Below are 115,343 nucleotides of genomic sequence, written 5' to 3'. Positions count from 1 at the left end.
GCGACGACTGCGCGGGATGCGGACGCGCCCGAGCTCGGGCGACAGGATGAACCACGCGCCGCCGCCGATGAGGATGACCACGATCAGCAGCAGGCCCGGAACGGTGCCGGCCTGGAGCGCGACGAAGGTGATGAGTACCGGCGCGATGATCCAGATGATCTCCTGCAGCGACGCGTCGAGCGAGAACAGCGGTGTGAGCTGACGCGAGGTCACCATCTTGGGGTAGATCGTCCGCACGGCCGACTGCACAGGGGGAGTGGAGAGGCCGGCGAGCAGTCCGAGCACCATGTACAGCGGCAGCGGAAGGGTGAGCAGCGCCAGCAGTGCGATGGTGGCCGCGCACACGGCGAGGGTGAGGGTCAGCACGCGACGCATGCCCCACACGCCCATCCACCGGCTCGTCACGGGTCCCGCGATCGCCTGTCCGACTGAGGTGGCCGCCAGGACCAGACCGGCGGCCCCGTAGGACCCGGTCACGTGCTCGATGTGAAGCAGGATGGCGAGGCTCGTCATCCCGTTCGGAAAGCGCGCGGTCAACTGTGCGGCGATGATGCGCGCGACACCGGGTGTGCGCAGCAGTTCTCCGTATCCCGCCACCCCTCAACGGTAGCGATTCCCGGCGACCTCCGCCGACACGCCGCGACACGCCGGGCCGGCGCGATCGGGGCCGGATCCGATGTCTGTGGGTCGCCGTAGCGTCCTGCCTGTGGACAGCCGCCGATCGTCGTGCCGGGAACCGCGGAATCACGCCTCGCACGGGCCTCGTCGACACGCCGCGGACTGTGGATGAATCGGTGGAGAAGATGTGTTGTACCTGGGGAGAGCGGTGCAAAACTACAGACTTGTAACTACTACCCCTTGTGGTGCCCCCCGATGTCGGCACCCATATGTAGTATTGGACTCCCGGCGGGAACTCAGCCGGAGATGCGTAAGAAGCGAAGGGAAACCACACTCGACATGGCGATCACGGTCTACACCAAGCCCTCCTGCGTGCAGTGCAACGCGACGTACCGTGCGCTGGACTCCAAGGGCATCGAATACAACGTCCTGGACCTCTCCGAGGACCCGGCCGCACTCGAGCGCGTGAAGTCGCTCGGCTACCTGCAGGCCCCCGTCGTCATCACCGACGAGGACCACTGGTCGGGCTTCCGTCCCGACAAGATCGACGAGCTCGCCGCGCGCTTCGCGTAATCCCATGAGCACGGCGGTCGCAACGCGGGCGCCCCTGCTCGTGTACTTCTCGAGCGTCTCCGGCAACACCGCACGTTTCGTCGACAAGCTGGGCCTGCCGGCGCTCCGCATCCCGCTTCATCCCTCGCCGACGCCCCTCGTCGTGACGGAGCCCTTCGTGCTCGTGACCCCCACCTACGGCGGGGGCCAGGGGCGCGGCGAGGAGAAGGGCGCGGTGCCCAAGCAGGTCGTGCGCTTTCTGAACGACGTGCGCAACCGCACCCAGCTGCGTGGGGTCATCTCCACCGGCAACACGAACTTCGGCGAGTCCTACTGCCTCGCCGGCGAGATCATCAGCCGCAAGTGCTCCGTGCCGCACTTGGACAAGGTGGAACTGTTCGGCACGCCAGAAGACGTCGAGCGCGTCAGCGCAGGATTGGAACGATGGTGGAATCAGCACTGGAAACGGCCTTGACCGAGAACGACTTCAAGGTCGATCTGCGGTTCGAGGGTCTCGACTACCACGCCCTCAACGCGATGCTCAATCTCTACGGTGCGGACGGCAAGATCCAGTTCGACGCCGACAAGCGCGCGGCGCGGGAGTACTTCCTGCAGCACGTGAACCAGAACACCGTGTTCTTCCACTCGCTCAAGGAGCGCCTCGACTACCTGGTCGAGAAGGAGTACTACGAGCCCGCGGTCATCGAGAAGTACTCGCTCGAGTTCATCCAGAAGCTCAACGACTTCGCCTACGGCAAGAAGTTCCGCTTCGAGACCTTCCTGGGCGCGTTCAAGTACTACACGAGCTACACGCTGAAGACCTTCGACGGCAAGCGCTACCTCGAGCGCTTCGAAGACCGCGTCGTCATGACGGCGCTCGGCCTGGCCGACGGCGATGAGGCACTCGCGATGCAGATCGTCGACGAGGTCATCTCGGGCCGCTTCCAGCCCGCCACCCCGACCTTCCTGAACACCGGCAAGGCGCAGCGCGGCGAGCTCGTCTCCTGCTTCCTGCTGCGCATCGAAGACAACATGGAGTCGATCGCCCGCGGCATCAACTCCGCGCTGCAGCTGTCCAAGCGCGGCGGCGGCGTGGCTCTGCTGCTGTCGAACATCCGCGAGGCCGGCGCCCCGATCAAGCAGATCGAGAACCAGTCCTCGGGCATCATCCCCGTCATGAAGCTCCTCGAAGACAGCTTCAGCTACGCCAACCAGCTGGGTGCGCGTCAGGGCGCCGGTGCCGTGTACCTCTCGGCGCACCACCCCGACATCCTCAAGTTCCTCGACACCAAGCGTGAGAACGCCGACGAGAAGATCCGCATCAAGACGCTCTCGCTCGGCGTCGTCATCCCCGACATCACCTTCGAGCTCGCCCGCAACGGCGAGGACATGTACCTGTTCTCGCCGTACGACGTCGAGAAGGTGTACGGCGTCCCGTTCGGTGACATCTCCGTCACCGAGAAGTACCGCGAGATGGTCGACGACGCGCGTATCAAGAAGACGAAGATCAACGCGCGAGAGTTCTTCCAGACCCTCGCCGAGATCCAGTTCGAGTCGGGCTACCCGTACATCATGTTCGAGGACACGGTGAACAAGGCCAACCCGATCAAGGGTCGGATCAACATGTCGAACCTGTGCTCGGAGATCCTGCAGGTCAACACCCCGACGACCTACAACGAGGACCTGTCGTACAGCCAGATCGGCAAGGACATCTCGTGCAACCTCGGCTCGATGAACATCGCCCTGGCGATGGACGGCAAGGACCTCGCGCAGACCGTCGAGACCAGCATCCGCGCCCTCACCGCGGTCAGCGACCAGAGCCACATCGCCTCGGTGCGCTCGATCGAGGACGGCAACGACCGGTCGCACGCCATCGGCCTGGGGCAGATGAACCTGCACGGCTACCTCGCCCGCGAGCACGTCCACTACGGCTCCGAAGAGGGCATCGACTTCACGAACATCTACTTCTACACGGTGCTGTTCCACGCCCTCCAGGCGTCGAACAAGATCGCGATCGAGCGGAAGTCGGCGTTCGAGGGCTTCGCTGACTCGACCTACGCGTCGGGGGAGTTCTTCGACAAGTACATCGAGCAGGAGTGGATGCCGCAGACCGACAAGGTGAAGGGTCTGTTCGACGGCATCCACATCCCCACGCAGGACGACTGGCGCGAGCTGAAGGCATCGATCCAGCAGCACGGCATCTACAACCAGAACCTGCAGGCGGTGCCGCCGACCGGCTCGATCTCGTACATCAACAACTCGACGTCGTCGATCCACCCGATCGCGTCGAAGATCGAGATCCGCAAGGAAGGCAAGCTCGGCCGCGTGTACTACCCGGCGCCGTTCATGACGAACGACAATCTCGAGTACTACGAGGACGCGTACGAGATCGGCTACGAGAAGGTCATCGACACCTACGCCGCTGCGACCCAGCACGTCGACCAGGGCCTGTCGCTCACGCTGTTCTTCAAGGACACCGCGACCACGCGCGACATCAACAAGGCTCAGATCTACGCCTGGCGCAAGGGCATCAAGACGATCTACTACATCCGCCTGCGGCAGATGGCGCTCGAGGGCACCGATATGTCCGAGTGCGTCAGCTGCATGCTGTGACGGATGCCGGAACCCGAACCAGGAACTGAAGCGACATGACCCCTGAACCGCTCAAGCTCGTCGACCACGTGCAGGCGATCAACTGGAACCGCATCCAGGACGACAAGGACCTCGAGGTCTGGAACCGTCTGGTGAACAACTTCTGGCTGCCCGAGAAGGTGCCGCTGTCGAACGACATCCAGTCGTGGAACACGCTGACACCCGACGAGCAGACCCTCACCATGCGCGTGTTCACGGGGCTCACGCTCCTCGACACGATCCAAGGCACCGTCGGCGCCGTCTCGCTCATCCCTGACGCGATCACCCCGCACGAGGAGGCCGTCTACACGAACATCGCGTTCATGGAGTCGGTTCACGCCAAGAGCTACTCGTCGATCTTCTCGACGCTCGCCTCGACGCCCGAGATCGACGACGCGTTCCGCTGGTCGGTCGAGAACCCGAACCTTCAGAAGAAGGCCTCGATCGTCATGGACTACTACCGTGGCGACGAGCCGCTCAAGCGCAAGGTCGCCTCGACCCTGCTCGAGTCGTTCCTCTTCTACTCGGGGTTCTACCTGCCGCTGCACTGGTCGGCGAAGGCGAAGCTCACGAACACCGCCGACATCATCCGCCTCATCATCCGTGACGAGGCCGTGCACGGCTACTACATCGGCTACAAGTTCCAGAAGGGCATGGAGAAGCTCACCCAGTCCGAGCGCGACGAGATCAAGGACTACACGTTCTCGCTGCTCTACGAGCTCTACGACAACGAGGTGCAGTACACGCAGGACCTCTACGACGCCGTCGGCCTGACCGAGGACGTCAAGAAGTTCCTGCACTACAACGCCAACAAGGCGCTGATGAACCTCGGCTTCGAGGCGATGTTCCCCGCCACGGTCACGAACGTGAACCCGGCGATCCTGTCGGCCCTGTCGCCGAACGCCGACGAGAACCATGACTTCTTCAGCGGATCGGGCTCGTCGTACGTCATCGGCAAGGCCGAGGCCACCGAAGACGAGGACTGGGACTTCTGAAAATGCCTGACCGTAGCTGACATCGTCAACCCGGCTACGATCTGCTAGCCCTCGGTGCAACGCTCCCTAGGAGCGTCGCGCCGGGGGCTTGCCCATGTTCTGCCCGCATTCGTGCGGGAGGACGTGATGACACGGCCAGCGAGTCACGGATCGTCAACGTGGCCGATGCCGAGTCCCGAGCGGAAGCGATGGGACGTCGCACGCGCCGCATCTCGCATTGACGCCCACTGCCGCACGCCGTATTGTTGCGAGGCTGCGCGAATCCGCACAGCATCACCGGAGGAACGGCATGACCACGCGCAACGAGCGCCTGATCGCAGCGGACCTGGACCAGTTCCAGCTCCGTTTCGAGCCGTACCCTCCGGTGCGAGACGTCTGACACCGCCACTGTCAGAACGCCCCGCACCGCACAGGTCCGGGGCGTTCGTGTGTTCCTCTCCATGCGCCCGTTCCCGGACCGCCATCACCAGGAAAGGAACCATGGAGAAGCTCTCGAACAGGCTGCTGTCGTGGGCGAGCATCATCGATGAGAAGACTCTCGATCAGGCTCGCACCGCGTCGGGCATGCCGTTCATCCACCCGCATCTGGCGCTCATGCCGGACGCGCACCTCGGCAAGGGGGCGACCGTCGGGTCGGTCATCCCGACGCTCGGGGCGATCATGCCGGCCGCCGTCGGCGTCGACATGGGGTGCGGCATGATCGCCGTCCGCACGCAGTTCACGAAGTCTCAGTTGATCGGCCGTGACCTGGGCTCACTGCGCGAGCAGATCGAGCGGGCGATCCCGCTGTCGGCGGGTCGGGACAACCGCAAGGTCGTCGCGACGGCCGAACCGCGCATCGCCGAGCTGGAGGAGCTCGCCGAGAAGAACGAGTTCGACCCCGCGCAGTACGCCGGGCACTGGCGGAACCAGCTGGGGTCGCTCGGATCGGGAAACCACTTCATCGAGGTCTCGGTCGACGAGACCGACGCGGTGTGGATGTTCCTGCACTCGGGCTCGCGGGGCGTGGGCAACAAGATCGCGACGCACCACATCGGGGTCGCTCAGCGGCTCGCGAAGCGATGGTGGATCGACCTCCCCGACCCCGACTTGGCCTACCTCGTCGAGGGCACGGAAGAGTTCCGGCGCTACATCCGCGAGCTTCGGTGGGCGCAGCACTTCGCGCTCCTCAACCGTGAGGAGATGATGGACCGGGTGGCTCGGCAGCTCTCCGAGACGATGGGCGCCGACGTCGAAGAGCTCGAGCGCATCAACTGCCACCACAACTTCACCGAGAGCGAGAAGCACTTCGGCAAGCAGGTGTGGGTGTCGCGGAAGGGCGCGATCCAGGCGGATGCGGGCCGGCCCGGCCTCATCCCGGGGTCGATGGGCACGGCGTCGTACGTCGTGTCGGGGCTCGGAAACCCGCTGTCGCTCAACTCGTCGCCGCACGGAGCGGGGCGGGAGTACTCGCGGTCGGCGGCACGCCGGACCTTCACTCACGACGAGCTGCGGGCGGCGATGGTCGGCATCGAGTTCCGTGACACGGATGCCTTCATCGATGAGATCCCGCAGGCCTACAAGCCGATCGACCGGGTGATGGAGGATGCCGCCGACCTCGTCGAGGTGCGGCACACGCTCCGCCAGCTAGTGAACGTGAAGGGCGACTGACCCGCCTCCCCATCGGAGGAGAAAAGCATGTCGGAGGGTGGCTTCCAGGAGACCACCCTCCGACATGCAGATGCTCTCCGGTCAGGCGTCGCCCTGGCCGATGTCGGCGGCCTCGGCCACGGCAGTCTCGTGCGGGCGGCCGAGGTGTGCGAGGGTGCGCCCGGCGAAGGCGAGGATCGCGATCGCGACGATGAGCGCGGCGACGCCGAGCCAGTACGGCGCGCTGGGGGCGAGTGCGGCCGCAAGGGGGCCGGCGACGGCGGGGGCGATCGCACCGCCGATGAAGCGCACGCCCGAGTAGGTGCCGCTCGCGACGTTCCGCGGCAGGTCGGTCGCCTCCATGACGGCCTCCGTCAGCGCCGTGTTCAGCACACCGAGGAACAGGCCCGCCACGATGACGGTCACGATCAGCACCGTGGCGCTGTCGATCCCGATCGCGAGCACGGCCTCGGCGACGGCGAGCAGTCCGAGCATCGTGAACAGGACCGGCCGCAGGCCCCATCGACGAGTCAGCACGGGAGCTACGAGCACCGAGGTGAGCGCGACGGCGAGTCCCCAGCCGAAGAAGACGAGTCCGAGCTCGTGTGCGCCGAACGTCATCCCGGCCTCAGCCGCCGCCGACTCGATCGGGTACGGGCTGTAGGCGAGCAGCACGAAGAACGCGACGTTGTAGAAGAACGCCGTGAGCGACAGGGTCAGCAGCGCGGGGTTGCGCAGCGCACGGAACGACGCGAGGAACGACACCTTCGCCGGCGCCGCGGAGCCGGCTGCGGGCGCGGGGGATCGGAAGACCACAAGGATCGCCAGCAGAGCGATCGCCATGAGCGCTGCCGTGCCGAAGAAGGGTCCGCGCCACGACAGCTCGCCGAGTGCGCCGCCCAGGAGCGGTCCGACTGCGAGACCGATGCCGAGGGATGCCTCATAGAGCACGACCGCCTGGCGGCTGCCGCCGCTCGCGGCTCCGACGATGGCCGCCAGCGCCGTCGCAATGAACAGGGCGTTGCCGATACCCCAGCCCGCCCGGAATCCGATGATCTCGACGACCCCGCCCGACAGCCCGGCGGCCGCAGCGAACACCACGATGAGGGCGAGCCCGAGCAGCAGGGTCGTCTTGACCCCGAGCCGCGACGACACCCAGCTCGCGAACAGCATGACGATGCCGGTGATGAAGAGGTAGCTGGTGAACAGCAGCATGGTCTCGGACGGTGTCGCGTCGAGCTCGCGGCTGATCGCCGGGAGGATCGGGTCGACCAGGCCGATGCCCATGAACGACACCGTGCAGGCGAAGGCGATCGCCCATACCGCGACGGGCTGTCGCCAGATCGACGCCTTCGCGGTCTCGGCTGTCGTCTTCGTCCGGTCGTCGGCCGACCGCTCTGTCTTCGTTGCGCTGGTCACGCGCACCTTCCTCTCTGTGGTGGTCATCCCAGTTCCGGCTCCTCGAGCAGCGCGGCGAGCAGCTCGGCGGCGCGCGCGAGTGTCGACCGGTCGGCGGCACTGAGCCGCGCCCAGGCGGGTCCTGTCACCTCGAGGGCCTGCGAGCGGAACGCCTCGAACTGACGCCGCCCCTCATCGGTGATCGACACGAGGGAGGCCCGCCCGTCTTCGGGGTCGGGTGCGCGCTCCACGAGCCCCTCCGCGTCCATCCGACGCACGAGCGTCGTCATGGTGGGCTGGCTCACGCGCTGCCAGTCGGCGAGGTCGCTGACCCGGGTGGGGCCGAGCTCGTCGAGGGCGGCCAGGGCACGCCACGTGCCGGCGGCCGCAGCCGTCTCGACCCTGCGGGCGACAGCTCGGTTGAACCGGCTCGACGCCGACATCAGGCGGATGGGGGAGTCGGGCAACTGCATAGATTGACTATACAACATGCATAGGTCAGCTATCTAAAACAAGACCGGCGCCGCATCCGCTCCGAACATGACGATGCCCCCGGCATCCTTCTCGCGAGAAAGGATGCCGGGGGCATTCGAGGGGCGTCAGCGGCCGCCGTTGATCAGCCCGAGCCATTGACCGAACGGCTTCTCGCCGCGGATGTCGGTGTGCTGCTCGTTCTGTTCGTCCTGCGTGATCATGTCGATCCTCCCCGCCTCGTGCTTGGCTCCCATTGTGATCTCCCGCGCGGGTCGACGACGGGTCCTTGACGAACCTCGATCGACGCGTTACGCATGCGACACAGCACCGCTCGGCCTGATCACCCGCACAGAACGCGCGCCGCCTCCTACAATCGAGGTCGTGTCGGAAACCACTGTCCCCACGCGCGAACCCCGCTTCAGCCCGGTCATCGCGCTCATCGCCGTCTCGGCGTCGTGGGAGGGGCGGCTCTCGGCCGCGCTGCGAGACCTCGGTCTCTCCACACGCAAGTTCGGTCTGCTCGGACACATCGGCTCCGAGCCGGGCATCTCGTTCTCGGAGCTCGCGCGCCGCTCGCACATCACGGTGCAGTCCGCCCATACGGCGGTGCGGACGCTCGTCGACGAGGGCCTCGTCGCCGACGGCACCGCGCACGCCGGCTCGGCCTCCGACCTCCGGATCACGGAGAAGGGCCTGTCCGTCATGGAGCAGGCCCACCAGCGGCTGCTCGAGCTCGACTCCACGCTGAGCGACAACATGCCCAACCTGGCCGCCTCGATGGACGGCATCCGCGCAGGAATCGTCTGAACCCGCCGGATAGGGTTCGGGTGTGTTCCGTTCCCCGCTGACCGCCTTCCGCTCGCTCGCGATCGCGGAGGCGATCTCGTGGACCCTGCTCATCCTCGGACTCGTCGTACGTGCGCTGTTCGAGCTCCCTGTCGCGGTCACGATCGGGGGCGGCATCCACGGCTTCGTCTTCCTCTGCTACGGAGCCACGGCCGTGCTCGTCGCCTGGAACAACCGCTGGAGGCTCGTCCCGACCCTGTGCGCGCTGGGGGCGGCGGTGATCCCGTATGCGACCGTGCCGACGGAGATGATCCTGCGCCGCCGCGGTCTCCTCGCCGGTCAGTGGCGCATCGAGGCGACCGACGACCCGCGGGACGCACGGGCGCTCGACCGATTCCTCCGCTGGTTCGTGCGGCGTCCGGCGGTGCTCGCTGTGATCCTCGCCGTCGGGATCATCGCCGCCTACGTCGTACTCCTGGTGATCGGCCCGCCCGGACGGGCGTAGCGTGGTCGGATGCCGCGCATCGTCGCCCGCTTCGCCCTCGCCGCTCTGCTGATCGCGGCCGGCGCCGCTCACCTCACGGTGCTCCGGCGCGGTTATCGCATCGCGGTCCCCGACTGGGCGACACGTCTGCTGCGCACCGACAAGGACATGATCGTCGTCGCGAGCGGTGCGGTGGAGATCGTGCTGGGTTCAGCCCTGGTCGCTCTCCCGCGCGAGCGCCCTCGCGTCGGCGCCGCCATCGCCGCCTTCTTCGTCGCGATCTTCCCGGGCAACGTCCATCAGTGGCGCACCCGAGCGACGGCACCCGGGCTCGACACCGACCGGCGCCGGTTGGCGCGGCTGTTCCTGCAGCCCGTGCTCGTGGCGTGGGCGTGCTGGGTCGGCGGCGGCGGTGCCGTCGGCCGGCGCGCACACGGGCGATAGCGGCGCAACAGACGGACACGGAATTTCTCGCCGCGCCCGGGTGTTTGGTTGCCTGTCATGGTGAGCACATCCGCGTCCGCGTCCGCAGTTTCCGACTATTCGGCCTGGGCCGAGTCACGCCGTGCGGCGGTGACGGCCCCGCAGGGGTCCCTCGCGCTGGTGCTGACGAACTGGTCGCCTCCGGGCGAGCCCGCCGTCGAGGAGCGCGTCGCGCGGGCGGGTCATCCGATCGACGCGCTGTTCACCCGGCTGCAGCGGACCGACATCGACACGGGTCTGCCGCAGGAGGGTTACCGGATCTGGCGGCAGGACTCCCCGGCGAACGAGGCCTTCGAAGACATCGAGCGCTACGACTACGATCCCGCGTGGGTCGTCGAGGGCCGATTCGAGCTGGTGGACGAGGACCGCGTCGTGCCGTTCGAGCACATCAAGGACGGCGGTGCGACCCGCGGGCTCCCCGTCTCGGGCGACCTGGTGTTCGAGGTCGACGGGTCCGAGTACCGCCTCGCGGCGTTCGACACCAACTACGGGGGCCCGAAGCTGCACCTCGTCTTCGGTGACCGCACCAACGGCGCCGAGACCTACGGCGCGGGACGCTTCCTCTTCCTCGATCACCCCGGCGCGACGGGCGATCTCGCCCCCGGCGACAGCATCCCGGTGACGGTCGATTTCAACCGCGCGGTCGTCCCGCCGTGCGGCTTCTCGAACCAGATGAACTGCCCCCTGCCCCCCGTGCAGAACCGCCTCCCCTTCCCCCTGCGTGCGGGGGAGAAGACCGTGCGCTTCGCCGGAGACTTCGCGCTGTAGTCTGCCCCGGCCCCCACGCCCCTCCGGTACGACGGATCGCCCGCACCTCGATCCGCCCTCCACCCCCACACACAGCAAAGGAAAACCCGTGACCTCACGCGGCTTCTCCCGGCTCCTCGCTGCCACCGCGGCAGCGACGGCCGGTCTTCTCGTCCTCGCCGGCTGCGCCGGCTCCGCCGATCCCGACGACGGGACGGGAGCCGGCGACCCCACCGCCGAGGTGGTGGTGGGGTCGCAGAACGAGCCCACCAACCTCGATCAGATCTTCGGCGGCTCCTCGGGCGTGACCGAGGTCTTCACCGGCAACGTCTACGAGGGCCTGTTCCGCATCACGGACGACGCGCAGGTCGAGCCGCTGCTCGCATCCGACACGACCGTGTCGGCCGACGGGCTCGTCTACACGTTCACCCTCGAGGACGCCACGTTCCACTCGGGCAAGGAGCTGACCGCCGACGACGTGAAGTACAGCCTCGAGCGCTTCGTCGGCGACGAGTCGATCGCCGCGCGCAAGCGTCAGCTGAGCGTGATCGAATCCGTCGCCGCCGTCGACGACAAGACGGTGGAGGTCACGCTGTCGCAGCCGTCCATCAGCTTCACCTACAACCTCGGCTACGTGTGGATCGTCAACGAGGATGCCGGTGACCTGACCGCCGCGGCAGACGGCACCGGCCCGTACGCGCTGGGCGATTATCGCAAGGGCGACTCGATCACGTTGGATGTGAACGAGGACTACTGGGGTGATGCGCCCGCGAACGGCGGCGTGGTCTACCAGTACTACGCCGACCCGACCGCGCTCAACAACGCTCTCACCACCGGTGCCGTCGACCTCGTCACGAGCCAGTCGAACCCCGACAGCATCGCCGAGTTCGAGGCCGCCGGCTTCCAGATCATCGAGGGCACCTCGACGACCAAGGAGCTCCTGGCGTTCAATGATCGCGTCGCGCCTTTCGACGACGTGCGCGTTCGCAAGGCGATCTACTCCGCGATCGACCGGGAGAAGCTCCTCGACGCCATCTGGGATGGACGTGGCGAGCTCATCGGATCGATGGTGCCCCCGTCCGAGCCGTGGTACCTCGACCTGGCCGACAACAACCCGTACGACCCCGAGCTGTCGGAGCAGCTGCTCGCCGAGGCCGGTCAGTCGGGCGGGTTCGCCTTCACGGTGGACACCCCCGATTCGGGTGTGCACTCGACCGTCGCGGAGTTCCTCAAGTCCGAGCTCGCCAAGGTCGGCATCACGGTGAACATCAACATCATCACCGACGACGAGTGGTACCAGAAGGTCTACACCGAGAACAACTTCGAGGCGACCCTCCAGGGCCACGTCAACGACCGTGACATCAACTTCTACGGCAACCCCGACTTCTACTGGGGCTACGACAACGCCGACGTCCAGACCTGGCTCGCCGAGTCCGAGGCGGCATCGACGGTGGAGGAGCAGACCGAGCTGATCAAGCAGGCGAATCAGCAGATCTCGGATGATGCGGCCAGCGTCTGGCTCTACCTGAACCCGCAGCTGCGCGTCGCAGCCGAAGGTGTGTCGGGCGTGCCGAAGAATGGACTGAACTCGCTGTTCTACGTCTCCGACATCACGAAGGCCTGATCTTCATCACCCGGTATCTGATCCGACGGACAGGATTGCTGCTGCTGGCGTTCGCGCTGGCGGTGGTGATCCTGTTCGTCGTGCTGCGCGTCCTGGGCAACCCGGTGTTCGCTCTCATCTCGGTCGGGGCGACGGACGCTGAGATCGCCGCCGCTGCTGCGCGGCTCGGGGTCGACCGGCCCATCTTCGAGCAGTTCGTGTCGTACCTCGGCCAGCTGGTCAGCTTCGACCTGGGGCGATCGTTCACCAACAACCTCCCGGTCGGCGACGAGATCCTTCGCCGACTCAACGTCACGCTCCCGCTCACCCTCATCGCGTTCGCGCTGTCGGTGGTCATCGCCGTGCCGGTCGGTTTCGTCGCCGCGTGGAAGTCGCGCACGTGGTACGGCACCGCCTTCTCGGCCGTGTCGCAACTGGGCGGCGCGATCCCCGTCTTCTGGGTCGGGATCCTGCTCGTGGCGGTGTTCGCGCTCAGCTGGCGCGTGCTGCCGGCCGGCGGCTTCCCGCGCCGCGACTGGGAGGACCCGTCGGCGGCGCTGGTCTCGCTGACGCTCCCGGTTCTCACGATCGCTCTGGTGGCCGGCAGCGACCTCGCGCGATATGTCCGCAGCGCGACCCTCGACATCCTCGGCCAGCAGTACCTCCGCGCGGCGCGGGCCACCGGCCAGAGCTTCGCCACCGCGATCCGGCGACACGGGGTGCGCAACGCCGTCGTGCCGCTGATCTCGATCCTGGCGATCCAGCTGTCGACGACGTTCGTCGGTGCCGTCATCATCGAGCGGGTGTTCGCACTGCCCGGGCTGGGCGACATGCTGCTGGTCGGCATCAAAGAGCAGGACTTCCCGAGCGTGCAGGGCGTGCTGCTGTTCTCGACCGCCCTGGTGCTGCTGCTCGGCTTCGCCGCCGACATCCTCCAGCGCATCATCGACCCGCGGCTGCGCGACACCGTCTCGGGCAACCGCCGGGCGAGGGCGGCCGCATGAGTGCCACGACGCTGCCCGATACCGGCACCGCCCCGACACCCGCGACGCCCCGGACCCGGCGCCGCCGGTCGGTCAACCTGGCGGTGGGAGGAGTCCTCTTCGGCATCATCGCGGTCATCGGGCTCGTCTCGGTGTTCTGGACCCCGTACGCCTTCGACGACACGGGCGGTGGCCGGCTGCAGCCGCCCTCCGCCGACCACTGGGCCGGCACCGACAGGCTCGGCCGCGACCTCTTCACGCAGCTGATGATCGGCGCCCGTCTCGCGCTGGCGGTGGGATTCGGGTCGGTCGCGATCGCCGCGGTTATCGGAATCGGCCTCGGCCTCGCCGCCGCCGTCGCGCGCCGGTGGGTCGACGACGCGCTGACCAGCCTTCTCGACATCGCGATCGCCTTTCCCACCCTGCTTCTCGCGATGCTGATCGTGGCCTGGCGCGGCGCGTCACTCGAGTCCGCGATCCTCGCGATCGGCCTGGCCGGCGCCGCCGTGATCGCGCGGCTGACGCGCATCGCGGCCACGCGGGTGTTGGCCATGGACTACGTCACGGCGGCACGGACCTCGGGCACCGGCCGCGGCGGCGTGGTGTTCCAACATGTGCTGCGCAATGTCTGGCCGACGCTCGTCGTGCCGCTCGCGCTGCAGTTCGGCGGTGCGGTCGGCGCCGAGGCGTCCCTGTCGTACCTCGGCCTCGGTTCGCCGCCGCCCAACGCGTCGTGGGGCCGGATGCTCGAGGAGGCACAGAGCACCGTGCTGGTCGCTCCGACGGCCGCGGTCCTCCCGGGGATCCTGCTGGTGGCCTTCATCATCGGTGCCAACCTGCTGGCGGACGGCCTGCGCGACGTCGCCGACCCGACCACGAGGAGCATCCGATGACCGCCATCCTCACAGCCGACGGGCTCGGCGTACGCCTGGGAGACGGTCGCGCCCTGGTTCACGGCGTCGATGTCGAGCTGGCTGCGGGTGAGCGCCTGGGGATCATCGGGGAGTCGGGGTCGGGCAAGTCGCTCACCGCGCTGGCGCTCCTCGGACTGCTCGCGCACCCGCTCACCTCGTTCGGGTCGGCGACGATCGCCACGGGCGACGGACGGCTGCAGATCGTCGGGGCCGCTCCGCGTCGCTTGGACCGGGTGCGCGGGCGCACGATATCGGCGGTGTTCCAGGAGCCGCTGGCGTCGCTCGATCCCCTCATGCGCGTGGGTAAACAGGTGGCCTGGCCGCTCGCGGCGCATCGCGGCCTGCGCGGCGATGCGCTGCGCAGCGCGGTGGTCGCGGCTCTCGCCGACGTGCAGCTGCCCGATCCGGAACGCATCGCACGCTCGTTCATCCACGAGATCTCGGGCGGCCAGCGTCAGCGTGTGGCGATCGCGCTCGCACTCGCCGCGGGGCCGAGCATCCTCATCGCCGATGAGCCGACCACTGCCCTGGATGTCACCGTGCAGGCGGGGATCATCGAGCTCCTGCAGCGCGAGGTCTCCGACCGCGGGATGACCTTGATCTTCATCAGCCACGATCTGCCGGTGGTGGCGCAAGTCGCCGACCGCGTGCTGGTGATGCGCGACGGCGAGCAGGTGGAGCTGGGCGCGACCGCGCGCCTGCTCCGGTCACCGCAGCACGAGTACACCGCGCAGCTGGTCGCCGCCTCCCGCGCGCTGGATGACTTCCTGCCTCCGGCGCCGGCCGGCGCCACGCGCGCGTCGACAGACCAGGGGGAGACCCGATGAGCGCGATCGACGCACCGCTGCTGGCGATGGAGGGCGCCGACTTCTCGTATGCACGTGGCCCCGCCGTCTTGCACGGCGTCTCGTTGTCGATCGGGGCGGGGGAGACTCTGGGACTCGTCGGTGAATCCGGCGCGGGGAAGACCTCGGTCCTGCGGCTCCTGCTCGGGCTCGCGGAGCCGACGGGAGGGCGCGTGCTGTTCGAGGGCGCGTCGCTGCGGACATCCGACCGCTCTCAGGTGCGGGCGCTGCGACGTGCCGTGCAACCGGTGTACCAGGATCCGTTCTCCTCGCTCGACCCGAGGATGACCGTCGGCGCTTCCATCGCCGAGCCGCTGCGCTCGCTCGGAATCACCCGCGAACGCGAGACGATCCGCCGGCGAGTCGACGAGCTGCTCACCGCGGTCGATCTGACACCGGATGCCGCCGAGCGCTACCCCGACGCGTTCTCGGGCGGGCAGCGTCAGCGAATCGCCATCGCCCGTGCTCTCGCCCCGCGACCGCGCCTGATCCTCGCCGACGAACCGGTCAGTGCCCTCGACACGTCGGTGAGGATGCACGTCATCGAGCTGTTCCGCCGTCTCGCCGCCGAGCAGGGCATCGGGATGCTGCTGGTCTCACACGACCTGACGATCGTCTCGGCGCTGTGCGCGCGGATGACGGTGCTGCGTGATGGGCGAGTCGTCGAGGAGGGGCCGACCGCCCGGCTCCTCTCGGCACCGCGGCACGACTACACCGCGCGCCTGGTGGCGTCGGTGCCCCGTCTTCCCGCGTGACGACGGGGATCTCGGGGGTCCGCGGCGGGCGCGACACGCCCGGGATGTCGACCCGCTTTGCCACCTCGGCCCCAGCCGCGTAACTTATTACTCGTTCGCCCCACAGGGAAGAGCGAGAGGGCCGAAAGGTCCCGCCTCCCTCAAGCGGAGAACAACCCGAAACAGATGCTTCCGAGCATCGCAGGTCCTCGATCTGCCACAGGGTCCGATCACACACCCCCGTCATCGATTCCTCGGTCCGCCGAAGGTCTGGATGACGAGGCCACGTGGTCGGGTATGGTTGTGAAGTTGCCCTCTGGGCTGGCTGTGAGGTCAGTTGGGGGAGCGTCCGATCCTTGAGAACTCAACAGCGTGCACTTGTCAAATGCCAAATAACCTCGTCTCCACTTCGGTGGGGTGAGATTCCTTTGGATCAAAGACCTTCCTTCGGGGAGGCAATGGATAGTCAGCAATGATTTATCTCTTTGGTCAGCATCAAACTCGCTGCTCCGGTCTTTTTCCGATCGGGGTCAGCAATTTTTCTTTACGGAGAGTTTGATCCTGGCTCAGGATGAACGCTGGCGGCGTGCTTAACACATGCAAGTCGAACGGTGAAGCAGAGCTTGCTCTGTGGATCAGTGGCGAACGGGTGAGTAACACGTGAGCAATCTGCCCCTGACTCTGGGATAAGCGCTGGAAACGGCGTCTAATACCGGATACGAGCTGCGAAGGCATCTTCAGCAGTTGGAAAGAATTTCGGTCAGGGATGAGCTCGCGGCCTATCAGCTTGTTGGTGAGGTAATGGCTCACCAAGGCGTCGACGGGTAGCCGGCCTGAGAGGGTGACCGGCCACACTGGGACTGAGACACGGCCCAGACTCCTACGGGAGGCAGCAGTGGGGAATATTGCACAATGGGCGGAAGCCTGATGCAGCAACGCCGCGTGAGGGATGACGGCCTTCGGGTTGTAAACCTCTTTTAGCAGGGAAGAAGCGAAAGTGACGGTACCTGCAGAAAAAGCGCCGGCTAACTACGTGCCAGCAGCCGCGGTAATACGTAGGGCGCAAGCGTTATCCGGAATTATTGGGCGTAAAGAGCTCGTAGGCGGTCTGTCGCGTCTGCTGTGAAATCCCGAGGCTCAACCTCGGGTCTGCAGTGGGTACGGGCAGACTAGAGTGCGGTAGGGGAGATTGGAATTCCTGGTGTAGCGGTGGAATGCGCAGATATCAGGAGGAACACCGATGGCGAAGGCAGATCTCTGGGCCGTAACTGACGCTGAGGAGCGAAAGGGTGGGGAGCAAACAGGCTTAGATACCCTGGTAGTCCACCCCGTAAACGTTGGGAACTAGTTGTGGGGTCCATTCCACGGATTCCGTGACGCAGCTAACGCATTAAGTTCCCCGCCTGGGGAGTACGGCCGCAAGGCTAAAACTCAAAGGAATTGACGGGGACCCGCACAAGCGGCGGAGCATGCGGATTAATTCGATGCAACGCGAAGAACCTTACCAAGGCTTGACATATACGAGAACGGGCTAGAAATAGTCAACTCTTTGGACACTCGTAAACAGGTGGTGCATGGTTGTCGTCAGCTCGTGTCGTGAGATGTTGGGTTAAGTCCCGCAACGAGCGCAACCCTCGTTCTATGTTGCCAGCACGTAATGGTGGGAACTCATGGGATACTGCCGGGGTCAACTCGGAGGAAGGTGGGGATGACGTCAAATCATCATGCCCCTTATGTCTTGGGCTTCACGCATGCTACAATGGCCGGTACAAAGGGCTGCAATACCGTGAGGTGGAGCGAATCCCAAAAAGCCGGTCCCAGTTCGGATTGAGGTCTGCAACTCGACCTCATGAAGTCGGAGTCGCTAGTAATCGCAGATCAGCAACGCTGCGGTGAATACGTTCCCGGGTCTTGTACACACCGCCCGTCAAGTCATGAAAGTCGGTAACACCTGAAGCCGGTGGCCCAACCCTTGTGGAGGGAGCCGTCGAAGGTGGGATCGGTAATTAGGACTAAGTCGTAACAAGGTAGCCGTACCGGAAGGTGCGGCTGGATCACCTCCTTTCTAAGGAGCATCTGAAGTCTTCGGACTTCCAGAACCCAGTTCGAAGGCACATGTTCTTCGCTGGGAGCTCATGGGTGGAACATTTGACATGGTGCGAAGGATGAGGTTCTTCTCTAGTACGCCGCTTGCGGTGGGAACGGGGAGGGTTTCGGGTGTCGCACCTGCACGCTGTTGGGTCCTGAGGGACCGGATGAGAGTCCGCAACCTCTGGGCCTTTTCTTCATGCTGCTGGTCGGTGTGGGGGGAGGGTACCGCCCGTACTTTGAGAACTACACAGTGGACGCGAGCATCTTCGATGCGACACCTTCGGGTGTTGTGTCGTGAAGATGATCTTAAAGATCATTAGTCAATTTTTTGACGATTCAACTCATGTGATTTCAAGTCTTTAAGAGCAAACGGTGGATGCCTTGGCATCTGGAGCCGAAGAAGGACGTAGCAATCTGCGATAAGCCTCGGGGAGTGGATAAGCACACTGTGATCCGAGGGTGTCCGAATGGGGAAACCCCGCTGGGCGGCGTGCCGACCTAGTGACTCCCGCCTGAATATATAGGGCGGGTAGAGGGAACGTGGGGAAGTGAAACATCTCAGTACCCACAGGAAGAGAAAGCAACCGCGATTCCGTTAGTAGTGGCGAGCGAAACCGGAACAGGCTAAACCTTGCGTGTGTGATAGCCGGCAGGCGTTGCACGTTGGGGGTTGTGGGACTTTTTTGATCATTCTGCCGAGTGGTCGACGTTACAAGAAGGTATAGACGAACAGGTTTGAATGCCTGGTCATAGAGGGTGCGAACCCCGTAGTCGAAATGCTTCTCTTGGCGTGAAGAGTATCCCAAGTAGCACGGGGCCCGAGAAATCCCGTGTGAATCTGTCAGGACCACCTGATAAGCCTAAATACTCCCAGATGACCGATAGCGGACAAGTACCGTGAGGGAAAGGTGAAAAGTACCCCGGGAGGGGAGTGAAATAGTACCTGAAACCGTTTGCTTACAAACCGTTGGAGCCTCCTTAGTAGGGGTGACAGCGTGCCTTTTGAAGAATGAGCCTGCGAGTTAGCGATACGTGGCGAGGTTAACCCGTGTGGGGTAGCCGTAGCGAAAGCGAGTCTGAATAGGGCGATTCAGTCGCGTGTCCTAGACCCGAAGCGAAGTGATCTATCCATGGCCAGGTTGAAGCGACGGTAAGACGTCGTGGAGGACCGAACCCACTTAGGTTGAAAACTGAGGGGATGAGCTGTGGATAGGGGTGAAAGGCCAATCAAACTTCGTGATAGCTGGTTCTCTCCGAAATGCATTTAGGTGCAGCGTTGCGTGTTTCTTGCCGGAGGTAGAGCTACTGGATGGCCGATGGGCCCTACAAGGTTACTGACGTCAGCCAAACTCCGAATGCCGGTAAGTGAGAGCGCAGCAGTGAGACTGTGGGGGATAAGCTTCATAGTCGAGAGGGAAACAACCCAGACCACCAACTAAGGTCCCAAAGCGCGTGCTAAGTGGGAAAGGATGTGGAGTTGCTTTGACAACCAGGAGGTTGGCTTAGAAGCAGCCACCCTTGAAAGAGTGCGTAATAGCTCACTGGTCAAGTGATTCCGCGCCGACAATGTAACGGGGCTCAAGCACGCCACCGAAGTTGTGGCATTAGCATTATTGGTAGGCCTTCGTGGTCCAGCCGTGTTGATGGGTAGGAGAGCGTCGTGTGGCCAGCGAAGCGGCGGTGTGAACCAGCCGTGGAGGCCACACGAGTGAGAATGCAGGCATGAGTAGCGAAAGACGTGTGAGAAACACGTCCTCCGAAAGACCAAGGGTTCCAGGGTCAAGCTAATCTTCCCTGGGTAAGTCGGGACCTAAGGCGAGGCCGACAGGCGTAGTCGATGGACAACGGGTTGATATTCCCGTACCGGCGAAGAACCGCCCAAGCTAATCCAGTGGTGCTAAGAGTCCTAACCCGGCTGAGTGGATCCCTTCGGGGTGATGCCGGCCGGTCTAACGCTCGAACCCATGCTGGTGCGGCTAGCGTATTAACAGGTGTGACGCAGGAAGGTAGCCCAACCCGGGCGATGGTTGTCCCGGGGCAAGTGCGTAGGCCGAGAGATAGGCAAATCCGTCTCTCACATAGGCTGAGACACGATGCGGATAAAAAGTGGGTGATCCTATGCTGCCGAGAAAAGCATCGACGCGAGGTTCTAGCTGCCCGTACCCCAAACCGACTCAGGTGGTCAGGTAGAGAATACCAAGGAGATCGAGAGAATCGTGGTTAAGGAACTCGGCAAAATGCCCCCGTAACTTCGGGAGAAGGGGGGCCTTCCACTTATTAGGATTTACTCCGAAAGGGTGTGGAGGCCGCAGAGACTAGTGGGTAGCGACTGTTTACTAAAAACACAGGTCCGTGCCAAGTCGCAAGACGATGTATACGGACTGACGCCTGCCCGGTGCTGGAAGGTTAAGAGGACCGGTTAGCCGCAAGGCGAAGCTGAGAATTTAAGCCCCAGTAAACGGCGGTGGTAACTATAACCATCCTAAGGTAGCGAAATTCCTTGTCGGGTAAGTTCCGACCTGCACGAATGGCGTAACGACTTCCCAACTGTCTCAACCGCGAACTCGGCGAAATTGCATTACGAGTAAAGATGCTCGTTACGCGCAGCAGGACGGAAAGACCCCGTGACCTTTACTATAGCTTGGTATTGGTGTTCGGTGTGGCTTGTGTAGGATAGGTGGGAGACTTTGAAGCGGTGACGCCAGTTACCGTGGAGTCATTGTTGAAATACCACTCTGGTCACTCTGGATATCTAACTTCGAACCGTAATCCGGTTCAGGGACAGTGCCTGGTGGGTAGTTTAACTGGGGCGGTTGCCTCCCAAAAAGTAACGGAGGCGCCCAAAGGTTCCCTCAACCTGGTTGGCAATCAGGTGGCGAGTGTAAGTGCACAAGGGAGCTTGACTGTGAGACTGACAGGTCGAGCAGGGACGAAAGTCGGGACTAGTGATCCGGCAGTGGCTTGTGGAAGCGCTGTCGCTCAACGGATAAAAGGTACCTCGGGGATAACAGGCTGATCTTGCCCAAGAGTCCATATCGACGGCATGGTTTGGCACCTCGATGTCGGCTCGTCGCATCCTGGGGCTGGAGTAGGTCCCAAGGGTTGGGCTGTTCGCCCATTAAAGCGGTACGCGAGCTGGGTTTAGAACGTCGTGAGACAGTTCGGTCCCTATCCGCTGCGCGCGTAGGAAATTTGAGAGGATCTGACCCTAGTACGAGAGGACCGGGTTGGACGAACCTCTGGTGTGCCAGTTGTTCCGCCAGGAGCACCGCTGGTTAGCTACGTTCGGGATGGATAACCGCTGAAAGCATCTAAGCGGGAAGCCGGCCTCAAGATGAGATTTCCATGCCTTCGGGCGAGAGGCTCCCAGCCAGACTACTGGGTTGATAGGCCGGATGTGGAAGCGTGGCAACACGTGAAGCTGACCGGTACTAATAAGCCGATGACTTGATAACACACCGTTTTTGGTGCTTGCGTCCACTGAGTGGTTCTCGATGTACGGTCGAGAACCGCATAACGAATTGATCGTTGTGCAGACTGAAACATCAATAGTGTTTCGGCGGCCATAGCGTGAGGGAAACGCCCGGTTACATTCCGAACCCGGAAGCTAAGCCTCACAGCGCCGATGGTACTGCAGGGGGGACCCTGTGGGAGAGTAGGACACCGCCGGACTTCTTTCGTGAAATGGCCACCCAACGCTGGGTGGCCATTTCTCGTTTCCGGGCGGGTGCGATGTCGATCGCACCCGCCCGTCGTCGTTCGATTTGACGGGTGCGCTCGTATCGTGTGCAATATATTGCATGTCGCTGAGTCCGGTCGCTCGTCCCTCGTCGCTGCGCGACCATGCCTACGCGCAGATGCGCGACGCGATCGTGAGCGGACGGCTCGAGCCGGGCGCGCGACTGCGTGACGCCGAGCTGGAGGCGTGGCTCGGCGTGAGTCGGACGCCGATCCGCGAGGCCATCGCTCGCTTGGAGTCTGCGGGGTTGGTGCGGACGCGTCGTGCGAAGGCCACAGAGGTCGCCCCGCTCGACGAGCGCGAGGCGTTGGCTGCCGAGCGCGTGGCTGCGGCGCTGCACGAGCTCGCTGTCCGAGACGCGGTGGCGCAGTTGACCGAGGCCGATCTCGACGCGATGCGCGAGGCGAACGCGCGCTTCGAGGTGGCCCTGGCGGGACAGGACGTCGACGGCGCGGTCGCCGCCGACGATGCCTTCCACGGCGTCGCCGTGACGGCCTCCGCGAACCCGTTGCTGGCGGCGCTGCTCGATCAGGTCACGCCGCTGCTCCGGCGACTCGAGCGCGCGCGGTTCTCGAGCCTGGCCGGCCGCGACTCGGTCCACGCCCACGCCCGCATTCTGGCCCTCTGTGCGGCGGGTGATGCCGAGGCCGCCGCGAGCGCGACACGCGAGAACTGGCTGACCCTCGAGCGCTTGCTCACCCATTCCGAGACCACCCCGCGCTCCACCGACCCCAAGGACGAATGATGACCCTCGCAGACTTCCCGCGTCACCCCCTCACTTTCGGCCCGAGTCCGGTCCACCCGCTGGATCGGCTGTCGGCGCATCTCGGCGGCGCCCGGATCTGGGCCAAGCGGGAGGACGTCTCGAGCGGTTTGGCGTACGGCGGCAACAAGGTGCGCAAGCTCGAGTACCTGGTTCCCGAGGCCCTGGCGCAGGGCGCCGACACACTGGTGTCGATCGGTGGCGTGCAGTCGAACCACACGCGTCAGGTAGCCGCGGTCGCTGCGCACCTCGGCATGAAGGCAGTGCTCGTTCAGGAGAACTGGGTGGATTGGCCGGATGCCGTGAACGACCGCGTGGGCAACATCCTGCTCTCGCGCCTCATGGGTGCGGATGTGCGACTGTCGTCGGCCGGTTTCGACATCGGGTTCCGCGACTCGTGGAAGGACGCGATCGCCGATGTGGAGGCCGCCGGTGGCACTCCTTACGCCATCCCCGCCGGTGCGAGCGACCACCGTCTCGGTGGGCTCGGGTTCGCCAACTGGGCGCACGAGCTCCGCCGACAGGAGGATGCTCTGGGGGTCTTCTTCGACACGATCGTCGTGTGCACCGTCACGGGGTCGACGCACGCCGGGATGATCGCCGGGTTCGCGGATCTGCTGGAGAACTTCGGCGACCGGCCGCGTCGCGTACTCGGCATCGACGCGTCGGCGACGATCGACAAGACGCGCGACCAGGTGGCGCGTATCGCCCGGCGTACGGCGGATCTGATCGGGGTGGGACGGGAGCTCAGCGACGACGAGATCGTGGTGCTGGAAGGCTGGGCGGGCGACAAGTACGGCATCCCGGTCGCCTCCACCGACGAGGCCATCTATCTCACCGGCCGGATGGAGGGCGTGATCCTCGATCCCGTCTACGAGGGCAAGTCGATGGCCGGTCTCATCGATCTCGTTTCGTCGCGCGACATCCCGGCGGACTCGAACGTGCTGTATGCCCACCTCGGCGGTCAGCAGGCGATCAACGCGTACAGCGGCCGGTACCACTGAGCCCGCTCAGCGGCGGGTCGACACCGTGACCGTGAACTTCGGATCGCGGGCGACCTGCCGCGTGGGGCCGATGAGGCGTTCGAGGCTCGGCCGGTAGCGGAGGGACGAGTTCCACACGCACCACAGCTCGCCGCCCGGGCGGAGAACCCGAGCGGCGTCGGCGAAGAGGCGCGGCGCGATGTGATCGCTCACCGATGAGCCCGAGTGGAACGGCGGGTTCAGGGCGATCAGCGAGGCGCTGCGGTCCGGGCGCCGCGACAGCAGGTCGTCGCGGACGACGTCGATGCGGTCCGCGACTCCGTTGGCTTCGGCGGTGGCGCGCGCCGAGGCCACGGCCGAAGCCGATTGGTCGGAGGCGTAGACGTGCGCGTGCGGATGCCGCGAGGCCCAGGTCGCCGCCACCACGCCCGTACCGCACGCGAAGTCGATCCACGGATCGTCCGCGGTTCCGCCGGGTGCCGCATCCGGGAGGTGCGCCAGAAGCAGGCGCGTGCCGATATCGACGCGGGCGCCGGCGAAGGCTCCGCCGAAGGCGCGCACCTCGAGCCCGTCGATCCGCGCGGCACGCGGTGTCGGGGGTGCGGACGCCGCGGGCTCGCGTGCGATCAGCACCCGCGACTTCGCGCGGGCGTGCGAGACGTCGAGTCGGCGGAAGCGGGAGCGGAGCACGTCGTTCATCGCGAGCGCCATGTGCTTGATCCTCCCGCCCGCGAAGACGACGACATCCGGTGCAGCCGCGGCGGCGATCACCGAGGCGATGTCGGAGAGCTCGTCGAGCGAGCGGGGGAGTCGCAGCAGGACCACGCGCGCGCCCGCGACGAGCGCGGTGTCGAGCGGCAGCTGCTCGAAGCGGGCCTCCGGCACCAGGCGGTGTGCGTTGCCGACCAGTGCCGCTTCGCCGCTGAGCGCGTCCTGATGCACCCGGATGCCGTTCGCCCCGTCTGCGGCCGCCGCCAGGACCAGCGCGCCGTGGGTGTCGCCGATGACGACGAGCTCGCCCGGGCCGCTGCGGGCCCGCGCGCCGGCGGATTCGTCGAGGATCAGCCGGTCCGCCGCGTCGGAGGCGACCAGACCCGGAGCTTCGACGTCGGGCCATCGGCGCAGCAGCGAGAGGTCGAGCGGGCCGGGCACTCGGCAAGCCTAGTTCGTCGGCCGGGGGACCCCGCGCCCGCCGACCGATCCGGGGCGCACAATGGGGGTATGAGAACTGCGCTGCGCTGGCTGCTCGCCGGCGGGATGATCTTCGCCGGGCTGAGCCACCTCTTCTGGGCGCGCCGCGATTTCCAGGCGCAGGTGCCCGACATCCTCGTCGAGAAGCTCCCCATCGATCGCGACGGCGTCGTCGTCGCCTCGGGCGTGGTGGAGGCGATGTTCGGTGCAGCGCTGATCATGCTCCCTCGCGAGCGTGAGCGCGTCGGCGCGCTGCTCGCGGCGTTCTTCATCGCGGTCTTCCCCGGCAACGTCGATCAGTGGCGCAAGAAGCGCAGCGCCTTCGGGCTCGATACCGATCAGCGCCGTCTTACGCGCCTGTTCTTCCAGCCGGCGCTGGTGGCCTGGGCCTGGTGGTCGACGCGTCAGCCGCGCGACGCGGCGTAGCGGTGCTCGGGGCGGCCGGTCGAGCCGTATCGCAGGCGCACGTCGACGACGCCGCGGGCCGCCAGGGCGGAGAGGTGGCGTTGCGCGGTCGCGCGCGAGATGCCGCACTCGGCGGCGACCTCGCCCGCGGATGCCTCTCGCCCCCCGAGCGTGGCGAGGATGAGCTGCTCGGTGGCTGAGCGTGCGGTCGTGGCAGGCTCGCCGTGGACGATCGAGAGCGCGCGGTCTATCTCGTCCTGCTCCAGGTCCGGGGCGTCCAGGACATTCCGGTAGCGCGCGTAGCGTTCCAGGCGCTCGCGGAGCGAGCGAGCGTCGAACGGCTTGATGAGGTAGCCCACGGCGCCGGCCCGCAGCGCGCGCCGAACCGTGGCGGCATCGGTCGCAGCCGACAGCACGAACGCGTCGATGTCGAGCGTGCGCACCAGCGCGATTCCCTCGCCGTCGGGCAGGTAGTTGTCGACGAGGAGGAGGTCGGGGCGCTGGTCGGCGATCGACGCGCGCGCCGCGGCGAGGGAGCGCGCCGGTTCGAGTGCCCGGAAGCCGGGCACGGCGTCGACCGCATCGCGATGCAGGCCCGCGACGCGGAAGTCGTCGTCGACGACGAGGACACGGAGAGCGGTGGTCATGCGGTGGGCTCCTCGGGGTGTGCGTGCCACGGCGGTGTTCCGTCGTTCGGAGCGTTCCGCAGGACGCCCGGGAGGCGCGCGGCGAACACGGCGCCGGGCGGTCGTGTCGTCTCGCCGGTGTCGTCATCGCCAGGGGCACCGCCGCCGGCGTCGATGAGCCAGACGTCGCCGGAGAGTCGGCGCGCGAGCTCGCGCGAGAGCGGCAGCCCGATACCCCGGCCGCGCACCCGGTCGTCGGCCGGGCCGTCCGTCGCTGCGAAGACGTCGCGTCCCGCGGGCACGCCCCGCCCCGAATCGGCGACCGTGACGACGAGGGCGTCCCCGTCGCTCAGGAAGGTCACCTCGACCCATCTCGGTTCGGCGGCGGCGGCCGCAGCGGCGATCGCATTGTCGACCAGGTTGCCGATGACCGCCGCAGCATCCTCGACCCGGCCGAGGGCGCCGAGCAGGAGGGTGTCCTCCCCGACGATCAGGCGGACCCCGTGGGTGCCGGCCTCGGCAGCCTTTCCGGTCAAGAGGGCTTGGAGGAAGAGGTCGGGCACGCGCTCGATGTGACCGACGGCGGTGGGGACGCTGCCGCGCTCGAGGAGGTCGTCGAGGAAGGCGCGAGCGTCGCCCACGCGCTCGGCGTCGAGCAGGCCGGCAGCCACGTGCAGGCGGTTGGAGAACTCGTGTCGCTGCACCCGCAGCGCCCCGGTCACGGTCTGGACCGACGAGAGCTGCTCGTTCAGCTCGGCGACATCGGTGTGGTCACGGACGACGATGACGTCGCCGAGCTCGCGGCCGCCGTGCCGCACGGGGTGGACGTCGATCGCGAGCACCCGGGTGCCCACCACGGCGTGGTGGACGGGCAGACCCTCCTCGATCGCTCGCACGACGTTCGTCGGCAGCGGAAGATCGTGGAGCGACCGCCCCACCGGGGCGCTCAGGCCGAGCAGCCGGACCGCAGCGCCCGACGCGACCCGCACGATGCCGTCCTCGTCGAGGGCCAGCACGCCATCGCCGACGCCGTCGAGGACCGCGCTCTGCTGCTGCACCAGCGCCGTCAGTTCCTCGGGCTGGAGCCCCAGCGTCGTCTTCTCCCACCGTCGCCGCAGGATCGATCCCGCGCCCACCCCGACCCCCAGTGCGAGCAGCGCGGCGACGCCGATCGCGAGCAGGAGCGCGGGCAGGTCGTCGAGCACGCTCCCCTCCTCGAATCCGACGCTCACCTCGCCGACGGGCGCCCCGCCGTCCGGCGGCAGCACGGGAACCTTCGCCCGGGCCGACCGGCCGAGCGTGCCCACCTCCCAATCCACGACCTCGTCGCCGGCGAGCACCCGGGCGAACGGCGTCGACACGGTCTCGCCGAGACGCTCGGCGCTGGGATGAGCCAGACGGATGCCGTGGTCGTCGGTGATGACGACGAAGAGGGCATCGGTGCGATCGGCGACCGCGAGCGCGGTGCGCTGCAGGGGACCGGCCACCAGGTCGTCGGCTGCCGGGGTGCCCGGGTCGTCCGACCACCTCGCGACGGTGCGCCGGACATCGGGCATCGCGGCCACCGAGCGCGCGATGTTCAGGGCGCTCTCCTCCGCTGCCGAACGCACTTGGCCCACCGCGATGACCGAGAACGCGCCGGTGCACACCAGCAGCACCGCGACGACCACCGCGACCTGCACGAGGAAGAGGCGCGTGGTGAACCGCATCCCGACCTCCTGTCATCACGCGCAGAATGCGCAGAACACACGCTACGCGCTCAAGTCGCGCGAATGCACCCAAGCGCGCGCACAGGGGCGGCGGCGGCCTAGTGTCATCCGACTGCAACACCTCGCGTCACCCCGCACCACCCGCATCAGCCGACGAAGGAGTCGACATGACGACCACCGCATCCCTCGTGACCGCAGCCGCGGCCGAGGACGGCTACGACCTGGCGTTCATCGCCCCGGACGGCGTTCTCGTCATCCTCGGCTTCGTCATGGTCCTGACGTTCATGGCACTGATCATGACCCGGCGCCTCACCCCGATGGTGGCGCTCATCCTCGTGCCGACCGTGTTCGGTCTGTTCGCCGGCGCCGGGCTGGGGCTCGGCGACATGATCATCGACGCGATCGGCAGTATGGCGCCCACCGCGGCGCTGCTGATGTTCGCGATCATGTACTTCGGGATCATGATCGACGTCGGACTCTTCGACCCGCTGATCCGGGTGATCACCCGCGTCCTCAAGGACGACCCGGCCAAGGTCGTGGTCGGCACGGCTGTGCTGGCCGGCGTGGTCTCGCTCGACGGCGACGGGTCGACGACCTTCATCATCACCACCTCGGCGATGCTCCCCATCTACCTGCGGCTGGGGATGAGCCCGGTGGTCCTCACGTGCGTCGCCGGACTCATGAACGGGACGATGAACATCGTGCCGTGGGGCGGGCCGACGGTGCGTGCGGCTTCGGCGCTGGGGCTGCAGCCCACCGACGTGTTCGTCCCGATGCTGCCCTCCCTCGCCGCCGGCATCGTCGTCTCGCTCACGTTCGCCTGGTTCCTCGGACTCTCCGAGCGACGCCGACTCGCGGGCAGCATCGACACCTCGAGGCTCGGCACCGGCGACGGCGTGCTGGGAGGACCGAGACTGTTCCGCGGAGCCGACCCCCGGCCGGGTGCGCTGGCCACGCTCCGCACCGGCAACATCGTCACGGTGCGTGGGCGCAAGCCGGTGCCGGCTGCCCAGTGGGTGGAGGAGCGCGACACCGCCATGGCCGACACGATGCTCGATCCGAACCGGGCGACCCTGCGTCCGCGGCTGGTCTGGGTCAACCTCGTCCTCACCCTCGCGGTCATGGTGCTGCTCGTGCTCGACCTGTTCCCGCTGGCCTACGTGTTCATGGTCGGCGCGGCGCTGGCGCTTGTCATCAACTTCCCCAAGCTCAAGCAGCAGGCCGACGAGATCGTCGCGCACGCGCCGTCGATCGTCGGCGTCGTCTCGATGGTCCTCGCCGCCGGCGTGCTGGTGGGAGTCCTCAACGGAACCGGCATGGTCGCCGCCATGGCGTCGTGGGTCACCGAGGTGATCCCCTCGCAGCTCGGACCGCACCTCGCGGTGATCACCGGCGTCTTGTCGATCCCGTTCACCTTCTTCATGTCCAACGACGCGTTCTACTTCGGGATCCTGCCGATCCTCGCCGAGAGCGCGGCGACGTACGGCATCGAGCCGGTCGAGATGGCGCGCGCGTCGATCACCGGACAGCCGGTGCACCTGCAGAGCCCGCTCGTGCCGGCGATCCTGCTGCTGGTCTCGCTCGCCAACGTCAACCTCGGCGACCACCACAAGAAGGTGCTGTGGCGCGCGACCGTCGTCTCGCTCGTGATGCTCGCGGTGGGCGTGCTCGTCGGAGCCGTGCCCTTCGCCGTGTGATCGGCGCGCACACAGCGGGGGCGGTGCCGAACGATCGGCACCGCCCCCGCTGTGTGGTCGGCTCAGTGCTCCTGCGGGTAGCGCACGCCGATCTGCGCGCGGATGTCGTCGAGGAGGCCCATGATGTCGACCGTCTCGGCGATCGGCAGGATGTCGCCGTCGACGCGCCCCGCTGCGACGAGCGCCTCGGCCTCGAGCGCCTGGAACTGCATGCCGCGCCCGTCGATCTCGGAGCGGTACTCCTCGATGAGCTCGCCGTCGGGGCTGATCACGCGGAAGTCGGTCGCGGCATACCAGACGCCGGAGATCTCGACCCGGCCGGCCGTGCCCACCACGTGCGCGGTGTTCGGGCCGGCACCGCGCGAGGACGACACCGTCGTCGAGACGGCGCCGGAGGGATGGGTCATGACCGTCGCCACCTCCGCGTCGGCGCCCGTCTCCTGCAGCCGCGCGAGCGCACGCACCTCGGTGGGGAGCCCGAGCAGATCGCAGACGAACGAGACGGGGTAGATGCCGAGATCGAGCAGCGCTCCGCCCCCGAGCGCCAGGTCGTTGAGGCGGTGGGCCGGGTCGTCGGTGATGCGCTGCGTGTGGTCGGCGAAGACGGTGCGGACCTCACCGATCGTGCCTGCCGCGATGATCTCCCGCAATCGGACCATGTGGGGGAGGTAGCGCGTCCACATCGCCTCCATCACGAGCACCCCGGCGCCTGCGCCGAGGTCGCGCAGTGCGACCGCCTCGTCGCGGGTGAGGGTGAACGGCTTCTCGACCAGCACGTGCTTCCCGTGCTGGATGGCGAGCGCAGCGGCGTCGCGGTGGGCGGGGTGCGGCGTCGCGACGTAGATGATGTCGACGTCCGGATCCGCGGCGAGCTCTTCGTACGAGCCGTGCGCGTGGCCGATGCCGTGCTCGGCCGCGAACGCCGACGCCGACGCCTGGCTGCGCGATCCCACGGCCACGACCTCGCGTCCGGCCGTGAGCAGGTCGCGGGTGAACGCATGGGCGATGCCGCCGGTGGCCAGGATGCCCCATCGCAGGCCGGCGTGCGGGTGCGCGGTCGTGGTCTGATCAGTCATAACGCGAGCCTAGCCAGGGGCGGGCCGGGACGGGCGGCGTAGGCTCGCGGGGTGGACACCGCCGCCGTCGAACGCTTCCGCGAGCTCCTGCGCATCCCGACCGTCTCGCGGTCCGATCCGGCGCAGGTCGACGGCGAGGCCTTCGACCTGTTCCGCGCGACCCTCGAGCGCTCCTACCCCCGCGTCCACGCGGCCCTCGAGCGCGAACTCGTCGCCGAGCACGCGATGCTCTTCCGCTGGCCGGGCGCCGCCTCGGGGGACCCGCTCGTGCTCATGGCGCACTACGACGTCGTCCCGGTCGTGCCGGACGAGTGGATGCATCCGCCGTTCGGCGCCGTGCTGACGGGGGAGGGCGACGAAGCCACCATCCATGCGCGCGGGGCGATCGACGACAAGGGCGCCCTCGTCGCCATCGTCGAGGCGGTCGAGTCGTTGCTGGCCGAGGGGTACGTGCCGGCACGCGACGTGTACCTCGCTTTCGGCCACGACGAGGAGGTGGCCGGGACAGGAGCGCCGGCGATCGTTCAGGTCCTGCGCGCGCGGGGGGTGCGTCCGGCGCTCGTCCTGGACGAGGGCGGCGCTGTGGTCGAGCAGGCCGTGCCCGGCGTCGACGCCGAGACGGCGATGATCGGGGTGGCCGAGCGCGGGATCGCGACCCTGCGCCTGACCGCGCGCGAGGCGGGCGGCCACGCTTCGACACCGCCGGGACGACCCGCCACCGCGCGGCTCGCCCGTGCGATCGACCGGCTCCAGCACCGCCCGTTCCCGGTTCGCCTCAGTCCGCCCGTGCGCGCGATGTTCCGCACCCTCGCACCGCACGCACGGGAGCCCTTCCGTACGCTGTTCCGCCACATCCGCCTCACTGGGATGCTGCTCGCGCGAGTGCTGCCGCGTTTCGGCCCGGAGACGAACGCCCTCGTGCGCACGACCGCCGTGGTCACGGAGCTGCACGGGGCGGACGGCGAGAACGTCCTGGCCACCACCGCCCGCGCGTCCGTGAACGTGCGGCTGCTGATCGGCGACACCGTCGGCGGCGTCGCCGATCGGGTGCGCGCTGTCATCGGCGACCCGGGCATCGAGGTCGAGGTGCACAACGCCTCGGACCCCTCGCCGGTGTCGCCCTGGCGCGGTGAGCCCTGGCGCCGCGTCGCCCGCGCCGTGGCGAGCGCGCTCGGCGAGGAGGTCGTCCCCACGCCTTATCTGCAGCTCGGCGCGAGCGACAGTCGGTGGTTCACCGCCATCAGCGGGCACGTCTACCGGTTCGCTCCGTTCCGCCTGACGGCATCCGAACGCGAGGCGCTGCATGCCCACGACGAGCGCATCCGGGTCGACGTCTGGCTGCGGGGAATCGCGTTCTACCGGGATCTGCTCCGACTCAGCTGAACCGCGGCCTCCGCGGCGGCTGGTCGGAGACACCGGTCAGGAAAGCGACGATCTCGTCGCCGGTGGCGATGAGATCGGGTCCGCGGCCGAACGACCAGGCGGCGTCGCTGGCGCGCACCGTGTGGCCGGCGATCGCTGCGCGCCGGTCGCTCGTCGCCGACGATGAGGCGGCGAAGGCGACGGCACCGGCGATTGCGGCGGGAAGCGGCGGCCGGTCCGCCACGGGCAGCCGCAGGTACGCCCGAGCAGCCGCCACCACCTGCTTCGCCGTCCGCCGGCCCCCGGATCTGAGGGAAGCGGACAGGCTGCCCAGATCCGCCGTGCCGCCATCCGGCACGGCGGACGTCAGGCCGGCATCTCGGAGGAACGCCTCGACGCCGATCTCGGCCTCCGGGGCCGCGGTGTCCGCAAGCGCGGTCGCCACGAGGTCGACGATGCCCGCCAGCTGCGCGCGGCGGTCGAGGATGTCGGCCGGTCCGTCTGCGGTGCGCTGGCTGAGCGGCAGGAAGCGGGCGACATCCGACATGGGGTCAGCATAGGGCGCCGTCGGGTTGTGACGCAGCGGCGGGCTGTCACATCGCGGCACCTGCGGCGGCAGGACGGGTGTGTGACTGTCACATCGACGATGCGGGTACTTTCGGGAGCTGCCGGTGCATAATGGCTTCAGTCGATGTGAACGTGCGCATCGATCCGGAGGAGCCATGAGCGAGGACGCCGCGGGCCGTCGCCCCAGCATCCGCGACGTCGCGCGTCTTGCTGGAGTGTCGCATCAGACCGTCTCACGCGTGCTGAACAACCATGCCAGCATCCGGGCCGAGACCAAAGAGCGCGTGCTCGCCGTCATGGCCGAGCTGGACTACAGCCCCAACCGCGCGGCGCGGGCCCTCGTGACCAGCCGATCGCACACGATCGGGGTGCTGACCTCGTCGGCCACGCAGTACGGACCGGCATCCTCGATCGCCGCGATCGAGGCCGCGGCGCGGGAGCGGGGCTACTGGGTGTCGACGGCGAACGTCGACGCCGCGGAGCCGAGCTCGATCCAAGCGGGGCTGGCGCACCTCGTCGCGCAGGCCGTCGAAGGGCTCGTCGTCATCGCTCCGCAGGTGCGGGTCTTCCGAGCCCTCGCCGCCCAGCCGATCGGCATCCCGTACGTGACCCTCCAATCGACCGAGGTCGACCCGGGGCACGCGCTGTCGGTCGACCAGATCTCCGGCGCCCGCGCCGCGACACGGCACCTCATCGAGCTGGGGCACCGCTCGATCTACCACATCGCCGGTCCCCAGGACTGGATCGAGGCCGAGGCGCGCATGCGGGGGTTCCTCGAGGAGATGAGCGACTGGGACATCCCCACGACCGCGCCGGTCCTGGGGGACTGGACGGCGGAGTTCGGCTACTACGCGGGACGCGAGTTGCTGCGCGTCCGTGACTTCACCGCGATCTTCTCCTCGAACGACCAGATGGCCCTCGGGCTGCTGCACGCCATCCGCGACGAGGGACTCGACGCTCCGCGCGACATCAGCATCATCGGTTTCGACGACATCCCCGAGGCCGCGCACTTCTGGCCCCCGCTGACGACGGTCCGCCAGGACTTCACGGAGATCGGTCGGCGGTGCGTGGATCTGCTGCTGGGTCAGGGCGAGGGCGCCGCGGAGGCGCCCATGCTGGTGCCCGAGCTCGTCGTGCGCTCATCCACCGGACCGCGTCGCTGAGGCCCGTTATCGATCCGAGACACGCCGGGAGTTGACACCTCGGTTCGAAGCGTGGCTATATTGTCGCAATGTGAACGGTCACATCGACCATCACGCGATCGAGGCCCGGCCGATGGTGGCGGGGCGAAGGAGCACTCGAGTGGCACGCAACGCAGCGATCAGCAGCGAGTATGTCGACGGCGTCAAGGCCGAAGTCGCGGTGGCGCGGGTTCGGGCCGAGGTGGCGTCGTTGCATGCGGAGCTGGTGCGTTATGGGCTGGTGGTGTGGACCGGCGGGAACGTGTCGGGGCGTGTGCCGGGGGCTGATCTGTTCGTGATCAAGCCGTCGGGGGTGTCGTATGACGAGTTGGCTCCGGAGAACATGATCGTGTGCGATCTGGATGGCGTCGTGGTGGCGGGTACGCCGGGTAGTGATCGGTCGCCGTCGAGTGATACTGCGGCTCATGCGTATGTGTATCGGAACATGCCCGAGGTGGGTGGTGTGGTGCACACGCATTCGACGTATGCGGTGGCGTGGGCGGCGCGGGGTGAGGAGATCCCGTGTGTGATCACGGCGATGGCGGATGAGTTCGGGGGTCCGGTTCCGGTGGGTCCGTTCGCGGTCATCGGGGATGACTCGATCGGTCGGGGGATCGTGGACACGCTTCGGGGTCATCGGTCTCGGGCGGTGTTGATGCAGAATCACGGGCCGTTCACGATCGGGGCCACGGCGAAGGATGCGGTCAAGGCTGCGGTGATGGTCGAGGACGTCGCCCGCACGGTGCACATCGCGCGGCAGGCCGGGGATCTCGTTCCGATCCCGCAGGAGTCGATCGACGCGTTGTACGACCGGTATCAGAACGTTTACGGACAGACCACCGACGACCGCCGGTAGCCCCTTCCGGGCGCGGTCACCATTTCCCACCAAGACAGTGAAGTCACTGGAAAGGACACACAGTGAACAGCAAGAAGTTCCTGTTCGCCGCGGCGACGCTCGCCGTCGGCGCGATCACGCTCTCCGGCTGCGCCGGCGATTCCGGCGGAGGCTCCGGAGACGGCGGTGAGGGCGGCGGCGGTCTCATCGGCGTCGCGATGCCGACGAAGAGCTCGGAGCGCTGGATCCAGGACGGCGACGCCGTCAAGAAGGCTCTCGAGGACCAGGGCTACACCGTCGACCTGCAGTACGCCGAGGACGACATCCCCACCCAGGTCAACCAGATCGAGAACATGATCACCAAGGGCGCCGAAGCGCTCATCGTGGCCTCGATCGACGGCACGACGCTGACGGAGGCGCTGCAGAACGCCGCAGACGCCGACATCCCCGTCATCGCCTACGACCGGCTGATCGTCGGCACCGAGAACGTCGACTACTACGCGACGTTCGACAACTTCCTGGTCGGACAGCAGCAGGCCTGGACGCTCCTCAACGGGCTCGGCCTCACCGATCTCGAGGGCAACCCGACCGACGGAGCGCCGGCCGGACCGTTCAACATCGAGCTGTTCGCGGGCTCGCTCGACGACAACAACGCGTTCTTCTTCTTCAACGGAGCGATGGACGTCCTCGAGCCGCTGATCGACGACGGCACCCTCGTGGTCAAGTCGGGCCAGACCGACATCGAGCAGGCCGCGACGCTGCGCTGGGACGGCGAGACCGCCCAGAGCCGCATGGAGGACATCCTCACGGCCAACTACTCCGACGGCACGCAGGTCGACGCGATCCTCTCGCCGTACGACGGCATCTCGCGTGGCATCATCTCGGCGCTCGAGGGCGCCGGGTACTCCGTCGGCGACGAGTGGCCGATCATCTCGGGCCAGGACGCCGAGGTGGACTCGGTCAAGGCGATCCTCGCGGACGAGCAGTACGCCACGATCTTCAAGGACACCCGCGAGCTCGCCAAGGTCGCGGCCGACATGGCCGTCGCCGCGCTCAACGGTGAAGAGCCGGAGATCAACGACACCGAGACGTACGACAACGACGTGAAGGTTGTTCCCTCGTACCTCCTCTCGCCGGTCCCGGTCGTCAAGGACAACGTGGAGTCGGCCCTGGTCGACACCGGCTACTGGACGGCAGCCGAGCTCGGCCTCTGAGCCGCGGCATCCGTCGACCATCATCGCGGCGGCGGGGGCACGCAGCCCCCGCCGCCGCACCGAACACCATCCACCCCACAAGGAAGTCGGAGACGTGAGCGAAACCATCCTCGAGATGCGCGGAATCACCAAGACATTCCCCGGCGTCAAGGCGCTCTCGAACGTGAACCTCGCCGTCGAGCGCGGTGAGATCCATGCGATCTGCGGCGAGAACGGCGCGGGGAAGTCGACTCTCATGAAGGTGCTGTCGGGTGTTTACCCGCACGGCACCTACGACGGCGAGATCGTCTACGCCGGTGACACCGTCGAGTTCAAGAACCTTCGCGACAGCGAGGCGCGCGGCATCGTCATCATCCATCAGGAACTGGCGCTGAGCCCATACCTCTCGATCGCCGAGAACATCTTCCTCAACAACGAGCGCACGGGTCCCGGCGGCCTCATCGACTGGAACAAGACGAACTTCGCCGCGGCCGAGCTGCTGCGCCGTGTCGGCCTCAAGGAGAACCCGACGACGAAGGTCAATCAGATCGGCGTCGGAAAGCAGCAGCTCGTCGAGATCGCCAAGGCGCTGTCGAAGGAGGTCAAGCTCCTCATCCTCGACGAGCCGACCGCGGCCCTGAACGACGAGGACTCCGATCACCTGCTCGATCTGATCCTGAGCCTGCGCGAGCAGGGGATCACGTCGATCATCATCAGCCACAAGCTGAACGAGATCAAAAAGGTCGCCGACACCGTCACGGTCATCCGCGACGGCAAGACGATCGAGACGATCTCGAAGAACGACGTGACCGAGGACCGCATCATCAAGGACATGGTGGGACGCGACCTCGAGCACCGCTATCCCGATCACGAGCCGCAGCTGGGCGAGGAGCTGCTGCGCGTGGAGAACTGGACGGCGCATCACCCGCAGGACCCGACGCGCGTCGTGGTCGACGACGTCTCGGTCACCGTGCGCGCCGGCGAGATCGTCGGCATCGCGGGCCTCATGGGCGCCGGCCGCACCGAATTCGCGATGAGCCTGTTCGGCCACAGCTACGGCACGCGCATCTCGGGCAAGGTCTTCATGCGCGGCAAGGAGATCCGCACGCGCACCGTCTCGGAGGCCATCGCCAATGGGCTCGCCTATGCGACCGAGGACCGCAAGACCTACGGGCTCAACCTCATCGAGGACATCAAGCGCAACATCTCGATGGCGTCGCTGAAGAAGCTCGAGAAGTCCGGCCTCGTCGACGACAACGAGGAGTTCGCCATCGCGAACCGGTACCGCAAGAGCATGAACATCAAGGCGCCCACGGTGCTGGCCAAGACGGGGAAGCTCTCCGGCGGCAACCAGCAGAAGGTCGTGCTGTCGAAGTGGATCTACTCCGATCCCGAGGTGCTCATCCTCGACGAACCCACCCGTGGGATCGACGTCGGAGCGAAGTACGAGATCTACACGATCATCAACAAGCTCGCAGCCTCGGGCAAGGGGATCATCGTGATCTCGTCAGAGCTGCCAGAGCTCCTCGGCATCTCCGACCGCGTGTACGCCCTCTCGGAGGGACGCATCACCGGAGAGATGCCCATCGCCGATGCGACCCCCGAGTCGGTCCTCAAACTCATGACCATGGAGAAGCCCCGCTGACGGGGACGCAGGAGATCCACGAATGTCTCAGAACGCAAACGTTCCCGAAACCGCCGCCGGCGGCGGGATCAATCCGACCGAGAACCGGTTCACCCGGTGGCTCGCCCACATCCTCGCCGACCTCGGCAAGAACGGCATCTTCATCGCGCTGATCGCGGTGGTCGCCCTCTTCGCCATTCTCACCAACGGCATCCTGCTCCGCCCGCAGAACCTCTCGAACCTCGTCGTCCAGAACGGCTACATCCTGGTGCTGGCCATCGGCATGGTGATGATCATCATCGCCGGGCACATCGACCTGTCGGTCGGCTCGGTCGCCGCCTTCATCGGAGCCGTCTCGGGCGTCTTCGCGGTGAAGATGGGGATGCCGTGGTGGCTCGCCATCATCCTCTCGCTGCTCATCGGGGCGCTGGTCGGTGCCTGGCAGGGGTTCTGGGTCGCCTACGTGGGGATACCCGCGTTCATCGTGACCCTCGCCGGCATGCTCATCTTCCGCGGGCTCGCGCTCGTGGTGCTGGGCAACGCCAACATCGGCTCGTTCCCCACGGAGTACCGAGCGCTGGGCAACGGGTTCCTCGCCGGGATATTCGGGGAGTCCGATCCAGACCTGTTCACCCTGCTCATCGGCGCGCTCGGCATCGTCGCCCTCATCGTGCAGCAGTGGCGCACGCGTGCGGGGCGCCAGAAGTACGACCAGGAGGTCGAGCCGGTCGTCTGGTTCATCGCCAAGCTCGCGCTGATCTCCGTCGTCATCGGATGGTTCACCTGGGCCCTGGCCTCGTACAAGGGCATCCCGGTCACCCTGATCGTGCTCGCGGTGCTGGTGCTCGTCTACGGCGTCGTGATGAACCGCACGGTCTTCGGCCGTCACATCTACGCCATCGGCGGCAACCGCCACGCGGCGGAGCTCTCAGGCATCAAGACCCGCCGTGCCGACTTCTGGCTGTTCGTCAACATGGGCGTGCTCGCCGCCCTCGCCGGCCTGATCTTCACCGCGCGTCTGAACCTCGCCGGGCCCAAGGCCGGTGACGGCTTCGAGCTCGAGGCGATCTCCGCCGCGTTCATCGGCGGCGCGGCGGTGCAGGGCGGTGTCGGCACCATCGGCGGCGCGATCATCGGTGGCCTCATCATCGGCGTGCTCAACAACGGCATGTCGATCATGGGCATCGGAATCGAGTGGCAGCAGGCCGTGAAGGGTCTGGTGCTGCTGCTGGCCGTGGCCTTCGACGTCTACAACAAGCGCCGTTCGGGCAACTGACGCGCGGAACTCGTACACGGTGGCGCGAGCGCCGGGAACTCTCTCGAGGTTCCGGGTGCTCGCGCCACCTTGGCGTGTGCTGAGAACGGGGTACGGGGTCAGGGGATCAGGATGATCTTGCCGGGGGCGCCGGTGGAGAGGAGGCGATGCGCTTCGGCGGCCTCGGCCAGCGGGAGCTCCGGGCCCAGATCGACGTGGAAGGCGCCGGCGGCGAGCAGCGCGGTGACGACCGGGACAGCCTCGGCCCGCCAGGCGAGCTGCTGCGGGGTGAGCGGGTCGGGGCTGCCGCCCGAGAAGGCGCGGATGCCGAGTCCGGCGGCATCCGCGCCCCGGACGATGGTGGCGATGCGGTCGCCGTCGGAAACCAGCTCGAGCGATGCCTGCAGGGCCTCATCGGTGCCGGCGCAGTCGAGGGCGACGGTGATGTCCTGCGGGACGGCGGCGCGGACGCGGTCGACGAGTCCCTCGCCGTACGCGACGGGCGTGGCGCCCAGAGCGCGGATGCGGTCGGCTCGTGCCGGGCTCGCGGTGGCGACCACCGCGGCGCCGCGCAGGCGCGCGAATTGGATGGCGGCGGCGCCGACCGCGCCGGAGCCCCCATGCACGAGCAGGGTGTCGGTCGGGCCGACGTCGAGCGAGCGCAGCGACTGGTACGCGGTGCCCACCGGGATCCCCAGCGCCGCGCCGACGGCGGGGGAGACGCCGGTCGGCAACGGCGCGAGCTTCTCGACGGTGACGACGATCTCGGTCGCGTACACGCCGCTCGCACCGAAGGCGACCACCTCGTCGCCGACACGGAACCCCTCGACGGCGGCGCCGACCTCGACGACGACGCCCGCCCCGTCGCTGCCGACGCGTCGCGGCCGCGCGATCGTCGCGGAGGGACGGATGCCGGCACGGAGCTTGTGATCGATCGGATTGACACCGACCGCGGTCACCCGCACCCGCACCTCCCCGTCACCGGGTGCCGGCACCTCGATCTCGGTGAGGTCGAGGACCTCGGGGCCGCCGAATCGCGCGTATGTCACTGCTTGAGCCATGACGCCACGCTACCGACTCATCCGTCCTTGCCGGCCAGCGTCCTGGTGATCCGTTGGATCGACACCGGCTCCGCCGTTCCCAGCCGCTGTGCGAACAGGCTCACGCGATACTCCTCGAGCAGCCACCGAGCCTTCACGAGGCGGGCCTCGGCGTCATCGGCCGGGGGAACGGTGCCGCCGGCGTCACGGAAGAGTGCCGCCGCCCGTTCGTACTCCGTCAGGCGCTGGCGGTCGCGACCCGGGTTGTCGCTGAGGCCGGTGACCCGATCGAGCGCGCCGTGGAGGTAGCGCGGCAGATGCGCGAGCCGGGCGACACCGGTGCGCGAGATGAAGCCCGGGAAGATCAGGCCCGCGAGCTGCTGCTTGACGTCGCCGAGCGCCGCCAGGAGCACCATGGAGTTCTCCGAGCGGACCGCGCGCTCGACGTCGCGGTTCAGAGTGAGGATGCGCGAGGCCAGCGAGACCGTCTGGAAGAGCTCGTCGACGACGGCCGCCGAGAAGGCGTCGCGCACGAGACCGAACTGCTCCTCGCTGCGCACGGAGGTCGCGGTGCGGGCGATGACCGCATCGGCGACCGCGACGCGGGCGTCCTCGATGAGCGCCTTGGCCGACGGGTAGGGCGATGCCGCCAGGGCGAGCTTCTCGGCCGCCGTGAGATGGTCGAGGACGTAGGCCGTCGGCGACGGCACGGCGAGCAGGACGAGACGCCGCACGCCCGCCCGCGTCAGGCGCATCGCGCGATCGGGGGTGGCCTCGATCCGCAGCGCGACGCTCGAGCCCTCGTCCACGAGCGCGGGGTAGCCGCGCACCACGCCGCCGGCGACCCTCGTGTCGACGAGCTCGGGCAGATCGCCGAAGCTCCACCCGGTGAGGCCGCTGCGCTCCGCGATCCCGCTGCCCTCGGTCCTCGGCCGCTCACCGGCGGCGGCCGCGGGCTGCGGCCCGGACCGCGGGGCGGCCTTCGCGAGCGAGCGCGCGACCGAGGCCCGACTGCGGCCGGCCAGACGCTGCTGCAGGTCGGCGAGATCGCGCGAGGAGCCGAGCGTCCGGCCGCGTTCGTCGACCGCCCGGAACGACATGGACAGGTGGGCCGGGACACGGTCCGAGTCGAAGTCGGCGGAGGTCACCGGCTGGTTGGCGACCCGCTGGATGCGCGCCGCCAGCGCCTCGCGCAGCGGCCGCGGCGGCAGGCCGTCGCGGCTCTCGGGACCATCGCCGGCGAGCTCCTCGGCGAACGTCGAGGCCCAGTCGGCCGCCGGAACCACGTGACGGCGGATGACCTTCGGCAGGGCGCGCAGCAACCCGGCGATCAGCTCGTCCCGCAGCCCCGGGACCTGCCAGTCGAACCCGTCCGGACGCAGCGAGGCGAGGAGCGCGACGGGCACCACGACGCTGACGCCGTCGTCGGGCGATCCGGGCTCGAATCGGTAGGCGAGCGAGAGCACCTGATCCCCCTGCCGCCACCGCGCCGGGAAGGCGCGCTCGTCACCGCCGGCGGCGTCGCCGGCGAGGTCGGCCTCGGTCATGTCGAGCAGCCGCGGCGTCCGTGTCGCGGCATCGCGCCACCACGCCTCGAACGAGCGCACGTCGAACACGTCGCGGGGGATGCGCGCGTCGTAGTAGGCGAAGACCGCCTCGTCGCCCACCAGGATGTCGCGTCGGCGTTCGCGCTCCTCGATCTTCTCGAGGCGGCGCCGGAGCTCGAGGTTGCGCCGCTCGAACGCCGTGAGGCGCTTGTCGAGGTGGGCGGAGTTCCACTCGCCCTCGACCAGCGCGTGCCGCAGGAAGAGCTCGCGGGCGAGCTCGGGGTCACGACCCGCGAGCTGGACACGGCGCCGCGGCACGATCTCGACGCCGAACAGGGTGACCTTCTCGGCGGCCACGGCGGCGCCGGCATCCTTCGACCAGTGCGGGTCGCTCATCGAGCGGTGCGCGAGGTCGCCGGCGAGCTCCTCCGCCCAGGCGGGGTCGATGGCCGCCACCGTCCGTGCGTACAGGCGCGAGGTCTCGACGAGCTCCGCGGCCATCACGGCGTCGGGGGACGCCTTGCGCAGGCCCGATCCGGGGAAGACCGCGAACTTCGCGCCCCGCGCTCCGCGGTATTCGGCCCGCTGACGCTGCGGCTTGGCCGTGCCGCCCTTGGCGCCGCTGCGTGTCGGCGCGGGACTGCGGGTGTCGAGCACGCCGATCTGCGAGAGCAGGCCGGAGAGGATCGCCTGATGCACGCGGTCCGGCTCCGCCGCGCCCGAGATCGCAGACGCTTCGGCGTGCACGGCGTCGGATGCCGCGCCGCGCGCATCGCCGCGCGGGGGGCGGTCGCGGCCGGTGCGGGAGAGCGCGGTGAGCTGACGCTGCACGTCGAACCACTCCCGCACCCGGACGTAGTTCAGATGCTCCGCCCGGCAGGTGCGCCGGAAGGCGCTCGATCCGAGCTCGCGCTGCTGATCCTGCAGGTGGTTCCACAGGTTGAGCAGCGTCAGGAAGTCGCTGGTGGGGTCGGTGAACCGGGCATGCAGGCGATCGGCTTCCTCGCGTCGCTCCTCGGGGCGCTCGCGGACGTCCTGGATCGACATGCCGGCGACGATCGCCAGCACGTCCCGCGTCACGCCGCGCACCCGAGCCTCGACGAGCATGCGCGCGAACCGCGGGTCGATCGGCAGCCGCGAGATCTCGCGTCCGGTGTCGGTGAGACGCCACCCGCCGCCGTCGCCGCGCCGGACCGCTCGCAGTTCGACGAGCAGGTCGAACGCGGCCTTGACGCCGCGGGAATCGGGAGGGGTGAGGAACGGGAAGTCGGCGATGTCGCCGAAGCCCAGCGCCAGCATCTGCAGCACGACCGAGGCCAGGCTCGTCCGAAGGATCTCGGGCTCGGTGAACTCCGGGCGCCCGAGGAAATCGTCCTCGGCGTAGAGCCGGATCGCGATGCCCGGTGAGGTTCGTCCGGCGCGACCCGCGCGCTGCTGCGCCGAGGCCTGCGAGATCGCCTCGATCGGCAGCCGCTGGATCTTCGAGCGGTTGCTGTAGCGCGAGATGCGCGCCGTGCCGCCGTCGACGACGTACCGGATGCCGGGCACGGTGAGGCTGGTCTCGGCGACGTTCGTCGCCAGGATGACGCGGCGCCGGACCCCGGCGACGCCCGAGGGCTCGAAGACACGGTGCTGTTCGGCCGCCGAGAGCCGCCCGAACAGGGGGAGCACTTCGGTGGGTCGGGCGTCCTTGGCGTAGGCGCCGCGCACGGCGTCCATCGCGTCGCGGATCTCGGCCTCGCCCGGCAGGAACACCAGCACGTCTCCGTCGGACTCGCGGTCGAGTTCCCGCAGCGCCGCGACCAGACCGTCGACGTCGTCCTCGGCGGCCTCGTCGTGGGGGCGGTAGCGCACCTCGACGGGATAGGTGCGCCCCGACACCTCGATGATGGGAGCCGGAACCCCGTCGGCACCCGCGAAGTGAGCCGCGAAGCTCGCGGGGTCGATCGTGGCGGAGGTGACGATCACCTTGAGGTCGGGGCGCTGCGGCAGGATGCGCCGGAGATAGCCCAGCAGGAAGTCGATGTTCAACGAGCGCTCGTGTGCCTCGTCGATGATGATCGTGTCGTAGCGGCGGAGCAGCCGGTCGCGGTGGATCTCATTGAGGAGGATGCCGTCGGTCACGAGCGCGACGCGGGTGTCGGCCGACACCTGATCGGTGAAGCGCACCTTGTAACCGACCGCGCCGCCCAGCGGCACCTCCATCTCGGAGGCGATGCGTTCGGCCACGGTGCGCGCGGCGATCCGTCGCGGCTGCGTGTGGGCGATGGCGGCGCGCCCCAGCTCGAGGCAGATCTTCGGCAGCTGGGTCGTCTTTCCCGAACCGGTGGCTCCCGCGACGATGACGACCTGGTGGTCGCGGATGGCGCGCGCGATCTCGTCCCGAGCCGCGCTGACGGGCAGCTCGGGCGGGTAGGCGATCACAGGGGCGGGCGACGACACAGCCCTCCATCGTACGACGAAACCGGGACTCCTCAGCCCCGTTCGCCCGGAACGGCGTCGAGCAGGGGGAGGTCGGCAGCGGTGACCAGGCGCGAGAGGACGGCATGCTCGACCAGTCGGGCCCGGCGGTTGGTGGCGAGCTTGCCGACGCCGCCGCGGAGACCGCGCACGCCCTCGCGATCGAGCTTGTCGCAGACGTTGTCGAGCTTGCGGTTGAAGGTGGTCAGCGGCCAGCCGAGACGCTCGGCCGCGGCCGCCGATGTGGGGATCTGGCTGGACCCCACCATGCCGCCCCGGAGGATCGGCTCGCACATCGCCAGGAGCAGCAGACGCTGACTGGAGGTGAGGGCGATCGCGCCGACCGTCGTGGTTCCCACGTACTCGTCGACCGGGCGCGGCATGCTGTCGCGCACCGTGAAGCGCGACCCGTCGGTGTGCACGGTGAGCTCGTAGGTGAACGCGCCCGCCGTGAACATCACGACCAGTGCGGGGAAGACCAGCGGAACCCGCGCCCCCGGGCCGAGGACGGCCTGATAGGCGCCGTCGGGGGTCGCCAGGCTCACCGAGATCGACTGGCCGGTGTTCGACAGCCACCACAGGCCGTGCTCGGCATCGATCGCGAGGAGCCTGCGGTGCAGGTACGGGTTGGTGTCGACGACGAGGTCGGCATCGCGACCGATCGCGTACGTCGTGCCGGCGACCGGGCGGAACCACTCGCCGCAGAACTCCACCGCGACCGTCTCGGCGAACGCCGGCTCGGCGTCCTCCCGGTCGTGCTCGCCTGTCTCCTGGTCGATGGCTGTCATGATCCCCCTCCGATGAGCATCACTATGGCGGTCAGAGCTGCGCCGAGCACGAGGATGCCGCCGCCGACGACGGCGACGATCGCGCCACGGCCGGGCGTTCGGCGTCGCGTCGGAGCGTCGGTCCGCGCGGCCGGCGGCGCCACCGGCTCGCGGACGACCTCCGGCATCGGGCGAGCGTCGCGGACCCGGTAACGCTCGGGTCCTCCTTCGGGCACCGCGGCCTGCCGACCCGTGCCTCTGCGCCCGCGGACGACGCCGTCGTCGCGGCGGCGGACGAGGACGGTCTCATCGGGTCCGCCGGGACCGGGCACGGCTCCACCGGCGGACGGCCGGGGGCCGTCTCCGCTCCCGCGGGTGGACAGGACGGTGTGGTCGTCGGTGTCGGGTGTGGCGGGGGCGTGTCGGGTGGACAGGACGGTGTGGTCGTCGGTGTCGGGTGTGGCGGGGGCGTGTCGGGTGGACAGGACGGTGTAATCGTCGGTGTCGGGCGACGCGGGGCCGACGCCGCGGAGGGAGAGGACGGTCTGCTCGCCGGTGTCGGACGCTCCGCCCCCGGGTTCGCGAACGTCGAGATGCGTCAGCGGGAGGTGGAGGTCCACTTCGATCCGCTGCAGCTCCTCGGCGAAGTCGGCTGCGGCGGGCCCGCCGCCACCGGCTGAGGCAGCCAGCACGTCGAGGACGAGACGTTCGAGGGCCGCTGGGACGGCGTCCGCCCCGTCGGCGGCACCCGACTCGGCGCCGGACTCGGCGATGGGACGTCCGGACAGCAGCTCGGTCGCCGCGACGGCGAGGCCGTGCACGTCCGTGGCGCGGGCCGGCGCGGCATCCGTGTCGGCATTGCGACGCAGCAGAGCGTCAGAGTCGAAACCCACGAGCGCGGGCCAGCCGTACCCGGTCGTCAGGACGTTCTCGACGCGAACGCGACCGTGTGCCAGTCCGGCACGGTGGGCGCTCTCGACCGCGCCCGCGAGCTGGACGAGCAGACGCAGGGTGTCGGCCAGGCTGGCGGGGTGACGCGCGATGGTCTGCGCCAGTGCCGGCCCGGAGCAATGCTCGAGGATGAGGAAGGCCCGCCCGTCGCCCGCGAAGCCGCCGGAGTGGACCGTGGCGATGGCGGGGTGCGCCGAGACCGCTCGCAGGCGTCCGCTCGCGGTCGTGAACGCCTCGCGTTGCGCATCGTCGAGGACCTCGCGGTAGATCTTGACGGCGACGTCCGGGCCGCCCGAGTCATCGCGGAAGAGCCATACGTCGGCACGCGTGCTCGACGACAGCAGCCGGTCGGCACCCCGCCCCGGCAGGTCGGGCGCGGCGCCGGCGGCGTCACGGGCACGACGGCGGAACTCAGCCACCGGCACTCCGATGTCGACGCGAGCGCGCGGTCGCGACCTCGACGGTCGCCGTCACCGACTCGCTGTTCATGAACCCGCCGGTCGTGTCCTCGAGCCGCGGGCTGATCCCTCCCGCGATGACGTCGAGCACGATGGCGCTGATGTTGTCGCGGCCGCCGTGCGCGAGCGCCTGGGCGACGAGCGACTCCGCGGTCCCAGCCGGCGAACCGCCCATCATGAGCCCCGCGCGGATCGCCTCGTCCGAGATCTCACCGGTGAGGCCGTCGGAGCACACGACGATGCGCTCGCCCGTCACGATCGGGATGAGCCAGTAATCGGCACGGCTGCGCTCGCCGCCGATGGCGCGTGTGATGACGTTGCGGCCCTCGAATGTCGCCATCTCCTCGCGGGCCAGGCGGCCCGCGTCGACGAGCTCCTGGGCCACCGAGTGATCGATCGTCAGCTGCTCGAGCCGTTCGGCGAGCAACCGGTAGACACGCGAATCGCCGACGTTCACGATGAGCCAGCGCCGCGTGCCGTCCTGGTGCACGGCGACGACACCCGAGAGCGTGGAGCCGGCGCCGCGAGCGGTGCCGGCCGCGATGTCCGCGACGGCCGAATGCGCACGCTCGACCGCGTCGGAGACCTCTTCAGGGCGCAGATCGTCTCGTCCCGCGAAAACGCGGAAGACGTCGATCACGGCAGCCGATGCCCGGTCGCCCGCCTCGTGGCCGCCCATGCCGTCGGCCACGAGGAAGACGGGGTACTCGGCGAGAAGAGCATCCTCGTTCACGCGGCGCCGCCGACCGGGGTCGGTGCGGCTGCCGCTGGTGACATGGATGTCGACCGGGGTCGTGGTGTCGGTCATCCGTCCTCGGAGAGGTGCAGCTCGGCATCACCGAGATGGAACGCGCCGGTGACCCGGGTCGGGCCCGACACCTCGGCTTCGTCCTCGCCGACGAAGACGCCGTTGGTCGAGGCGAGGTCGCTGATCATCCAGCCCTCCGAGGTACGCCGCAGCAGCGCATGCGTCTTCGACACGGTGCGCGTGGTGTCGTCGACAGGGATGAGCTGCGCATCCGGTGCATCAGCGGTGGCGACCGGATTGCGGCCGAGGACGGCGGTGTCGGAGGTCAGGACCACGGACGTCCCGGCGGGGAGCCGGAGGCTCGCCTGCGGTGCGCGGCGGGCGGCCAGCACGGTGCGCTCGTCGACGTCCTGGGCGTCCTCCTCGAGTCCTGCGGGCGCGGAGCGGGCAGCGACGGGTGCCGGGGCGGGCGCAGCCGGAGCAGGAGCGGGCGATGCCGGGGCGGGCGATGCGGGCGGCGCCGTCCACGGAAGCGGAGCCACGGGTTCCGCGACGGTCTCCGCGGGGGGCGGCGGCGGAGCCCAGGGGCTCGCCGTCACCGGTCCGGGGTCGGCTGGCTGATCGGCGGCGGCGAGGTCAGCGGGAGCTGCCGGGACGGCGGCGAAGGCGGTCGGGGGAGCGAATGCTCCGCTCGATGCACTCGATGAGCTCGACGCACTCGACGCACTCGATGCGCGCGTGGCGGTGTCGACCGGTGCTGCTGTCGACGCACCCGGGGTGGGACCCTCGCCGAACGGCCCGGAGGCCTGCTCGGTGGGGCGACCGAGCCATCGCGCCGAGCCCCAGCCGATCACGCTCGCCCACACGGGGAACAGGATGACGCCGAGCACGACGTACGCGGTGCCCACACCGAAGCCGCGGCAGAGCGCGCGCAGCAGTCGTACCTGCACGACGACGGCGAAGACGAGGAACGCCAACCAGATGAGCGCGGGCACGACCGCGGCGGCGGCCAGGGCACCCGCCGCGCTGGCGGCGTCACCGCCGAAGCCGGCGGTGACGGCGGCTCCCGCGAACAGTCCGCCGACGATGGTGCCGACGATGGCCACGAGGATGGCGCCGCCGGTGAGCACCGCGGCCCACCAGCCGCGCATCCCGCCGAGGACGAACAGCTCCCAGCCGTTGAGGACCGGGACCCATGCCTTCCAGGGAGCCACCCCGACCTTGCGGAACACCGCCGTGAGCGCGAGTGCGAGCCAGACGTAGACGCCGATGCCGACGAGCAGCTGGACGAGGCTCGCCGCGGCGAGCGCGCCGGGGTCGATCCCGCCCGAGCCGCCGAGGGCGATGGTCGCCACGGCGTCCTGCTGCGGCCAGATGTGTGCCGTCACCCGTTCTCCTACCTCTTCGTCCGTGATCACCGCGTGCGCCCGTACCGGGTGCAACCCTACCGATCCCGCCGTCGGCGCGGCATCGGTCGCCGAGTCGGCGATGCCCGGCCGCTGCGGCGCAGGAGCGAGCGCACCGAGACACGTGCGCGCAGCCGCGCCCACCAACCGATGCCGTCGTCGAGCCGCGACCGCTCGGCGTCGACGACGGCCCAGAACCGGTCGCCGTCGGAGGGATCGGGCGCGGTGGCGTCGAAGACCGAACGGTCGGCCAGGGTCGCCAGCTCGGTCGCCCCCGCCGTTCCGCCGTAATGCGCGGCCAGTTCGCGGCGGGTCTGCGACCGCGGGACGGGGTGGCCGTGATCGACGGCGGCGTCGACGAACTCCTGCCAGCCGCCCGTGAGGCGCTCGACAGGATCGTCGGCGCGGCGTCGCGCGCGTCGCCGGAACAGTTTGACCAGCACGATGAGCGCGAACGGGCCGAAGAGCAGCACGACCGTCAGGAGCGACACGCCGCCGACGCGCAACGCCGTCCATAGCGCCGTGAGGTCGGGAGCGGCCCGGGTGTCGTCGTCGGGGCGCCGGCCGCCGTCGCTCGGGTCGGCGTCGGCGGGAAGCACGGTGTCGGCCTGCTCCTGGCGGACCTCGGTGGGGATCTTCGGGTCCTGCCGCTGCTGCGTGTCGGGTGACGGGGAGACCGCGTGCTGCGGCGTGACATCCACCGGCACCCAGGTCGACCCGTCCCCGCGGACCTCGATCCAGGCGGCGAGATCTCCCGCAGTGCATACGCCGTCGTCGCACGTCGAGAGCGTCGGCTCGTCCGAGGTCAGGCGCGTGCCGACGACGACACGCGCGTCGAAGCCCAGCTGGTCGGCGAGCATCATGCCGGCGACGGCGAACTGCTCGTCGTCGCCGACCGCCGACACCAGGGCGGCGTCGTCGTCGCCGCCGATCTCGCCCTCGCGGGCGAGCAGGTCGCTGAAGAGCCGTCCGATGCGGTCGGTCGAGTGACCGGCACGACTGGGCTGGAAGGCGTAGTCGCCCAGGTCGTCCGCCCAGGCGGGCGGGCTCGCCTCGTCGACCGTCAGGGCATGGCTGAGGAAGCCGCGGGCGCGCAGGCGTTCGATGAGCGTGGCCAGGCCCGCGCCTCCGCCGCTCGCCTCCTGCGCCTCGACCCACGTCACCAGGCTCTCGGGAACCACGTCGCCGCCGAGCACGGGTCCGCCGCGCGCGGGATCGAGGTCGGCCAGGGAAGGAGCACCGTCGTCGACGACGGCGTCCTGGCTATAGGTCGCACCCGCTCGGAGCCCCGGCTCGCCCAACTGCACGCCCGCGCGGGTCTCGGCGTTGTAGTAGAACCGGTCGGCGAGGCTCGCGGCATCCCCACCGTCGAAGGCGAGGGCGGTGACTGCCCCCACGGTCGGCATCCACACGTCGTCGTAGGTGTCGATGGTGACGCGTACCGTGCGCGACGGGGCGCCGGCGGGCGAGGGCAGCGAGGACGGCACACGAGCGAACGCGGTGCGCGGGTCGTCGGCACCGGCGCCGGGGTCGACGACACGCGCGACCCGGCCGTCGTAGAACGGGAGGGTCGCGAGCCGCACCCGGTCGGCCGCCGTCGGCGCGTCGACACGGAACAGCGTCCGCGCGTAGGTCTCGTCGGCGAAAGACGCGCGGTACTGGGCCAGCGGGCTGAGCTCCGCGGCGATCTCGAGCCGCGGATCGATCCCGGCGCGCAGCACCTCGCGGGGCTGACCTGCGAGCGCCCACGGAGCAGCCAGCGCGGCTGCGACGACCGCCGCGGTGACCATCGCGCCCGCGGTCACGATCCGGCCGGCCAGGCCCCGGAGAGGACGGCCCGTGGCGCGTACGCCCGTCGACGCGACAGCCGTGGCGATCGCGCGTCGTCGGTCGGAGATCGTCCGCCACACGATGGCACCGAGCGCCGCGACGACGGCCGCCAGTCCTACGAGTGCTTCGCGCGGGATCGTCACCGGGCCGACGACGAACGGCGACAGCAGGGCGGCCGAGCCGAAGAAGATCCCGAACACCGTCGGCAGCAGCGCCGTGCCCACCGCGAGCGGCCAGAACCGTCCGCCGCGCCAGGCCACCGACAGCGCGATGACCGGGACGGCCAGGAAGACGACGAGCGCAGGGGCGAGCGTGGCCTGGTAGCTGCCGAGGGGAAGCTCGAGGGTGAGCAGGTCCTTCCAGCCCGTGACCGGAGCCCTGAGAACGGCGACCGCGCCCGACAGCGCCTGCGCGGGGGAGCTCAGCGATGCGGGCGCGGCGAGGGGGAGACCCAGCACGAGATAGGCGGCGATGGTCGCGCCGGCGAGCCACCAGGCGTTCCATCGCCAGCGGAGTCCGGCCGCAGCGATGGCGTGCGCGGCGACCGATGCCACGATCACCATCACCGCGAACGCCGCACTGCGGTAGATCGGCCAGGTCGCGACCGCACCGACGGCGATGACGAGATCGAGCAGTGCCGCCTGCGCGACGAAGAAGCGCAGACGAACCCGGGGGGCGCGACGGGCGCGGAGATCGCGTCGACCCGGGGCGCTCACGACTGCGCCGCCCGGGCCAGCAGCTGACGCAGGTCGTCGAGCAGGCCGATGGAGAGCACCGACATCGACCCCAGACGCCGGAATCCGGGTTCCGTCTCGGGGGAGCAGACCACGGCGATCACGCCGACGTCCGCTGGAAAAGCGAGGGCCGCGGACTGCAGCTGCGCCGGTGTGAGCGTCGAGCCGCACACGAGGAACGCGATGGAGACGTCGGGGTGGCTCTCGGCGGCGACCGACGCCGCATCGCGGAGCGGGCTGACGTGCTCGCTGCGATCGACACCGGCCAGGTCGTCGAGGAGCGTCCGGGCGGTGATGGTCGTCAGCTCGCGGATGGTCCGCACCCGACGCCGCGCGAACTCCGGCACGTCGCCGCCGACGACGACGTCGACGTCGCGTCCGTCGCGGATGCCGCGGATGCCGAGGGATGCCACGGCGCTGACCGCGAGCTCGAACTCCTCGTCCGAGGCGTGCTCGTCGTCGCCGAGCGCGAGTGCGATCACCATCCGGCTCCGCCGGGTCTCCTCGTACTGGCGCACCATGAGGGTGCCGGTCTTGGCGGTCGACTTCCAGTGGATCTGGCGCTGCGAGTCGCCGGGCACGTAGGGGCGGATGGCGTGGAAGGAGAAGTCCGCATCGACGATCGAGCGGGATGCGCTGCCCTCGAGGTCGCGGATGAACCCGGTGGTCGTGCTCCGCAGCGTCGTCGTCACCGGGTGGACGTAGAGCGTATGGACGTCGTCCCACGTGCCCTCGCGTTTGAGGATGCCGAGGGGATCACCGCGGACCGTGCGCGCGGGGCCGACGGTGATGACGCCGCGGCGGTGCGTGGGGACGACGACCTGTTCGGTGTGCTGGTGTCCGTGCCGGAGCAGGGGGACGTGCACATCGACGATGCCGTCGCCGACGGGGACGTCGATCCGGCCGGGAAGGGCCGGAGCGCTGCCGACGTTGGTCACCACGAGCCTCCCCTCGACGGGGGAGCCCGCCACGACCCGGTCGTGTTCGAGGCGCAGATCCACCTCGTAGGCGCGCGCGCTGAACAGGAACGGGATCGAGAGCACGAGCAGCACCGCGGCCGCGACGCCCGCCGCGGCCAGCTCGACGATGCCCCAGCCGAGACCCGCGACGAGCCCGGCCGCCGCGGTGACGACCATCAACCAGCCGGCGACCGTCACCGTCTCGCCGACCCACCGGGCGGTCGCGGATGCGGTGCGCCTGAGCCGACGCCACGACTGCACGCCGCGCACCGCGAGCACGGTGGTGCGTCCGGTCGTGCCGTACCGCGTGCGGGCGAGACCCGTGCCGTCGGCGACCGACGTCCGGGTCAGGCGGGACTCCGTGGTGAAGCTCACACGGTCTCTCTCTGGCTCGGCGGCACCGTGTCGAGGAGCACCTGTCCGATGACGGCGCCCGGTGTGACACCGTCGAACTCCGCCTCGGGGTCGAGGATGAGCCGGTGCGCGAGCACCGGCTCGGCGAGCGCCTTCACGTCGTCGGGCGTGACGTAACTGCGCCCGTGCGCGACCGCCCAGGTCTTCGCCGCCTTCGTCAACGCGATCGCGCCGCGCACGCTCACCCCGAGCCGCACCTCGGTCGCCAGGCGCGTGGCCTCGACGAGCCGCGCGATGTAGTCGAGCACGAGCGCGTCGAGATAGACGCCGCGGGCGATGTCGGCCAGGCTCACCACCCCCTGCGGGGTGATCACCGGCGTGACCTCGTGCCGCGCCTCGGCGGCACCTTCGAGGATGCGCACCGTCGCCGCGTGGTCGGGGTACCCGAGGGTGGTCTTCATCAAGAACCGGTCGAGCTGCGCCTCCGGGAGGCGATAGGTGCCTGCCTGCTCGACGGGGTTCTGCGTCGCCACGACGAGGAAGGGAACCCCCACGCGTCGCGTGACGCCGTCGACCGTGATCTGCCCCTCCTCCATGACCTCCAGGAGGGCGGACTGGGTCTTGGGAGAGGCGCGGTTGATCTCGTCGGCCAGGACGACGTTCGCGAAGATCGGGCCCTGATGGAACTCGAACTCGCCGCGGCTCTGGTCGTAGACGGTGATGCCCGTGACGTCGCCCGGGAGGAGGTCGGGGGTGAACTGGATGCGGCTGCTGGTGCCCTGCACGGTCCGGCCCATCGCCCGCGCGAGCGAGGTCTTGCCCGTCCCCGGGTAGTCCTCCAGCAGCAGGTGACCCTCGGACACCATCGCCGTGAACGCCAGCTCGATGACGTGACGCTTGCCGAGCACCACTTTCTCGACGTTGTCGACGAGCGTCGAGAACGTCTCCTGGAACCAGGTGGTCTGCTCCGGGGTGATGCTCATGATGTCCTCTCGGGTTGCCGTGCGGCGGGGGTCAGGGGGAGTCGGCGTCGACGTCGTCGGAGCTCGATCCGCCGGTCGGCGTGGGCGTCGGGGTCGGGGTGGGCGAGGGAGCGACCTGTTCGCAGTCGACCCGGACGGTGAACGGATCGAGCCCGCCGAGCGCACCGCGCCAGCTCACACGCCACTGGATGCTCCGCGGCCCGCGGGGGCCCTGGTCCACCGTCCGCTCGACCGAGACGACATTCGAACCGAACCCGGCGGGTGCCCACTCGGGAGCCGACTGGTTCGAGCGGCACCTCGGGAGGTTGTCGGTGGAGACCGAGATCGGGTAGTCGGCGCTGCCACCGGCCGCGACGATGCGGGCGGCGTCGGAGCAGGCGCCGTCGGTCCCGAGGAACGAATCGCACCAGCGTGCCGTCCATTCGTCGTCGGGTGCGTTGTACCGGGGAGCGAACGCGTCGCGCGGCTCGCCGTTGAGGTAGATCCGCAGTCGCGCGTCCTCGAAGGGCGGCCGCCCCGGCTCGCTCAGTGAGCCGGCGTCGTAGCGGAAGCCCTCGGCCTGACCGCCCGAGGGTCGGGGCGACACCGTGAAGGTCATCCGCGCGGGCGCATCGATCTCGCCGACGGGTCGCGCCGAGATCTCGGCGCGGGCGATGCCGAAGCCCGAGTCGCCGTCGTAGGTGTGCTCGGCGCAGGCCCAGATCGTCTTCTCGCGGAACGCCTGGGCCTCGAACTGCCGGGTCGTGGCGGAGCCGTCGGGCACGCACGCCTCCGCCGAGCGCTCGCTGAAGCCGATTCGGGTCTGGGTGCCGTCGCCGTTGGAGCCGACGGACGCGGTGACCCGGATCGAGGTCGATGTGTTGCTCTCGGACAGGGTCAGGGTCGGTGCGCCGACGCCGTGCGCCCGCACCTCGATGGATCGCCCCTCGCTCGAGCCCGCAGCGATCGGCGGAAGGTCGAACGTCGTCAGCGGGGTCGCGGTCAGCGTGGTCGCCGTGTTCGAGCCGATGTCGTAGTTCGAGAAGGTCGCGGTTCCTCCGACCACGGGGCGCGTGTCGGCCCCCTGGCGTCCTCCCGACAGCCGCACGCTCCCGGTGGTGGAGTCCAGTCCGGTCACCGTCACCGTGGCCTTCCCGCCCCGGTCCCCGGCCGGCACCGGCTCGGCGGTCGAGCCGCCGGGCTGGGCGGGTGCGCGGTAGGCCCATGCTTGGGCGCGCACCGCGGAGCGGGACTCCCCGACCGAGCTGTACGCCCGCGCCTCGTAGGTGATCTTCTCTCCCACCGGTGCCGAGACGGGCGAGCACGACCCGGAGGCGGGGCACGTCGCGACCTCGCGGCCGCCGGCCGTGATGCGATAGCCCTGGACGGCCGGGTAGGAGCCTCCGTCGGACGTCACCCGCAGGCTGATCGATTCTCCCGTGTAGGCCGTCCACTCCAGACGCCCGGGTGCAGCCGGCAGACCCTGGAGGTCGAGGATGACCTGGCCGTTGCGCCCGCCGCTCGACACCCGGCCCTGCGCGTCCTCCACGGTGAAGGTGCCGGTGCACTCGGCGGCGCCCGGCGCGTCGCTCTGCCACGTCGCCCGGACGGCGGTGTCGCTGGCCCGCGAGAACGACACGCCGGCGCAGTTGCCCGGGCCGCTCGCGCCGACCAGGCGCAGCGGGGTGCCGGGCAGGGGGTTGATCTCGCCCGCGCCGCCGATGACCTCGATGGTGCAGGAGGTGGCGCCGCCGGACTGCGAACAGGTCTGCACGGCCGAGCCGCCCTTGGGCAGCGTCGACGGCGCCGGACCGACGGTGAGCAGCAGATTCGCCGACGGCGCGTCAGGATGACTGGGGAGAGTGATCGAGACCGGCTCCTGGCGTCCCGGTCGAGCGGTGTCGGAGGCGACGACGGTGACGGTCCCGTTCGCGACGGCCACGGTGAACTGGTCGCCTCCGTAGGCGCCGTCGTAGCGCACGGCATCCCAGTCCGCCGCGCCGGCCCACTGCACCATCTGGGCGAGGTCGTAGGTCTGAGTGGCGCCGGGGCCCACCGTCAGCGAGGCGCTGCGCAGGCTCGGCTGCGGGATCTCGGCCTCGATCGCGATACGCAGCGTGAGGAAGGTCGGCGTCTCCTGCGAGTCGAGTCGGACCGGTACGATGCAGCTGTCGGTCCACGGCGCGCCCGCGCCGGCGGCGTAGCGCACGGTCGTGCCCGAGACCACCGAGCACGTGGCTGCGGCACGCGCGCCCCCCCGGCCGCACGCCACCGTCGTCCACCACGAGGGTCGCTCCGCGCGGCACGCGCACGGCATCCGCGATGTCGACGTCCACCGTCTCGTTCTCGCGCACGTCGAGCGATGGGAACCCCTCACGCAGGGCGAGGCGGATATCGGCGTCACCCGGCACGCGGAGGAACCCGTACGAGGTGACCTCGGTGCCGTCGAAGGCCGCGCCGGTGACCTCGAACGGGATCACCCGCGAACGTTCGGGGAGGTCGCCGGAGAGCTCCCAACCGCGTGCGGAGACACCGGCTGGGTCGCCCCACAGGCTCAAGCGCAGGTCCGAGACCTCACCGGTGTTCCATGAGACCTGCCCGTCGAGGACGTCGACGCCGTTCGGGAAGTCCTCGCGCGATTCGAGCGTGAGCACGGTGTCGCGCACCACCGGATAGTCGGGCACGGGCTCGCGCACGGTCTTGACGACGATCAGCCCGATCGCGGTGTCGCCGCGGTCGTTGCGCACGGTGTACGTGTACGAGAACGTGCCGAGCGCCTCGCCCCCGCGGAGCGTCACGACGCCTTCGTCGACCGACGACACGAGGGACTGCAGACTGTCGAACTCGGCTGAGCCCTCCGGCGCGTTCGGCCGCACCTCGACGAGTTCGAGGTCGCTGCCCGCGGGGTCGATGTCGTTCTCGGCGGGCCGCACGACGACGGTGCTGTCGGCACCGACCTGCACCTGGAGGTAATCGCTGTAGGTGACCGGACTCGGATCGGTCTGCGTGTCGATGACGCCCACGCGCACATCGGCGGTGCCGGTCGCGCCGCTGGGGTCGCGTACGGCGTAGCGGAACCGGGTCTGACCGCTGAAGCCGTCGGGACTGGTGTACACGATCGCCGACCCGTCGGCCGAGATCGTGGCCGAGCCCTGCTCGGGCTGTTCGACGATGCGGTCGAGGACGACCGGGTCGCCGTCGGGGTCGACCGCGTAGCCGTCGAGCGGGATGCTCACCGACTGGCCGCTGAGCACGCGGCCGACGAGCGTGCGCGGCAGGGGAGCCTGGTTCGATTCGTCGCCGACCACCGTCACGGTCACCCGCGCGGTGTCGGTCACCTCGGGGAACCCGAGCCGGAAGACGGTGTAGGTCAGTGCGTAGGTTCCCGCCGCCTCGGGCGCGAGATAGCGCACGACGCGGCTCGTGGCGAAGGCGAGCCCGCCACCGGTCTCGTCGACGATCGACGACGGGTCGATCGCGATGAGGGCCCCCGAGGGCGCGGTGTCGTTATCGAGCACGGGGATGTCGATCTGGGTGCCGGCCCGGACGGTGACCGCGTCGTCGACGGCGATGGGAGGCTCCGCGGTCGCGGTGGGCAGCAGGACCACCGTCAGCTCGCCGGTCGCGGTGGCGGCGTCGCTGCCGGTGCCGTCCGAGACGGTGTAGCGCACCACGCCGAGGCGACCGGGCTCGCCGGTGTCGGTCGTGCCGCTCACGCGCAGCAGACTCTGGCCGACGAGGTCGACGCCGAGCGAGGCGAACGGGTCGCTCTCGGGGCGGATGTCGCTGAGCAGCAGCACGAGTCCGGCGGGATTGGCCACCGCCGAGGCGACGTCGATCGTGGCGTCCTCGTCGGGGCGCACGAAGGCGGTGAGCGGCGGGGTCGTGATCGTCGCCGATTCCGGCGCGATCATGGTGACCCGCACCAGAGCGGTGGCCTCGGTGAGCGCGTCGCGGACGCTGTACTGCACGAGGTACGACCCGGGGGTGTTCGCCGTGACGGCGAGGCTGAGCGCTGCGGGATTCGCGGTGGCCGTCGACTGCGCCTCGTCGAGGGCGACCACCCCGGTGAGCGCGACGGGACCGGCGGCGCCGGTGACGTACGGGGCCACCGAGATGTCGATCGGCTCGCCGACGACGCCGGTGACCGCGAACGATTCGGCGACCAGCTCCGGGGTGGGAGTGACCGCGATCGACAGCGGTTGCGTGACGGTCGCACCGCGCGCGTCCGAGACGGTGACCCCGATCGAGACGGCGAGCGCGTCTGTCGCGTTCGGGTCGGGATGCTGGTAGGTCAGGGTCCCCTCGGGCGAGGTGGTGACGGTGCCGACCGCGGTGTCGTTCGTCGCGCCCGCCAGGAACACCGGATCGCCCTCGGGGTCGACCCAGCCGTCGAGGAGGTCCGCGGTCACCGTGCCGCCGGGCGCGACGCTCAGCGACGGCCAGGTGGCCAGACAGTCCTCCACCCCGCACCACACCGGCGGCGTGTTCTGCTCGTCGGGTACGACGCTGATCGTCACGGTCGCGGCCTCGGACAGCAGTCCGTCGACTGTCGTCCCATCGGTCACGCGGTAGCGCAGGGTCGCCGTTCCCGAGGCCTCGGGAGAGACGGCCACGGCGAGCTGCTGCTGGGCCCCGGTGATCGAGGCGGTGCCGAAGTCCGGGTCGAGGTTCTCGAGCGACCCGGGGTCGATGCTGAGGACGTCTTCGTTGGGATCGTGGTCGTTCAGCAGCACGGGCAGCAATGCGACCGAGCCCGCCCGCACGCCGAAGGCGTCATCGACGGCGACCGGCGGCTTGGGGTCGACGACACGTTCGGACATCGCATCGTCCTGCTGCTCGACCTCCGTCTGACGCTCGAGGTTCCACTGCTGCGAGGAGGCGATCAGCTCGCCGTCGGGGATGGACCAGACCCAGCCCGACCGCCGCTCGTTCAGCGCCAGCCGCGTGCCGTTCCCGACGAAGGCGGGGTCGACGTTCTCGCCGATGTCGGCTCCGGCGTAGTCGAGGGTGCCGATCTCGTCCGGGTCGGCGCTCGACCACAGCGATCCCGACGACTCGCCGTCGGCGAGCCAGGCGGCATGCACGGTCTCACCGAGCACCGCGGGAGTGGCGGGGACGCCGGCGCCGGGCCGGTCGACGATGCGGTCGGTCGCTCCGTCGGCCAGGCCGATGCGCACGAGTCCGTCGCCGTCGGCGATATAGGCCCAGGCGCCGGCCGCCGCGGCATCCTGCACCCGGGCCCCGGGGGCGAGCCCCGTATCGATCGCCGCGTCCCGGCCCTGGATCCACACCCGCCCCGAGGCGTCGTCGAGAAGCACCCATCGTCCGTCGACGGCGGTGAGCCGGGCGGTCTCGGGGGCCTCGGGGGTCTCGTCGTCGCCGAGGATGCGGCCGGTGCCCGCGTCGGCACGCACGACACGCCCCTCGGGCGCGGAATACGCGTAGACGGTGCCCTCGGGATCGACGGCCACCGCGGTGGCGACGAATCGCGGTCGGTCCTCATCCTCGCCGACCTCGACGTCGGCGTACGGGTCGATCGGCACCGCCTCACCGCCACCGGACAGGCTCGCACCGAACACCGTGCCGGCGTCGGTGCGGTACACGAGGTGATCACCGGACGCGGCGATGTCGGTCGTGCCCGGCGGCGTCGGCGCGAACGCGTCCTCGGCATCCTCCGTCAGATCGACCGGGCGTCCCAGGTCGACGTCGGAGTACTTCGAGCCGCCGTCGCTGTAGACGAACAACCGGTCGCCGGTCTGGGCGAGCGCGCTGCCGTTGTCGACCTGCTTGACCGTGTCGATCTCGCCCAGTTCGAGATTGACGCGGGCGTAGCCGCTGCCGACACCGTTCTGCAGAGCCCAGACGGCGGGATTCTCGGGAGGCGTCTGCTGGGCGTCGTAGCCGGGCCATACGACCGCCAGCGTCGTGATGACCGCGACCGCCGCGGTCACCGCACCGGCGCCGATCCAGGTGCTCCGGCGCAGGCGGGGACGCGCGGCGCTGCGTCGCGCCATCCTCACAGACCCCCGCCGACGATGACGAGCGTGGTGACCGCCCCGGCGGCGGCCAGGAGCGCACCGCCGCCGGCGAGGAGGGCGATGCGGGCGGTCGTGCTCAGCCGCGGCCGAGGCTCGGCGCCGGCGAGGACCGTGCCCTCGTCGGGACGGCGCTCGAGCGTGCGAGGAGTGCGGGCGGGGCGTCGCGACTCGTACGACACCGAGGGTCGCACCGGGCCGCGTGCTCGGTCGTCGGCGAAATCGACCGCCGCCCCTGCTGCGGCCCATTCGTCGACGGCCACCTCCATGGGGGTGTGCGGCACGCCCATCTCGTGCTGCACGAGCTGCAGCTCGTGCGCGAGCTCGGCCGCCGACCCCTGACGCGCGGAGGCGTCACGCGCCATCGACCGGGCGAGCACCTCCTCGAGGCGCGCGGGCACGTCCGCTCGCCCGATCGGGGTGTAGGCCGCTCTGCGGATGCGCGATTTCAATTGGTCGCGGCTGTTGCGACCGCTGCCGGGCCGTTCGAAGGGGCTCCGACCGGCCAGTAGCGAGTAGAGCGTCGCGCCCAGCCCCCACACCTCGGCGGCCACGGACCCCGACACGCGTTCATCGACGATCTCCGGCGCGCTCCAGGGCACCGACATCGCGAACACCTCGTCGGTGTCGGCGCGGCCGGTGATCGCCGAGGCGATGCCGAAGTCGGCCAGGACGGGGGCGCCGAAGGTCGTCATGAGGATGTTCGACGGCTTGATGTCGCGGTGGAGCAGCCCCGATCGGTGGGCGGTCTCGAGGGCGGAGGCGATCTTCACGCCCAGTTGCAGCACCTCGGCCACCGGGATGACCTCACGGCGATACCGGTTGGTGAGCGAGGTCGGGCAGTACTCCATCACGATGTACGGGCGACCGTCGGCGGAGATGGATGCCTGGTAGATCGTGAGGATCGAGGGGTGCGCGCTCAGACGTGCCATGACGTCGGCCTCGGCGTTGAACATGCGCAGGAGACTGTCGTCGACGATGTCTTCGAGCATCACCTTCACCGCGACCGGACGCCGCGGCAGATTCTGCTCGAAGAGGAAGACATCGGCGAACCCGCCGGTGCCGAGGGGCCGGACGTAGGTGAAGCCGGCGAGGCCGGGTGGCGCGGAGGGAAGTCTCGACACCACGTGTCATCCACCCCCTGTCGACGGAGGCGCGGTGCGTTGCGCCTCCGAAACCCTGTTCCCGTGAGATTTTTCTAACACAGCGGACGAGCCCCGGGAAATCGCTTGACGGCCGTTCACGGGACCGCTTCGAACACGACCGTCACCCCGTCGCCGAGATCGAGGACGGTGCCCGGCGCCACCCGGGCGCTCGCGCCGCCGCGCAGCAGCACCTCACCGCCGTCCGGCTGGCGCACGACGGTGCCGTTGGTGGAGCCGAGGTCGCGTAACACGAGCGCGTCACCCTCCAGCCGCGCCTCGAGGTGCTCGCCCGAGACCTCTTTGCGCGGTGATGCCACCGCGACGGTGCGAGCGCCGGGGTGCTGCGCGGTGCGGGGAGCGCGGCCCAGCACGACGGGGCGTTCCAGCGTGTGCTCGCCACCGGGGGTCAGACGCAGCACGTACCGGCGGGCGTGCGGTGCCTGCGGCACCGGCAGGCTCGCCCCGGGGCGCCGTGACCCGAGGACCGTGCTGTCGTCCACGTCGTCCACGTCGTCCGCGACGGAGCGTGCGGTGGCAGCGGCGGGGACGGCGGGCGCGGGCGAGACGACGACGCCCCACTCGAGCGCGTTCGCGCGGGCGACGCCGCGTCCGAGAGGGAGGAGGACGGCGGAGGAGAGGACGCCGGCCAGCCCGAGCGAGATCCCGGCGACGTGCTGCGCGGACCCCTCGACCCAGGTGCCGACACCGCTGCCGGCGTAGCTGCTGCGCTGCGGACCGTGCAGATCGATCGTCGCGGTGCCGCGCACGGCGACGGACACCGAGCTCGACGCGGCGTCCACGAGCTCGACGAGGGCGAAGTCGGGCAGACGGCCGATTCCGACGGCGGCGATGAGTGAGAGGACGTCCTCGAAGGCGGCATCCGGCGCCGTCATGGCATTCCACAGGCCGGTGGCGAGCTCGTCGCCCACGGCGGCGTCGACGAGGAGGGCGAAACGGTCGGCGACCATCGCGAAGCCCGTGCGCTGCGCGTCATCGGGCGGGGAGTAGCGGAACACGGGCTCAGCCTACGTTCGCTCGCGCCGCCGACACATCAGACCCAGCCGGGAAGCCAGTTGTGCAATCGGTAGTACTCGTAGGGCACCTCGATGGCCGACCACAGCGGGAACCAGAACACCGCGATCGCGACGACCAGCACGAGGAAGCCGATGACGATGCGTTCGAGCGGGCGTCCCCCTCTCTTCGACGCCCGGACGTCGCGCACCGCGGCCTGGATCACGAACACGAGCGCGAGCAGCAGGAACGGCTGGATGAGCACCGTGTAGAACTGGAAGATCGTGCGCTCGGGGAACAGCAGCCAGGGCACGTAGGTCGCGACGACACCCGTGAAAACGATGGCGTACCGGCCGTCGCGTGTGCGCGCGAACAGGTAGACGAGGAACAGCACCGCCGCCACGCCCGCCCACCACACGATGGGGTTGGGCATGCTGTACAGGATCTGCCAGCACCCGTTCGCGTCGGTGCAGCCGTCGGTGCCGGCGGGGGTGCTGCCGGCGTACATCGAGGTGGGGCGCAGCAGGAGCGGCCACTGCGCGGCGGGGCTCGCGTAGGCGTGAGCGGTCGACATCGCCGCCGTCGACCCGTACATCGCCTCGTGGTAACGCCACAGGCTCTGCAACGGGAGCGGGATCGACGACCACAGGCCCGTGGCCGGGTCGGCATCGGCGGAGTGGCGGTCGTACCCGCCGTCGGTGAGGAACCAGCCCGACCAGGACGCGAGATACACCACCAGCGCGACGGGCACGAGGAGCAGGAACGACACCACGCCCTGACGCAACGCCGCGTCGGCGGGCCAGAAGAGCACCCCCGCGCGGCGGCGCGCCAGCGCGTCGCTGACGACCAGGTAGATGCCCAGCGCCGCGAGGACCCACACACCCGACCACTTCACCGCCGAGGCGGCTCCCGCCGCCGCTCCCGCCGCGATCACCCAGGGGCGGTTCCACAGGACCGGTCCCCACGCCGGACCGCCGACGTCGTCCCATCGCAGTGCGGCTCGCGCCGCGAGGACCACCCGATGCCTGCGCCGGTCGAGGACGACGAACCAGAACGCCAGCAGGGTGAACAGGGTCAGGAAGATGTCGAGCAGTGCGACGCGGCTCATGACGATCCCGAGCCCGTCGATGGCGAGCAGACCCGACGTGAGCGAGGCGAACACGAGCGAGCCGGTGAGGCTGCGGGCCAGCAGGTACAGCACGAGGACGCACGCGACACCGGCCAGGGCGGTGCCGAGCCGCCACGCGAGTGTCGAATCGGCCCCGAGCACGGCCATCGGCAGTGCGATGAGGTACTTCCCGAGCGGGGGATGGACGACGAAGCTCCCCGTCGTGGTGAAGATGTCGCTCTCTCCTGCGAGGAAGCGCTCGTCGGCGCCGTCCGGCCAGGTCGCGGCGTACCCGAGCACCCACTGGCTCCAGGCGTCCTTGACGTAGTAGGTCTCGTCGAAGACCACCGCGTGCGGATGGGCGAGGTCCCACATGCGCACGACGGCCGCGAGCAGAGTGATCGCCAGCGGCAGGATCCACCCCAGGCGGCGACGCAGAGCCGCGTCTCCCGACAGGCGCCGGTGCCACCGATCGAGCAGCGTGGGACGCGCCTCGGTGGGCAGCGGCTCAGCGGTCGTCGTCACGCCGCCAGCCTATGCTGGGGCGGTGATCATCCTCGCCGCGACGCCCATCGGCAACCTCGGCGACGCAACCACGCGACTGGTCACGGCCCTCGAGAACGCGACGACGATCGCGGCCGAGGACACCCGCACGACGCAGCGCCTCCTGCAGGCCCTCGGTGTCGCGAACCGGCCCCGGCTCATCGCCCTCCACGACCACAACGAGAAGCAGCGGGCGGATGAACTGGTCGAGCGCGCCCGCACCGAGGACGTGCTCGTGCTCAGCGACGCGGGGATGCCGACGGTGAGCGACCCCGGGTTCGGGCTCGTCGCCGCCGCGGCCGCCGCGGGGGTCGTGGTGACGGTGCTGCCGGGACCGAGCGCCGTGCTCGCCGCGCTCGCCGTGTCGGGACTGCCCACCGACCGGTTCGCCTTCGAGGGCTTCCCCCCGCGCAAACCGGGGGAGCGGCGACGGCTGTTCGCGGAACTGGCCGGCGAGCGACGCACACTGGTCTTCTTCGAGGCGCCCTCGCGCATCGCCGAGGTGCTCGCCGCCATGGCCGATGCGTTCGGCGCGGACCGCCGCGCGGCCGTGTGCCGCGAGCTGACGAAGCTGCACGAGGAGATCGCGCGCGGCACCCTCGGCGAGCTCGCCGCCTGGGCTGCTGCGGGCGTGCGCGGCGAGATCGTGGTCGTCGTCGAGGGGGCGGGGTCGCACGAGGTCGACCCCGCGGACGCCCTCGCCCAGGTGCAGCGGCTCGTCGCCGACGGCATCCGGCTGAAGGACGCGGCCGCCGAGGTCTCGGCCGCCACCGGCCTGTCGTCCCGCGACCTGTACCAGGCTGCGCTCGCCGCCCGTCGCTGACGCGTCGAGCCCCGGCCCGCGTCACGCGAGAACGCACCGTCGCCGCGAGCGCGCACCGTTGCGGGTGCGTGCTCGCGGCGACGATGCGTTCTCGCCGGCTCGGGCCGTTCCGGTCAGCTCCGTCCGCTCCGCGTGCGCAGTCGCAGGAGCACCATGCCTGCGGCCAGCAGGAACGCACCGATAGCGACCGGTGCCCAGGGAAGGGTGCCGCCGGTGGCGGAGAGCGAAGAGCCGCTCGGCGCCGCGCCGCCGCTCGTCGCGGTGCCGCCCGCGACCGGGTCGTCGGATGCCGCGGGGACGGGCGTCCCGCCGTCCGAGGGTGCTGGACCCAGGGCGACGAGGGAGCCGAGAGCCGCATCGAGGGCGTCGAGCGCGGCGTCGGTGGCCTCGGGGGTGGGCACGAGCTGAGCGAGGACCGCGCGGGCCACGCCGAGGGCCTCGTCGACGGCTGCGACGGATGCCGGGGTGAACGCGGACCGGTCGATCCCCTCGGCGCGCGCGACGGCCGCTTCGAGCGCGGTGGTGTCGGCGGCGACGGCGGCGACGCGGGTGAGGGTGACGTCGTCGATGCTGCCCCAGGCGCCGGCCGACAGCTGCGCGTCGATGCGGACCGTGGCGGTGCCGTCGGCGCCCACCTCGACCGCATCGGTCACCGGCGTCGACCAGACGCGGTACCCGTCGAGCGCGAAGTCCGCCGACGCGGATGCGGTGGCTTCCGTCTCCACGCCAGGCCCGGACGAGACCGTGATGCGGATGCTGTCACCCGCGGCCTCGCCGTCGCCCTGGACCGCTCCACTCGCCCGGTAGGTGCCCGCCGGCAGGCCGGTCACCGTCTGCTCGATGGCGAAGGCGTAGTCGCTGCCGAGCCAGAAATGGGTCGAGTGGTCGCCGGTGCGCGGGTTCTCGGTTCCGCCCAGCGTCACCCCGGTGCCCGAGACGCGCCACACCGAGAGGTCGTCGTCCTCGAACCCGCCACCGGCGAGGAAGTTCCGCTCGCGCACCGTGACGGTCGCGGAGGTCTGCTCGCCGCTCTCGGTGAGCCCGGTGAACGCGTAGGTGCCGGGACCGGCGACCGGTCCCGTATCGGGGGTCCAGGCGACGTGCTCCTGTCGCGTCGTGCGGTCGTTGTACGACACCGCGACGGTGTCGGGCAGGACGACCTCGTCGCCGTCGTCCACGGCGAGTGACACCGACTGCACGGCGACGACCTCGAGCGGCGCGACCGAACCCGTGCGGACGTACGAGAAGGTGTTCAGCGAATCCAGCGGCATCCCGTCAGGAGCGAAGAGCGCCTGGTTGTCCCACGCCGATCCGCCGAAGTGCTCCCCGGCGTCCTCGGGGTCGTACTCCGCCGCGAAGCTCGAGGCCCAGCCGGATCCGTCGCGCTCCCAGAGGGTCCTGTTGGCCTCCAGTTGCGCGGGCGGGCCGACGGGAAGCCACGCGGGCTCCCAGTAGTAGACCCCGAGACCGGCGTCGCCGACGGCGGCCACGGCGGCCATCACATCGCTCAGCGCCCAGGCCTGGCCCTGCTCGCTGACGGGGTACCGGGTGGCCTCCGCGGGGACGTCGATGACGTTGCCGTGGCCGTCCGCGTCGTCGAGCGTGGAGGCCCACGACGTCTCGGCGACGAGGACCTTCTTGCCGTAGTCGTCGGCGATCTGCGACAGCACGGCGGTCAGGTTCTCGGTGGAACCGTGCCAGAACGGATAGTACGACGAGGCGAAGACGTCGTAGTCGACATCGCGGTCATCGAGCTGCTTCGCGATGTTCGCGTACCGGCCGGCCGTCTCGGGATTCGTGAAGTGCAGCGCGACGAGGGCATCGGGTGCCGCGTCACGGACGGCGGCCGAGCCGGCGGAGAACAGTGTGGCAGCCGCATCCCAGTCGTCGGCGTCGGCGACCTGGACACCCGCGATGCCGTTGTTGGTCTCGTTGCCCACCTGCACCATCTCGACGTCGACCGCCGCGGCCTCGAAGCGGTCGAGCGCGTCGTGCGTGAAGTCGTAGAGGGCCTCGGCGCGCGCATCGAGCGAGAGCCCCTCCCAGGCCTTCGGGGACTGCTGTTTGGCCGGGTCGGCCCAGAAGTCCGAGTAATGGAAGTCGACCAGCACGCCGAGGCCCGCAGCCGTGGCCCGCTGGCCTATTTCGACGGCGCGCTCGACGTCGACATCGCCGCCGCCGTAGCCGTTGCCGTCGGCGTCGAACGGGTCGTTCCAGACCCGGACTCGGACGTCGCTGACACCGGCGTCGGCGAGGATCTCGAACAGGTCGCCGGGTGCGCCCGTGGCATCGCGGAAGACGACTCCCGAGGCTTCGAGTGAGAGCACCGACGAGACGTCGACGCCACCGATGAAGTCGTCGGAGAGCCCGTCGATCTTCGGCACGGTCACCGCGGCGGCGACGGCGCCGTCGGTGGGCGCCGCGACGGCGGATGCCGGGAGTGCGAGACTCGCGCCGGCGACGGATGCGGCAGCGAGGAGCGCGAGGGCGCGCGGTGCCGGTCGGGGGGTGGGGGACATGATGACCTCTCCCCGGGCTCGACGACGAGCCCGGGATCGTACCGGTGGGGGATGGTGGCGCCGCCCGTGCCCGACCGGGTGGTGTCGGGCACGGGCGGATGATCAGACGGGGCGGTCAGCCCTTGACCGATCCGGCGGTCAGGCCGCCGATGATGTAGCGCTGCAGGGCGAGGAAGAGCACGAGCACCGGAATCGAGGCGAGCACGGCGCCCGCGGCGAACAGGCCCCAGTTGCTCGAGAGCTGATTCGAGACCCACTGGAACATGCCGACGGCGAGTGTCCAGTTGTCCTGCGAGACGAGCACGATCTTCGAGATGATGTAGTCACCGAACGAGGCGATGAACGCCAGCAGTGCCACGACCGCGAGGATCGGCGTGACCAGCGGCATGATGATGCGCCAGAAGATCTGCGCGTGGGTGGCGCCGTCGATCTTCGCCGACTCGTCGAGCTCCATCGGGATGGTGTTGAAGAAGCCGTACATGAGGAAGGTGTTCACCCCGAGCGCACCGCCGAGGTACACGCAGATGAGCGCGATCTTGGAGTTGAGCCCGAGCGCCGGGAACACCTCGCCGAGGGCCAGCAGCATCAGGAAGATGGCGACGAAGGCCAGGGCCTGCGGGAACATCTGGATGATGAGGAGCGCGGTGAGGCCGGGCCGGCGGCCGCGGAAGCGGAATCGCGAGAACGCGTAGGCCGCCGCGGCGCCCATGAGCACGGCTCCGATCGCCGAGGCCCCGCTGACGAGCAGGGTGTTGCCGTACCAGGTCCAGTACGACGAGTTGCCCAGCGCGACGAAGTTGGCGAGGTCGAACACGCCGAACAGCTGATTGCTGGCCGCGAGGTTGCCCCGCGGGTTCAGCGAGGCCGACACGACGTACAGCAGCGGGAAGATCGCGTAGAAGAGGATGACGAGGGCGACGAGGTACTTCCAGCCGACGTCGAGCACCCATCGGCGGCGGCGGGCGTTCGTGCGGCTGGACGTCGGGCGAGCGGTGGTGGTGGACATCACTGGTACTCCTCCAGCTTGCGGGTCTGACGGAACGCCAGCGCGGAGATCAGGCCGACGACGATGAAGACGAGGATCGACAGGGCGCTCGCGAGGCCGTAGTCGGCGGCGCCGCCCGAGACCCCCGAGATGTCGTAGATCGCGGAGATGAGGATGTCGGTGGCTCCGAGGGCGTACGGCGCCCCGGGGATGGCCGGTCCGCCGCTGTTGAACATGTAGATGACGGTGAAGTTGTTGAAGCTGAAGGCGAACGACGAGATCAGCAGCGGTGCGGTGGCGACGAGCACGAGCGGCAGGATGATCGACCGCATCTGACGCACGCGCCCGGCGCCGTCGATGGATGCCGCCTCGAGCGTGTCGGCGGGCAGCGCCTGCAGCGCCCCGGTGCAGACGAGGAAGTAGTACGGGTAGGTCAGCCAGACGTTGACGAAGAGCACCGCGAACCGGGCGAGCCACGGATCGCCGAGCCAGTCGATGTTCGCGCCCCCGAAGAAGAACTCGTTGATCACGCCGAACTCGGCGTTGAACATGCCCCGGAAAAGCAGCGCCGACATGAAGGCCGGGAACGCGTAGGGGAGGATGAACAACGTCCGCAGGATCTTGCGCCCCTTCACGCGCGGGTCGTTGAAGATCAGGGCGAACAGCAACCCCATCGCGAACGGCACGATCACCGACAGTGCAGCCCAGACGAACGTCCAGAGCGTGACCAGTCCCAGCGGCTCGAGCAGCGCGGGATCGGTGAACAGGGTGAGGAAGTTGTCGAACCCGACGTTGACGACCCAGCCCGTGGCGAGCGACGAGCCGTCGGCGGCCTGGAAGGTACCCCGGTCGGTGGCCTCGTACACGGTGCCGGTGGCCGTGTCGGTGATGGTCTGAGCTTCGGCGTCCCACGTGAGCGTCGAGAGGTAGACGGCGCCGCTGGACCCGTCGCGGGTGCGGATGGAACCGTCATTCGGGTCGTCGGACACGGGCACCCGGAGTTCGACGACGGTGTTCTGCAGCGTCGTGTCGCCGAGGAACGTGCCGCGGGGCACGACGTTCCACCCGGGCACCTCGGTCGGCACGCCGCTCCCGGCGGCATCGCCGACGGTCTCGAGGGGCTGCTCGGCCGAGCCGGCCTTGATCTCGCCGTCGTCGACGATGGCGAAACCGTACTCGCCGGCGCGTTCGACGACGGCGAGCGGGTAGGTGGGGGAGTCGTCGAGTCGGCGTTCGCCCTGGATCAGCGCGGCCTCGACGGCCTGCTCCTGGGAGCCGACGTGGCCGGCGCCATAGTTCGTGAAGGCGATGTAGGCGGTGTAGCCGAAGATGAAGACCTGGAACACCAGCAGGAAGCCCAGCCCGGGAAGCAGGTACTTCAGGGGGAGTGCTCGCTTGGTGAAATAGACCACGTCAGCGGCGATGAGCAGCACCGCCGCGGCGGTGGCGATCACCCACGACTCGGCCTGGACGGCCGAGAAGATGCCCATGAGGCCGAACGCGTTGACGACGGCCATGAGCAGGAGCTTGACCAGGAAGCCCCAGCCGAGTCCGTTCCATCGACGGCCGTGCGGCTCGGCGCCGGCCGCGGACAGCGGGGTCTGAGGCGGCGGCGCGCTCTCGCTCACGGTTCCCTGTGGGACCGACATGTGCATCTCCTTCGACATTCCTACGACGAGGGTCCGGGGGCGGAGTCTCCTCCGCCCCCGGAGGGGATCAGCCGATCGCGGCCTGGACGTCGGTGACCATCGTGTTCCAGGTGCCGACGGGGTCGGCGCCCTTGATGATCTGGACCTGCGCGGCGTTCCAGAGGTCCCAGACCGAGCCCATCTCGGGGATCGAGGGCTGGGGCACGCCATTGGCGGCCGAGGCGAGGAAACCGGCGATGATCGGGTCGCTGGCGACCTCCTCGGCGACGCTCTTCCACGCGGGCAGACGCGGGTCGGCCTCGTAGAGCGCGCGCTGCGCGTCGTCGGTGGCCAGGTAGGTGGTCAGGAACTCCTGCGCGAGCAGCGCGTTGTTCGACTCCGAGCTGACGTAGAAGCCCTGGACGCCCACGAACGGCGCGGCGGTCTCGCCGCCGGCGCTGGGGATGGGGCTGACCTTGACGTTGACGCCCTCGGCGGTGAGCGCCTCGATGGCCCACGGGCCCTGCACGGTGTACGCGGCGGTACCTGCGGCGAAGAGCTCGTTGTTGGTGTCGTAGTCGATGGTGGTGGAGATCTCGCCCGAGCCGGCCTCTCCGTGTGCGCCGAGCCACGTCGCGAAGGCCTCGCCGCCCGCGCCGCCCATGCCCACCTCGGAGGTGTACGAGCCCGACTCGTCCTGCACGAAGACGGGGGCGCCGAACGAGGTCTGGAAGCCGTACATCGTGTAGGCGTCGCCGGTCTGGCCGGCGGTGTTGATCACGAGCGAACGCTCGGCGCCGGCGGCCTGGGCGGAGGCGACCATCTCGTCCCAGGTGGCGGGGGCGGTCTCGCCGACGAGGTCGGTGTTCTGCACGAGCGCGATCGTCTCGAGCGCGTACGGGAAGCCGTAGACCTGGCCGTCGTAGGTGAACGCGTCGAGCGCGACCTGCTCGATCTGATCGGCCGCGGCACCCAGGTCGACGGTGTCGACGACACCGGCGGCCACGAAGGCGCCGAGGAAGTCATGGGCGCCCACGGTGATGTCGGGGCCCTCACCGGTGGGGACCTGGTTGATGAAGTCGTTGCGGATGTCCTCGAAGTTCTTCTCGACGAGTTCGATCTCGGTGCCGGTCTCGGCGGTGAACGCCTCGGCGGCGGCCTGGATGGCCGGCGCGCGGTTCGCGTCGGTCCAGACGACGAGCGCGGAGCCCGATCCGCCGCCGGCGTCGCCGCTCTCGGTGGGGGTGCTGCCGCCGGAGCAACCGGCCAGCAGGACGGTGGTCGCCGCGATGGCGACGATTCCGGTCCCGATCTTGCGCATGGATCTTCCTTCCGAAGTGGTCGATCGGGATACCTCGCGAGAGGTCGCTCCGTCACGACCGGTGTGGGATGCCGCTGCCGGGTGGCGTCGGCGGTTTCTCAGTGCATGCCGGGGGACGTCGGCTGTCCTCCGGCGGTGGGGTCGGTCAGCGACCACCCCCGGTTGCTGTGCGCGGTGCGCGGATGACGGCGACGTCGCCCGCACTCACCTCCAGCGTGCCCTCGATGGCGGCGCCTGTCATCAGGTCGACGCCGTCGAGGGCGAGTCTTGCGTCGGTCGCGGAGTGGTTGATCGCGACGACGAAGTCGTGCTCGTCACCCGAGCGTCGGATCACCTCGAGGCCGGCCGGGGCGTCGAAGGGTGCGAGGCCCGCTTCGACGTAGACCTGGCTCATCACCGCGCGCAATGCGGCGGCATCCGGTCGGGTGCTGATGTACCAGCCGGTTCCGGCGCCGTGTCGCCGGCGGGTGATCGCGGGCTGGCCGGCCCCCGGTCCGTCGAGGTAGGTCGCCACCGTCTCGGCGCCGGTGACCACGAGGTGCTCGTGCCAGATGTCGGCCGCGAATGTGTCGTCGCCCAGCGTGATCGTGGTCGAAATGCCGGCACGCAGTGGCAGGTGCTCCTCGACGCGGATACCGAGGGCGGGCTCGAGCGGCGCCGCGAAACCACCGGGATGCACGGCGTCGTTCTCGTCGACGACCGCCGAGAAGAACGACACCACGAGGGTGCCGCCCGCCTCGACGTACGCGTTGAGGTTGTCGGCGTCGGCCTGGCGCAGCAGATACTGCGCGGGGGCGATGACCAGCTTGTACGACGAGAGGTCATGGCCGGGCAGCGCGAAGTCGACGGCGATGTTGTCGCGCCAGAGCACCTCGTAGAAGGCCCGGATGCGCTCGTCGTGCGAGACGTCCTCGGACGGACGCCACTCGAGGTCCTGTGCCCAGAACGACTCGAAATCCCACAGGATCGCGACGTCGGCGTGCACCCGCGACCCGCGCATCTCGGTGAGCTTGCCGAGGCGGGCGCCGAGGTCGACGACCTCGCGGAAGACGCGCGAGGACGTGCCGGCGTGCGGGAGCATCGCCGAGTGGAACTTCTCGGCGCCCGAGCGTCCGGCGCGCCACTGGAAGAAGAGGATGCCGTCGGCTCCGCGACCGAGATGCGACAGCGAGTTGCGGGCCATCTCTCCGGGCCGCTTGGCGACGTTGCGCGGCTGCCAGTTCACGGCCGAGGTGGAGTGCTCCATGAGGATCCACGGCTTGCCGCCGCCGACCGACCGGGAGAGGTCGGCGGCGATGGCCAGGCCGATCTCGCCCTCCTCGTCCGCCGCCCAGAGGTAGTGGTCGTCCGAGACGATGTCGACCTCGCGTGCCCACGACCACAGATCGACGCCGTGATGCTGGTTGGCCATGAAGTTGGTGGTCACGGGGAGCGACGAGAACCGCCGGATCGCGTCGCGCTCGGCGACGAAGCAGGAGCGCAGCTGCGCGTCGGTGAACCGCGCGAAGTCCAGACGCTGAGCGGGGTTGATGACCGAGGGGGCCGTGGCGGGAGCGCCGATGTGCTCCCAGTCGGTGTAGTGCTGACCCCAGAAGGCGGTGCCCCAGGCGGCGTTCAGGGCGTCGAGAGCGCCGTACTTCTCCTGCAGCCAGGTGCGCCAGGCGCGGACGGCGTGGGGCGAGTAGTCCTCGCCCACCGGGACGCCGTACTCGTTGTGCACGTGCCACATCACCACGGCCGGGTGCTCGGCGTACCGCTCGGCCAGCGTGCTCGCGATGCGGACGGCCGCCTCGCGGTACGCGGGTGCGGAGTGCGAGGCCATGCCGCGCGAGCCGAACCCCATGACGACGCCGTCGCGGTCGACCGCGCGAGCGTCGGGGTGGTTCGCGAAGAACCAGGCGGGGGGAGAGGCGGTCGGGGTCCCGAGGTCGACGGCGATGCCGTTCTCGTGCAGGAGGTCGATGATCTCGTCGAGCCACTCGAAGTCGAACTCGCCCTCGCGGACCTCGATGAGCGCCCAGGAGAAGATGCCGACGCTGACGAGGTTGACGCCGGCCTCGCGCATGAGGCGGACGTCTTCGCGCCAGACCTCGCGGGGCCACTGCTCCGGGTTGTAGTCGCCGCCGTAGGCGATCCCGTCGATGGCCGGCCAAACGCTCGCAGGCATGAAACGCGTCCTCGTGTCTCGTGAAGGTGCCCGGTCGAACTGTGACCGGTCACAGGTTATGGTCCCAGAGTAGGCGAGGAGTGGCGACGTGACCGTTGTCGTTACCGAACTGTGACCGGTCCCAGCTGTGCAGGCGCGCTGCGGGCGCGCGTCCGGGCGCACGGCCCCGGCCGGAGTATGCTCGCCGACGTGAACGGCACCACCGGCGCGTCGCGCAAACCGACCATCCGCGACGTCGCGGCGGCGGCCGGTGTCTCGCACGGCACGGTGTCGCGCGTGATCAACGGCGGACACTGGGTCTCACCCGAGGCTCGCGAGGCGGTGGACCGGGCGATCCGCGAGACGGGGTACACCGCCAACCACGCGGCGCGGAGCCTGGCCACCGGCAGGTCGAACTCGCTGGCGTTCCTGCTGACCGAGCCGCAGCACCTGCTCTTCGCCGACCCGACCTTCGCGCTGCTGCTGCGGGGGGCTACCGAGGCGCTCGCGCAGCGGTCGATGACCCTGGTGCTCATGATCGCCGACACCGCCGCCGAGCGGGCGAACGTCGAACGCTACGTGCGGGCCGGGCACGTGGACGGCGTGCTGCTGATCTCGTCGCACGAGTCGAACCCGCTCCTGGCCTCCCTGATCGCCGCCGGCGTCCCCACCGTGTGCACCGGCGTTCCGCTCGGCGACCGCGCCCGCGTCCCGACCGTCTCGGTCGACGAGCAGGAGTCGGCGCGCGTGATGACCCGTCATCTGCTCGCGCAGGGACACCGGCGCATCGCCGTGATCACCGGGCCCGACGACACGCCGGGGGGCCGCTACCGGCTCGAGGGCTTCCGCGACGAGATGGGCGAGCTGTTCGATCCCGCGCTGGTGGAGCAGGACGTCTACTCCAGCGACGCCGGAACCGCGGCCATGACCCGCCTCCTCGAGCGCGCCCCCGACATCGAGGCCGTCTTCGCGGCATCCGATGTCATGGCCGTCGGCGCGATCGCCGCCATCCGCCGCAGCGGGCGCCGCGTGCCCCACGACATCGCGGTGGCCGGCTTCGACGACTCCGGCCTCGCCGTGACCCACGATCCGCCGCTGACGACGATGCGCCAGCCCTGGGCCGAGATCAGCTCGGCGATGGTCGACATGGTGCTGCAGGTCATCGCGGGGGGCGATCCGGATCCGCTCGTGCTGCCGACGACCCTGGTCGTGCGCGAGACCGCCTGAGCGCGCTCCGGCCCGACACACGGCTCCGGGCCGCCGCCGCCGCGAACTAGAATCTCGGGGTGAGCAACGGGCGCAGTTTCTACATCACCACGCCGATCTACTATCCGAGCGATCTGCCGCACATCGGGCACGGCTACACCACGGTCGCCGTCGACACGCTCGCGCGCTGGCATCGGCAGGCCGGAGACGACACCTGGATGCTCACCGGCACCGACGAGCACGGTCAGAAGATGCTCCGCGCGGCGGCGGCGAACGACGTCACCCCCCAGGAGTGGGTAGACAAGCTCGTCGAGGAGTCGTGGTTCCCGTTGCTGCGCACCCTCGACGTGGCCAACGACGACTTCATCCGCACGACCCAGGAACGCCACGAGGAGCGCGTCAAGGTCTTCGTGCAGACCCTGTTCGACCGCGGCTACATCTACGCGGGCGAGTACGCGGCGCTGTACTGCGTCGGATGCGAGGAGTTCAAGCCCGAGGCCGAGATCGTCGCCGGCACCGGTGCCTTCGAGGGTCTCAAGGTGTGCGCCATCCACTCGAAGCCGCTCGAGCTGCTGCAGGAGAAGAACTACTTCTTCAAGCTGAGCGAGTTCCAGGATCGCCTGCTCGAGCTCTACCGGACCGTTCCCGACTTCGTGCGGCCGGAGTCGGCGCGGAACGAGGTCGTGTCCTTCGTGCGATCGGGCCTGAAGGACCTCTCGATCTCGCGCTCGGCGTTCGACTGGGGCATCACGGTGCCGTGGGACCCCTCGCACGTGATCTACGTGTGGGTCGACGCGCTGCTGAACTACGCCACGGCGATCGGCTACGGCACCGACCCCGAACAGTTCGACCGTCGGTGGCCCGCGTTCCACGTGGTGGGTAAGGACATCCTGCGTTTCCACGCGGTGATCTGGCCCGCCATGCTGATGGCCGCCGGGCTCGACGTGCCGCGCGGCGTCTTCGCACACGGCTGGCTGCTCGTGGGCGGCGAGAAGATGTCGAAGTCCAAGCTCACCGGCATCGCGCCGACCGAGATCACCGACGTCTTCGGCTCCGACGCCTACCGGTTCTACTTCCTCTCGGCCATCGCCTTCGGACAGGACGGCTCGTTCTCCTGGGAGGACCTGTCGGCGCGGTACCAGGCGGAGCTCGCGAACGGCTTCGGCAACCTCGCCTCGCGCACGATCGCCATGATCGAGCGCTACTTCGAGGGTGTCGTCCCGTCGCCGGCAGAATACGCGGCGACGGACCTCGAGATCCAGCGCGTGGTGTCGGAGGCCGCGCACGCGGCCGACACGGCCATGGAGCGGTTCCGGCCCGACGAGGCGATCGCCGCGATCTGGACGATCGTCGACGCCCTCAACGGCTACATCACCGAGAACGAGCCGTGGGCTCTCGCCAAGGACGCCTCGCAGCGCGCACGCCTGGGCACGGTGCTCTACACCGCCGGCGAAGGGCTGCGCGCTCTGGCCGTGCTGCTGTCGCCCGTGATGCCGGAGTCGACGGCGAAGCTGTGGACGGCGCTCGGTATCGACGCCCGCCTCGAGGACCAGCTGCTCCGCGAGGCCGGCGCATGGGGTGTGCTCCCCGCCGGCACGAGCGTCAACGGCCTCGCGCCGCTGTTCCCGCGCGTCGAGCAGACCGCCTGACCGATGGTCGACTCGCCGGAGAACGCGGATCGGGGGCGTGCGACACCGTCACTGCGCGTTGAGCCGACCGACGACGTCTCGCAGTACGTGCGGCAGCGCTCGCAGGCGGCGCGCGATGTGCGCTGGCCGGCGCCCCCGGAACCGCTGACGGTGCCGGTCTACGACAACCACACCCATCTCGAGATCGAGGACGGCGACGAGCCGCGCTCCCTCGGGGAACAGCTCGACCTCGCGGCATCCGTGGGTGTGGCCGGTGTGGTGCAGGCCGGCGGCGACATCGAGTCGTCCCGATGGTCGGCGTGGGCCGCGGCCTCCGATCCGCGCGTGCTGGCGGCCGTGGCCGTCCATCCGAACGAGGCTCCCGTGTACGCCGCCGCGGGCCGGCTCGACGAGGCGCTCGGCGTGATCGACGAGCTCGCCGCCCAGCCTCGTGTGCGCGCGATCGGCGAGACCGGACTGGACTTCTTCCGCACCGGCGAGGACGGCCTGCCCGCGCAGTTCGCGAGCTTCGAGGCCCATATCGCGCTCGCGAAGAAGCACGGGGTCGCCATGCAGATCCACGATCGCGACGCCCACGACGCGGTGCTCGAGACGCTGCAGCGGGTCGGCGCCCCCGAGCGCACCGTGTTCCACTGCTTCTCGGGCGACGCCGACATGGCGCGCATCGCCGCAGACCGCGGGTACTGGTCGAGCTTCGCCGGCAACGTCACCTTCAAGAACGCCCAGAACCTGCGCGACGCGCTCGCGGTCACTCCGCGTGAGCGCATCCTCGTCGAGACGGACGCGCCGTTCCTCACGCCCACCCCGCATCGCGGCCGGCCGAACGCGCCGTACCTGATCCCGGTGACCCTGCGCTTCATGGCCGAGGAGCTGAACGTGGACGTCGACGAGCTCGCGGCGCAGGTCGCCGCCAACACCCTCGAGGTCTACGGCCCGTTCTGAACGGCGCCGGTCAGCGGGTGGACGAGCCGCGGACGATCTCCCACGGCAGATCGACCACATCCGGCGAGGTCGCATCCCGCACGGTGCTCAGCGCCTGGAACATCGCGGCGGGCGCCAGCTCGGGGTGAACGCACACGTGGGTCACACCCAGGCGGGTATTGATCGCGCAGTCGGTGGTGCACAGCGCGACGAACTGCATGTCGCGGGGGATGACGAAGTCCATCTCCTCGAGCTGGAGGTAGATCGCCGGGCCCTCCTCGGCGAACGAGAAGATCGCGTCCGCGCCCGCGGCACGCAGCTCGCCCACCCGGCGGGGGAGCGAGCCGTGCTCGGCATCGACGTGGGCCACCAGGGGCGTCCGGCCGCGTACCGTGCTCCACGCCCGGTACGCTGTCTCGCCGATCTCGTCGCGCGGCGAGCCGGCGTCGTCCACGAGGAAGCCGATCCGGGTCGCGCCGCCCGCCTCGAGCAGTGCGAGAGCGGCACGCACGGCCTCGTCGTATCCGGTCCGCACCGTGATGGACAGGTCCGTGTCGACGTAGAGATCGTTCGTCGCGACCGGGATGCCGCGGCCGACGGCCTCGCGCAGGAGCAGGTCGTCGGCGGCGACCTCGGCGAAGTACACCACGTCGATCTGTGCCCCGCGCAGGAGATCCGGGCGTGCGGCGGGGAGCATCGTGACGGTGAACCCCTGTTCGGCTGCGGCTCGCACGAGCGCGCCGATGTGCCTGCTGCGATGCAGCGCGCCGCGCTTGGACAGGTCGAGCTCCGCGCCCTCGGGCACGACGAAGCCCACCGACATCGTGCGTCCGCTGCGCAGCGCGGCGGCGTACTTGTTGGGCTGGTACCCGAGCTCGGCGGCGATCGACTTGATGCGCTCGCGCGTCTCGGGGCGCAGGCTCCCGCGATCGTTCAGAGCCTGGCTGATGGCGGCCGTGGAGACACCCGCGCGCAGCGCGATGTCCTTCAGGGTCACCTGTCGGCTCATGACGGCTCGGCTCCCGCAGCCTCGGGAAAGACCGTGCGCACGGCGTCCGACCAGGCCGCGCCCGACCCGGAGGAGGCGAGCGTGTGGCCCTGGGCGATGAGCCGGTGCAGCAGCACACCCGAGAAGTGCCGGAGCGCGGCCTCGACCTGCGGTGACTCGCCGCGCAGCCGCGCGCGGTCGATCTCGTCGTCGAGGATGCCGGTGATGTAGCCGCGCATCGCGACGACCGAGGGGGCGACCTCGTGCACGCGGCGGGCGGCGGCGTGCCGTGCGGCTGCGCCGGCGACGATCTCACGGGCCTCGCCGAGCGTGGCGAACTCGTCGATCGGGGCGTGGACGCGGATGGTCTCGAGGTCGAGCAGCTCGACGTCGGGCACGCCCCGCATCGCCGGGTCGACGTTCCGCGGCAGACCGAGGTCGATGATCAGCTGGGTGCGCTCGGCCCCGGCCCGACGTGCGGCGTGCTCGGAGGCGGTCAGCGCGTACGTGTCGGTCGTCGTGGTGCAGGTGACGATGACATCCGCCGCGGCCGCCTCCTCGGCGTAGTGCTCGGCATCGACGGCCACGAGATGCTCCCGCTGCGCGAAGCGGCTGCGCCCCGATCGGGAGTGCACGCGGACATCGGTGGCACCCTTGTCGCGGAGCGCGGCGAGGGATGCCGCGGCGTAACGGCCGGTGCCCACCAGCAGCACGCGGGCTCGCGACCAGTCGGCGACCCGAGACGAGGCGAGCTCGAGTGCGAGGCGCACGAGCGAGCGGCCCGACTCGCCGATCCGCGTGCTGTTCTTCACCGCGCGAGAGGTCTCGGTCGCCCGCTGGAAGAGGTGCTCGAGCGGGGCGGTGGTCAGCCCGCCACGTCGCGCGTCGTCGAGGGCCCGGCGTACCTGGCCGGCGATCTCGTCCTCGCCGACGGCGACGGAGTCGAGGCCCGATGCGACGGAGAACAGATGGTGGGCGACACGGTTGCCGTGTTCGAAGTCGACGGTTTCACGCACGGTGCGGTACGGCAGCTCGCTGAGCTTGGCGATCTCCTCCATCGCGGCATCCATCGCGGGGATGGTCGAGGGGAAATCGACATCGTCGCGGAGGTCGAAGTACGCCTCGAACCGGTTGCAGGTCGCGAGGACGACGGCCCCCTGGATGGCTTCGTGGGCCTGTGTCAACCGGGTGCCGACGTCGTCTCCGATGACGGAGAGTCGCTCCAGAGAAGCGAGTGGCGTAGAGCGCTGATGCGCGGTGAGAGCGACGAGCACGTGCGGAAGAACCCCCTGAGATCGTGACTAGTATATCGATTAACTCATTCGAGGAGATCATCATTCCGGCATCCGCCCACCCTCTCATCGCGCATGCGACCGGCTCGAGCCGTCTCGTGCGCACCCTGCTCGGCGAACGCGTCGAGAAGACCCCCGTCTGGTTCATGCGGCAGGCGGGCAGGTCGCTGCCCGAGTACCGGGCTCTGCGCTCGCAGGGCACCATGCTCGATGCATGCCTCACCCCCGAGCTGGCGAGTGAGATCACCCTCCAGCCGGTTCGCCGCCACGGTGTGGACGCCGCCATCTTCTTCAGCGACATCATCGTGCCGCTCGCGATCCTCGGGATCGACGTCGAGATCGCGGCCGGACGCGGTCCGGTCTTCTCGAAGCCGCTGCGCACCGGCGCCGACATCGCCCGCGCCGTCGAGATCGATCCCGCCCTCGTGCGCGAGCGCGGCGGGGCGATCGCCCGCGCGGTGGAGCTGACCACCGGCATGCTCGCCGAGGAGTCCGAGACGCGCGGCGAGCCGTTGCCGCTCATCGGTTTCGCCGGCGCTCCGTTCACTCTCGCGGCGTACCTGGTGGAGGGCGGCCCGTCGAAGGACCATATGGCTGCGCGACGCCTCATCCACGAAGATCCCGCCGCGTGGGCCGCGCTCACCGAGTGGCTCGCCCGGGTGACCGGGGAGTTCCTCGCGCTGCAGATCGCGTCGGGCGCCAGCGCGGCGCAGCTCTTCGACTCGTGGGCGGGGGGACTGCCTCCCGAGGACTACCGGTCCGCAGCGCTCCCGGCCTCCGCGGCGTCGTTCGAGGCCGTGCGCGCGCTCCCCGTGCCCGCCGGTGCGGGCATCGACCACATCCCGCTCGTGCACTTCGGCGTCGGCACGGGCGAGATCCTCGCCGACATGGCCTCGATCGGCATCGATGCGCTCGGCGTCGACTACCGCGTGCCGCTCGACGAGGCCGCGCGCCGGGTCGGTACGGATCTGACGCTGCAGGGCAACCTCGACCCCGCGTTGTTGTTCGCGCCCGCGCCGGTGCGCGACGCCGCGATCGGTCGCATCCTCACGGCCGGACGCGCGGCGCGCGCACACGTGTTCAACCTCGGTCACGGCGTGCCGATGGAAGCCGATCCCGACGCGATCAGCTCCGTCGTGCGCACCGTGCACGACTGGCGAGCGGCATGAGGTCCGACGTCGACCTCGTCGTCGTGGGCGGCGGCATCGCGGGTCTCGTCGTGGCCCTCGAAGCCGCCACCGCGGGCGCCGGTGTCGTCGTGCTCGAATCCGACGACCGCGTCGGTGGCATGCTGCGACGCGGCCGCCTCGCCGGCATCGACATCGATCTCGGTGCGGAGTCGTTCGCCAAGCGCACCGATGCCGTGCCGCGTCTGATCGCCGACTTCGACCTCCCGCTCGAGATCGTGACGCCCCGTTCGGGGCCGGCGCACCTGGTGTCGCCGCGTGCGGGCGGACGGTGGAGCCGATTGCCGCTCCCGCGCCGCACGGTCATCGGCATTCCCGCCGATCCGCTCGCCGCCGACGTCGTGGCGATCATCGGCGAGCGGGCCGCGCAGCGCGCCGCCGCCGAGGTCGGCGGAACACCGCTCGACCCGACCGCGTCGCTCGCCGACGTCGTCGAGGAGCGTCTGGGTGCCGGCCTCCTCGACGGTCTCGTCGATCCGCTCTGCCGCAGCATCTACTCCCAGCCCGCCGCCGCGGTGCCGCTGCCGCGACTGCACCCCAAGATGTGGACGGCGTTCGAGCGCACCGGGTCGCTGCTCGCTGCCGCCGCCGAGGTCGCGCCGGACGCCCCGGGCGGTACGGCGGTGGGCGGCATCGCCGGCGGCATGTGGCGGCTCGCCGAAGCCGTGGCTGCGCAGGCGCGCTCGCGCGGAGCCGACATCCGCACGAGCCGCACCGTCCGCGCGCTCAGTGCCGGCGCCGGCGGCGTGGCCGTCGAGCTCGACGACGCGACGCTGCGATCCCGCGGCGTCGTGGTCGCCACCGGACCGCGCGCGGCGGCGCAGCTGCTCGGGATGACGCCCGCGGCGATCGACGACGCCGCTTCCGCGCCGATCCAGCCGGCCGTCCGGCTGCTGACCGCCGCCGTGACCTCCGTCGGGCTCTCGGCCGAGCCGGTCGGGTCGGGTGTCATCGTGGCACCCGGCGCCCGGACCGCGGCCAAGGCGATGACCCACATCGATGCGAAGTGGGCGTGGGCCCGTGCCGCCCTCGCCGCCGACACGCACGTGGTGCGCCTCTCGGCCCGCGCCGACGACACTGCGGGTCTCGACTCCGCCGCCGCCGTCGCCCGCGAGATCACGCAGCTGACCGGTGTCCGCATCGACCGTGGCGACATCGGCGAGATCATCACCACCCGCTGGCGCGACGCGGTGGTGCCGGCGGAGTCCGACGACTGGACGCGCGCGGTGATGGATGCCGCCGTCCGCGGCATCCACGTCACCGGCGCGGTCGCCGCCGGCACGGGCCTCGCCTCCGTGATCCCGCACGCCCGCGCCCTCGCGCAGCAGCTCTTCTCCGTCCCCGCCGTCCGAAAGGAGCCCCGATGACCGAACAGATCCCGCTCGGTTACACCCTCTTCGCGATCCTCGCCGGTCCTCGTCCGCGCCCACAGGCACCGACCGAGCCCGACCTCGCCGAGATCGAGCGCGTCGTCGCCGACCTGCCCGCCGCCGGGGTGACCGTGCGGGGCCTGTACGACGTGACGGGCATGCGCGGCGGAGCCGACCTGATGGTGTGGCTGCACACCGCTCCCGGATCCGCCGACGACCCGGCCGCCTTGCAGCGGGCGCTGCGCGCTCTGCGCCGCACGGCTGCACTGGCGGCGTTCGAGCTCGAATGGAGTGCGATGGGCGTGCACCGCGAGGCGGAGTTCAACAAACGTCACGTGCCGGGATACCTGCGCGGCGAGCATGCACGCGACTGGCTGTGCCTCTATCCGTTCGTGCGCAGCTACGAGTGGTACCTGCTTCCCGAGGACGAGCGATCCGCCATGCTCGCGCAGCACGGTCGCCGTGGCGCGGTCTTCACGGACGTCATCGCCAACACCGTGTCGACCTTCGCGCTGAGCGACTACGAGTGGCTGCTGCCCCTCGAGAGCGACGAGCTGATCAGCCTGGTCGATCTGATGCGCGACCTGCGCGCCACCGATGCGCGGCGCCACGTGCGCGAAGAGGTTCCGTTCTACACCGGCCGGCGTGTCGAGATCGCCGAGCTCGCGGAGGTGCTGTCCTGATGAGCGAGAACGAGTTCCGCCCGAAGCCTCCCCGCGCCACCAGCGCTCCGGCCTGTGCGCCGGGATGCGCCGTCCCCGCGGCCAGTCCCGCGGCGTGCAGCGGTGCGCCCCACGTGAGCGAGCCCACGACTTACGACGCGCTCCTCCTGCTCGGCTTCGGCGGACCCGAGGGCCAGGACGACGTGCTGCCCTTCCTCCGGAACGTCACGGCGGGCCGCGGCATCCCCGACGAGCGACTCGAAGAGGTCGCCCACCACTACCGCCACTTCGGCGGCGTGTCGCCGATCAACCAGCACAACCGCGAGCTCAAGGACGCCCTCGAAGCCGAGATCGCGGCGCGCGGGCTCGACCTGCCGGTGTACTGGGGCAATCGCAACTGGATGCCCTACGTCGACGATGCGTTGCGCGCGCTCCACGCCGACGGTCACCGTCGGGTGATCGCGGTGGCGACCAGCGCCTACAGCTCGTACTCCTCGTGCCGGCAGTACCGCGAGGATCTGGCCGACGCGATGGAGGCCACCGGGCTCGGTGCCGAGATCCAGATCGACAAGGTCCGGCAGTTCTTCGACCACCCGGGCTTCGTGGCGCCGTTCGTCGAGGGGCTGCGCGACGGGCTCGCGGCGGTCGCCGAGCGCGGCATCGCACCGGACGAGGTCGAGATCCTCTTCTCGACGCACTCGATCCCCAACTCCGACGCCGACCGCTCCGGTCCGCCCGAGCGCGGCTTCGGGCCCGGCGGCGCCTACGTCGCGCAGCACACGGCCGTCGCCGAGGCGATCGTCGCCGAGCTCGGCACGACCAGCCCGTGGCAGCTGGTGTTCCAGAGCCGATCCGGTCCGCCCCAGGTGCCCTGGCTCGAGCCCGACATCAACGATGCGATCGCCGAGCTGCCGGCCGCCGGGCGCAGGGCCATCCTGATCGTCCCGCTCGGCTTCGTCAGCGACCACATGGAGGTGCTCTGGGACCTCGACACCGAGGCGATGGAGACCGCCGAGGAGCACGGCCTGTTCGCAGTCCGCACGGCCTCGCCCAGCACCCACCCCGCCTACGTGAGCGGGCTGGTCGACCTCGTGCAGGAGAGGCTCGACGCGACCCCCGTCGACGAGCGACCCGCCGTGACCGCGCTGGGGCCCTGGTACGACGTGTGCCGCCCCGGCTGCTGCGAGAACAAGCGTCTCGGCTTCCAGCCGGCGCTCGCGGGGGTGGCGCCGTGACCGAGGCTCCGGCGCTGCGGCTGGGCACGCGGGCGAGTCTGCTCGCCACCACCCAGTCGCAGCACGTCGCCGATGCGATCACGGCGTCCACCGGCATCCCGGTCCGTCTGGTCGAGATCACGACCGACGGCGACGTGCTGACCGGATCGCTCGCGCAGATGGGCGGGACGGGCGTGTTCGCCACGGCGCTGCGCGAGGCGCTGCTGCGCGGGGACTGCGACCTCGTCGTCCACTCGATGAAGGATCTGCCCACGGCTCCGTACGCGGGGCTCGAGATCGCGGCCGTCCCGTCGCGCGCGCCGCAGCGCGACGTCCTCTGCGGTCCCGACGCGGCGACGACGCTGGATGCCCTGCCCGCCGGCGCCGTCGTCGGCACGGGGTCACCGCGTCGTGTCGCCCAGGTGCTGCGCCGCCGACCCGACCTGCAGGTGCGCGACATCCGCGGAAACGTCGATACGCGGCTGCGCAAGGTCCGCGACGGAGAGTACGACGCCGTCGTGCTCGCCGAGGCCGGACTGCGACGCATCGGTCGTGACAGTGTGATCGGCGAGACGTTCGCCCTCGACGCCTGGCCGACCTCGGCCGGACAGGGAGCGCTGGCCGTCGAGATCCGCACCGCGGACCGCGACGGTGCGATCGGACGCGCCGTGAGCCTGATCGACGACGCCCAGTCCGCGGCGCGGGCTCTCCTCGAGCGCGCCGTGCTGCGACGGCTCGAGGCGGGCTGCGCAGCCCCGGTGGGGATCTCGGCGACGGGTCTGGGCGACGAGACGGTCTTCCTCGCCGAGGTCTACGGCCCCGCGGGGGCGCGCACCGTGCGCGCCGCGCGCGCGCTGCACGCGGACCTCGCGTCGCCCGACCAGCGCGAGAGCATCGCCGCCGAGGTCGTCGCCGAGCTGCTGGACGGCGGTGCCGCCGACTTCGCCGATCTGCCGGGGACCAGCCGATGACCGGCGCGCTGCGGGGGCGCCGCGTCCTCATCCCGCGCGGCGGTGCATGGGGTGACCGGGTTCGCGCCGAGATCGAGCGACGCGGCGCGACCGGCGTCGTCGCACCGCTCATCGAATCGCGCCCGCCGCGCGACGTCGCCGCCCGTGACGCCGCCTTCGCCCGGCTCGCGGCGGGGGAGTACGCGTGGGTGTTCATCACCAGTGCCGCCACCGTCGAGCAGCTCGTCGCCGCGGGGGCGACCATCCCGGTGGGCACCCGCATCGCCGCCGTCGGACGACCCACGGCGAGGGCGGTGGCCGATGCCGGGTTCGAGGTCGAGTTCGTCCCCGTCGGCACGTCGTCGGCGACGAACATGATCGCTCAGTGGTGCGCGGGCAGATCTCCCCGCTCGACCGGCCGCTGCCTGGTCCTGCGCTCCGACCTCGCGATGGCCGTCATCAGCGACGAGCTCGAACTCCAGGGCTACGAGGTGGACGTCTGCATCGCGTATCGCACCGTGGGCGTCGATCTCGATCCGGCCGTCGTCTCCGATGTCCGCACCGGCACGATCGACACCGTGCTGCTGACCTCTCTGAGCGTCGGGCGCGAGCTGCGCCGGCAGGTCGGCGTGCCCGGCCCCGAGGTCTTCATCGCCTCGATCGGCCCGGGGACGACCCGGGATGCCGAGAAGCTCGGCTACACCGTCCATCACACCGCCCACTCGCAGAGCGTCGACGCCCTTCTGGCAGAGCTCGACGCGCGAACCGCAGAGGATCCCTCATGAGCACCTTCCCCGAGCGCCGCCTGCGCCGCACGCGCCGAACTCCCGCGATGCGCCGCCTCTCGACCGAGCACCACCTCGACGCAGCGCAGCTCGTGCTCCCCGTCTTCGTCAAGGAGGGCATCGACGCGGCACAGCCGATCGCGAGCATGCCCGGGGTGATGCAGCATCCGCTCGCCGACATCGCGACGGTCGTCAGCGACGCGGCCGAGGCCGGCGTCGGCGGCATCATGCTGTTCGGTGTGCCCGCGGTGCGCGACGCCCAGGGCTCGGGCGCGGTCGCCGAGGACGGCATCCTGAACCGTGCGATCCGCGTCGCTCGGGATGCCGCGCGCGGCGCGATCACGGTGCAGGCGGATCTCTGCCTCGACGAGTTCACCGACCACGGACACTGCGGCCTGCTCGCCGCCGACGGCTCGGTCGACAACGACGCCACGCTCGAGGTGTACGCCCGCATGGCGGTGGCCCAGGCGCGCGCCGGCGCCGAGGTGCTCGGCCTGTCGGGGATGATGGACGGCCAGGTCGCGGTGATCCGCGCGGCTCTCGACGCCGCCGGGCACAGCGATGTCGCGCTGCTCGCCTACTCCGCGAAGTACGCCTCGGCCTTCTACGGCCCCTTCCGCGACGCCGTCGAATCCACCCTGCAGGGCGACCGCCGCACCTATCAGCTCGACCCCGCCAACGGGCGCGAGGGCGTCGCCGAGGCGATGCAGGACATCGCGGAGGGCGCCGACTACGTCATGGTCAAGCCCGCCGGTCCCTACCTCGACGTGCTCGCCCGCGTCGCGGACGCGGCGACGGTGCCGGTGTGGGCGTACCAGGTGTCGGGGGAGTACGCGATGATCGAGCTCGCCGCGCGCGCAGGTGCGATCGACCGGGACCGTGCGATCGGCGAGTCGCTGATCGGCATCCGCCGTGCCGGTGCCGACGTCATCCTCACATACTGGGCACGCGAAGTGGCGGGCTGGCTCCGCTCCGGAAAGGACCTCGCATGACGCGCAACGACGACCTGTTCGAGCGGGCACGCGCCGTCATCCCCGGCGGGGTGAACTCGCCCGTCCGGGCGTTCGGCTCCGTAGGCGGCACGCCCCGCTTCTTCGTGTCGGCGGCCGGGCCGCTGGTCACCGACGCCGAAGGCCGCGACTACGTCGACCTCGTCGCCAGCTGGGGGCCCGCCCTCGTCGGACACGCGCACCCCGAGGTGATCGCGGCCGTCGTCGAGGCCGCGGGGCGGGGCCTGTCGTTCGGTGCGTCCACGCCGGCCGAGACCGAGCTGGCCGAGGAGATCCGCCGACGGGTGCCCATCGCCGAACGCATCCGGCTCGTCTCGACCGGCACGGAGGCGACCATGACGGCGATCCGGCTCGCGCGCGGCGCGACCGGGCGCGACCTGCTGGTGAAGTTCTCCGGCCATTACCACGGTCACTCCGACGGACTGCTGGCTCAGGCCGGTTCGGGGCTGGCGACTCTCGCACTGCCCGGGTCGGCGGGGGTCCCCGCTGCCATCGCGGCGCAGACACTCGTGGTGCCCTACAACGACCAGGCGGCACTCGATGCGGTCTTCGCCGAGCACGGCGACCGCATCGCCGCCGTGATCACCGAGGCCGCGGGGGCGAACATGGGCGTGGTGCCCCCCGCACCGGGCTTCACGCGTTTCCTGCGCGAGCTCACGCGTCGACACGGCTCCCTCCTGATCAGCGACGAGGTGCTCACCGGGTTCCGCTCCGGTCCCTCGGGCTACTGGGGCGTGCTGCGCGAGGCGGGCGAGGACGTCGCCCCCGACCTGCTGGCATTCGGCAAGGTCGTCGGCGGGGGTCTGCCCGTGGCCGCGATCGCGGGGCGCGCCGAGATCATGGAGCTCCTCGCGCCCCTGGGGCCCGTGTACCAGGCCGGCACGCTCTCGGGGAACCCCGTCGCCGTCGCCGCAGGGCTCGCCACGCTCCGGCTCGCCGATGCCGACGTCTACGCCCGCATCGGCCACGCCGCCGACGTGGTCGCGTCCGCGACGTCCGCGGCCCTGGACGAGGCGGGCGTGCCGCACGTCGTCCAGACCGCGGGCACGCTGTTCAGCGTCTTCTTCGGCGCCTCGGTCGCCGGGGGAGTTCCCGACTACGAGACGGCGACGACGCAGGACACGGCCGCGTACGCCGCGTTCTTCCACGCGATGCTCGACGCGGGCGTGTCGCTGCCGCCGTCGGCCTTCGAGGCCTGGTTCCTCACCGCCGCCCACGACGACGCCGCGCTCGAGCGCATCGTACGCGCGCTTCCCGCTGCCGCCCGCGCCGCGGCCGCGGCGACCCGGGCCTGATCGAGACCGAGCAGGCGGGGCGGGAGGGCGCGTCGCAACTAGGCTGGTTTTCATGCCTGTGACCCTGCTCGGCGCCTCCGAGATCCGCTCGCTCGCGGCCGACCTCGATGTCACGCCGACGAAGAAGCTCGGGCAGAACTTCGTCGTCGACGCCAACACCGTCCGCAAGATCGTGCAGGCCGCGCGGGTGCAGGCGGGGGAGCGCGTGGTCGAGATCGGCCCCGGGCTCGGCTCGCTCACCCTCGCGATCCTCGAGACCGGGGCGAGCGTGACGGCCGTCGAGATCGACCATCGGCTGGCCGCGCGGCTTCCCCTCACGGCCGAGCGTCACGGGGTCGAGCCGGGCATGCTCGCGGTCGTCGACGCCGATGCGCTGCGGGTGACCGAGCTTCCCGGCGATCCGCGGGTGCTCGTGGCCAACCTGCCGTACAACGTCAGCGTTCCGGTGCTGCTGCACTTCCTCGAGACCTTCCCGGATCTCGAACGCGGGGTCGTGATGGTCCAGGCCGAGGTGGGCGAGCGCCTGGCCGCCGCCCCCGGTTCGAAGATCTACGGCTCCCCGAGCGTCAAGGCCGCCTGGTATGGCCGTTGGCGCCTGGCGGGCACGGTCTCGCGCCAGGTGTTCTGGCCGGTGCCGAATGTCGACAGCGTGCTCGTGGGATTCGAGCGGGACGCCGAGCCGCGGGGCGACGACGATCTCCGTCGGCGCACGTTCTCGGTCGTCGACGCGGCATTCGGGCAGCGACGCAAGATGCTCCGCCAAGCCGTCGCCCCGCTGTTCGGGGGCACGGCGGCAACCTCGTCCGCCGCGCTCGAAGCCGTCGGCATCGACCCGACGCTGCGCGGAGAGCAGCTGACGATCGACGATTTCGTGCGGCTGGCGGCATCCGTTCACTGAACGCTCATCAGCGCGTCATCGGAACCACACGAAACATCCCGGTAACATTGTGGGTGAGCCGCGAGCGTCGCGGCGAGCATCACCCGGCCTGGAAGAGACGATGCGAACCGCCGAGTACCCGGCACCCGAGAGGGTGCTGCTGCACCTGAGCGACACCCACCTCCGAGCCGCGGGCTCGCAGATATTCGACCGCGTCGACGCGGCAGCGCACCTGCGTCGTGCCCTCGATGCGATCGAGACCGCTGCGCTCCGCCCCGACGGCATCGTCTTCACGGGCGATCTCGTCGACCTCGGCGAGCACGACGCGTATGCGGAGCTGCGCGACCTGGTCGAGCCCTTCGCCGAGCGCCTGGGAACCCGGATCTTCTGGGTCATGGGCAACCACGACGACCGCGCCGGCTTCCGAGAGACGCTCTGGCGCGAGCGGCCGACGGATGCGGTGGCCGATCGTGTCGACGAGATCGACGGGCTCCGGCTCATCACCCTCGACACGAGCGTCCCGGGTGCGCACCACGGAGAGGTGCGGCCGCATCAGCTGGAGTGGCTGCGCGAGGTGCTCGCGACGCCGGCGCCGCTCGGCACGATCCTCGCGATGCACCACCCGCCGGTCCCGAGCGTTCTGCCGCTCGCCGCGAGCGTCGAGCTTCGGGAGCAGAGCTCTCTCGCCGCGGTGCTCCGCGGGTCGGACGTGCGCGCCATCATCGCCGGGCACCTCCACTACTCGACCTTCGCGACCTTCGCCGGCATCCCGGTCTCGGTCGCCTCGTCGACGTGTTACGCGCAGGACCTCACGGTGCCGGTGGGTGGCACCCGGCCCCAGGACGGCGCCCAGTCGTTCAACTTCGTGCACGTGTACGACGAGACCGTCGTGCACTCGGTCGTGCCCGTCGAGGCGCCGGTCACGCTCGAGTACACCGACGCGAGCGAGGCGCAGCGACGGCTGGCCGCCGCGGGCATCGCTCCGGTCAGCGCTTCACGCCGGAGCGCACCGCCGACGCGTCCCGTACACGTGCTTCGCTGACTAGCGGGATCTCCCACGGCGCCCGGATGGGGAACATGCGCTCGAGGACGTCCCGCAGCGAAGCCACCCGGATCTCCTCGGGCACCTCGGTCTCGCCACCGTCGTTGAGGCAGAACATGTCGATGTCGCGCCGCTTCGCGAGGCGTTCCATGCCCGCGAGCGACCGTGCCAGCGTGGTCTGGACGTAGCGGGTGCGTGGCACCGAGGTCGGGATCGCCCGGCCGGTGAACATCGCGTAGTAGTGGTACAGCGAGTTCGTCACCGAGATGTCGGTGGCGGAGCGGAACCGGGATGCCGCGGTGCGGGCGAAGTCAGCGGCGAAGGTCTCCTCCAGCTCCGACATGACGCTGCGGCGCAAGGGTGCGGCGCAGTGCTCGAGGTCGCGCACGATGACGCGGCCGAACCGCTCCTGGAGCAAGGCGCGATTGACTCGGAGGCCGTTGTCGTGTCCGGACCGCTCGAGGCGGGGATCGCCCGAGCCGATCCGCACGTCGCATTCGACGAACGAGGAGACGCCGCCGGGGGAGAAGAACAGTTCCGGGTGGACCGGGCGACCGAAGAACATGTCGTCGTTCGAATAGAGGAAGTGCTCGGCGAGCCCGTCGATGCGGTGGAGTTGCGACTCCACGGCGTGGGAGTTGTGGGTGGGCAGCGTCGAGGGGTCGGCGAAGAACTCGTCGCTGCGAACGATGGTGACCTTCGGGTGGTCGGCGAGCCACGCCGGTGCCGGGGAGTCGGTCGCGATGAAGATGCGACGCACCCACGGCGCGTACATGTGCACACTGCGCAGCGCGTAGCGCAGCTCGTCGACGTGCCGGTACCGAGCGGGCCCGTCGTCGCCCTCGCCCACGACGTACTCCGACAGCTGGGCCGCGCGCTGCCGCTGGAACTCGCTGGCCGAGCCGTCGACCCAGGAGAAGACCATGTCGATGTCGTCGGTCACCTCGCGCGGGTGCGGCTCGAGCATTCCTGCGACGGTCTGCCAGTCGCGCTCCCATCGCGTCGCGGTGACGATCCGGACGTCCTGGGCGGGCGTCACGCGGCGCATCAGCGCGTTGGCCTGCGGCGCCTCGACCGTCGTCTCGCCGAAGCTCCAGAACTCCAGGCGCACGCCGTACTCGTGGTCGTAGCGGCGGCCACCGGTCGTCGTGACCCGCGGCCGGTAGGCCCGCAGCGCGTTCGGCACGGACGCGGGGATGACCGCGTCGGCGGCGAAGACGGGAGCGGAGCCCTTGGCCTTGAGATAGAGCGGCTCCTCCTGGCCGAGCGTGCGCAGCGCGGCAGCGGCCCGCTCCGCATCGGCGAGGTCGATCGCGAGAGCGGGCGTGTGCAGATCGTGGCGGATGAGCAACGCACGCACGCCGGCCGCGTCGAGGGCGTCGGCGATCAGCAGCAGGTCGGCCTGGCGTGCGGCGTCGGGCGTCGCGTCGTCGTGGACGAGACGCAGCAGGCCCTCGTCGAGGACGACGTCGTCGCGACGTGCGGGCAGGTCGATCCAGGGGTTCTCGCGTCGGGGCAGAGCGGAAAGGGCCAGGGGTTCCTCCTCGGGAATGGGATGTAGGCAGAGTAGACATTCTCCGTTACGACGGTGTTTCCTCGTGCATCGTGCGGATCTGCGTCGATTCGCCGGAAGTCGAGGGCACGGGAAGCCTCCCCAGAGTCAACGCCGTCGACGACGTCGTTGTTCCCGGCTGGTGCGTCGGCGCCGGATCGGTAGGCTCGGACCGTGACCGCCTCGCCCCGCTTCCCCGCCTCGCGCGGCGGAGACCTCCACCGTCCCTATACCGCCGCCGCCGACAGGTATGAGCGCACCTCCTACCGGCAGGTGGGCACGTCGGGTCTCTACCTGCCGCCGATCTCGCTCGGGCTGTGGTGGAACTTCGGCGACAACATCCCCTTCGACCGTCAGCGCGAGGTGCTTCGCCACGCTTTCGATCGCGGGATCACGCACTTCGACCTCGCGAACAACTACGGCCCTCCCTACGGTTCGGCCGAGACGAACTTCGGCCGCATGATGCGCGAGGACTTCGCGCCGTACCGCGACGAACTGATCATCTCGTCCAAGGCCGGCTACGACATGTGGGACGGCCCCTACGGAAACCACGGGTCGAGAAAGTACCTCATCGCGAGTGCCGAGCAGTCGCTGCGCCGGATGGACCTCGACTACGTCGACATCTTCTACTCGCACCGCGAGGACGACACGACGCCCGTCGAAGAGACGGTGGGTGCCCTCGACACCCTGGTGCGCCAGGGTAAGGCGCTCTATGTCGGCATCTCCTCCTACTCCGCCGAGAGCACGGCGCGCGCGGCCGCCGTGGCCCGCGACCTCGGCACACCGTTGGTGATCCACCAGCCGTCGTATTCGATCCTCAACCGCTGGATCGAGGGCGGTCTGACCGATCAGCTCCGCACCGACGGTATGGGCGCGATCGGATTCATGCCGCTGCAGCAGGGCCTCCTCACCGGGCGGTACCTCGACGACGGGACCTCCGACCGGTCGATGCAGCGATTCTCGCTGCCGGGTGACGGGCGGCTCTCGGAGTCGGCCCTCGCCGGTCTGCGCGATCTCGCCGCCATCGCCCGCGATCGCGGGCAGAGCCTCGCCCAGCTCGCCATCCGGTGGACGCTGCGCGACGCCGTCGTCGCCTCGGCGCTGATCGGCGCGTCCCGCACCGCGCAGCTCGACGAGAACCTCGCCGCCCTCGACGGGCCGGACTTCGATGACGACGAGCTGCGTCGCATCGACGAGATCGCCGGGCGGATCGGCGAGCTCTGGGCCGGGTCGGACGGCTCATGACGCTGAGCGCGATCCCCGATCGCGTGCGTGTCCGGGCCCCCGGCAAGATCAATCTCTTCCTCGAGGTCGGGGCCGTCCAGCCCGACGGATACCACGACGTCGCCTCGGTCTACCAGGCGGTGTCGCTGTTCGAGGACCTCGTCGCCACTCCGGCCGACGATTTCACGGTGCGCGTGGTGGGTGAGGACGGCCTGCCGGTACCCGGCGTCCCGACCGACGACCGCAACCTCGCTCTGCGCGCGGCGCGCCTGGTGGCACGCGAGGTCGGCTACCTCGGCGGGGTCCACCTCGACATCCGCAAGGCCGTCCCCGTCGCCGGGGGGATGGGCGGCGGTTCCGCCGACGCCGCGGCCGCGCTGGTCGCGTGCGACGCGCTGTGGGGCGCGGGGCTCACCTCTCCCGCTCTGCAGGAGCTCGCCGCGCGATTGGGCGCCGACGTGCCCTTCGCCCTCCTGGGCGGCAGCGCGGTCGGGACGGGCCGGGGCGACCGGCTGAGTCCGGCGCTCGCACGCGCGCGTTTCGACTGGGTCGTCGTCAGCGACGACGGTGGCCTCCCGACCCCGGGCGTCTACACCGAGCTCGACCGGTTGCGAGCGCGGAACCGTCCCGACATCGCGCCCGAGCCCACCGTGCCCGACGTCGACCCGGTCGTGCTGCAGGCGCTGCGCTCGGGATCGCCCGAGCTCCTCGCGGGCGCGCTGCGCAACGACCTGCAGGATGCCGCGTGCGCGCTGCGCCCCGACCTCTCGGCCACGATCGCGGCAGGTGTCGCCGCCGGCGCCGTGGCCGCCCTCGTCTCGGGCTCCGGCCCGACGGTCGCCCTCCTCGCTGCGGACGTCGAGGCTGCGCGACGCCTGGAGCACGATCTGTCCGCCGCGGGCCGCCGTGCCCGCCATGTCTACGGCCCGGTGACGGGCGCGAAAGTGGTGACCCGATGACCTTCGACCAGACCTGGCTCGATCGAGAGGTCGACGGGCGCTCGCGTGCCTCGCTGGCCGCTCGGGAGCTGGAGTACCGCACGGTCCCCGCCGACTCCGATGCCTTCGAGGGCTGGTTGCACGCGGTGGCGCGGGGCTTCCAGGACGGGGAGAGCTCGCCCGAACAGCTCGCCGCCGCCCGCCGCCGCAATGCCGCACGCCGGCTGACCGGCGTCTACGACGCGGGCGGCGCGCTCCCCGCGGTGGCCGTGGGCACGGTGGCGTCGTGGCCGAGCGAGCTGACGGTACCCGGCGGCGCGGTGCCGGCCGGGGCGATCAGCGCGGTCACCGTCGCGCAGACCCACCGCCGGCGGGGCATCGCGCGAGCGCTGCTCGAGGGCGAGCTGCGCACGATCGCCGCCGCCGGCTGCCCGGTCGCGATGCTCACGGTGACCGAGTCGACGCTCTACGGCCGCTACGGCTTCGCGGCGGCCGCGGATGCGGCGACCCTCGACATCGACACCCGCCGGGTCCGGTGGAGCGGTCCCCGACCCGAGGGTCGCGTCGACTTCGTCGATCGGACGGCCGCTCGCGACCTCGTCGTCGCGCTGCACGAACGCGTGCGTCGGCACACGCCCGGCGACATCGCCCTCCCGCCGGGACACGACGACCGCTTCACCGGGACCGATTCCGACGCGAAGGACGGCGGCGACGTGCGGTGCGTGCGCTACTGCGACGTGGCGGGGGAGGTGCGCGGCATCCTCACCTACCGGATATCGGCGCACGAGGGCGACATCGTCCACGGCACCGCGAAGGTCTCGGTCCTCCTCGCCGAGACCGACGACGCCTACGCCGCGCTGTGGCGGTTCGTGCTCGAGCTCGATCTCGTCTCGCACGTCCACGCCGAGCTGCGCGCGACCGACGAGCCGGTGCTCTGGATGATCGGCGATTGGCGCGCGGCGTCCGTGTCGGTGTCCGACCATCAGTACCTGCGCATCCTCGACGTGCCGGCCGCGCTCGGTGCCCGCACGTACGGCGCGGCGGGCCGGCTGTTTCTGCGTGTGACGGACCCGCTCGCGCTGGCGGACGGCGACTTCGTCCTCGATGTCGACGGCGACGGGGAGGCGACGGTCACCCGGACGGCGACGCGTACGGATGCCTCGGACGCGATCGTGCTCGAGCTGTCGATCGTGGAGTTGTCGGCGCTGTACCTGGGCGGAGTGTCGGTCGTCGCCCTCGCCCGCGCCGGCCGGGTCTCGGCGTCGGATGCCGCGGCCTGCGCGCGTGTGCTCGGTTCGCCGGTGACGCCGCGGCTGGGCATCTGGTACTGAGGCGCGGCCGGTCCGGCATCGGCGCTTTTTTAGTCCATTTCACGACATGACGCAACACGACGCCCGGTGTCGGCGGCGGGCGCTACCGTGAGAGTCCACAACGGAGGGCGGCGCCATGCGTGCACGACTGGGCGACACGATCATCGCTGAAGCCGACGAAGGAGATCTCGTCCGCATCGAGGGGAACTGGTACTTTCCGCCGCGCAGCATCGCCGAGGGGGTTCTGACCGAGAGCGACACGGCGTACACCTGCGCCTGGAAGGGCGACGCGCAGTACTTCGACGTCGCCGGGTCCTCAGACAAGGCGTGGTCGTATCCGACCCCCTACCCGACGGCCATCGAGCGGGTGGGAACCGACTTCTCCGGATACGTCGCGTTCGACCGCTCGGTCGTGATCGAGAGCTGAATCGGTGATCGAGTTCCGCGACGTCGGCAAGGAGTTCCCCGACGGCACCCGCGCGGTGCAGGATTTCTCGCTCGTCATCCCCTCGCACAAAACCACGGTCTTCGTGGGGTCGTCGGGATGCGGCAAGACGACCCTGCTGCGCATGATCAACCGCATGGTCGACCCGAGCTCGGGCACCATCGAGATCGACGGCGAGAGCGTCGCCGACGGGTCCCCGGTGCAGCTGCGCCGGCGCATCGGCTACGTGATGCAGAACTCCGGTCTCCTTCCGCACTTCACCGTCGCCGACAACATCGCCACCGTCCCGGTGCTCACCGGCACGGGCCGGCGGGAGGCGCGGCGCCGGGCACTCGAGCTGATGGAGACCGTCGGTCTCGACACGAAGATGGCAGACCGTTACCCGAGCCAACTCTCGGGCGGTCAGCAGCAGCGCGTGGGCGTCGCCCGCGGTCTGGCGGCCGACCCCAACATCCTGCTGATGGACGAGCCGTTCGGCGCCGTCGACCCGATCGTGCGGACCGAGCTGCAGCAGGAGCTGCTGCGGCTGCAGCGCGATCTCGGCAAGACCGTCGTGTTCGTCACGCACGACGTCGATGAGGCCTTCCTCCTCGGCGACCAGGTCGTCATCCTCGCCGCGGGCGCCACCAAGCTCCAGGTCGGATCGCCCAGCGAGATCATCCGCGATCCCGCCGACGAGTTCGTCGCGAGCTTCATCGGCGTCGATCGGGGCAAGCGCGCCCTCCGCGTCGAGCGCACCAGCCGCGGGGCGGTGCTCGTCGACTCCGAGGGGCGCACCCAGGGGACCCTGGTCGAGGGCGCCGCCGGGCGCGACGCCGAGGGCGGCTCCTGAAGTGTCGTGGATCTGGTCGAACCTCGACCTCATCTTCTCGCTCGCGCTCGACCACATCCGTCAGAGCGTCATCGCGATCGTGCTCGGTTTCGTCCTGTCGGTGCCCTTGGGCTGGGTGGCCTGGCGGTACCGGCTGCTGCGCGGCTGGGTGATCACCCTGACCGGTCTGCTGTACACGATCCCGTCTCTGGCCCTCCTCGTGCTGCTGCCGAGCGCGCTCGGGTACGGCATCCGCACCGAGACCAACCTCATCGTGGGGCTCACGATCTACGCCATCGCGATCCAGACGCGCTCGGTAGCCGACGGTTTCGATTCCGTCGATCCGGGTGTGCGACAGGCCGCGACCGCAATGGGGTACGGCGGGTTCCGCAGATTCTGGGCGGTCGACCTCCCGCTGTCGGGTCCGGTCGTGCTCGCGGGCCTGCGCGTCATGTCGGTCTCGACCGTGTCGCTCGCGACCGTCGGAATCCTCGTGGGCGTGACGAACCTCGGATACCTCTTCACCAACGGCATCCAGCGCCGCCTCCTCGAAGAGGTCTTCGCCGGCATCGTCGCCGTCGCGGTGATCGCCCTGCTCATCGACGCCCTCCTCGTGCTCCTCGGGCGTCTCGTGATGCCCTGGGCGCGCACCGCGTCGCCCCGTGCGACTCGTCGCCGGGCACGGCGCCGGGTGGAGGCGACCGCATGAACGTCTTCGTCGACGCCATCGCCTGGCTGCTCGATCCCGCGCAGTACACCGGCAGCAACTCCGTGCCGGTGCTCGTCGGACAGCAGCTGTTCTACACGTCCGTGTCGGTGCTCATCGCAGCCGTCATCGCGGTGCCCATCGGATGGGCCATCGGGCACACCGGCAAGGGTCGTGAGTTCGCTGTCGCCGTCTCGGGTGCCGCACGGGCCATTCCGTCGTTCGGCCTCCTCATCCTGCTGATCCTGCTCCTCGGGGTCACCCAGAAGACCGAGGCGGCGTTCATCACCTTCGTGGTGCTCGCGATCCCGGCCCTTCTGGCAGGCGCCTACAGCGGCCTCCAGGCCATCGACCGCCGCACCATCGACGCCGCACGCGCGGTCGGCATGACCGAGTGGCAGATCCTCTGGCGGGTGGAGGTGCCGCTCGGGATGCCCCTGCTCGTCGGCGGCGTGCGGTCGGCGGTGCTGCAGGTGGTGGCGACCGTCACGATCGCCGGCTACACCGACCTCGGCGGCCTCGGCTTCCGGATCATCCAGGGGATCGACCTGCGTGCGATCGATCAGGTGCTGGGTGCGGCGCTCGTCCTGGCCATCCTGGCGCTGCTCCTCGACGCGGTGTTCGCGCTCCTCCAGCGCGCGAGCGTGCCACGCGGCATCCGCGCTGCCTCCGCCGCTCCCGAACGCCGGCGCCGCCCCGTCGCCGCGACAGCCTGACCTTCCATCCGACCCACAGCACCGACCCTTCCGCACCACCAGAAAGAGGAACCCATGTCCCGCTTCACCACCCGCCGTCTGCTGACGGCCGGTGTCGGCGTGATCGCCGCCACCACCCTGTTCGCCGGGTGCGCCAGCTCCGACCCGCTCTCGGAGGGCGGATCCGAGTCCGCAGCGCCCGCCGACGGAACCATCGTCATCGGCTCGCAGGACTACTACTCCAACGAGATCATCGCCGAGATCTACGCCCAGGCTCTCGAGGGCGCGGGCAAGACGGTGGACCGCCAGTTCACCACCGGTCAGCGCGAGGCCTACCTGCCCGAGCTCGAGAGCGGCTCGCTCACGCTGTTCCCGGAGTACACCGGCAACCTGCTGCAGTACTTCGAGCCCGAGACCGAGGCGCGCACGTCCGAGGACGTCTACGCAGCCCTCGGCGACGCGCTGCCCGAGAACCTGACGGTTCTCGACCAGGCCACCGCGAGCGACCAGGATTCCTACACCGTGACCGCCGCGTTCGCGGAGCAGTGGAACCTGACGACGATCGCCGACCTGGCAAACGTCACCGAGCCGCTGACGCTGGGTGGGCCCGCCGAGCTCGAGCAGCGCCCCTACGGTCCCTCGGGCCTGGCCGAGACCTACGGCGTCGAGGCCGGCTTCCAGGCCACCGGAGAGACCACGGTCGACGATCTCGTCGCCGGCACGGTGAATGTCGCGAACGTGTTCACCGCCGACCCGCGCATCCAGACCGACGACCTCGTGGTCCTCGAAGACCCCGAGGGTCTGTTCCTCGCCTCCAACGTCGTTCCCGTCGTGAACGCCGAGGTGGCCGACGAGGTCGCCGACACGATCAACGCCGTCAGCGCCAAGCTCACGCCCGAGGCTCTCGTCGCGCTCAACGTGCAGAGCACCGTCGACAAGCTGGAGCCCGCCGAGATCGCCACGCAGTGGCTCGAGGAGAACGGTCTCGTCTGACCCTGTCGTCCGACACGACGAAGCCCCCGGCGCTGCGGCACCGGGGGCTTCGTCGTTCGCGGGTCAGCCGCCGAGGGCCTCGCCCAGTTCGAGCCAGCGCTCCTCGAGCTCGGCCGTCTCGGCCACGAGCGCCCCGCGGTCGCGCTGCAGACCCAGCAGGCGCTCGAAGTCGTCGTGGGCGTCCGCGAGTTTCGCGTCCAGGGCGGCGATCTCGCGCTGCAGCTTCTCGAGGCGACGATCGATCGACGAGATCTCCTTCTCGGCCGCCCGACGGTCCGACCCGGAGAGGGCCGGCGTCGCGTCCGGTTCCGCCGACGCGGCGGACGAACCCGTCGATCGGGTCGCTGCCGCCGGTCGGGATCCGGTGCGTTCGGGTTCCTCGCGGCGCAGGCGCAGATACTCGTCCACGCCCCCGGGGAGATGGCGCAGCCTGCCGCCGAGGATCGCATACTGCTGGTCCGTCACCCGCTCGAGGAAGTAGCGGTCGTGCGAGACCACGATGAGGGTGCCGGCCCACGAGTCGAGCAGGTCCTCGATCGCGGCGAGCATGTCGGTGTCGAGGTCGTTCGTCGGCTCGTCGAGGATCAGCACGTTCGGCTGGTCGAGGATCACCAGGAGCAGCTGCAGGCGTCGCTTCTGACCGCCGGAGAGGTCTTTGACCGGTGTCGACAGCTGCGCCGAGGTGAAGCCCATGCGCTCGAGGAGCTGCCCGGGTGTGAGATCCTGCGCCTTCGACCCGGCACCGATCGTGTAGCTCGTGCGCAGCTGCGACACCACGACCCGGACGGGGTCCTGGAGGTGCTCGTCGAGTTCCGCCATGCGTTGCGACAGCGTCGCCACCTTGACCGTCTTGCCGTGCTTCACGCGTCCCGAGGTGGGTGCGACCGTGCCCGAGATGAGGCCGAGGAGCGTGGACTTGCCGGCCCCGTTCACCCCGAGGATGCCGGTGCGCTCGCCCGGCGCCACGCGCCACTCGACCTTCTCGAGCACGATGCGTTCGCCGTAGGCGACGCCGGCGTCGAGGACGTCGACGACGTCCTTGCCCAGTCGTGCGACGGCGAGGGACTGCAGCGCGACGGGATCGCGGATCTCGGGGACGTCGGCGATGAGCTCGTTGGCGGCGTCGATGCGGAACTTGGGCTTCGCGGTGCGCGCGGGGGCGCCGCGGCGCAGCCAGGCGAGCTCCTTGCGGGCCAGGTTCTGCCGGCGTGCCTCGATCGACGCGGCCTGGCGGTCGCGTTCGACGCGCTGCAGGATGTACGCCGCGTATCCGCCCTCGAAGGGCTCGACGATGCGGTCGTGCACCTCCCAGGTGGCCGTGCAGATCTCATCGAGGAACCACCGGTCGTGCGTGACGACCAGGAGCGCGCCGGAGGATGTCGGCCACCGTCGCTTGAGGTGCTCGGCGAGCCAGGAGATGCCCTCGACGTCGAGGTGGTTCGTGGGCTCGTCGAGGAAGATCACATCGTGATCGCCCGCCAGCAGGGCGGCGAGCGACACGCGGCGGCGCTGGCCACCCGAGAGCCCGCGGATCGGCCCCTCCCAATCGAGGTCACCGAGGAGCCCGGCGATGACGTCGCGGACGCGAGCGTCGCCGGCCCATTCGTGGTCTGCCAGGTCTCCGACCACCGCGTCGCGGATCTGGAGGTCGTCGTCGAGGTCGTCCGCCTGCGAGAGCACGCCCACCCGCACGCCTCCGCGCACCGTGACGCGCCCGGAGTCGGGTTCGACGAGGCCGGCCAGCATCCGCATGAGGCTGGACTTGCCGTCGCCGTTGCGACCGACGATGCCGATCCGGTCGCCCTCGTCGACACCCAGGGAGACCCCGTCGAACACCACTTTGGTCGGATACTCGAGGCGAAGGCCCTCGGCTCCCAGAAGATGCGCCATATCCCCTCCAGGCTAGGCCAGGCCGAGCACCGGCACGGCCGCGTGCCCTCGGCCGGTGGCGTGCTTCAGGAGTCGAACCCGAGCGAGAGCTTGCGCAGCAGCGAGGCGAGCCGGTCGCGGTCGGCCCTCGACAGCCCCGCGAGCAGCAGCGCCTCAGCGTCGACGAGGCGCGTGATCGCGGCATCCACCCGTACCCGGCCGTCATCGGTGATGGTGACGAGGACGCTCCGCCCATCGCCGGGGTCGGCCTCGCGCCGCACCAGACGGCGCCCCACGAGGCGATCGATGCGGTTGGTCATGGTGCCGCTCGAGACCAGGGTCTGCTGCAGCAGCTGCTTCGGGCTGAGCTGGTAGGGCTCCCCGGCGCGTCGCAGCGCCGACAGCACATCCCACTCCCAGGGCTCGAGGTCGCTGCGCCGGAACGCCTCGCGGCGCGCGCGGTCGAGATGGCGCGAGAGCCGGTCGACGCGGGAGAGCACGCCCAGGGGGGAGAAGTCCAGGTCGGGTCGCTGCAGCGACCACGCCTCGACGATCCGGTCGACCTCATCGGTCTCGTGTGCCATGCGCCCATTATCCGGCTCTCGCGCGCGTGCGCAGGCGCGGCCCGGCGGCCTCTGGCAGACTTGAGCCGCTGCCCCTCGGCGCAGCGTTCCGCCGTGGTGTAATGGCAGCACGACAGCCTTTGGAGCTGTGAGGTTCAGGTTCGAGTCCTGGCGGCGGAGCATGAGCGACACCCCTCTCGACCCCCGCCTCGCCGTCGTCATCCTCGCGGCCGGACAGGGGACGCGCATGAAGTCGACCCTGCCCAAGGTGCTCCACCGCATCGGCGGTCGGCCGCTGCTCGGGCATGTGCTCGACACGGCACGCGATCTCGCCCCGGCCCACGTGCTGGTGGTCGTGCGTCACGAGCGCGATCGGGTCGCCGAGGCGGTGCTCGGCGTCTCGCCCGAGGTCGCCGTCGTCGACCAGGACGAGGTCCCGGGGACCGGCCGGGCCGTCGAGGTCGCCCTCGACCAGCTCCCGGGCTTCGACGGCGATGTGCTCGTCCTGAGTGCCGACGTGCCGCTGCTCGACGACGTCACACTCGGCGATCTGGTGCGCGCGCATCGGGCGTCCGGCGCGGCGGCGACGATGCTGAGCGCTCGGCTCGACGATCCTGCGGGCTACGGACGCGTCATCCGCGACACCGCCGGGGGCGTCGATCGCGTCGTCGAGCATAAGGACGCGACCGAGGCCGAGCGCGCGGTCGACGAGATCAACGCCGGCGTCTACGCCTTCCGGGCGGGGCCGTTGCGCGAGCGCCTCGGGCGTATCAGCACCGACAACGTGCAGGCCGAGAAGTACCTCACCGACGTCATCGGCATGCTGCGCTCGGACGCGCTGTCCGTCGCTGCGCGCCTGGTCGCAGATCCGACCCTCATCGTCGGGGTCAACGACCGTGTGCAGCTGGCCGAGGCGGGCCGCCTCCTGAACGCGCGCACGGTGCGGCGCTGGCAGCTCGAGGGAGTGACCGTCCAAGACCCTGCGACGACCTGGATCGACGTGACGGCATCCCTCGCCCCCGACGTCACCGTCCTGCCGAACACGCACATCCTGCGCTCGACGGTGGTCGCCGAGGGTGCCACGATCGGGCCGGACACCACCCTCTCGGACTGCGAGGTCGGCGCGGGCGCATCGGTCACCCGCAGCGACGCCACGCTCGCCGTGATCGGCGCCGGCGCGACGGTGGGCCCGTTCTCATTCCTCCGCCCCGGCACGCAGCTGGGGGAGCGGGGCAAGATCGGTACCTTCGTCGAGACGAAGAACGCCGTCATCGGCGAGGGCAGCAAGGTGCCGCACCTGTCCTACGTCGGCGACGCCGAGATCGGCCGCGGCGTCAATCTCGGCGCCGGCGCGATCACCGCGAACTACGACGATCTCGCCAAGCACCGCACCGTGATCGGCGACGAGGTCCACGCCGGCTCGCACAACGTCTTCGTCGCGCCCGTTAAGATCGGGGAGGGCGCGAAGACAGGTGCCGGAGCGGTCATCCGCAAGGACGTGCCCGCCGGTGCTCTCGCCCTCAGCGTCGCCCCCCAGCGCAATGTCGAGGGGTGGGTCGAGAAGAACAGACCGGGTACTGGCGCCGCCGCAGCAGCGGCTCGCGCACGGTCTTCACAGGAAGCGGACGATGGCTCGCAAGAAGAACACGGTTGACCTCGACGTCGCACGGGGTATCGCTCCGGGACTGGTCGCCAAGACCAAGAAGCGGCTCGTCGTCGCGACCGGGGGGTCCCACACGGCGCTGTCGCACGAGGTCGCGGCTGCCCTCGGGACCGAGCTTGTTCCGACCGAGCACCGCACCTTCGCGTCCGGCGAGATCCTCACCCGGTTCGAGGTCTCGATCCGCGGCTGCGATTTCTTCCTCCTGCAGTCGTTCGGCCCGCCGGTCAACGAGTGGCTGATGGAGACGCTGATCATGCTCGACGCCGCCAAGCGGGCGTCGGCCAAGCGCATCACCGTCGTGGCGCCGTACTACCCGTATTCACGCCAGGACAAGAAGGGCCGGGGCCGTGAGCCGATCAGCGCGCGGCTGGTGGCGGATCTGTTCAAGACCGCCGGTGCCGACCGCGTGATGAGCGTCGACCTGCACGCCGCGCAGATCCAGGGCTTCTTCGACGGTCCCGTCGATCACCTGTTCGCCAAGCCCGTCCTGCTCGAGTATTTCGAGCGGACGCTCAGCCCCGAGGATCGCGGCAAGCTCACCGTCGTCTCGCCCGACACCGGGCGGGTGCGCGTCGCCGACACCTGGTCCGACAGCCTCGGCGCCCCGCTCGCGATCATCCACAAGCGTCGGGACCCCAATGTCGCCAACCAGGTGACCGTGAACGAGATCGTCGGCGACGTCCGCGGACGCGTGTGCCTGCTCGTCGACGACATGATCGACACCGGCGGCACCATCGTCAAGGCGGCGCAGGCGCTCAAGAGCAGCGGGGCCGAGCGCGTCATCGTCGCCGCCACGCACGCGGTCTTCAGCCACCCGGCTGTCGAGCGGCTCCAGGACGCCGCGATCGACGAGGTCGTCGTCACCGACACCATTCCGCTGGGCGATGACAAGCGGTTCCCCGGGCTGACCATCCTGCCGATCGCACCGCTGCTCGCGCGGGCCATCAAAGAAGTCTTCGAGGACGGCTCCGTCACGAGCATGTTCGACGGCGCCGCCTGAGGCCGACACGCCGCCTCGTGTCAGACACGGCAGTGTGGGCGTCCGCGGGGTGGGCGCTCGACGTAGGATCGCGGCATGGCTGCCCCTGTCTCGGAGGCGGATGTCGCCCCGCCTCGTGCCCACGCCCACGCCGTCGATGAGGTGGTCGCCGCCCTGGGAACCGGTGCGGGCGGGCTGAGCTCCGATCAGGCCGCCTCTCGCCTCGATGCGGTGGGGCCCAACGAGCTTCCCGAGGCCAAGCGGACGCCGGCGTGGCTGCGGTTCCTCTCGCACTTCAACGACACGCTGATCTACATCCTGCTCGCGGCGGCGGCCATCAAGGCCGTGATGGCCGATTGGCTCGACGTGTGGGTGATCCTCGCGGTCGCGATCATCAACGCGGTCATCGGGTTCGTGCAGGAAGGGCGCGCAGAGAAGGCTCTCGCCGGTATCCGCGGGATGCTGTCGACCCACGCGCGCGTGCGCCGTGACGGGTCGTGGCAGAACATCGCCGCCGCCGACCTTGTTCCGGGCGACATCGTGAGCCTGTCGCCGGGCGACAAGGTGCCCGCCGACCTGCGCCTCGCTCAGGCCAGTCAGCTGCGCATCGACGAGGCCGCGCTCACCGGCGAATCCGTCCCGGCCTCGAAGCAGACCGAGCCGGTCGACGCGGATGCCGGCGTCGGTGACCGGTCGTCGATGGCCTTCTCCGGCACGATCGTCTCGGCGGGCCAGGGGCGGGGCATCGTCACGGCGACGGGTGGGCGCACCGAGATCGGCCGGATCCAGGAGCTCGTGGGCGGCGCGGGCACGCTGACGACCCCTCTCACGCGTCAGCTCGACTCGTTCGGCAAGGTGCTCACCCTCGTCATCCTCGGGATGGCACTGGTGATGATGCTCATCGGCCGCTTCGCCCACGGGATGCCGTTCGGCGAACTCGTGTCCGCGACGATCGGGTTCGCGGTGGCCGCCATCCCCGAGGGGCTGCCGGCGCTCGTGACGATCACGCTCGCGATCGGCGTGCAGCAGATGGCGCGCCGCCGGGCCATCACCCGCAAGCTTCCCGCCGTCGAGACCCTCGGCTCGGTGACGACGGTCTGTTCTGACAAGACCGGCACGCTGACGAAGAACGAGATGACGGTGCGGCGCATGGTCACGCCGCTCGCGCGCTACGACGTCGCCGGGCTGGGGTACGAGCCGGACGGCGCGATCGAGCGATCCGACGGTGGCGCTGCCTCCGGCGGAGATCTGGCGGCACTCCTCGCCGTGGCCGACCTCTGCAACGATGCGCACATCGCGCAGACCGAGGACGGTTGGAGGCTCGTGGGCGAGCCCACCGAGGGTGCGCTGCGCGTCGTCGCCCTGAAGGGCGGGCGTTCGGGAGAGGACGATGGCGTCGAGCGCGTCGACGTGCTGCCGTTCGATTCCGAGAACAAGTTCATGGCGACCCTCAACGAGGGGTCCGACGGCTCGCGCGCCATCCTGGTGAAGGGCGCGCCCGACCGCCTGCTCGACAGGTCGACCCGGCAGCGCGGCGCGGACGGTGCCGAAGCGCTCGATCGCCGGTTCTGGGAGGACGCCGTCGCCGAGCTGAGTGCAGAGGGACTGCGCGTGCTGGCTGCCGCACGCAAGCCCGCGCGGCTCGACGAGGTGACGGTCGAGGATCTCGAGGAGCTCGAGTTCCTCGGACTCTGGGGCATCCTCGACCCGCCGCGTCCCGAGGCCATCGAGGCGATCGCCGACTGCCACCAGGCCGGCATCCGGGTCAAGATGATCACGGGCGATCATGCGGGAACGGCTGTCGCGATCAGTCGCGAGATGGGCCTGATCACGGGTGACGAGCCCCGTGTGCTGACCGGAGCCGAACTCGAGGGGCTGAGTCAGGAGAAGCTCAAGGAGGTCGTCCGCGACGTCGACGTCTACGCGCGTACGAGCCCGGAGCACAAGATCCGGATCGTGCGTGCGCTGCAGTCGCACGGCGAGGTCGTCGCGATGACCGGCGACGGGGTGAACGACGCGCCCGCGCTGACCCGGGCCGACGTCGGGATCGCGATGGGGATCAAGGGCACCGAAGCGACGAAGGAGGCTGCCGAGATCGTCCTCGCCGACGACAACTTCGCCACCATCCGCTCGGCGATCCACGAAGGGCGGCGCATCTACGACAACCTGCGCAAATCGGTCATCTTCCTGCTGCCGACCAATGGTGCGCAGTCTCTGGTGATCCTCGTCGCCGTGGTGTTCGGGCTCGCGCTGCCGCTGACGCCGGTCCAGGTGCTGTGGGTGAACATGGTCACCGCGGTGACCCTTTCGCTCGCCCTGGCTTACGAGCCGGCGGAGCGCGGGATCATGAATCGGCCGCCGCGGGCCGGCGGCGGCTCGATCATCTCGGTCAGAGAGCTCGGCTTCGTGCTCGTCGTGTCGGTGCTCATCGGCGGTGCCACGCTCGCCGCCTTCACGATCGTCCGCGCCACCGGATCCGACGTGGAGGGCGCCCGGACCGTGGCCGTCTCGGTGCTCGCCCTCGGTCAGCTCGCATTCCTGCTCAACTGCCGGTTCCTCGGGCGCTCGAGCCTGACGTCCGCGGTGCTCCGCGGCAACCCCGTGGTGTGGTGGTCGGCGGGTGCGCTCATCGCGCTGCAGCTCGTGTACACCTACGTCCCTTTCATGAACAGCCTGTTCGAGTCGCGGCCTCTCGCGGCGCAGGCGTGGCTGCTGCCGCTGGGGTTCGCGGTCGTGATCTTCTTCGCCGTCGAGGGGCTCAAGGCAGTGCGTCGCCGCGGCGCCGCCGACCCACTCGATGCAAACGCATAGGATCCGCCTAGGAGCCGCATGGCGCCGGGCCGCTACCGTGAAAGGAGCCCACCTCCCCCCGGAGGGGCACGACACAGGAGGACCTACCATGATCCGCACCACTGCCGTACCCCGTTCGCTGCGCGTCACCGCTGCCGCCGCATCCGTCGCCGGTCTCGCCCTGCTCGCCGGGTGCGCCGGTCAGGCCGAAGCCGAGCAGCCGGCATCGGGCTCCGCACCCGAGACGACGTCGCCCACGACCGAGGGCACGAGCGGATCCACCGGCTCCGCGGGCACCGCGGGCAGCGCCTACGCCGACGGTTCGTACACCGCCGAGGGCACCTACCAGACGCCGGAGGGGCCCGAGACGATCACAGTCACCCTGACGATCGCCTCCGATGCCGTGACCGACGTCGAGGTGACGGGTGAGCCCACCCGCCGTGAGAGCCGTCAGTACCAGGCGGAGTTCATCGGGGGCATCGATGACCTCGTGATCGGCAAGAGCCTCGACGAGGTCGAGGTGGATCGGGTCGCCGGGTCCTCACTCACCAGCGGCGGCTTCAACGCGGCGGTGGAGGAGATCCGAACCGACGCTGCGGCATGAGCGTGTCCACGCTCGCATCGCATCGATGGGAGTTCGACGCGATCGGGACCGCGTGGCGCGTCGACAGTGCGGCACCTCTCACGGGCGACGATCGGGCGGCCGTATCGTCCGTGGTCGACGGTTTCGACCGCGAGTGGTCGAGGTTCCGCCCGGACTCCCTCGTGCGGCAGATCGCCGCCGGGGGGTCGGTGGCCGCTCCGCCGGACGCAGCGGCGATGCTCGGCCTATACGACGCCCTCGATCGCGCCACGGGCGGCTCGGTCAATCCGCTGGTGGGGGATGCGCTCGCTCGTCGTGGCTACGACGCGGCTTACTCCCTCCTCGATCGGGGTGCCGAGCCCGCGCCCGGTGATTGGCGCGAGCTGGTCCAGGCCGCTGATGGGTCGCTGACGCTGCGCGGGCCCGCCATCATCGATGTCGGAGCGATCGGCAAGGGGCGGCTCGTCGACCTCGTGCTCGGCGTGCTCCGCTCCCGCGTCGAGGGATGGCTGGTCGTCGACGCCAGCGGCGACCTCGCGGTCGACGGCGTAGCGCAGCGCATCGCCTTGGAGCACCCCTACGACGCCCGTCGGGCGATCGGCGTGTGGACGCTCGCGGCCGGTGCCCTGTGCGCATCGGCAACCAATCGCCGTGCCTGGGGCGATGGTCTTCATCACGTTCTCGATGCCCGCACCGGCCACCCGGTGCGGGAGTATGCGGCGACCTGGGCCGTCGCGGCCGACGCGATGACGGCGGATGCCGTCGCCACCGCCCTGTTCTTCGAGGGTGGGCCGCGCTTCGCGGCCGCCCGGGGGGCCGCGTGGGTGCGGATGCGCACCGACGGCCCCGTCGAATGGTCACCTCACTGCGAAGCGGAGCTGTTCGTATGACCTCGCTCACCGCCATCCGAAATCGCGCCGTGGGCGCGCTCGGGCGCATCTCGATGTACCGGCTGGTGCTCGTCTCGCTGAGCGCGCTGGGGCTGATCGCGTTCGCCCTCGCCTTCACCGGCCAGCTCGCGGTGGACCCGCTGGCCCTCCCGGCGGCGCTCGTCGTGCTCGTCGTGTCGATCGCCCTCGTGGATGCCGTCGCGCAGCGCCTGCTCGGCCGCTCGTGGCGCATCGAGTCTGCGGTGATCACCGCGCTCATCCTGCTTTTCGTCCTGCGCCCGACCCTCGAGCCCGCGGGCCTGCTGGGCATCGCGATCGCGGGCGTCGTCGCCTCGGCGTCGAAGTACCTGCTCGCCTGGCGCGGGCGTCACATCTTCAACCCCGCGGCAGCGGGTGCGACCGCGCTGACGGTTCTGAGCATCCCGTTCTTCGATCTGGGCGCCTCGGCGTGGTGGGTCGGGTCGCCGCTGCTCGCCGCGCCGGTGGTCGTGCTCGGCGGGCTCGTGCTGGTGCGCACCGAGAAGGTGCGCGTCGTCGCGGTGTTCCTCGCGGTGGCCGTCGGCGTGGCGCTCCTGCGGACGTTCGTCCAGTACGCCCAGGCCTCGATCCCCGTCGACGGGGGAGTCATCGGTCAGGTGCTGTGGTCTTCGCCCTTCCTGTTCCTCGGCGCGTTCATGCTGTCGGAGCCGTTGACGCTGCCCCCGCGACGGTCGCAGCAGTACCTCGTCGCCGCCGTTGTCGGTGCGCTGGCGGGGTGGCCGATCCTGATCGGCGAGATCAGCCTCGGCCAGGAACGCGCGCTGCTGATCGGCAACCTCGTGGCGTTCGCCTTCGCATGGCGTGCGTCGGTTCGGCTGCGGTTCGTCGAACGCACGGCGCTGACCCCGTCGGTGCGCGAATTGACATTCCGTGCGCATCGCGGGTTCCGGTTCCGCCCGGGGCAGTACCTCGAGCTCGAGGTGCCGCACCGTCGGCCCGACGCGCGGGGCACCCGCCGGGAGTTCTCGATCGTGTCGGCACCTGCTGAGCTTCCCGAGGTTCGGATCGCGATCCGTGAGGGGTCGCAGTCGAGCTACAAGAAGGCGCTCGCGCTCGTCGAGCCGGGGCGTGACCTCCCGGTGACGGGCGTGTGGGGGGACTTCGTGCTTCCCTCGCGCACGGATGCCAAGGTGCTGCTGGTGGCCGCAGGGATCGGGGTGACGCCCTTCGTCTCGCAGCTTCGGCAACTGCGTCTGGCCGGTGAGCAGCGCGATGTCGTGATGGTCTATGTGGCGTCGGCCTCGGAGGAGCTCGCGTTCCGCGACGACATCGTGGCTGCCGGTATCCGGGTGCTCGTGGTGACGCGCGACGACCCGCGGGATCTGCCGGAGCACTGGCGCTGGGCAGGCGGTGCACGCCTGGCTGCTTCGGGCCTCGCCGATCTCGTTCCCGACCTCGCCGAGCGCCACGCGTTCATCTCCGGCCCGCCGCGGCTGATCGCCGATCTGGCTCCTGCTCTCGGGAAGGCGCGATCACTGACGACGGACGCGTTCGCCGGGTACTGAACCGGCACGCTCCTGAACCGCCGCTTCGGGATGGCGAGCTCCGGGATGGGTGCTCCGGGGTGCGCGCCGTCCGGGGAGGGCACGGGGCAGGCCGGGCGCGCTCGGGAGCTGGACACGGGCTGACCGGGCGCTCACCTGAACGGGCTCGATTTCGAACGGGACCCCCTACAGGCGATGACGTCGCCCCGGGGGCACCGTCCACCGGTGACCGCGGTCGTGTCAGAAGGGTGGTGGTGCGTCGGGTGGTGCACCGGTGCCTCGGCCGGGTGGGCCGGGTGGACGCGGTGGTGTGGCGAGTTCGGGTGTGAAGCAGACCGCGGGGATGGGGACGTCTTCTCGGTAAACCCTGCCGTGGGGTGAGGTCCACACGAGCACTCCGCCGCCGATCTGCTTCACCCGCCACTTGGTGAATTGCTTCATGGAGTGGTGTCGTTGGCAGAGGTGGGCGAGGTTGAGGATGTGGGTGTGGCCGCCCAGGGCGTGGTCGATGGTGTGGTCGATCTCGCAGCGGATCGCGGCTCTGCGGCAGCCGGGGAACCGGCAGTGCTGGTCGCGGGTCTGCAGCAGCCGCCGCATCGCGGGGAGGGGCCGGTAGGAGTCGGTTTCGACGGGGGTGCGGGTGACCGGGTCGATGAACATCCGGTCCCATGTCGCCGTCTGCGCCGCGAGTTCCCGGACGGTATCGGCATCGACCAGTCCGGTGCCGATCGCTTCGGCGGGGTGCTCGTCCTTCCCGGTGAAGGTGTCTGAGGTGATCACGACCTGCACTTTCGCGCGGATCGCCCCGAGCGCACCGCGCCCGTCCACGCCGGTGGTGGGGTCGATGACGGGTGCACCGCCGAGGACGAGGTCCGAGAGCACGTCGGCGCGGAGCTGATCCATCGTCCGGGTGTCGGGGATAGGGGCAGCGGCATCGGCATCTCGTTCGGCATCCACTCCGAACGCGGCGCCATCGCTGACGCCCGCGCCACCCACCGCGCCCGCACCGCCCGCCTGCGCGCCAGCGCCCGCGCCGTCCACCGCGCCCGCGGCATCCACCGCCACAGCGTCCGCCCTCGCGTCCTTCACCGACTGCGCCATCTGCGTCAACCGGTCGTAGATCCCCGCCGCGATCACCATCGGCACCGTCGCGGAGAGGTCGGCCATCCCGTCCTGCCCCGGCGATAACCGCACGCACCGCCCGGCGGCGGCCTCCCGGTGACGCTCCGAGAACGACCGCGGGTGCATCCGCTCGGCGAGGTTCTCCAACGCCCCGGCTACACGCGTCGCGATGTCTCGCTGACATACCGTCACCGCGGCCTGATCGAACTGCGGCCGTACCTCCTCCGGCACCACGCGCCCGGCCTTCACGACAACATCGACGTGCTCCCGGGTGACGAGGCGCTGCTCCCACGCCGCGAACATCGCCGGGTAGTCGTCGACCACGGTCATCGCGTGATCGATCTCCCACTGCACCCGCCGATCCCCACGCCGCGCGATCCCCGCCGCCTCCGCAGCGACCGACCGCAGCTCCATGTCGGAGGCCATGCCCCGCACGCCGCCACGATGCGCCTCGCGCAGCGCCGACCGCCCCAGCTCGGCAAGGGCTCGCACTGCCGCCACCTCAGCGGCGTGGAGCAGGCGCAACGACTCATCGAACCCGGCGAACGCAGCGGCGTGAGGCGACGCCGACGACACCGAGGATGACAGCGAAGCCGTGTCGTCCTTCTCGTCCGGGCCACCATGTTGCGTCTGCATCGTCCCATTCTGCCGAGGGCCTCCGACACTCCGATCGAACAGAGCTTCGATCGGCAGAACGCGCTCTCGCGCGACTCAGGGGAGGAGGCGACGCGCACTCGCGCGGGCTCGTCAGCCGACGCCCTCGGTTCGCTCCGGCTCTGATCCCGCCGATCCACCTGATCCCGCCGATGCCGCCGGGTCCGCCGGATCGGCGGGACGCGCGGTGAGCCGCAGCTCGAACGTGGTGGATCCCGGGTCGATCCGGACCGTCAGCGAACCGCCGTGCGCAGATGCGATGGCTCGGGCGATCGACAGGCCCAGCCCGGTGCCGCCGGTCTGACGTGCGCGCGAGCGATCGGCGCGCGAGAACCGTTCGAAGATCTCATCCGCCACGGCCGGGTCGATGCCCGGCCCGTCGTCGTGCACCGCGAGCACGGCGGTGCCGTCGTCGACGCGAACCGATGTGGTGACGGTCGTCCCGCCCGGTGTGTGGACGCGGGCGTTGGCCAGCAGGTTCGCGACGACCTGTGTGATGCGGGTCGCGTCCGCGGCGACGACGACCGGTTCGTCGCCGACATCCAGTCGCCACTGGTGGCCCTGTCCCGCGACGCGCGCGTCGGCGACCGCGTCGACGGCGAGGGCGGTGAGGTCCACGGAGCCGTAGACCAGCTCCTGTCCTTCGTCGAGCCGTGCGAGCAGCAGGAGGTCCTCGACCAGGCTCGTCATCCGCAGCGACTGGGCCTGGATGCGCTCCAGCGCCGACGCGGTGGTCTCCTCGACCCCGGGCACCCCCTGGCGCATCGCGCGCAGCGACAGTTCGGAGTAGCCGCGGATCGACGCCAACGGCGTCCGCAGCTCGTGGCTGGCGTCGGCGACGAACGACCGCATCCGTTCCTCGTTGCGCTGGCGTGCGACGAGAGAAGAGTCGACGTGGTCGAGGAGGGTGTTCAGCGCCGCGCCGACGCGTCCGATCTCGTCGTTGTCGTCGGTCTCCTCCTCGGGCACACGTTCCGTGATCGTCACCGCCCCCTGGGCGAGAGGAATGGATGCCACGCGAGCCGCGGTGTCGGCGACCACGCGAAGCGGTCGGAGCGAGCGTTGGATCACGACCGCGATGGCCGCGCTCAGCAGCAGCAGCCCGCCCACCGTCACGATCGTGATGGTGGTGACCACCTCGGCCACGGTCCGGTCGACCTCAGCCAGCGGCAGTCCGGCGACTCCCGTGATGTCCCCGGCTTTGAAGGAGACGAGCCGATAGGTGCCGAGGTCGCCGATCGCGGTCGTGGTCGCGCCCATGCTCAGATCAGCTGAGGCGAGGTCGGAGAACTCCTCGGTGGAGAGGCTCCTCACGCCGTCCTCGCCGCTGACGGTGGCGGCCGAGACCTGACCGAGGGGACCGCGGACGAACAGCGTGTAGCCGTAGGGGAGGCCCTGCGTGTTCGCTATCGTCTCGTCGGCGGCGCGTACACGCGGCACGTAGCCGTCGTCGAACAGCTTGAGGGCACGTGTGAGCGACACCGCGTTGGTCTGCACGGTGCCCACGAGGACGCTGCCGATCGTGGTGGCGAGCCCGACGGCACTCGCGATCAGCGTCAAGGCCACGATGCCGACGACCGTGAGCATCAGTCGGGTCTGCAGGGTCCAGCGCTTACGGCGGCGGCGAGCGCCCGCACCGGCATCCGGCGTCGCATCGACGGAGCCGCGTTCGGTGAGGCTCGAGGTTTCGGCACCGGCGCCGGACGCCGTGCTCACTGCGGCGCTTTGATCATGTAGCCGACGCCGCGCACCGTGTGGATGAGCGGCTCCCGACCGGCGTCGATCTTCTTGCGGAGGTAGGAGATGTAGAGCTCGACGACCGACGAGCGTCCCCCGAAGTCGTAGTTCCAGACACGGTCGAGGATCTGAGCCTTCGAGACGACACGCCGCTGGTTGCGCATGAGGTACCGCAGCAGCTCGAACTCTGTCGCCGTGAGCTCGATGTTGGTGCCGTCACGCTCGATCTCGTGCGAGTCCTCGTTCAGCGAGAGGTCGCCCACGCGCAGCACGGGGTCGGCTCCGCCGGCGGTGGCGGTGCCGGCGCGGCGCATCAGGCCGCGGAGCCGGGCGACGACCTCCTCGAGGCTGAAAGGCTTGGTGACGTAGTCGTCGCCGCCCGCGGTGAGGCCTGCCACCCGATCCGAGACCGAGTCCTTGGCGGTGAGGAAGAGCACGGGCACGTCGTCGCCCGACTGCCGCAACCGTTGCAGCACGGACATGCCGTCGAGGTCGGGCATCATGATGTCGAGCACCATGGCGTCGGGATCGAAGTCCCGGGCCTCCGAGAGGGCTTCGAAACCGGATGCCGCCGAGCGGACCTCCCATCCCTCCATCTTCAGCGCCATCGAGAGCAGATCGGTCAGCATCTGCTCGTCATCGACGACGAGCACGCGCAGAGGGGAACCGTCGGGACGCTGCAAGATGGTGGGCGCGGGGGTGGTCATGCGCCCATTCTGCGGTGTTCTCTATGGAGAAGCTATGGACGAGGCTATGCCTCCGCTGTGAGAGACCGGTGCGGCATACAGTGACGACATGACGATCGTGCGCACCACGCTCTACGTCGACGGCGTGCCTCTTCCCGACGGCTCCGACGACGTGTCACCCGCATCGGCGCGACAGCGGGCGGAAGAACGCGGCGGCTTCGCCTGGATCGCGCTCGTCGACGCGGACGCGGACGAGCTCGAGCGGCTCGGCGAGGAGCTCGGCGTGCACCCGATCGCACTCCGCGAGAGCCTGCGTACGCATCAGCGATCGATCTTCGAACGCTACGGCGACGACGTGTTCGTGGTGCTGCAGCCGGCGCGATACGACGACGCGTCCGAGACGGTGCGGTGCGACGAGGTCGACGTCTTCCTCTCCGAGGCGCTCATCGTCACCGTCACACGCTCCGACCGCATCGACGTCGACGACGCGCGTCGCCGTATCGAGGGGCACCCCGATCTCCTCCGGCACGGCCCCTCCGCCGTCCTCTGGGTGCTCATGGAGCTCACCACCGGGGGCTATCGAGCGGTGCTCGACGGTGTCGAGAACGACATCGACGAGATCGAGGACCAGATCTTCGGTGACGACCCCGGGGTGTCTCGACGGATCTTCGATCTGCAGCGCGAGGTGATCGACCTCGCCCATGCGACGACACCGCTGCCCGACGTCCTCGCGCGCCTGGCCTCGGCGATGCAGGACCCGCGCCTCGGCCGGGAACCCGCCCGATGGGACGACCTGCGGGGACGGGCGCAGTACGTCGCCGATCGGGTCCTGTCGATGCGGCACACCCTCGATGACGCTCTGACGATCCACGCGACTCTGGTCAACCAGCGCCTGGACGAGAAGATGGCGCACCTCACCGAGGTTCAGGTGCGGCAGAACGACCAGGTCAAGAAGATCTCGTCCTGGGCGGCGATCGGGTTCGCGCCGACCTTCGTCGCCAGCGTCTACGGCATGAACTTCCGCTTCATGCCCGAACTCGACCAGCCCTGGGGCTATCCGATGGCGCTCGGGATCATGGTGCTGCTCAGCGCCGGGCTCTACGGCATCTTCAAGCGCAACGACTGGCTCTGATCCGCCGCCGCGGCGACCGCCCGCCCCACCGGACGAGGCCGCGACGAGCGGGTGCTCGTCGCGGCCTCGTGCCGTCACCGCCGGGGTGTCAGTGCGTGTCCTCGGCTTCGACCTCGGACCGGTCACCCGACCACAGCGTGTGGAAGGTGCCGTCCTGGTCGATCCGCTTGTAGGTGTGCGCGCCGAAGAAATCGCGCTGGCCCTGGATGAGGGCTGCTGGCAGGCGCTCGGCACGCAGGCCGTCGTAGTACGACAGCGAGGAGCTGAACGCGGGGGCGGGGATGCCGGCGCCGGCGGCGACCTGGACGATGTGACGCCAGGCGTCCTGAGCGCGGCCGAGAGCCTCGACGAAGTACGGCGCCGTGAGGAGGACGGGAAGCTCCGCCTCGGCGGCGTACGCGTCGGCGATGCGGTTGAGGAACTGGGCGCGGATGATGCAGCCGCCGCGCCAGATCTTCGACACGGCGCCGAGGTCGATGTTCCACCCGTACTGCGCAGCGCCGGCCCGGATCTCGTCGAAGCCCTGCGAGTAGGCGACGATCTTGGATGCGTAGAGCGCGAGGCGCACCTGCTCGATGAACGCGTCGACGTCGTCGACCGTGAAGTCGTCGTCGGCGGGGCCGGGCAGCGACCCCGAGACGTCGCGCTGCTCGCGATGGCTCGAGAGCGAGCGGGCGAACACCGCTTCGGCGATGCCCGAGACGGGGACGCCGAGGTCGAGAGCGGTCTGCACCGTCCAGGCGCCCGTTCCCTTGGCACCGGCCTGGTCGACGATCACGTCGACGAGGGGCTTGCCGGTCGCGGCATCCGTCTGGCGGAGCACCTCGGCGGTGATCTCGATGAGGTAGGAGTCGAGCTCGCCGCGGTTCCACTCGGCGAAGATGTCGGCGATCTCGGCGGGCGTCTTGCCGGTGCCCCGACGGATCAGGTCGTACGCCTCGGCGATCAGCTGCATGTCGGCGTACTCGATGCCGTTGTGCACCATCTTCACGAAGTGCCCGGCGCCGTCGTGGCCGATGTGCGTGACGCAGGGCTCGCCCTCGGCGACGGCGGCGATGGACTTGAGGATGGGGCCGAGGGTGACCCACGACTCGTCGGGACCGCCGGGCATGAGCGAGGGGCCGAGGAGCGCGCCCTCTTCGCCGCCCGAGACTCCCATGCCGACGAAGTTGTAGCCGGCCTCGCGGACGGCCTTCTCGCGGCGGATCGTGTCGGTGAACAGGGAGTTGCCGCCGTCGACGATGATGTCGCCCGGTTCGAAGACCCGCATCAGCTCGTCGATGACCGCGTCCGTCGGGCGGCCGGCCTTGACCATGATGATGGCCGTCCGGGGCTTCTGCAGGCTCGCGGCGAACTCTTCGTAGGAGAACGCGGCCGTGAACCCGGCCTCGGGGTGCGCCTCGACGAGCTCGTCGGTCTTCGAGCGCGAGCGGTTGAAGACGGCCACCGAGTTGCCTTCGCGGCTCGCGAGGTTGCGGGCGAGGTTCGATCCCATCACCGCGAGGCCCACGACACCGATGTTGGCGAGACCGGACGTCGTCGAGCCCGCCGGGGCGTCGGCCGAAGGCGTCGGCCGGTCGACGTCCTCGGGACGCGGTGCGCCCTCGTGGACGGTGGCCGCTTCGTGCGGTGCCTGATCCTGATCGGTCGAGGGTCCTGTCGGTGAGGGGGTCGACGCCATGCGTAGCTCCAGGTTCGCGTGCGGGTGGGAGATGGTCAGAGATCGGGTCGAGAGGAGGCCCGTATCCCTCGCCACCCTATCCGCTCGCACATCGTCGCGGAGCGGCATATCACGCCGTTGCGGCCAGGGCGACGGCGTCGGAGGTGAGCCGCGCGACGGTGCGGGCGTCACGGTCGGCGACGGCGGCGGCGGGCAGCATCCAGGAGCCGCCGACGGCGACGACCTGGGGGTGCGAGAGGTACTCGGTGAGATTCGAGGCGTTGACCCCACCGGTGGGCACGAAGGCGACGTCGCCGAACGGGGCTGCCAGTGCGCGGAGGGCGGCGAGCCCGCCGGAGGTCTCGGCGGGGAAGAACTTCACCGTGCGGAGGCCGGACTCTCGAGCGGCCATGATCTCGGACGCCGTCACCGCCCCGGCGATGAGCGGCACGCCGTGGGACGCCGCACGCGAGGCCACCGAGGGCAGGAACCCGGGGGAGACGAGGAAGCGCGCACCGGCGTCGACGGCGACATCGACCTGGTTCGCGTCGACGACGGTGCCCGCCCCGACGATCATGTCCCCCCGCGCGGCGATCGCCCGGATCGCGACGGCAGCGGCTGGAGTCCGGAAGGTGACCTCGGCGACCGGGAGGCCGCCGGCGGCGAGAGCATCGGCTACGAACAGACCCTGATCGGCGGAGTCCACGACGACCA

General features: G+C 69.9%; 90 protein-coding genes, 1 tRNA gene and 3 rRNA genes (2 of these 94 only partly in view). 58 read left to right on the top strand and 36 right to left on the bottom strand.

The features are described 5' to 3' along the window. Positions 1-597: the 5' portion of an MFS transporter gene (locus tag HW566_RS02435; protein WP_178010091.1), read on the bottom strand. The gene continues 609 nt to the left of window position 1, outside the view; 597 of the gene's 1,206 nt are visible here — the first part of the coding sequence; it begins with the start codon at positions 595-597; the stop codon falls past the left edge of the window. Positions 598-957: 360 nt separating this feature from the next. Here HW566_RS02435 and nrdH point away from each other — a divergent pair, with 360 nt between their 5' ends. From nrdH to HW566_RS02410, 5 genes are all read left to right on the top strand, one after another. Further along, entirely contained in the window at positions 958-1,191 is a 234-nt protein-coding gene (gene nrdH / locus HW566_RS02430; RefSeq protein ID WP_178010089.1) for a glutaredoxin-like protein NrdH, read from the top strand. A gap of 4 nt (positions 1,192-1,195) precedes the next feature. Then, a complete protein-coding gene (gene nrdI, locus HW566_RS02425) occupies positions 1,196-1,645 on the top strand; it encodes a class Ib ribonucleoside-diphosphate reductase assembly flavoprotein NrdI (RefSeq protein WP_178010087.1) in 450 nt (149 codons plus the stop codon). Further along, positions 1,615-3,783, top strand: a complete 2,169-nt coding sequence (gene nrdE / locus HW566_RS02420) for a class 1b ribonucleoside-diphosphate reductase subunit alpha (RefSeq protein ID WP_178010086.1) — start codon at positions 1,615-1,617, stop codon at positions 3,781-3,783. Before nrdI ends, nrdE begins: the two co-directional genes overlap by 31 nt. 35 nt (positions 3,784-3,818) lie before the next feature. Then, a complete protein-coding gene (gene nrdF, locus HW566_RS02415) occupies positions 3,819-4,796 on the top strand; it encodes a class 1b ribonucleoside-diphosphate reductase subunit beta (RefSeq protein WP_178010084.1) in 978 nt (325 codons plus the stop codon). Positions 4,797-5,276: 480 nt separating this feature from the next. Beyond that, positions 5,277-6,446, top strand: coding sequence for an RtcB family protein (locus tag HW566_RS02410; protein ID WP_178010082.1), 1,170 nt, complete (start codon positions 5,277-5,279; stop codon positions 6,444-6,446). Between the two features lie 81 nt (positions 6,447-6,527). On the opposite strand, the gene HW566_RS02405 is transcribed toward HW566_RS02410, so the two are convergent. Together HW566_RS02405 and HW566_RS02400 are read right to left on the bottom strand one after the other, a co-directional pair. Further along, a complete protein-coding gene (locus tag HW566_RS02405; RefSeq protein WP_256728834.1) occupies positions 6,528-7,844 on the bottom strand; it encodes an MFS transporter in 1,317 nt (438 codons plus the stop codon). Between the two features lie 23 nt (positions 7,845-7,867). Beyond that, positions 7,868-8,296 (bottom strand): MarR family winged helix-turn-helix transcriptional regulator, encoded by a 429-nt coding sequence (locus tag HW566_RS02400; RefSeq protein ID WP_178010078.1) that lies wholly within the window; start codon positions 8,294-8,296, stop codon positions 7,868-7,870. Between the two features lie 382 nt (positions 8,297-8,678). Here HW566_RS02400 and HW566_RS02395 point away from each other — a divergent pair, with 382 nt between their 5' ends. The 14 genes from HW566_RS02395 (at position 8,679) to HW566_RS02330 (ending at position 23,473) form a co-directional block, all read left to right on the top strand. Beyond that, positions 8,679-9,104 (top strand): MarR family winged helix-turn-helix transcriptional regulator, encoded by a 426-nt coding sequence (locus HW566_RS02395; RefSeq protein ID WP_256728833.1) that lies wholly within the window; start codon positions 8,679-8,681, stop codon positions 9,102-9,104. A gap of 22 nt (positions 9,105-9,126) precedes the next feature. Next, on the top strand, positions 9,127-9,588 hold the full coding sequence (locus HW566_RS02390; protein ID WP_178010075.1) for a DUF3817 domain-containing protein: 462 nt from the start codon (positions 9,127-9,129) through the stop codon (positions 9,586-9,588). Positions 9,589-9,597: 9 nt separating this feature from the next. Beyond that, positions 9,598-10,011: a hypothetical protein gene (locus HW566_RS02385; RefSeq protein ID WP_178010073.1), complete on the top strand. Its 414-nt coding sequence runs from the start codon at positions 9,598-9,600 to the stop codon at positions 10,009-10,011. A 57-nt stretch (positions 10,012-10,068) separates the two neighbouring features. Beyond that, positions 10,069-10,818, top strand: coding sequence for a DUF1684 domain-containing protein (locus HW566_RS02380; protein ID WP_178010071.1), 750 nt, complete (start codon positions 10,069-10,071; stop codon positions 10,816-10,818). Positions 10,819-10,906: 88 nt separating this feature from the next. After that, a complete protein-coding gene (locus tag HW566_RS02375) occupies positions 10,907-12,421 on the top strand; it encodes an ABC transporter substrate-binding protein (protein ID WP_178010069.1) in 1,515 nt (504 codons plus the stop codon). Between the two features lie 35 nt (positions 12,422-12,456). Beyond that, complete coding sequence (locus tag HW566_RS02370) at positions 12,457-13,404, top strand: ABC transporter permease (protein ID WP_256728830.1); 948 nt, start codon at positions 12,457-12,459, stop codon at positions 13,402-13,404. Beyond that, positions 13,401-14,276 (top strand): ABC transporter permease, encoded by an 876-nt coding sequence (locus HW566_RS02365; RefSeq protein WP_178010067.1) that lies wholly within the window; start codon positions 13,401-13,403, stop codon positions 14,274-14,276. Before HW566_RS02370 ends, HW566_RS02365 begins: the two co-directional genes overlap by 4 nt. Next, a complete protein-coding gene (locus HW566_RS02360; RefSeq protein ID WP_178010066.1) occupies positions 14,273-15,124 on the top strand; it encodes an ATP-binding cassette domain-containing protein in 852 nt (283 codons plus the stop codon). Before HW566_RS02365 ends, HW566_RS02360 begins: the two co-directional genes overlap by 4 nt. Further along, on the top strand, positions 15,121-15,897 hold the full coding sequence (locus tag HW566_RS02355) for an ABC transporter ATP-binding protein (protein ID WP_178010064.1): 777 nt from the start codon (positions 15,121-15,123) through the stop codon (positions 15,895-15,897). Before HW566_RS02360 ends, HW566_RS02355 begins: the two co-directional genes overlap by 4 nt. 522 nt (positions 15,898-16,419) lie before the next feature. Beyond that, a 16S ribosomal RNA gene (locus HW566_RS02350) occupies positions 16,420-17,941 on the top strand. 375 nt (positions 17,942-18,316) lie between these two features. Then, positions 18,317-21,422, top strand: a 23S ribosomal RNA gene (locus HW566_RS02345). 100 nt (positions 21,423-21,522) lie between these two features. After that, positions 21,523-21,639 (top strand): 5S ribosomal RNA (gene rrf / locus HW566_RS02340). The 16S, 23S and 5S rRNA genes sit together here, the layout of an rRNA operon. Positions 21,640-21,767: 128 nt before the next feature. Beyond that, positions 21,768-22,451, top strand: coding sequence for a GntR family transcriptional regulator (locus HW566_RS02335; protein ID WP_178010062.1), 684 nt, complete (start codon positions 21,768-21,770; stop codon positions 22,449-22,451). Beyond that, complete coding sequence (locus HW566_RS02330) at positions 22,451-23,473, top strand: 1-aminocyclopropane-1-carboxylate deaminase (RefSeq protein ID WP_178010060.1); 1,023 nt, start codon at positions 22,451-22,453, stop codon at positions 23,471-23,473. The genes HW566_RS02335 and HW566_RS02330 overlap by 1 nt, the downstream gene beginning before the upstream one ends. Positions 23,474-23,479: 6 nt before the next feature. On the opposite strand, the gene HW566_RS02325 is transcribed toward HW566_RS02330, so the two are convergent. Beyond that, the gene (locus HW566_RS02325) at positions 23,480-24,604 is read right to left on the bottom strand and encodes a class I SAM-dependent methyltransferase (RefSeq protein WP_178010059.1); all 1,125 of its coding nucleotides are present in this window, start codon (positions 24,602-24,604) and stop codon (positions 23,480-23,482) included. Positions 24,605-24,673: 69 nt separating this feature from the next. On the opposite strand from HW566_RS02325, the gene HW566_RS02320 reads away from it, so the two are divergent. Continuing rightward, entirely contained in the window at positions 24,674-25,069 is a 396-nt protein-coding gene (locus tag HW566_RS02320) for a DoxX family protein (protein ID WP_178010057.1), read from the top strand. Here HW566_RS02320 and HW566_RS02315 read toward each other — a convergent pair. Then, positions 25,048-25,695, bottom strand: a complete 648-nt coding sequence (locus tag HW566_RS02315; RefSeq protein WP_178010055.1) for a response regulator — start codon at positions 25,693-25,695, stop codon at positions 25,048-25,050. The genes HW566_RS02320 and HW566_RS02315 overlap by 22 nt on opposite strands. Continuing rightward, entirely contained in the window at positions 25,692-27,383 is a 1,692-nt protein-coding gene (locus HW566_RS02310; RefSeq protein ID WP_178010053.1) for a sensor histidine kinase, read from the bottom strand. The genes HW566_RS02315 and HW566_RS02310 overlap by 4 nt, the downstream gene beginning before the upstream one ends. A 167-nt stretch (positions 27,384-27,550) precedes the next feature. On the opposite strand from HW566_RS02310, the gene HW566_RS02305 reads away from it, so the two are divergent. After that, complete coding sequence (locus HW566_RS02305; protein WP_178010051.1) at positions 27,551-29,080, top strand: CitMHS family transporter; 1,530 nt, start codon at positions 27,551-27,553, stop codon at positions 29,078-29,080. 62 nt (positions 29,081-29,142) lie between these two features. On the opposite strand, the gene HW566_RS02300 is transcribed toward HW566_RS02305, so the two are convergent. Continuing rightward, positions 29,143-30,156, bottom strand: a complete 1,014-nt coding sequence (locus tag HW566_RS02300; protein ID WP_178010049.1) for a Gfo/Idh/MocA family protein — start codon at positions 30,154-30,156, stop codon at positions 29,143-29,145. A gap of 51 nt (positions 30,157-30,207) precedes the next feature. Between HW566_RS02300 and HW566_RS02295 the strand changes: the two genes are divergently transcribed. Next, positions 30,208-31,539 (top strand): M20/M25/M40 family metallo-hydrolase, encoded by a 1,332-nt coding sequence (locus HW566_RS02295; protein WP_178010047.1) that lies wholly within the window; start codon positions 30,208-30,210, stop codon positions 31,537-31,539. Here the strand turns inward: HW566_RS02295 and HW566_RS02290 are convergent. Continuing rightward, positions 31,532-32,065, bottom strand: a complete 534-nt coding sequence (locus HW566_RS02290) for a hypothetical protein (RefSeq protein ID WP_178010045.1) — start codon at positions 32,063-32,065, stop codon at positions 31,532-31,534. The genes HW566_RS02295 and HW566_RS02290 overlap by 8 nt on opposite strands. A gap of 175 nt (positions 32,066-32,240) precedes the next feature. Between HW566_RS02290 and HW566_RS02285 the strand changes: the two genes are divergently transcribed. The 5 genes from HW566_RS02285 to mmsB all read left to right on the top strand — a co-directional run bounded on the left by HW566_RS02285 (position 32,241) and on the right by mmsB (position 38,194). Beyond that, entirely contained in the window at positions 32,241-33,248 is a 1,008-nt protein-coding gene (locus tag HW566_RS02285; RefSeq protein WP_178010043.1) for a LacI family DNA-binding transcriptional regulator, read from the top strand. A 70-nt stretch (positions 33,249-33,318) separates the two neighbouring features. After that, a complete protein-coding gene (locus HW566_RS02280; RefSeq protein ID WP_256728829.1) occupies positions 33,319-34,122 on the top strand; it encodes an L-ribulose-5-phosphate 4-epimerase in 804 nt (267 codons plus the stop codon). A 62-nt stretch (positions 34,123-34,184) separates the two neighbouring features. Beyond that, entirely contained in the window at positions 34,185-35,315 is a 1,131-nt protein-coding gene (chvE, locus tag HW566_RS02275) for a multiple monosaccharide ABC transporter substrate-binding protein (protein WP_178010041.1), read from the top strand. Positions 35,316-35,409: 94 nt separating this feature from the next. Further along, a complete protein-coding gene (mmsA, locus tag HW566_RS02270; RefSeq protein WP_178010039.1) occupies positions 35,410-36,939 on the top strand; it encodes a multiple monosaccharide ABC transporter ATP-binding protein in 1,530 nt (509 codons plus the stop codon). Between the two features lie 22 nt (positions 36,940-36,961). Next, positions 36,962-38,194, top strand: a complete 1,233-nt coding sequence (gene mmsB / locus HW566_RS02265; RefSeq protein ID WP_178010038.1) for a multiple monosaccharide ABC transporter permease — start codon at positions 36,962-36,964, stop codon at positions 38,192-38,194. A 98-nt stretch (positions 38,195-38,292) separates the two neighbouring features. Here the strand turns inward: mmsB and HW566_RS02260 are convergent, their stop codons facing one another. The 13 genes from HW566_RS02260 to HW566_RS02200 all read right to left on the bottom strand — a co-directional run bounded on the left by HW566_RS02260 (position 38,293) and on the right by HW566_RS02200 (position 62,216). After that, positions 38,293-39,234 (bottom strand): NADP-dependent oxidoreductase, encoded by a 942-nt coding sequence (locus HW566_RS02260; protein WP_178010036.1) that lies wholly within the window; start codon positions 39,232-39,234, stop codon positions 38,293-38,295. Between the two features lie 17 nt (positions 39,235-39,251). Continuing rightward, a complete protein-coding gene (hrpA, locus tag HW566_RS02255) occupies positions 39,252-43,202 on the bottom strand; it encodes an ATP-dependent RNA helicase HrpA (protein WP_178010034.1) in 3,951 nt (1,316 codons plus the stop codon). 32 nt (positions 43,203-43,234) lie between these two features. Then, complete coding sequence (locus HW566_RS02250) at positions 43,235-44,008, bottom strand: hypothetical protein (protein WP_178010032.1); 774 nt, start codon at positions 44,006-44,008, stop codon at positions 43,235-43,237. Next, on the bottom strand, positions 44,005-45,357 hold the full coding sequence (locus HW566_RS02245) for a protein kinase (RefSeq protein ID WP_178010030.1): 1,353 nt from the start codon (positions 45,355-45,357) through the stop codon (positions 44,005-44,007). The genes HW566_RS02250 and HW566_RS02245 overlap by 4 nt, the downstream gene beginning before the upstream one ends. After that, a complete protein-coding gene (locus tag HW566_RS02240; protein ID WP_178010029.1) occupies positions 45,350-46,204 on the bottom strand; it encodes a PP2C family protein-serine/threonine phosphatase in 855 nt (284 codons plus the stop codon). Before HW566_RS02240 ends, HW566_RS02245 begins: the two co-directional genes overlap by 8 nt. Beyond that, complete coding sequence (locus HW566_RS02235; protein WP_178010027.1) at positions 46,201-47,532, bottom strand: FHA domain-containing protein; 1,332 nt, start codon at positions 47,530-47,532, stop codon at positions 46,201-46,203. The genes HW566_RS02240 and HW566_RS02235 overlap by 4 nt, the downstream gene beginning before the upstream one ends. A gap of 56 nt (positions 47,533-47,588) precedes the next feature. Beyond that, positions 47,589-50,096 carry a transglutaminase domain-containing protein gene (locus tag HW566_RS02230; RefSeq protein ID WP_178010025.1) on the bottom strand — a complete coding sequence of 836 codons (2,508 nt, stop codon included), beginning with the start codon at positions 50,094-50,096 and terminating at the stop codon, positions 47,589-47,591. Continuing rightward, entirely contained in the window at positions 50,093-51,448 is a 1,356-nt protein-coding gene (locus HW566_RS02225) for a DUF58 domain-containing protein (protein WP_178010023.1), read from the bottom strand. The genes HW566_RS02230 and HW566_RS02225 overlap by 4 nt, the downstream gene beginning before the upstream one ends. Then, positions 51,445-52,410 (bottom strand): AAA family ATPase, encoded by a 966-nt coding sequence (locus HW566_RS02220; protein ID WP_178010021.1) that lies wholly within the window; start codon positions 52,408-52,410, stop codon positions 51,445-51,447. Before HW566_RS02220 ends, HW566_RS02225 begins: the two co-directional genes overlap by 4 nt. 1,823 nt (positions 52,411-54,233) lie before the next feature. Further along, a complete protein-coding gene (locus HW566_RS02215; protein WP_178010020.1) occupies positions 54,234-58,406 on the bottom strand; it encodes an Ig-like domain-containing protein in 4,173 nt (1,390 codons plus the stop codon). 2 nt (positions 58,407-58,408) lie between these two features. After that, entirely contained in the window at positions 58,409-59,554 is a 1,146-nt protein-coding gene (locus HW566_RS02210) for a serine/threonine-protein kinase (RefSeq protein ID WP_178010018.1), read from the bottom strand. A gap of 113 nt (positions 59,555-59,667) precedes the next feature. Beyond that, positions 59,668-60,588 (bottom strand): FHA domain-containing protein, encoded by a 921-nt coding sequence (locus HW566_RS02205; protein ID WP_178010016.1) that lies wholly within the window; start codon positions 60,586-60,588, stop codon positions 59,668-59,670. 35 nt (positions 60,589-60,623) lie between these two features. Then, positions 60,624-62,216 (bottom strand): dolichyl-phosphate-mannose--protein mannosyltransferase, encoded by a 1,593-nt coding sequence (locus tag HW566_RS02200; protein WP_178010014.1) that lies wholly within the window; start codon positions 62,214-62,216, stop codon positions 60,624-60,626. A 22-nt stretch (positions 62,217-62,238) separates the two neighbouring features. Here HW566_RS02200 and rsmI point away from each other — a divergent pair, with 22 nt between their 5' ends. Further along, positions 62,239-63,057, top strand: coding sequence for a 16S rRNA (cytidine(1402)-2'-O)-methyltransferase (gene rsmI, locus HW566_RS02195; RefSeq protein WP_178010012.1), 819 nt, complete (start codon positions 62,239-62,241; stop codon positions 63,055-63,057). A 113-nt stretch (positions 63,058-63,170) separates the two neighbouring features. Here rsmI and HW566_RS16180 read toward each other — a convergent pair whose 3' ends face one another. From HW566_RS16180 to HW566_RS02170, 5 genes are all read right to left on the bottom strand, one after another. Then, on the bottom strand, positions 63,171-65,576 hold the full coding sequence (locus HW566_RS16180) for a glycosyl hydrolase 53 family protein (RefSeq protein WP_218621640.1): 2,406 nt from the start codon (positions 65,574-65,576) through the stop codon (positions 63,171-63,173). A gap of 115 nt (positions 65,577-65,691) precedes the next feature. Beyond that, positions 65,692-66,582 carry a sugar ABC transporter permease gene (locus HW566_RS02185; RefSeq protein WP_178010010.1) on the bottom strand — a complete coding sequence of 297 codons (891 nt, stop codon included), beginning with the start codon at positions 66,580-66,582 and terminating at the stop codon, positions 65,692-65,694. Next, positions 66,582-68,210 carry an ABC transporter permease subunit gene (locus HW566_RS02180; RefSeq protein WP_178010008.1) on the bottom strand — a complete coding sequence of 543 codons (1,629 nt, stop codon included), beginning with the start codon at positions 68,208-68,210 and terminating at the stop codon, positions 66,582-66,584. The genes HW566_RS02185 and HW566_RS02180 overlap by 1 nt, the downstream gene beginning before the upstream one ends. 67 nt (positions 68,211-68,277) lie before the next feature. After that, positions 68,278-69,510 (bottom strand): sugar ABC transporter substrate-binding protein, encoded by a 1,233-nt coding sequence (locus tag HW566_RS02175; protein WP_178010006.1) that lies wholly within the window; start codon positions 69,508-69,510, stop codon positions 68,278-68,280. A 145-nt stretch (positions 69,511-69,655) separates the two neighbouring features. After that, positions 69,656-71,677 (bottom strand): beta-galactosidase, encoded by a 2,022-nt coding sequence (locus HW566_RS02170; RefSeq protein ID WP_178010004.1) that lies wholly within the window; start codon positions 71,675-71,677, stop codon positions 69,656-69,658. 189 nt (positions 71,678-71,866) lie between these two features. Between HW566_RS02170 and HW566_RS02165 the strand changes: the two genes are divergently transcribed. Genes HW566_RS02165 through HW566_RS02155 form a run of 3 tightly spaced genes read left to right on the top strand, consistent with a single transcriptional unit; the run spans position 71,867 to position 75,453 of the window. Further along, a complete protein-coding gene (locus tag HW566_RS02165) occupies positions 71,867-72,883 on the top strand; it encodes a LacI family DNA-binding transcriptional regulator (RefSeq protein ID WP_256728828.1) in 1,017 nt (338 codons plus the stop codon). Positions 72,884-72,942: 59 nt separating this feature from the next. After that, a complete protein-coding gene (gene metG, locus HW566_RS02160; protein WP_178010000.1) occupies positions 72,943-74,511 on the top strand; it encodes a methionine--tRNA ligase in 1,569 nt (522 codons plus the stop codon). A gap of 3 nt (positions 74,512-74,514) precedes the next feature. Continuing rightward, positions 74,515-75,453 (top strand): TatD family hydrolase, encoded by a 939-nt coding sequence (locus tag HW566_RS02155; RefSeq protein ID WP_178009998.1) that lies wholly within the window; start codon positions 74,515-74,517, stop codon positions 75,451-75,453. Between the two features lie 10 nt (positions 75,454-75,463). Here the strand turns inward: HW566_RS02155 and HW566_RS02150 are convergent, their stop codons facing one another. Further along, positions 75,464-76,441: a LacI family DNA-binding transcriptional regulator gene (locus HW566_RS02150; protein ID WP_178009996.1), complete on the bottom strand. Its 978-nt coding sequence runs from the start codon at positions 76,439-76,441 to the stop codon at positions 75,464-75,466. Continuing rightward, entirely contained in the window at positions 76,438-77,694 is a 1,257-nt protein-coding gene (locus HW566_RS02145) for a glutamyl-tRNA reductase (protein WP_178009994.1), read from the bottom strand. The genes HW566_RS02150 and HW566_RS02145 overlap by 4 nt, the downstream gene beginning before the upstream one ends. A gap of 164 nt (positions 77,695-77,858) precedes the next feature. On the opposite strand from HW566_RS02145, the gene hemE reads away from it, so the two are divergent. The 10 genes from hemE (at position 77,859) to HW566_RS02095 (ending at position 88,104) form a co-directional block, all read left to right on the top strand. After that, complete coding sequence (hemE, locus tag HW566_RS02140; RefSeq protein WP_256728930.1) at positions 77,859-78,881, top strand: uroporphyrinogen decarboxylase; 1,023 nt, start codon at positions 77,859-77,861, stop codon at positions 78,879-78,881. Then, positions 78,878-80,266, top strand: a complete 1,389-nt coding sequence (locus HW566_RS02135; RefSeq protein ID WP_178009991.1) for a protoporphyrinogen/coproporphyrinogen oxidase — start codon at positions 78,878-78,880, stop codon at positions 80,264-80,266. The genes hemE and HW566_RS02135 overlap by 4 nt, the downstream gene beginning before the upstream one ends. Further along, a complete protein-coding gene (gene hemQ / locus HW566_RS02130) occupies positions 80,263-80,952 on the top strand; it encodes a hydrogen peroxide-dependent heme synthase (protein WP_178009989.1) in 690 nt (229 codons plus the stop codon). Before HW566_RS02135 ends, hemQ begins: the two co-directional genes overlap by 4 nt. Beyond that, complete coding sequence (locus HW566_RS02125) at positions 80,952-82,166, top strand: ferrochelatase (RefSeq protein ID WP_178009987.1); 1,215 nt, start codon at positions 80,952-80,954, stop codon at positions 82,164-82,166. Before hemQ ends, HW566_RS02125 begins: the two co-directional genes overlap by 1 nt. After that, positions 82,163-83,116 carry a hydroxymethylbilane synthase gene (gene hemC, locus HW566_RS02120; protein WP_178009985.1) on the top strand — a complete coding sequence of 318 codons (954 nt, stop codon included), beginning with the start codon at positions 82,163-82,165 and terminating at the stop codon, positions 83,114-83,116. Before HW566_RS02125 ends, hemC begins: the two co-directional genes overlap by 4 nt. Beyond that, positions 83,113-83,880, top strand: a complete 768-nt coding sequence (locus tag HW566_RS02115) for a uroporphyrinogen-III synthase (RefSeq protein ID WP_178009983.1) — start codon at positions 83,113-83,115, stop codon at positions 83,878-83,880. The genes hemC and HW566_RS02115 overlap by 4 nt, the downstream gene beginning before the upstream one ends. After that, entirely contained in the window at positions 83,877-84,872 is a 996-nt protein-coding gene (gene hemB, locus HW566_RS02110) for a porphobilinogen synthase (protein WP_178009982.1), read from the top strand. Before HW566_RS02115 ends, hemB begins: the two co-directional genes overlap by 4 nt. Continuing rightward, the gene (hemL, locus tag HW566_RS02105) at positions 84,869-86,185 is read left to right on the top strand and encodes a glutamate-1-semialdehyde 2,1-aminomutase (RefSeq protein WP_178009980.1); all 1,317 of its coding nucleotides are present in this window, start codon (positions 84,869-84,871) and stop codon (positions 86,183-86,185) included. Before hemB ends, hemL begins: the two co-directional genes overlap by 4 nt. Before the next feature lie 52 nt (positions 86,186-86,237). Next, positions 86,238-87,083, top strand: coding sequence for a 16S rRNA (adenine(1518)-N(6)/adenine(1519)-N(6))-dimethyltransferase RsmA (gene rsmA, locus HW566_RS02100; RefSeq protein ID WP_178009978.1), 846 nt, complete (start codon positions 86,238-86,240; stop codon positions 87,081-87,083). A gap of 100 nt (positions 87,084-87,183) precedes the next feature. Then, on the top strand, positions 87,184-88,104 hold the full coding sequence (locus HW566_RS02095) for a phosphodiesterase (protein WP_178009976.1): 921 nt from the start codon (positions 87,184-87,186) through the stop codon (positions 88,102-88,104). Here the strand turns inward: HW566_RS02095 and HW566_RS02090 are convergent. Then, positions 88,049-89,464: a stealth conserved region 3 domain-containing protein gene (locus HW566_RS02090; protein WP_256728827.1), complete on the bottom strand. Its 1,416-nt coding sequence runs from the start codon at positions 89,462-89,464 to the stop codon at positions 88,049-88,051. The genes HW566_RS02095 and HW566_RS02090 overlap by 56 nt on opposite strands. Between HW566_RS02090 and HW566_RS15980 the strand changes: the two genes are divergently transcribed. The 9 genes from HW566_RS15980 (at position 89,441) to HW566_RS02050 (ending at position 96,778) form a co-directional block, all read left to right on the top strand. Next, positions 89,441-89,665, top strand: a complete 225-nt coding sequence (locus tag HW566_RS15980) for a hypothetical protein (protein ID WP_256728826.1) — start codon at positions 89,441-89,443, stop codon at positions 89,663-89,665. The two genes, HW566_RS02090 and HW566_RS15980, sit on opposite strands and share 24 nt — an antisense overlap. Before the next feature lie 165 nt (positions 89,666-89,830). After that, complete coding sequence (locus HW566_RS02085) at positions 89,831-90,901, top strand: aldo/keto reductase (protein WP_178009974.1); 1,071 nt, start codon at positions 89,831-89,833, stop codon at positions 90,899-90,901. Next, positions 90,898-91,839: a 4-(cytidine 5'-diphospho)-2-C-methyl-D-erythritol kinase gene (locus HW566_RS02080; RefSeq protein WP_178009972.1), complete on the top strand. Its 942-nt coding sequence runs from the start codon at positions 90,898-90,900 to the stop codon at positions 91,837-91,839. Before HW566_RS02085 ends, HW566_RS02080 begins: the two co-directional genes overlap by 4 nt. Continuing rightward, entirely contained in the window at positions 91,836-93,149 is a 1,314-nt protein-coding gene (locus HW566_RS02075; RefSeq protein WP_178009970.1) for a GNAT family N-acetyltransferase, read from the top strand. Before HW566_RS02080 ends, HW566_RS02075 begins: the two co-directional genes overlap by 4 nt. A 115-nt stretch (positions 93,150-93,264) precedes the next feature. Then, positions 93,265-93,555, top strand: coding sequence for a DUF427 domain-containing protein (locus HW566_RS02070; RefSeq protein WP_178009968.1), 291 nt, complete (start codon positions 93,265-93,267; stop codon positions 93,553-93,555). Positions 93,556-93,559: 4 nt separating this feature from the next. Next, a complete protein-coding gene (locus tag HW566_RS02065) occupies positions 93,560-94,405 on the top strand; it encodes an ABC transporter ATP-binding protein (RefSeq protein ID WP_178009967.1) in 846 nt (281 codons plus the stop codon). A gap of 1 nt (position 94,406) precedes the next feature. Beyond that, positions 94,407-95,093 carry an ABC transporter permease gene (locus tag HW566_RS02060; protein ID WP_178009965.1) on the top strand — a complete coding sequence of 229 codons (687 nt, stop codon included), beginning with the start codon at positions 94,407-94,409 and terminating at the stop codon, positions 95,091-95,093. After that, positions 95,090-95,806: an ABC transporter permease gene (locus tag HW566_RS02055; protein WP_178009963.1), complete on the top strand. Its 717-nt coding sequence runs from the start codon at positions 95,090-95,092 to the stop codon at positions 95,804-95,806. Before HW566_RS02060 ends, HW566_RS02055 begins: the two co-directional genes overlap by 4 nt. 54 nt (positions 95,807-95,860) lie before the next feature. After that, entirely contained in the window at positions 95,861-96,778 is a 918-nt protein-coding gene (locus HW566_RS02050) for an ABC transporter substrate-binding protein (RefSeq protein WP_178009961.1), read from the top strand. A gap of 63 nt (positions 96,779-96,841) precedes the next feature. On the opposite strand, the gene HW566_RS02045 is transcribed toward HW566_RS02050, so the two are convergent. Continuing rightward, positions 96,842-98,668, bottom strand: coding sequence for an ABC-F family ATP-binding cassette domain-containing protein (locus HW566_RS02045; RefSeq protein WP_178009959.1), 1,827 nt, complete (start codon positions 98,666-98,668; stop codon positions 96,842-96,844). A 65-nt stretch (positions 98,669-98,733) separates the two neighbouring features. Beyond that, entirely contained in the window at positions 98,734-99,231 is a 498-nt protein-coding gene (locus tag HW566_RS02040; RefSeq protein WP_178009957.1) for a MarR family winged helix-turn-helix transcriptional regulator, read from the bottom strand. Between the two features lie 87 nt (positions 99,232-99,318). On the opposite strand from HW566_RS02040, the gene HW566_RS02035 reads away from it, so the two are divergent. The 7 genes from HW566_RS02035 to HW566_RS02005 all read left to right on the top strand — a co-directional run bounded on the left by HW566_RS02035 (position 99,319) and on the right by HW566_RS02005 (position 107,659). Continuing rightward, positions 99,319-99,390 (top strand) — tRNA-Gln (locus HW566_RS02035). Position 99,391: 1 nt separating this feature from the next. Beyond that, positions 99,392-100,864, top strand: coding sequence for a bifunctional UDP-N-acetylglucosamine diphosphorylase/glucosamine-1-phosphate N-acetyltransferase GlmU (gene glmU, locus HW566_RS02030; protein WP_178009955.1), 1,473 nt, complete (start codon positions 99,392-99,394; stop codon positions 100,862-100,864). Beyond that, positions 100,839-101,873: a ribose-phosphate diphosphokinase gene (locus tag HW566_RS02025; RefSeq protein WP_178009953.1), complete on the top strand. Its 1,035-nt coding sequence runs from the start codon at positions 100,839-100,841 to the stop codon at positions 101,871-101,873. The genes glmU and HW566_RS02025 overlap by 26 nt, the downstream gene beginning before the upstream one ends. A gap of 75 nt (positions 101,874-101,948) precedes the next feature. Continuing rightward, positions 101,949-104,663 (top strand): HAD-IC family P-type ATPase, encoded by a 2,715-nt coding sequence (locus HW566_RS02020; protein WP_178009951.1) that lies wholly within the window; start codon positions 101,949-101,951, stop codon positions 104,661-104,663. 88 nt (positions 104,664-104,751) lie between these two features. Further along, positions 104,752-105,246: an FMN-binding protein gene (locus HW566_RS02015; RefSeq protein WP_178009949.1), complete on the top strand. Its 495-nt coding sequence runs from the start codon at positions 104,752-104,754 to the stop codon at positions 105,244-105,246. Beyond that, on the top strand, positions 105,243-106,115 hold the full coding sequence (locus HW566_RS02010) for an FAD:protein FMN transferase (protein WP_178009947.1): 873 nt from the start codon (positions 105,243-105,245) through the stop codon (positions 106,113-106,115). Before HW566_RS02015 ends, HW566_RS02010 begins: the two co-directional genes overlap by 4 nt. Beyond that, entirely contained in the window at positions 106,112-107,659 is a 1,548-nt protein-coding gene (locus tag HW566_RS02005) for an FAD-dependent oxidoreductase (protein ID WP_178009945.1), read from the top strand. Before HW566_RS02010 ends, HW566_RS02005 begins: the two co-directional genes overlap by 4 nt. 219 nt (positions 107,660-107,878) lie before the next feature. On the opposite strand, the gene HW566_RS02000 is transcribed toward HW566_RS02005, so the two are convergent. The 3 genes from HW566_RS02000 to HW566_RS01990 form a co-directional block, all read right to left on the bottom strand. Beyond that, positions 107,879-109,396 (bottom strand): HNH endonuclease signature motif containing protein, encoded by a 1,518-nt coding sequence (locus tag HW566_RS02000; protein WP_178009943.1) that lies wholly within the window; start codon positions 109,394-109,396, stop codon positions 107,879-107,881. A gap of 111 nt (positions 109,397-109,507) precedes the next feature. Next, a complete protein-coding gene (locus HW566_RS01995) occupies positions 109,508-111,130 on the bottom strand; it encodes a sensor histidine kinase (protein ID WP_306171784.1) in 1,623 nt (540 codons plus the stop codon). Further along, positions 111,127-111,858 (bottom strand): response regulator transcription factor, encoded by a 732-nt coding sequence (locus HW566_RS01990; protein WP_256728824.1) that lies wholly within the window; start codon positions 111,856-111,858, stop codon positions 111,127-111,129. The genes HW566_RS01995 and HW566_RS01990 overlap by 4 nt, the downstream gene beginning before the upstream one ends. An 88-nt stretch (positions 111,859-111,946) precedes the next feature. On the opposite strand from HW566_RS01990, the gene HW566_RS01985 reads away from it, so the two are divergent. Next, positions 111,947-112,969, top strand: a complete 1,023-nt coding sequence (locus HW566_RS01985; protein ID WP_178009942.1) for a magnesium and cobalt transport protein CorA — start codon at positions 111,947-111,949, stop codon at positions 112,967-112,969. A gap of 88 nt (positions 112,970-113,057) precedes the next feature. On the opposite strand, the gene gndA is transcribed toward HW566_RS01985, so the two are convergent. Both gndA and eda read right to left on the bottom strand, forming a co-directional pair. Next, positions 113,058-114,650: an NADP-dependent phosphogluconate dehydrogenase gene (gene gndA / locus HW566_RS01980; RefSeq protein WP_178009940.1), complete on the bottom strand. Its 1,593-nt coding sequence runs from the start codon at positions 114,648-114,650 to the stop codon at positions 113,058-113,060. A gap of 109 nt (positions 114,651-114,759) precedes the next feature. Next, positions 114,760-115,343 carry the 3' portion of a bifunctional 4-hydroxy-2-oxoglutarate aldolase/2-dehydro-3-deoxy-phosphogluconate aldolase gene (gene eda, locus HW566_RS01975; protein WP_178009938.1) on the bottom strand. The gene runs 46 nt beyond the window's last position, so only the last 584 of its 630 coding nucleotides appear in the window; its start codon lies beyond the right edge, outside the window; it ends in the stop codon at positions 114,760-114,762.

The sequence above is a fragment of the Microbacterium oleivorans genome, from assembly GCF_013389665.1.
Taxonomy (GTDB): Bacteria; Actinomycetota; Actinomycetes; order Actinomycetales; family Microbacteriaceae; genus Microbacterium; species Microbacterium oleivorans_C.
This window is presented reverse-complemented; position numbering and strand designations above follow the sequence as displayed.

What these genes read in the sequence shown, in the direction of transcription:
- nrdH (WP_178010089.1), top strand. Translation starts at nt 958, where the DNA reads ATGGCGATCACGGTCTACACCAAGCCCTCCTGCGTGCAGTGCAACGCG.
- nrdI (WP_178010087.1), top strand. Translation starts at nt 1,196, where the DNA reads ATGAGCACGGCGGTCGCAACGCGGGCGCCCCTGCTCGTGTACTTCTCG.
- nrdE (WP_178010086.1), top strand. Translation starts at nt 1,615, where the DNA reads ATGGTGGAATCAGCACTGGAAACGGCCTTGACCGAGAACGACTTCAAG.
- nrdF (WP_178010084.1), top strand. Translation starts at nt 3,819, where the DNA reads ATGACCCCTGAACCGCTCAAGCTCGTCGACCACGTGCAGGCGATCAAC.
- HW566_RS02410 (WP_178010082.1), top strand. Translation starts at nt 5,277, where the DNA reads ATGGAGAAGCTCTCGAACAGGCTGCTGTCGTGGGCGAGCATCATCGAT.
- HW566_RS02400 (WP_178010078.1), bottom strand. Translation starts at nt 8,296, where the DNA reads ATGCAGTTGCCCGACTCCCCCATCCGCCTGATGTCGGCGTCGAGCCGG.
- HW566_RS02385 (WP_178010073.1), top strand. Translation starts at nt 9,598, where the DNA reads ATGCCGCGCATCGTCGCCCGCTTCGCCCTCGCCGCTCTGCTGATCGCG.
- HW566_RS02380 (WP_178010071.1), top strand. Translation starts at nt 10,069, where the DNA reads ATGGTGAGCACATCCGCGTCCGCGTCCGCAGTTTCCGACTATTCGGCC.
- HW566_RS02365 (WP_178010067.1), top strand. Translation starts at nt 13,401, where the DNA reads ATGAGTGCCACGACGCTGCCCGATACCGGCACCGCCCCGACACCCGCG.
- HW566_RS02360 (WP_178010066.1), top strand. Translation starts at nt 14,273, where the DNA reads ATGACCGCCATCCTCACAGCCGACGGGCTCGGCGTACGCCTGGGAGAC.
- HW566_RS02355 (WP_178010064.1), top strand. Translation starts at nt 15,121, where the DNA reads ATGAGCGCGATCGACGCACCGCTGCTGGCGATGGAGGGCGCCGACTTC.
- HW566_RS02335 (WP_178010062.1), top strand. Translation starts at nt 21,768, where the DNA reads ATGTCGCTGAGTCCGGTCGCTCGTCCCTCGTCGCTGCGCGACCATGCC.
- HW566_RS02330 (WP_178010060.1), top strand. Translation starts at nt 22,451, where the DNA reads ATGACCCTCGCAGACTTCCCGCGTCACCCCCTCACTTTCGGCCCGAGT.
- HW566_RS02320 (WP_178010057.1), top strand. Translation starts at nt 24,674, where the DNA reads ATGAGAACTGCGCTGCGCTGGCTGCTCGCCGGCGGGATGATCTTCGCC.
- HW566_RS02315 (WP_178010055.1), bottom strand. Translation starts at nt 25,695, where the DNA reads ATGACCACCGCTCTCCGTGTCCTCGTCGTCGACGACGACTTCCGCGTC.
- HW566_RS02310 (WP_178010053.1), bottom strand. Translation starts at nt 27,383, where the DNA reads ATGCGGTTCACCACGCGCCTCTTCCTCGTGCAGGTCGCGGTGGTCGTC.
- HW566_RS02305 (WP_178010051.1), top strand. Translation starts at nt 27,551, where the DNA reads ATGACGACCACCGCATCCCTCGTGACCGCAGCCGCGGCCGAGGACGGC.
- HW566_RS02300 (WP_178010049.1), bottom strand. Translation starts at nt 30,156, where the DNA reads ATGACTGATCAGACCACGACCGCGCACCCGCACGCCGGCCTGCGATGG.
- HW566_RS02290 (WP_178010045.1), bottom strand. Translation starts at nt 32,065, where the DNA reads ATGTCGGATGTCGCCCGCTTCCTGCCGCTCAGCCAGCGCACCGCAGAC.
- HW566_RS02285 (WP_178010043.1), top strand. Translation starts at nt 32,241, where the DNA reads ATGAGCGAGGACGCCGCGGGCCGTCGCCCCAGCATCCGCGACGTCGCG.
- mmsB (WP_178010038.1), top strand. Translation starts at nt 36,962, where the DNA reads ATGTCTCAGAACGCAAACGTTCCCGAAACCGCCGCCGGCGGCGGGATC.
- HW566_RS02260 (WP_178010036.1), bottom strand. Translation starts at nt 39,234, where the DNA reads ATGGCTCAAGCAGTGACATACGCGCGATTCGGCGGCCCCGAGGTCCTC.
- HW566_RS02250 (WP_178010032.1), bottom strand. Translation starts at nt 44,008, where the DNA reads ATGACAGCCATCGACCAGGAGACAGGCGAGCACGACCGGGAGGACGCC.
- HW566_RS02240 (WP_178010029.1), bottom strand. Translation starts at nt 46,204, where the DNA reads ATGACCGACACCACGACCCCGGTCGACATCCATGTCACCAGCGGCAGC.
- HW566_RS02220 (WP_178010021.1), bottom strand. Translation starts at nt 52,410, where the DNA reads ATGAGCATCACCCCGGAGCAGACCACCTGGTTCCAGGAGACGTTCTCG.
- HW566_RS02215 (WP_178010020.1), bottom strand. Translation starts at nt 58,406, where the DNA reads ATGGCGCGACGCAGCGCCGCGCGTCCCCGCCTGCGCCGGAGCACCTGG.
- HW566_RS16180 (WP_218621640.1), bottom strand. Translation starts at nt 65,576, where the DNA reads ATGTCCCCCACCCCCCGACCGGCACCGCGCGCCCTCGCGCTCCTCGCT.
- HW566_RS02185 (WP_178010010.1), bottom strand. Translation starts at nt 66,582, where the DNA reads ATGTCCACCACCACCGCTCGCCCGACGTCCAGCCGCACGAACGCCCGC.
- HW566_RS02180 (WP_178010008.1), bottom strand. Translation starts at nt 68,210, where the DNA reads ATGTCGGTCCCACAGGGAACCGTGAGCGAGAGCGCGCCGCCGCCTCAG.
- HW566_RS02175 (WP_178010006.1), bottom strand. Translation starts at nt 69,510, where the DNA reads ATGCGCAAGATCGGGACCGGAATCGTCGCCATCGCGGCGACCACCGTC.
- HW566_RS02170 (WP_178010004.1), bottom strand. Translation starts at nt 71,677, where the DNA reads ATGCCTGCGAGCGTTTGGCCGGCCATCGACGGGATCGCCTACGGCGGC.
- HW566_RS02155 (WP_178009998.1), top strand. Translation starts at nt 74,515, where the DNA reads ATGGTCGACTCGCCGGAGAACGCGGATCGGGGGCGTGCGACACCGTCA.
- HW566_RS02150 (WP_178009996.1), bottom strand. Translation starts at nt 76,441, where the DNA reads ATGAGCCGACAGGTGACCCTGAAGGACATCGCGCTGCGCGCGGGTGTC.
- hemE (WP_256728930.1), top strand. Translation starts at nt 77,859, where the DNA reads ATGCGGCAGGCGGGCAGGTCGCTGCCCGAGTACCGGGCTCTGCGCTCG.
- HW566_RS02135 (WP_178009991.1), top strand. Translation starts at nt 78,878, where the DNA reads ATGAGGTCCGACGTCGACCTCGTCGTCGTGGGCGGCGGCATCGCGGGT.
- hemQ (WP_178009989.1), top strand. Translation starts at nt 80,263, where the DNA reads ATGACCGAACAGATCCCGCTCGGTTACACCCTCTTCGCGATCCTCGCC.
- HW566_RS02125 (WP_178009987.1), top strand. Translation starts at nt 80,952, where the DNA reads ATGAGCGAGAACGAGTTCCGCCCGAAGCCTCCCCGCGCCACCAGCGCT.
- HW566_RS02115 (WP_178009983.1), top strand. Translation starts at nt 83,113, where the DNA reads ATGACCGGCGCGCTGCGGGGGCGCCGCGTCCTCATCCCGCGCGGCGGT.
- hemB (WP_178009982.1), top strand. Translation starts at nt 83,877, where the DNA reads ATGAGCACCTTCCCCGAGCGCCGCCTGCGCCGCACGCGCCGAACTCCC.
- hemL (WP_178009980.1), top strand. Translation starts at nt 84,869, where the DNA reads ATGACGCGCAACGACGACCTGTTCGAGCGGGCACGCGCCGTCATCCCC.
- rsmA (WP_178009978.1), top strand. Translation starts at nt 86,238, where the DNA reads ATGCCTGTGACCCTGCTCGGCGCCTCCGAGATCCGCTCGCTCGCGGCC.
- HW566_RS02095 (WP_178009976.1), top strand. Translation starts at nt 87,184, where the DNA reads ATGCGAACCGCCGAGTACCCGGCACCCGAGAGGGTGCTGCTGCACCTG.
- HW566_RS02080 (WP_178009972.1), top strand. Translation starts at nt 90,898, where the DNA reads ATGACGCTGAGCGCGATCCCCGATCGCGTGCGTGTCCGGGCCCCCGGC.
- HW566_RS02075 (WP_178009970.1), top strand. Translation starts at nt 91,836, where the DNA reads ATGACCTTCGACCAGACCTGGCTCGATCGAGAGGTCGACGGGCGCTCG.
- HW566_RS02070 (WP_178009968.1), top strand. Translation starts at nt 93,265, where the DNA reads ATGCGTGCACGACTGGGCGACACGATCATCGCTGAAGCCGACGAAGGA.
- HW566_RS02055 (WP_178009963.1), top strand. Translation starts at nt 95,090, where the DNA reads ATGAACGTCTTCGTCGACGCCATCGCCTGGCTGCTCGATCCCGCGCAG.
- HW566_RS02050 (WP_178009961.1), top strand. Translation starts at nt 95,861, where the DNA reads ATGTCCCGCTTCACCACCCGCCGTCTGCTGACGGCCGGTGTCGGCGTG.
- HW566_RS02045 (WP_178009959.1), bottom strand. Translation starts at nt 98,668, where the DNA reads ATGGCGCATCTTCTGGGAGCCGAGGGCCTTCGCCTCGAGTATCCGACC.
- HW566_RS02040 (WP_178009957.1), bottom strand. Translation starts at nt 99,231, where the DNA reads ATGGCACACGAGACCGATGAGGTCGACCGGATCGTCGAGGCGTGGTCG.
- glmU (WP_178009955.1), top strand. Translation starts at nt 99,392, where the DNA reads ATGAGCGACACCCCTCTCGACCCCCGCCTCGCCGTCGTCATCCTCGCG.
- HW566_RS02025 (WP_178009953.1), top strand. Translation starts at nt 100,839, where the DNA reads ATGGCTCGCAAGAAGAACACGGTTGACCTCGACGTCGCACGGGGTATC.
- HW566_RS02020 (WP_178009951.1), top strand. Translation starts at nt 101,949, where the DNA reads ATGGCTGCCCCTGTCTCGGAGGCGGATGTCGCCCCGCCTCGTGCCCAC.
- HW566_RS02015 (WP_178009949.1), top strand. Translation starts at nt 104,752, where the DNA reads ATGATCCGCACCACTGCCGTACCCCGTTCGCTGCGCGTCACCGCTGCC.
- HW566_RS02010 (WP_178009947.1), top strand. Translation starts at nt 105,243, where the DNA reads ATGAGCGTGTCCACGCTCGCATCGCATCGATGGGAGTTCGACGCGATC.
- HW566_RS02005 (WP_178009945.1), top strand. Translation starts at nt 106,112, where the DNA reads ATGACCTCGCTCACCGCCATCCGAAATCGCGCCGTGGGCGCGCTCGGG.
- HW566_RS02000 (WP_178009943.1), bottom strand. Translation starts at nt 109,396, where the DNA reads ATGCAGACGCAACATGGTGGCCCGGACGAGAAGGACGACACGGCTTCG.
- HW566_RS01990 (WP_256728824.1), bottom strand. Translation starts at nt 111,858, where the DNA reads ATGACCACCCCCGCGCCCACCATCTTGCAGCGTCCCGACGGTTCCCCT.
- HW566_RS01985 (WP_178009942.1), top strand. Translation starts at nt 111,947, where the DNA reads ATGACGATCGTGCGCACCACGCTCTACGTCGACGGCGTGCCTCTTCCC.
- gndA (WP_178009940.1), bottom strand. Translation starts at nt 114,650, where the DNA reads ATGGCGTCGACCCCCTCACCGACAGGACCCTCGACCGATCAGGATCAG.